Consider the following 112,831-nt stretch of genomic DNA (forward strand, 5'->3'; position numbering starts at 1 on the left):
CCTGCACGCGGATCAGACGCGCACAGCCAAGCCGAGGCAAGCGGTGTCAAGCATCAGGTGAAGCCACAACGTCAAGCATCAACCGAGACAAGACACCACCCGCCCCAGCCAGTGAGTTACAACATTCTCCACTGGTTCAAGCCCCGGCTGCGCTCCGCTCCGCCGGGCGCGCTTCCCGGCTCCGCTCCGGGCGCCGCTCCTGCCTTCGGCCCGCTCCGCCCGCGCTGCGCCGACGCGCGCCCACTGGTGGATAAGGCCGGTGGCCATGTCGATCACCGCGTACGCGACGGTCAGAACAGTGCCTCCGGCGGGGGACCGGCCGGCACCGGGATGGAGGGGCGCCGTCGCCGACCGCGGGTCCGTCGTGGCGGATGCGGGGAGGCTCCCATCCCGTACACCGTCGACCCAGGCAGAGCCGAGCAAACGTGGTCCGCTCCACGGTGTGTGGGTCGACGACGGACGATGGGAGCTGCGGAGGGTGGTGGGTTGATGCGGTGTGAAGTCTGCAAGCAAAAGGCCCGCTGCTCAGTCGCATCCAGCTTTGGGACGAGTGCCGGCCGTAGGCGTTCTCAGCCCAGCGAGGCCGCGAATCCGCCATGCTGAGCCTCCGCCGACGAAACGGTGATCTTGCCTCGGTGGGAGACCTCCACCTGGTAGAACTTCGAGCCGTCTGGGACGCCCTTCACCGACACCCGGAAGACGCAGGCAGCCGAGTCTGGCTTGCCCGTGCTCAGGGCCCCGGTCGCCACCACCTTCCCTGCCGAGTCGTACACCGTTACCCCTGCGCCCTGGCGGATGTCGTCGTAGCCCTCGTATCCGGTGCAGTCCTCGTTTGTCTCGCCCGACGGCACGTTGTCACCGGTCAAGGTCATCGTGCCGCGCAGTGTGAACGTCTTCGGCGAATCTGATCCACTGGACAGGCCCCACGCCAGGCCGATGGCACCAGCACCCGCGACGCGACCGACGACACCGGCTACTAGCAGATGCGGCCAACGCCTTCTAGGGGCGGGCGGGATCTTCGGCATCGGCGGCGCAACAGGCGCTTCAACCTCATCAGACATGCGCCGTATAGTGATAGTTCAACCATGTGGCGTACATACCAAAAGCAAGAACCGTGGACTCAGATGGGACATCTCTGTCAAGACCGCGTGCACCGGCTGACACCAACGAGCGCGAACAGGGGAGGTCAACGCCGGACCGCAGCGGACGATCAGCCGAAGCGCCGGCAGATGAGCCGGCGTCGGCAGTCCCTGGTGACCTGATGCAGATGAGGCCAGACCTCAAAGCCCGCATCGGGCACAATGTGCCGTCCTCGCTGATGGGCGGCGCACCATCGGCTGACTGAGTCATTGACTTACAGGACAGAACTGTCCCCCATTGGCTGTTGCCTGCCAGACTGTCGCCATGGCTATCGAATGGCTAGTCCTCAAGGATGCCTTCAGGGCAGGAACAGCATTCAAATCTTTGTGCGATCTCATCACGGAAGAGCAGGTCATTGGGGCTCTCAATGTGATCAGCGATGTCAACGCAGAAGCGGCTGCGCGGCTGTTACGCGAAGCACGAGACCGCAGCGGCGACGCTCAGAGGCAGAAGTTACAGGCAGCACTCCCTCTGCTTGAGGCCGCCTACACCGCCCGCTCTAAAGTTCTCATGAGCACTCGTCGCAGGACCATGCATCGCGTCCGCCACCCAGTGGCAGCCCTTGAGGCGACGGCTGATGCATGTCGGCTAGCTGTCCTGTCGGCCGCAACCTATCACGCGCTGGGCAATGACGTTGCTTCCGTCCGCTCCCGTATTGCGGATGCAGTCACTTTGTGCAATCGACGTGTGAAGCAGTATGAGCGGGCTAAGTTCTGGTACATCACTTGGGCTATTGCCATGCTCGCCAGTGGTTCACGCAAGAAGAAGGAGCACCTCCAAATCGTGGACGAAATCTCACGCCGGATTGATGAGGCCATGACGGCGCGTTTGGAACTAGAGGCAATTTCCGCTGGTTTCCACGAGGGATGAGACGTCCGTGTGGGAGTCACTTCGGCATGCCGACGCGAAGTGGGGACGGCAGGTTCAGGGCAGCCCTGCCGACTACGGCTTCGAGAGGGATGGCCGGCAGGCGCCGTCGACACATGCCAGCCGGCCCTCTTAGACTGCCTCTCTCCGCGCCAAGCGTTCGTCTGGCGGGCATCTAGGCATGCCGACATCAGCACGATCTTGAGAGGGCACAATCGAGTGCCAGATCCGTGCCAGATCGTGCGGGGAGCCACGGGCAATGGCGGGGACCAACCCGCCGACCAGTCAGGGTCCGTAGCCGCTCCGGCGCAGATCAGCGCCACAGCAAGCCATAGATCACCTTAGCTTGCCAAGCCAAGGGCGCCCGCAGGTCTCAGAACTCAGAGAAGGTCGCGCCAGAAGGGGACTGTTGCTCTCGGGTCCCAGGTCTCGTCGACATCGCTTCGTGCCTCATCGAACTCCTGGTGCATGTAGTCGACCAGGTCCAGCCCGTAGTAGATGATGTCGGTCTGCCACACCGAAAGCACCGGATGCCCGAAGCTTCCCCGGCCGGCAGGAAGGTACCGGTGGCCGTACACCGGCACAAGCAGCGGCACATCTGGAAGACGACGCTGTGCAGTGGCCAGGGCAGCCGCGGCATCAGCCGGACGCTCACCCCATGCCTCGTACCAGAATGCGTTGCGCTCGACGTCGAAGAGAACGCCCTCGACCGGCCAGCCGAGCTGATCGCGCAACCTTTCCGGATCGCCGCTGCGCCACTCGGGCCAGGGCTTGGACCAGGTCTGCCCCTCCTCGGGAGGCACGTTGACTGGAAGGCCCGCCGCAAGGAACGCACGGTGATCGTCCGCGAACTCGAACCCGAACTCCTGCTCGATGCGCTCGAACTCGGCATCCGTCAGCCCTGACTCGAACTCATAGAGCCCTGTCTGCGCCAAGCGCCGTGCGGCCTCCGTGCCCAGACGTACTCCCTCATTGCTGATCACCGCCGCACGGTAGCGCCGATCGCAGGCCACCGTCACCCGGGTTACGCCCGGGTCCGTCTCAGTTTCCGTCTCATTCAGCGCCGTTCATGGCCGTTCAGACGAGACCGACGGCGCTCGCCCTCTCACGAGCGGCCGCCCATGAACCCAGGTGAACGGCCATGTTCGATGCCCCCGGGACCACCAACAGACTTGGAAAGCGTGCACCTGTCCAGCATGCAGTGAAGATACGGCGCGGGCGACGGTCACGCACCGTGTCCACTGGCCACGACCCCAGCGATATCTGCGTCTCGGCTGTCGACCCACCATCTGTCGTCTGCCTGTGGGAGGTTGGTGGGCCTCTTTGAACTTTAGCTAGGCGCGGCTGACGCTGACTCCGCCAACCAGGCCCCACGCGTCGATCCTGACCGTCGGGCCACCCGGCTCGCTCGGACCATCGTCCTTCACTCCGCCCAGGCGCAGCCCGTGGACCTCCACCCGGACGTCGTGGCGGACCTTGAGGCTGACGCCGCCGATCAGGCTCAACTTGGTGATGCGCAGCTCGGTGCCGTCCGGGATGTCGATGTCCGTCAGATCGACGTCGGCGCCACCGATGAGGGAAGCAGTGACGGTCCTCTCGTGAAGGGTGGCTCCTGCCAGGCGATGACCGCCGATCAGGCTCACCTTGATGTCGGTCTTCTGTGGGTTCTCCCCGTTGCTCTTCGTCATGAGAAGTACCGTACGGACGTCGACCCGCGAGCCCCAGTGCTCTGCATCCGGTATTGCATATGACAGGTGTCATGCCGGAGCCGACACCGAACCTGGGTGGAACGCAGCGGGCGTTTCTGGCCGAAGCGGCAGCAACCGGCCCCTCCAGCAGCATGGGCCTGGGTGACGGGGAACGGTCACATCGCGAAAATGGCCCGACCAGCTCCTACGTTCCCTCAAGAGTCGGTGGGTACCCACTGACGCACACCGTGGTCGTTCGTGCCGTACCAGTAGTGGGGCAGGCCCTTGATGCTGCTGGTGCGGAACGGGTGGCCGTGGTCGTCGATGCGGACCGTGCCGGTGCGGCCCTGGGATGACCAGTCGAGTTCCAGGTACCAGTTGCAGTCGTAGGCCTCAGTCGTCGCGGTGACCTGCAGCACCTCCGGGTCCTCGGCGGAGACGCGGTAGGGGAACTGCACCGCGGCGACGGGCTTTCCGCTGTCGTTGCCGGGGCGCGCGTGGGCGATCGGGCGGTCGACGTCCAGGTTCACGGAGAAGTTGCGGGGCGGCAGATCACTGCCGCAGCCCTGGCCCATGGCGTACGCGTTGCCGGTGACCGGGGTGCCGCGGCTGACGATACGGACCCGGAGGGCCGCGAGGACCACGGCCGTGGACGACTTCCCCTGCACCGAGATCTGCACCATCGTCTGCCGCCCAGGTACCGCCTGCTGCGTCGCTGCCCACACTCCGGCGTCCTGCTCTACCGGCGGCGGGGGCACCTGGGCCGGCTCCTTCCCGATGACGTAGTCGTGCCCGCAACCGCCGGCCCAGATCTGCGAGTCGGCGGTCCACGTGAGTGGCACACCGGTTGGCACGGGGGCGTCGCTCTTCGTCTCAGCCGACGATCCGCCCTCGGGGCTCCCTGAAGCCCGTACTCCTGTGGAGGGCGAGGCCGAAGAGCGGCTGCGGGAGGGGCTGGCCGCAGTGGCCGAGGGGTGGTGTGACGTACCGGTTCCTGTCGTACGGGACTGACCGGGGACCTTGGCGGAGTTGTCGTGAGACCGATCGGCCGACAGCGCCGACATACTGCCCAGCGTCACCAGCAGTACGGTCGCCGTGGCTGCCCCGACGACGGTACGGCGACGGCCGTACCAGGGCCGTCCAGTTGAGCGGACCGCATCCCACTGGGCCGTCGACTCGCGACTGCCCGGTCCGGGAGCGTCGGGAGCAGCCAGTGCGGCGTCGGGGGCGCCCGCATCGAGTCGCGGTGGTGAACCGCTCGTGCCGCCCCCGTCACCACCTATGCCGTCGGCGCCGCCACCCACACTGCACGTGCTGCCACCCGCACGCCCCGCCGTCCGGCTGTCCGGACCCGAAGCCCGCTCGTCCCCTGTCGGCTTCAGTGCCCCTTCGGTCTTTGTCGGCTCCGCTGCCTCCTCACCCGCCCTCGGCCGCTGTCGTGCCGTCACCGCGAGCAGCCACAGGCGGTGCAGATCGAGGCGTTCCTCCGGTGTTGCTCCGCAGAAGGCGGCCAACCGCTCCACCGGGGCGTAGTCCTGCGGGACCGTCTCACCCGCGCAGTAGCGGTGCAGCGTGGAGGTGTTCATGCCGAGACGGCGGGCCAGGGAGCCGTAGCTCCGGTCCGTGCGGTCCTTCAGCCGGCGCAGCAGCGCCGCGAACTGCTCGACGTCGTCCTCGGTCGACACCGCTCCCCCAACCTCCCACGTGTCCCCGTATCTCAGGCGGTCCATATACCTGCACGTCAGATGGGCTGGGATGGTTCCACCCTCGCCGGGCGGGCGTCCGGCGTTGCGCCGAGCCGTCGTGACGGCTGATGCTCTTGGTGTCGCACCGACCAGGACCGGACCGGCCAGTCGGCGGCGGGCGACAAACGACACTCATGCACTTATCCACGGGAGACACCCATGCCCCAGCGCACCCGAGCAGGGCCGCCCCTCGCACTCGCCGTCACGGGCTCGCCCTCGGCACGACGCTCGCCACACTGGCAAACGTCGCGGCCAAGGCGTCGGCTTCCTCACGGCGGCCCAACTCCCGTCTTATCCAAGCTCGTCCTGAACGGTCGGCAAGGTCACCGCCTGCGTACCGGAGGCGGTGGAACAGGACCGCTGTCTACGCATGGCGCTGGGCGGCGACAGCCCGGACCTGGTACCGGGAGCTCCGCACCGAAGTCGACAGGAGCGACCGTCCGTCAAGTCAGTGTGCAGTTGTCCAGGACGGCTGTGGCGAAGGGGCGCTTCTCGCGGCCGAGCAACGACATCAAGTCCTGTGCGCACGCATCGAGAAGGCCGGCCCGGAGACCGAGGCCACGCTGAAGGACTACGGCACGCTGCCTGCCGAAGAGGGCAGGCACGGATACGGCCTGCACCGGTGACCTCCTGGGGCGTCTTTGACACCCGTCTCGCGACTTCCGGCATGCGCCCGTGAAGGCCTCCAAGAAGACGGCCGTCACGGGCCGTGGACAAGCTCCGCTGACCGCATGACCGGGGCCGCCCTCCGCCACGGGGGCGGGGAGGGCGGCCAATCGACCACTGACAGGGTCATTCGGCGCGATTCAGCAGGACTTGGTGTCGTCGATCGCGCCCCGAGCCGCGGCAGGGGCGAATGGGTCCGCACAGCAGCAGGTGTTCATGACTCCGGGGCAGCGCCCGCCGACCCGAAAGGGCGATAGCCACACGACGGCCCCGGCACGAAGACACCGGGCCGAGAGCAACCACATATGGAACAGAAAAGGAAGATGCACATGAACAGGAAGTCCCCCGCACACCGCCGTCCGGGCCGCCGCGCGGCCGTCGCCGCCGGCCTCGTCCTGGCTGTCGGACTCGGTGTGTCGACACAGGTGTCGGCACAGGCATCCGTCCATGCCCCCGCAAAGTCGTCCGCCGCCGCACCGCAGTCCGTCAGCGGTACGAGCGGCCAAGTGGTGACCCGGGTCGCCGACTTCTACGGCGCGTACATCGACGCGATCGGCGACTACACGGACCCGGACGCCACGCTGGAAACGGTGCTCCGCAAGCACTACCTGACGCCCGACTTCGCCAAGCGACTGGCGGCCTGGGAGAAGAAGCACGGGGCGGACGGTGTCCTGCGTGCTCAAAACGTCCCGCGGAAGTGGACGGTGACCGACAACGGCGCCGTGGGTAACGGCCATGAGGTCATCGTCACCCTGACCTTCGGCAGCGGGGAGACGACGCAGAAGATCAAGCTTTTCGTGCTGGTGGAGCGGTACAACCACATCATCGACATCGGCACCACGAGCAACCGCTGACAGCGGAGCCGCTCCGCCCGGTCTGTCGTGGTCAACCACACGACGGACGAGAACATACCCATCCGGCGAGTAACCTACTGGTATGTAAGGGGCAATATCTTCACTTCAAACGCCTTCACCATCCTTGCCAGCGTGGGCGGCATCCTCGCGATCAAGTCAGGCATAGCGGCTACGTTGCAACCACTGTTCGGTGGGGGCTGGTGACGCAGCTAGCTGACATCCACGCGTGACATCAACGGCAGCAGACGTAGGCACCCCGTGGAGACCGTTCGTGGCCCGCCCCCACATGAGCCGCCAGGAACTCCCTACCTGGTGATCGAACTCCCAAAGCGGGTGTCGCAGGTTCGAATCCTGCCGGGGGCACAGTGTCTGACCAGCGCGTTTACCTCTCTGAGGTAGACGCGCTGTTCGATGTAGCCATGGCATTGACCATGAATAGGTTCCAGGACCATGGCGAACACCAAGAGCAAGCGACGTCAACGCGGCAGCATCCGCCCCAACGGGGCCGGCTTCCAGGTCCGGGTCTACGCCGGGCGTGACCCGCTCGCGAAGAAGGACATCTACCTCCACGAGCAGGCTGAGACGGAGACCGAGGCGGAGAAGGCCCGCACCAGGCTCCTGCACCAGGTCGACGAGAAGCGCCACCCCAAGACGCAGGTGACCATGTCGTTCCTGCTCGACCGGTGGCTGTGCGTCGCCGAGCTCGACGAGACTTCATACGAGCGGGCCGAGGGCATCATCCGCAACTGCCTCAAGCCCACCTTCGGCGACCTCAAGGCGGGCAAGCTGACCGCCGAAATGCTGGAGCTGTTCTACGCCCGTCTCCGGCAGTGCCAGGAACAGTGCGAGGGCCGACGCAACGGCAAGACCGACCCCAAGACGAAGCAGAAGCACGTCTGCGAGCCACTCGCCGCGAATTCCATCCGCAAGATTCACTTCATCCTGCGCCCGGCCCTCAACCGCGCCCTGCGCTGGGGTTACGTGACGACGAACGTGGCGGCCCTCGCCGAGCCGCCATCCCAACCCAAGCCGAACCCCGACCCGCCCACTCCGGAAGAGGCGGCCCTGGTTCTGAACGGCCCTGGTTCTGAACACTGCCTGGCAGCGGGACCTGGACTGGGGAACGTTCCTGTTCATGACGATGGTCACCGGCTCACGCCGCGGCGAGATGTGCGCCCTGCGCTGGTCGGACATCAACCTCGACCGCCTCGAACTCTTCGTGAAGCACTCCAACAACGGCCGCAGGATCAAGGACACCAAAACCCACCAGCGCCGTAAGCAGGCAATCGACGTGATCACGCGTTCCGTCCTCGCTGCCCACCGAGCCCGAGCCGAGGAACGCTGCAAGGTGCTCGCCGGTGAACTCGCCCGTGACGCCTTCGTGTTCTCCGGCGAAGCCGACAGCTCCGCCCCGCTCGTGCCCTCAAGCGTCAGCCAGAGATACCGCCGCCTCGCGGAGAAGCTGAAGATTCACACCCGCCGGCTGAAGGACCTGCGTGCGTACAACGTGACCGAGCTTCTGGGTGCCGGTGCCGATGTACGAACGGCCGCCGGCCGCGTTGGGCACGGCGGCGGAGGAGCGACCACGCTCAAGTACTACGCGGCTTTCCTGGCCACCTCCGACCGCCAGGCCGTCACCGCCTTCGCCAAGCAGCTGCCGGTGCCGGCAGGGCTACTCGCCGAACAGCCGGTCACCACCGTCATCAACGGGCTCCGCCTGCTCTGCGAGTGCGGCAACGAATCGCTGTGGGCAATGCTCGTGGTCACCGTGGAAGGCGCTGAGGCTCTGTGCGGCCAGTGCGAGACGGCCCCGTCCAGGCCCGCCCGGACGCGGCGGCGGGTCCCATCGGCAAGACAATCAAGGCCGAAGCCGCCCCGCCCCGCGAGCTCGCCCCCTGGGAAGTGATCGCAAAGGGACTCGCGGACGCCATCAAGGACGGAACGATGCTGCCCGGCGAGGACGTACCCACAGTCGGCGACATCGCGCAGGCCCACGATGTCTCGGTCGGTACCGCACACCGGGCATTCACCCAGCTGAAGAAGGACGGCCTGATCGAGGTCAGCCGGGGCCGCCGAGCCGTCGTCCGCCGGCTCCAGCAGGAGACCGCCGGTGCCGCATAGGCCCCGTGCTCTCCACACTCCCTCGCCTGCCCCCATCAAGGCTCGCGCACGGCGCGTCAGAGCAGGGCGGGTGCAAGTTCCCGGGATCGGCCAACCTGTCCACCAGCGCTGACCGGCCCCACCCATGCCGTGGCCCTGCGCACCACGGCCACCGCCTTCGACGCCCACCGCGGCAAAGCCTGGTGAAGAGCACGTGTCCGAAGGCGCCGCATTCCCCACCAAAGGGCGATCAGCACCGTTGTCGACTGGGCATACCGGCAGGGTCGCGCACTATGCGGTCGCAACGCCCAGGAAGCGCAGCACCGCCAGGACGCGGCGGTGGTCGGCGTCGGCCTTGGGCAGGTCGAGCTTGGTGAAGATGCTGTTGATGTGCTTGGCGACCGCGCTCTCGCTCACGACCAGCTCGGCGGCGATGCCGGAGTTGGACCGGCCGCCCGCCATCAGCTCCAGCACCTCCCGCTCGCGCGGCGTCAGCCGGTCGAGCGGATCGCTGTGCCGGCGCACCAGCAGCTGCGCGACGACCTGCGGGTCGAGCGCGGTGCCGCCGGCCGCTACCCGGCGTACGGCCTCGGCGAACTCCTCGACGTCGGCGACGCGTTGCTTGAGCAGATAGCCGACGCCCGAGGTGTTGGCGGCGAGCAGATCGGCGGCGTACCGCTCCTCCACGTACTGCGACAGCAGGAGCACGGCGGTACGCAGGTACTGGCGGCGGATCACCAGCGCGGCGCGTACTCCCTCGTCGGTGAAGCCGGGCGGCATGCGCACGTCGACCACGGCGATGTCGGGCCGGTGCTCCTCGACGGCCGCCAGCAGCCCTTCTGCGTCGGCGACCTGCGCGCACATCTCGAAGCCGGCCGCCTCCAGCACCTTGACCACGCCGATGCGCAGCAAGAGGGAATCCTCGGCGATCACGGCGCGCACGGCAGCTCCACGGTGATGACGGTCGGCCCCCCGGCAGGGCTGCGGCAGGAAAACGTGCCGTCGACGGACGCGACGCGCTTGGCGAGCCCGGCGAGCCCGGTGCCGCCGGCCGCCGCGAGATCCGCGCCGCCCGCTCCGTCGTCCGCGACGACCACCAGCAGTGTCTCCCCGATCCGCTCCACGGTCACGTCCGCCCGGGTCGCCTGGGCGTGTTTGACCACGTTCGCCAGGGCTTCGGAGACCACGAAGTACGCGACGGCCTCGACCGTGGGTGAGGGGCGCTGCGGCAGGTCCACCGCCACGCGCACCTGGATCGGGAGGCGGGCGGCGACCCCGGACAGCGCGGCGTCGAGGCCGCGGTCCTCAAGGACGGCCGGGTGCAGGCCGCGCACCAGGTTGTTCAGCTCGGCGATCGCCTCCTTCGCCTCGCGGTGCGCCTCGTCGATCACCTTGCGGGCATCCGCCGGCAGGTCGCCGAGGGTGGCCCTGGCCAGGCCCAGGTTGACGGCGAGTGAGACGAGGCGCTGCTGCGCGCCGTCGTGCAGGTCGCGCTCGATCCGCCGCCGCTCGGCGTCGGCGGCGTCGAGCACGCCGGCCCGGCTCTCGGCGAGGTCGGCGACCCGGCGGGCCAGCTTCTCCGCGCGGCTGGGGCCGAGCAGGACCTCGGCCGCCCGGGTCTCCAGCCGCACCAGAGCGCCGGTCAGCCGGGGCCCGAGGAACAGCAGGGCGAGGCCGCCGGCGGTGATGTACGCGGCCTGCGTGGTGTGCCCGAGGTCGGTGACACGCCACTGCGGGGGCAGCGCCCAGATCCACACGTAGATGGAAGCGGCCACGAGAGCGGCGGCCCAGACGGCGAGGACGGCGAGGTCCAGGACGGCGAACAGCGGACCCGCCACGGCGTGGTAGCAGACCTGCCGCCACAAGGCCCGGCCGGTCAGCCGGCGCACCGCCGACTTCCAGTTGCGTCCCGGCCCGGGTACGGCGGGGCGCGGGAGGTCCTTGCCGACGAGTGCCCGGTAGCGCCGCCGCTGCCCGGCGGTCAGCAGGGGTGTCACCACGAGCGTGAGCAGCACGGGCAGCGCCACGAGCGTGAGCAGCACGGGCGGCGGAGTCGCGGCCGGCACCAACGCAGCCATCGTGCCGAGCAGCCAGAGCCACAGTGGCACCACGGCGAGGTGGAGCGGCAGGCCGGCGGCGACGAGCGCGGTCCGGTGTCCCGCCCTGCGGAACGGCCGGCCCAGCACCAGCCGCAGCCACGTCGTGAGTTGCATGCGTCAAACGGTAAAGCCGCAGGCCATCCCCGTGCCATGACGTTCCCGCCCAGTTCGGGGGTGCACTTATCTCCACCCCGGGTCGGAACCCTGCGTGAGTGACGGCGCCCTGGTGTGCGGCGGAGGGTGGAGCACGTGAAGGGGAGAGCCGGCGGGGAGCGGGGGAAGACGATGCGTCAACTGGTGTTGTGCAATGACGAATTGCCCGGTGCCGAGGGCTTCGACCGCGCCGAGGTCATCCCGCTCCACGAAGAGGCTGAGGAGCCGCGCCCGGCGCGGGGCATACGGCGGGCCGGGTGGCTGCTGGTCGCCTGCGGGCTCGCCCTGCTGCCGTGGCTGTACGTGCTGGCCACCGGCCTGCCGGCCACCGCGAGCGCGGCGCATTGGCCGGTCGCCTGGGTCGGGCTCGACGCGCTGGAGGCGCTCGGCCTGATCGCCACCGGCCTCCTCGCCGCCCGCGGCGACCGGCGGCACGCCCTGGCAGCCGCCGCGACCGCGACGCTGCTTGCGGTGGACGCATGGTTCGACACCACGACCGCGGCCCCGGGCGGCGACTTCGCCACCGCCGTCGCCATGGCGCTCGGCGCCGAGCTGCCGCTCGCCACGCTGTGCGGCCGGCTGGCGCTGCGGACGCTGAGCCGGCCCGCGTGACGCCGACCGCCCGACGACGTACCACGGACCGAATCGATCCACCGGAGAACACCATGCACCGCATCACCACCGCCCCCGTCGCCCCGATCCCGGCCCGGACCCGCTGGGCGGTCGCCGCCGGCGTCGGCGCCGCGTTGGCCGCCGCCTGGTGGCTGGGCGACACGGCGCCCTATCCGTACGCCCAACGCGGCCTGCTCGACGTGCCGTTGCCGTTGCTGACCGCCGGCCGGATGGACGCCGTACTGCGGCCGCGGCCGGGGGAGCGGATGCTGGAGATCGGCCCGGGGACCGGCCTGCAGTCGCTGCACGTCGCGCCGCAGCTCGGGCCGGAGGGACGGCTCGATGTGCTCGACATCCAGCAGGAGATGCTCGACCACGTGATGTGCCGCGCAGAGCACGACGGCCTGGCGACGATCACGCCCACCCGCTCGGACGCACGTGAACTTCCCTACGCCGACGGGACATTCGACGCCATATACGCCGTGACCGCGCTCGGCGAGATCCCCGAGCCGGATCGGGTACTGCGCGAGGCGGCACGAGTGCTGGCACCAGGCGGGCGACTGGTGATCGGCGAGTTCTTCGACCGGCACTGGATCCCCTTCGGCCGGCTGCACCGGCTCGCCGACGCCGCCGGCCTCCACCTGACCGAGCGCCGCGGCCCAAGCCCGGCATACCTCGCCCGCTTCCGACCCTGCAGAGCCGACGCGCCAGGCCATCAGAGCGAGCGCCTCGCCCACAGCGACCGGGACTACCAACGACGGGGAAGCGTGAGCACCGCACGCAGGGACCGCGATCACCGAGCTGAACAACCTGGCGCGCGGTAGGCCGCTCCAGGAGGCGAGGGGGCTCCGCCCCAACCGCGGCCAGCCACCAAAACTGCGGCGCCCCCGCAAGGTGAGAGGGGAGTCCTGCGGCTTCTGCTGCGTGATTCCGGTCTCCGATCGTGCTGGGTCCTCTCCGGCAGCAAGCCCGGGCGGCGGCGACAAGGCGGGTGCGTCCAGCAGCCCCGCAGAACCACGCATGGTCCGGGCCTACGGTACGTAGCCACGGCGGGAAAGCAAGGGGGCCCTGGGGCGACCGCCTCGGGCGGCGTCCCTCAGAGCAGACAGGACTGTGCGTCGCCTCGACGTCGCGCAGGCAATGGCACGAAGCTCCTGTACCGACGATCGAGGTTGCGTCCCTCCTTCGCAACGGCACAGGAGCCCCGTTTGTCCTGGATAGATCTCAGTTCGTCCGCCTGATGGGTCCGAGGCGGGACGGCGTCATGAGTTGCCCATCAGGCGACCGGACGGTTGGAGAATTCCTCGACGAGGTCAAGCGCCAGGTCTGCCAGGTCGGCCTCCACCTCGCGGGGGATCCGGTCGATGGGCATGTTCCCGTCGAGGATCTCGGGCACTCTGGTCGAGGCGATCACGTATGCCCAGTGGATACTCGAACGGCCACCGAGGATCCGTCCGCAAACCCAGTCCTGAAATCCACTCAGCGGTGAGCCCCCAAGAGCGGTGCAGAACCCCTCGATGAATGCCACCATCGTTGAGAACCGGTCGTCCATGAGATACATTCGGCGCCGATTTCGCAGGTGGAAGCAGAGTTCTTGGATGTCCATCAGCTACCCCAGGTCAGGCCGCGCGTCGAGACGAATGTATTGCCAGTAATCCCATTGTTGCCGATATGCATCCAGATCCATGCCTTCCGAACCAGTGAAAGCGTCGTACGCTCGACCGTCTTTGATCACCAGGAAGTGATTGTGCCACTGGCCATGGGGGTCGCGTTTGGACGGGCCGAGTCTTGCTCCCAAGGAGTCCTTCATTTCGTAGATCTCACCGCCGACCTTGCCCTTGATGACCTCGGCACATTCCAGGCAGTTGCTCTGGGTGGGAACGGGCCAGCCGTTCGAGTTGATCTGGGGACTTCCTGAACGGGGCGTTCCCTCAGCCTCCCGCAGGGCTTGTCCGAGACCGTCGTTGAATCGGCTGATGCCATCGGTGATTCCGTAGATCCCCGCGCCCGCTATCCCGGTACCGACGACGATCGCGGGTGCACCCTCAAGGCAGCCGATGATGGTCAGGCACAGGCCTCCGCCCGCGACGTCGATCGAGGCGCCCGAACCGACGCCGATCATGCCGGCTCCCGTCTCCAACAGGCCCTTCCAGATGTCGGAGTTACCGAGGATGGCCTGACCGTAGTCGCCGATCGTGTTGACGGTGTCCTTGAGCCAGCCCGGTACCCAACTGCCGTCGTCCTCCTGTTGGCTCTGTTGCTTCTGTTCCTCGTACCACCGCCGCAACTGCGCCTGCGCCTGCTGCCGCTTGACGACTTCTGCACGGAACGCCTCGTCTTCCGCATGTTGGGCAGCGGTGGCGTCCTTGCCTGCGGCCAAGGCCGAGGCACGTGCCTGCTGAGCCGATGTCCAGGCCGAGTCGGCGGAGCCGCGTGCGGCGGTGGCCGAGTACTGGGCCTGAGCGGCGGAGGTGACGGCCGCGGCGGCTGCGTTCTCGGCGTCCTGCTGGGCGTTGCGGGCCGTCTTGGCCGAGGCGGCGGCGTCCTTGGCGGACTGTTCGGCCTGCGTGGCATAGCCGTCGGCCTGTGTGGCGTACTTCTTGGCGTCCTTGGCCGCCTGGTCGGCCTGCTTGGCGTAGTCGGCGGCTTCGTCTGCGGCCTTGGCCGCGGTGGCTGCTGCCTTGCCCGCCTCGGCCGCGTTCTTCTGCGCGGTAGCGGCCACGCCCGCGGCCTGTGCGATGAGCTGCTGGATCTGGGCTTCGTGCGTGGCGCCGAGCTGGTCCTGGCGCTGCGCCTTGTACTGGCCGACGGTGATGAAGAGGTGGAGGAGGTCGGAGGGCCCTTCCAGGGCGATCCTCGCCGCGGCCTTCACCTCCGGGCCGCTGCTGCTGTTCTTGGGGTCGGCGAGCTGGGCGGCGCGGACGCGTTCGTCCTGGGTGCGCTCCTGGGTGTCGTCGGTGGTGATGAACTGGCGCAGGGCATCCGCCGTGTCGGTGTTCAGCGCGGTGCGGCCGGCCTGCTGTTCGATCGGGCCGGCGCCTGCGATGGTCCGGGCGATGTACAGGCGCATGTCCTGCTTCATGGCCTCGTACTGGCCGGTGGCGAGGAACGCGCTCACCGTGGCAGCGTCGCCGTCGAGGGCCTTGGCGGCAGCCGCGCGAACGTCGGCCGAGCCAGCTGCCTCCGCGAGGTGTTCGACGTCCTGGCGGTCGTCCTGAGCGCTCGCGTCCTGACGGCCGGTGCGGATGTAGTCGGTCACGTCCTGGTCGGAGCCAGCCAGGGCCACGAGGGCTGCGGACTGGCTCCACGAGCGGCCGGTCTTCACGGTCGCCAGGGCCACCTTGCGGGCTTCGGGGGCGATCTGCGCGGGGTCCGCGCCGGGCTGGGCCGCCTGGTCGGCGAGCTTGGCCGCCTGGGCCTGCAGGTCCTTTGCCTGCTGCGTGGCCGCCTGCTGGGCCGCGGTGCGCTGGTCCTCCTGGGCCTTGAGGTCCTGGGCGTGGTCGATAGCCTCGTTGGTACGCGCGGTCAACTGCTCGGCGTCGATGCGGACTGCCAGGTCGTGGACCTTCTGGGCCTTGGCGACCGCGGCGCTGGCGGCGTCGGCGTCCTTCTTGGCCGCCTTGGCGTGCTCGGCGGACTGCTTGGCGGCGGTGGCCGCCTGTCCGGCGTGGGCGGCGGCGTCGTCGGCCGCCTTGGCCGCGTTCTCGGCATGCGTGGCGGCGTCGTTCGCCGCGTCACGCGCCTCACCGGCATCGGAGGCGGCCTCGTTCGCCAGGGATTCGGCGGCGGCGGCGGCACGGCTCGCTTCCCGGGCGTGCCGGTGCGCGCTGGCCGCGGCGTTCGCGGCTTCGGCGGAGTGGGCGCCGGCCTCGTCGGCCAGCGTGTTGGCCTGGTCGGCCGCGTTCGCGGCATCGGTGGCGTCACTGCCGGCGCCGCTGGCCGCCTTTGCCGCGTCGGCGGCCTGGGCGGCGGCGGTGTGGGCCGAGTCGGCGGCCTGGGCGGCGGCGTGAGCGCCGGCCGCAGCGTCGCGGGCCTGCTGGGCGGCCTTGCGGGCGGCGCCTGCCTGGCCGGCATCGATGGCCGCGTTCGCGGCGGCGTCGCGGGCCTGTGAGGCGGCCTGGGCGGCACCGTCGGCGGCAGCGGCGGCGGCGGAGGCGGCATTGGCGGCGACCCTCGCCGCATTGGTGGCGGCGTTGGCCGCGTCGATCGCCGTCTGCGCGGCGGTGGCGGCCTGCTTCGCCGCGCTCGCCGCGCGGGCAGCCGCGGCGGCCGCGTGCTGGGTGTCCTTGTGCGCGGCCTCGGTCTCGGCCTCGGCCTTCTGCGCCGCTGCCTTCGCCAGCTTCGCCGCGGTCACCGCTCGGGCCGAGGCGTCCTTGGCGGCCTGGGTCTGCTGCCCGGCCAGCTTGCCCGCCTTGGCCGCCTGATCGGCGAGCTGCGCGATCGTGGCGTGCTCCTGGTCGTGGGCACGGGACACATACTGCCCGACCTGCAGGAACTCGTGAATGTCCTCGGCGGTGCCGTTGATCGCGATACGGCCGGCCGCCTGGACGTTCGGCCCGCCGGCCGCGATGATCTGGGCGACCTCGACCCGCTCGTCCTGTTCCCGGTCGTAGTACTGGTCGTTGTCGAGGAACTTCTTGATGTCCTCGGGGGTGCCGTTGAGCGCGGCGCGTCCCGCCTTCTGCACTTCCGGGCCGCCCGCGTCGATGATCTGGGCGACGCGGACCCGCTGGTCCTGCTGCAGCGGTGCCTTCCAGCCGTCCTTCAGGAACGCCTTCAGGTCGTCCGGCGTCCCGTCGAGTGCTTTGCGGGCGGCATCCTGGAGGCTGAGGCCGCCGACGCTGGCGAACTGGGCGGCGGCCACCCGCTCGTCCTGGACGGCGATGTCGGAGGCCTGGGAGAGGAAGTTCTTGACGTCGTCGTCACTGCCGACGAGAGCGACCTCGGCGGCGGCCCGCACGCCGGGGCCGCCCGTTTCCCACAGGCGTACCACCTTGGCGCGGTCGGTGTCCGGGAGGGCACCGGAGATGCCGGTGTCCGTGGGGGTGGTGCCGTCGGCTCTGGCCGGGGAGGGTGCGGGTCCCAGCAGGCCCAGGACGAGCGCGCTGGGCAGCAGGCCCAGGCACAGCACGCGAATCGCGCGCTGGGCCCCTGCCGCCACGCGCCCCGGGCGTCGTGGATATGTCACTGCGGACTCGATTCGTTCTTTCGGTTGGGGGGATGCACCGCTTGTCCCTGCCGGCGGTGCCGTTGGTCGTCGGCTCCGGGGCAGCGCGGTGCCAGGGGGCGGCTCGCCGGTCGTCCGCGAGCCGTCCCTCAGAAGGCCGTGTCCGGGTGTGTCAGTTGGCCGGTGCGAGTTGGATTTCGGTGTGGAGGCCGTTGGCGTCGACGCCGGTGAAGTAGCTGAGGTGGCCGTCGTTCCAGCGGACGAGGATGTCGTTGGCGGTGGTGTTGGTGCTGAAGGCGCCGACGGTGATGGCGGCCGCGTTGACCCAGTACGACTTGGCCGGCCTGACCTTGATCTCGCCGGGCAGGGCCTTGCCGGTCATGCCGGGGTAGATGGTGGTCTCGCCGTCGATCCAGCGCACCAGCAGGTCGTCGGTGGTCTTGCCGGTGAAGGAGCCGGTGGCGAGTTTCTCGGCGTAGGGCCAGGTGTTGTTCTTGGCGACGGTCTGGGTCTGCCTCTTCAGCCCGTTGGCCGCCAGGTCGCTGAAGACGGAGACGTGACCGTCCTTCCAGGCCACCAGCAGGTCGTCGCGCAGGCCGTTCGCGGTGAAGCGGCCCGCGGTCAGCTGCTGGGCGTCGTTCTGCCATTCGGCGGTGTGGGGCTGGGCGAGCTGCTTCTCGCCGTGGAAGCCCTTGGCGTCGACGGATGTGTAGAGGGTCATCTCGCCGTCGGACCAGCGCACCACGACCGCGTCGGTGCTACCGCCGGTGTTGGCGCTGGTCACGTTGACGGCGTGGGTCCAGATGCTCTTTGCGGGCTGCAGCTGGTGTTCGGCGATGAAGGGGCGGGTGGGGTCGTTGCCGTAGCCGCCCTGGTAGAGGGTGACCTTGCCGTCGTCCCAGACGACGATCAGGTCCGTGTGGCGGGTGCCGTTCGCGGAGTCACCGGTGTAGTAGCCGGCCGTGATCTGCACCGCGTGCTTCCACGGGGCGGCCGCGAAGACGGGGGCGTAGGCGACCTGCTGCACCCAGGAGGCCAGGTCGTCGACGCGGGCGGCCACCGCGCCGGTACGGGTCTCGGCCGGATCGCTGCCCAGACAACCGCCCTGCCAGGACAGACTGCTGACACCCACAACCGCTCCGGTGGCGCTCAGCACCGGGCCGCCGGTGTCGCCCTTGCAGATCGCGGCGCCGTCGGACTTGCCGGCCAGGTCAAGGGTGGTGGCGGCGGTGTCCTGGACGCTGAAGGCAGCCGCGTGGACCTGGTCGGGCACCCACTCGTCGTGGGTACGCCCGAACCCGGCGGCCTGGACCTCGTCCCCGGCGGCCGACGAGGCGCCGGCCACCGGGAGGGGGGTGATACCACTGACGGGCTTGGCCAGTTGGGCCATCACCACGTCCCGGTCCGTGCGCGGCACCAGGTTCACCACCTGCTGGGCGCCGCCACCGATGGTGGCGGTCGTCTTCAGCTTCGGCGCGCCGGACGCGAGCGTCCCGCCCGGGGTGTCGGTGAAGCAGCTCGCGGCCGTCAGCAGCCACTGCGGGGCCACCAGAGTGCCCGAACAGCCGCGCTGGCCACCGACATCCAGGCGGGCGGTGGCGGCCGAGACCGTGGCAGAAGCGGTCGGGCCGGACACGGCGGTGGCGGGTGCGGCGGTCAGGGCGGCGGCCAGGGAGGTGGCGGCGATCAGGCCGCCGGTCCACGCGGTGCGCGGACGAAAGCCAGACATGAAGGTTCCTTGCTGTCGTGCGAGAAGGGGTGGGAGAGGCAGCGGAAGGCGGGGCCGGTCAGCCGGTGACCCGCAGTTCCAGCAGCACGGCCGGTGCACCACCGGCCGCGCCCTCGCCCACGCTCTGATAGCCGTTCTTGTCCACGGTCACCGTCTTCACCGGCGCCGAAGGATCCGCCTGCGGCCTCAGGTCCGCGCTGATCGGATGGTCGGCGGTCTCCAGCGCGAACACCCGCGGCAGTTCCAGCGTGAGATACCCCGACTTCGTGGAAGCCTTGAAGCAGTAGGAGCCCTGCGAATCCCCGCTCTGCCCCTGCACAGTCAGGACCTTGATCTGCTGAGCCGAGTCGTCGCACTTGGCGAGGGTGATGTGCCCGTCGCCCTTGATCAGCTTGATGCCCTGGTCCCGCTGGATCTGATCCGCGTTCGGGTAGGCGTAGTCCTCCACCGCGGACGGCGGCGTGGCCCCGGCAGTTCCCCCTGTCGGCTGCGGGTCGGCGGACGCGAGCATCGGCGCGCCCGCCAGCGCCAGAAAGACAGCAACCCCCGCGACGGGGAGCATCCTGCGCATACGAGGAGTCACCCGAATTCCTTTCCAGGCCCGGGCGACGGCATGACGAAATAACATCTGCAGCCCCCCGTGCACACAGACGTAAAGCAAAAATAAGTGGTCGAGTGCGACCCTAAAGCGGAGTCAGATACGAAACAACGTGACCATCACCATAGGAGCTCCATGGAACCTCCATAGGGCATGCACAGTCGGGAGGAGGCATACGGCATCCAGGCCGCCATCGACGGCGCCACTGCCCCCCAAACCACCGAACGCGCCTCTGTGCCGGAACTGCCGGCTCCCCCGAGGCCGGAACTTCCGCTCCCGCCCAAACCCATCGCCCGTGCCACCGCGCCGCCCCACCAACTATCGCCTGCCAGAAAACCGCTGGAGTCCGCCGCGCCCCGCGACTGCCCTCACTGCCGGCAGCCCATCAGCATCATCGCGCTGCTGGCCCCCCCTGAAGCTGCCCGTCCGGCACTGCCACCCCGTCCCGACGTCATCTCCATGCGGAGACTGCCGTGTCCTCGACTTTTGAACGGCTGGCCGACGACCTCGTCATCCGCACCCACGGGGACGGCATCCAGGCCTGGGCTACCGCGGCTCTGATCGAGCACAAAGGGCGGTTCCTCCTGATCGAGAAGCCCACCGGCCGTCTGGGGGGCGCCTGTATTCCGGCCTCACCGAGGATCTCGGTAGCCATCTCCCGGTGATCTCCGGCCGCGGCAGCACCACCTCCTCGCGCTCCAGCAACTCAGTCAACTCCCCGATCAGCTACCGCAGTTCCTCGATACGGGCGCGGGCCGTCACCTCCCGCGCGTCCGGTTCCTCAAACAACGGGCCCATCGCGCTCCAACGTTCTGACGACGCCGTAGGAGACACCCGCTCAGGCCGCTTCTGAGGAGCCGTGTTTCTAGCCGTGAACCACAGGCGAATCCTGCACTCACAGACACTCCAGGTGCCATCATGAAGACGAACGGTGCAGGTAGGAGCCACGCATGCCTCTCTGCCCAAGCCAGTCGCCGGCCAGGATCAGTCGGTTCCGGCGGTAGACGTAGAAGCCCTGCTGGTCGAGCCACCCCTGTGGTCCTGCGGCTCTGTCGTACTCCTCCGGAGTGAGCCGGTGAGCGCTGGGGAGAATGAACGCCTCGACCCGTACGGAACTGCCATCGAGAGGCAGTTCCTCGGTGGGGAGCCGCTGCACCGAGGGGTGATTGCCCATGAACGGGTCCCAGGGTTCCACGGGGGTCCCGGACACTCGCAGGTTCCGGCGTCGGCTCCCCGTGAGGAAGCGGGCGAAGACCATTCCGAGGTGCGATGCAGTTGCGCAGGTGACGTGCAGGACACGCTCCATTACGCCCTGAGCCCGGAGACGAAAGTGTCACGCAGCAAGGCTGCCGCGAAGTCCGAGTCGGCTGCTGCCGCAGTAGAGCAGAGCATGCAGCCTGGACCTGTCGGCGTTGACCAGATTCCTTCAACGTCAAGAACACGGATTGCCCCCGTGACGTCTGCTACGGGAACGCCATGCGTCGCGGCGACGTTCTCGGCAACACTCTTGATGAGTGTCGGGGGGAACGCCGACATGCGGAGGGGCTTGCGTTTGATTTTTTCGGCCCATATCAGGGACTCCCGGAAGCTCTGCCATACCAGGGCCTGGAGTTGTGGTGCATCGCAGAGCGAATCAAAGTCGGGCGGATCGAAAACATCCTGTTGCCGCTGCAGGATTTGCGCCAGGCGCAATGCTGTGTCATCGCCGTCCCCGCCATGACTGCGGTGGATCTCACTCATCTCATGGCGGACCAGTTTCCTCCACCACTCCAGCCACTGGACGGCCAGCAATTCCCGATCCAAGGACTGCGGGATATCCATACATACGGGCTGTTCGATGAGGGCCGATGGTACGGCCTCTGACGCTGGGACCGGTAGAGCTGCAGCATCGCGAATGAACAGCGCCGCATGAAGCATCTCTGAGGTACCTTCAGCAAACTGCCACGATGGCCCGCTGGCGTAATGCACGGTGTGTAACCTCCCTTAGCGAGGGCAGGCTCCTCCCTGCTATTTCTTGCCCTTCTCGTCGTTCTCCTTGAAGCAAACGACGAATGATCCTCCTGGGCCCAGCTGGGTGAGCGAGCCGGTCGTGCCTGGGACGTCGGAGCACGAGAAGGTATCGACGACTCCGTCCTTGTCCATCTTCAGGACCTTGTAGTCGGCGTGCGGGTCAGTGCAGTCGAGCTTCTTGGTCTTCGCTTCCTTGTCCGTCCCGATGTTCTGGAAGCAGTCACCGGCCTTGAGTGTCGCGGACTGGTCCTTCGCATCGTGCGGGCCCAAGATCACGAACGCCACCAGACCCGCTATGACGAGGACCAGGGCGAGGAAGATCAGGCGGTTGCGCCGTATCTGCTCCGGAGTGTACGAGGCTTTCATGCCGCCCTGGAGCGGTATTTGAGACACGGGCAGTTCCTCAGACAGTGGGGGCGAAGGCGACCACGAATCTAACCCACCTGCATGCACTGGCCGTTCGCCGCCCCCGGTTGGTCCTGCCCGTCAACATCGAAGGCTGCTTTCGACGGGCACAGGGACAGGACTGCAGCAGTGCGAGCCCGCGAGCCTCCACCAACTTGAAGCGGCGGGTTAACGGGCTGGTCCGATCGCCCTCCGAGGTGCTCGCACTGGTCCTGGGCGGCAGGCTGCGGAGTAGATCGTCCGTCAGCCGGCGGGGATTGTGCTACGTCCAACGAGTGAGGTCGTAGACGGCTTCACAGTTCGGGTCCCGTGCGTCCGGCACCAGGTGCACAGCGAGAGTGGTTGGCTCGTCAGGGGTGAGGATGGCATTGAGTTTGGTCGAGGCCCACCATCCCGTCGAACGGGGCTTGCCCGTTTCCTCATCGACAACGGCCAAATCGACACCGATCGTGCGTGGAGAGTACGGAAGTGCCAGGTATACGCGGACGCGGTCTTCCGTCATAAGGTCGAAGCCGATGAGCTGGTACAGCTCAGGAGCGGGACTGTGCTGACTGTGCCAGGCAGGGTCAGCGAGGAGATCGCCGATCACGTAGTCGAGGCTGTCGTCAGCGGTCGTCTCGGTTGCGGCGGGAATCACCCCGTCGGCGATCAGAGTTTCGCCGTCGACCACCTGCGCCTCATGCCCTTCAGTAGAGAGTCGGCCGTTGGTCACGGCCCAGCGGGCGGCATGTCGGAGGGCTCTCACGTACCACCAGGTGGGAATCGGCACTGCCTCGTCAGGGCGGCTCACGGGAAGGGCGAGCGTCATCCAGCAACTCCCGTCACGCATCCGATGGTCACGGGCTGGTTCTACGTCAGGTAGCCCCTTCCGATCCGGGCGGGGCCCGTCACCGAAGCTGCGAATCCAAGCGGGGGGGCTGATGCCAGGCAGCCAGGCGCTGAGCAGCTGCGCGGCGGGCCGGTAGATCGACAATCGGGCCCCGGACCTCTCGTCCGGGGCCCTTTGTGTGAGTGGCGTCGGCGCAGTCGCACGGCGGAGTCGCGCGGCCGGGTGCGTCTCAGTCCTCCACGGCCCTCCGGACGCGCCGGGACGGAGCGAAGGCGTACAGGTCGAGGATGTCGGGCGGTTCGGCGAGACCCGGTCCGCCCGCCCGTACCCACGCGGTGATGTCGGCAGTCGCGTCGGGGTCGTTGACCAGGCCGAGCCAGACCGGCCGCCCTCCTGCCGCCCGGCCGGCCGGGGACGGCTGTACGACGATGACGTTGGCCTGCTCGCAGGCGTCGAGGCAGTTCACCGCCCGCACCTGGGCAACCGCTCCGAGCTCGGCCTTCAGCGTGGCGAGTTGGGCCGCGTGGTCGACGCCGGGAATCCTGTCCGTGCCGCAGCAGCAGCCCCGGCACACGGTCACCGTGCACCGGGGCGCCGCCGCCCGGGCGGGAGGCTTGCGGCGGCTCACTCGGCGGCCCGCCGCCAGGCCGCCTCGCGCAGCAGCCGGAGGCCGTTGAGGCCGACGACGACGGTGGAGCCCTCGTGGCCCGCGACGCCGAGCGGCAGCGGCAGGGCGCCGGCCAGGTCCCAGACCACCAGGCCGGCGATGAACACCGCGGCGATCACCAGGTTCTGCACCACGAGGGCGCGGGCGCGCCGGGACAGGGAGATCACGGCGGGGACGGTGGCCAGTTCGTCGCGGACGATCACGAGGTCGGCGGTCTCCAGCGCCAGGTCCGAGCCCGCCCGGCCCATGGCGACCCCGGTGTGCGCGGCGGCCAGCGCGGGGGCGTCGTTGACGCCGTCACCGACCACCATCACCTTGCGGCCGGACTTCTCCAATTCCCGGACCGCGTCCACTTTGTGCTGGGGCAGCAGTCCGGCACGGACGTCCTCGATGCCGACCTCGGCCGCGAGGCGGGCGGCGGCGCGCGGGTTGTCACCGGTCACCAGCAGCGGCGCGGCGCCGGTGAGGGTCGTCAGGGAGGAGACGGTCGCGGCGGCGTCGGCGCGCAGCCGGTCGGCGATGCCCAGCAGGCCCACGGGCACACCGTCCGCCATGACCAGCACCGCGGTCCGCCCGCCCTCCTCCAACCCACCGGCGAGGGCGGCGGCACGCGCGGACGCGGCGTCCGTCGCGCCGCCGAGGAGCCGCGCCGGAGCCCCGACCGCGACCACCCGCCCGTCGACAGCCGCGGTCACTCCGACGCCGGGTGTGGAGTCGAAGTCCTCCGCCACCGCGAGAGCGAGTCCGCGCTCGCGTGCCGCGGCCACCACGGCCCGGGCCAGCGGGTGTTCACTCGGGTGCTCGGCCCCGGCCGCCAGCGCCAGCAGCTCCGCCTCGTCCAGACCGGAGCCGGTCAGCGGCCGTACGTCGGTGAGGCGCGGCGTGCCCTCGGTCAGCGTCCCGGTCTTGTCGAGCGCCACCGCGTCGACCTCGCCCAGCCGCTCCATCACCACCGCGGACTTGACCAGCACCCCGTGCCGGCCGGCGTTCGCGATCGCCGACAGCAGCGGGGGCATGGTCGCCAGGACGACCGCGCAGGGCGACGCCACGATCATGAAGGTCATCGCCCTCAGGAGGGAGCCGGTGAGGTCCGCGCCGAAGGCGAGCGGCAGCAGGAACACGGCGAGGGTCGCCGCCACCATGCCCAGCGAGTACCGCTGTTCGACCTTCTCGATGAACAGCTGGGTGGGCGCCTTGGTCTGCGACGCCTCCTCCACCATCCGCACGATCCGGGCGATCACCGTGTCGGAGGCGCCGCGCTCGACGCGGACGCGCAGGGCACCGGTGCCGTTGAGGGTGCCCGCGAAGACCTCGTCGTCCTTCTCCTTGGCCACGGGCAGCGGTTCGCCGGTGATGGTCGCCTGGTCGACCTCGCTCGCCCCGTCGAGCACCCGCCCGTCGGCGCCGATGCGCTCGCCGGGCCGCACGAGGACGACATCGCCGACGGACAGCTCCTCGACGGTCACGACGGCTTCGTCGCCGTCCGCGTCGACGCGGGTGGCGGTGGCCGGCGCCAGGTCGAGCAGCCCCCGCACCGAGTCGGCCGTACGCGCGGTGGCCAGCGCCTCCAGTGCCCCCGACGTGGCAAAGATGACGATCAGCAGCGCCCCGTCCATCACCTGCCCGATCGCCGCCGCCCCGAGCGCGGCGACGACCATCAGCAGGTCGACGTCGAGGGTCTTCTCCCGCAGCGCCTGCAGACCCGCCCAGCCCGGCTCCCAGCCGCCGGCCGCATAGGTGAGCGCGTACAGCGGCCCCCACGCCCACGCCGGTGCACCGGTCAGCTGCAACGGGAGCGCGAGCAGGAACAGGACCGTGGCCGCGGCCGCCCAGCGCGCCTCGGGCAGCGCGAAGACGCGGGTGCGCCGCCGGGGCGCGCCGTCAGCGCGTGCGCCGGCGGTGCGGACGGCCGGTTCCGGAACGAGGGTGGAGGTCATCGGAGGGGCGGTCCTTCACAAAGGCGCGACGGAACGACGAGATCGCGGGCAGCTCAGGGCAGCCGCCACTCCCCTACTGTACAGGATCACATGAAGACTCATTCATGCGTTCATGAATGGTTCTCCGTAGGATGAAGGACATGGGCCATCGAGCTGACGCCACCAAGACCAAAGCCACCGCGCGTGAGCGTCTGGAGACCGTGGGCGCCGCCGATGTGGCCGCCACCCTCCAGGCACTGGCCACGCCCTCCCGGCTGCGGATCCTGGCCCGTCTCCAGGAAGGCCCGTGCGCGGCGACGGAACTCGCCGACGCCGTCGGCATGGAGCAGTCCGCCTGCTCCCACCAGCTCCGGCTGCTGCGCAACCTCGGCCTGGTCACCGGCGAGCGCCGGGGCCGCTCGGTCATCTACGCCCTCTACGACAACCACGTCGCCGAACTCCTGGAACAGGCCCTCTACCACGTAGAGCACCTGCGCCTCGGCCTGCGCGACGCCCCGGCCGATACCCCTGCCGATACCCCTGCCGAGACTCCGGCCGATACCCCGGCCGCCGTGACGGCCGGGGCACGCTGAGCGCCCCGTGCAGCAGCGGCAGGAACGCCGCTCCGCTCACCACCGGCCCGTACCCGATCGCCCGCGGTCCGGCGTACCGCCGCGCATGCCCGCCGCCGCGGCGGGTACGACCCCTCCCGTACGGGGGTGTCGCGGAAGCGGCCGAAGAGCGAGGGGTGTCGAAGTGATTCGAAAGCTGCAGGCGGTCGCGCTGGACTGCGCCGATCCGGTACGGCTCGCGGAGTTCTACGCGGACCTGCTCGGCGGGCGGGTGGTCGCGGATCCGGAGGATCCCGGCTGGGTCGAGGTGCACGGGTTCGAGGGGACGCCGCTGGCCTGCCAGCGGGTGGACGGCTACCGAGCGCCCGAATGGCCCGGCCAGGAGCGCCCGCAGCAGCTCCACCTGGACTTCGACGTGGACGACCTCGACGGCGAGGAGAAGCGGGCACTCGCCCTCGGCGCGACCGTGCTGGAGCGGACGGACCAGCTCCGCCCGGAGGCCAACTGGCGGATCTACGCGGACCCGGCAGGCCATCCGTTCTGCCTCTGCCTCCACTGAGCCCGCCGGGCCATCGCGGTGGCAGCAAGGTCGCACTCAGGGCCCGGCACGAGGACGACATCCCGATCCTGCAGGCCGAGCTGTACGGCGACGTGGTCAACTCCTCGCGGGCCCAAGGCGTCCTGTCGCGGCAAGGGCCACGGCACCGACGTGGTCGCGGTGCTGTGCCACTGCGGTTTCGTCGTGCGCGGCCTGCAGCGGCTGCAGATCGAGACGCTGTCGGACAACGCCGCGATGCTGCGCTCCCCCGAGCGCAACGGCTTCGTCCGCGAGGGCGTGCTGCGCTCCTCGGCCTGGGTGATGGGCGAGTTCCTGGACGAGGTGTTGCTCGGGGGCTCGTCCAGGACTGGGAGCCGGGCTCGAAGGACTGAGGCTGTCCCACCGCTCGAAAACCGGTGGAGCGGCGCCGCTGTGCGCCATTACCGTGCTGCCGAACCAAGTCGTCTGGTCAAGGACGTGCCGTTGTACACCCTGTGAGACCTCCCGAGAGCTGATCGGTCGCGCGTCGCACCTGTGCGCCGCGCCGCTTTTTGCTGCGGACTTCTCACTGAAACCGGTGTGCTTCTGTGCTCAACACCTGGGTGGTCGCGCCCACCTGCCTGCCGCTCGTCCTCCGCCGTTGCCACGCGTGCGCGTCCGAGCGCTTCCGGGCGAACGGCAGATTTCGCGTCAACGCCAACCACAAGCTCCTCGACGCCTGGCTCCTCGTGCTCTGTACCGTTTGCGGGGAAACCGCAAAGCTGACGGTTCTGGAGCGGATGAACGTGCGCTCCGTACGACCTGAGCTGCTGGACCGGCTGCATGGCAACGACCCCGGCCTCGCAGCCGAGTTGCTCCAGGATCCGGCCGTGCGGCGCCGTAATCGCATCGCCCTCGACTGGGCGGACGCCTGGCGCCTCGACACCGGCGGATCGGATCACCTGGACCGCGAGGTGATCGACGTCTCGGTCCGCTTCGCGGCGCGGATTCCTGTCCGGCCGGTGCGACTGATCGCCGAAGGCTGCGGTCTTTCGCGGGCCGAGGTCGAGGGACTGATCACGGAGGGGAAGCTCGTTTCGGCGGTCCGGCTGAGCGGCAAGCTCTCCGGCGACTTCACCTTCACGCTCAAGCGCTGAGCCTTCCTCGGGACCACGGGCCTGTCCGGCGGGACCCGCCGGACAGGACTCCGGATTCCGTAGGGTGCCCCGCATGAGCGACGAAGGCCCGGCCTGTCCCGAGTGCAGCCTGCCCATGAGGTTCGGCGGCTTCGTCCTCGCCACGCGCGAGGACGATGCCCGGCGGACCTGCCGGACGCTGTGGAGGTGTACCGGTCGGCATGTCTGGTGGCGCTGGGCCGACCGGCCGGATGAGCCGCTGGAGATCTGCCCGGTGCCGGAGCTGTTCCGCTGACATCCACCGCCGGCGCCGCCGGATGGGGCAACGGCGCCCGGTCTCCGTGCCCGGACGAGCGCGGCGTGTGTTCGCCCTGGGCGACACATCGCCGGTGACAGCGCGCGGGCGGCAACGGGCCGCACGGCCGGCCCGAGCTGGTCGCCGATCGGCTGGGGCTGGCGCTGCGTCTCGACGGGGAGGGCGGCACAGGCTGCACCACTTGCGGCACACAACCAGGCGGACCTGCTGGAGCCGTAGGGGCCGACGGCTGCTCGCCCATGGCCCCAACAGTTCCGCCAGCAGGCTTCCCTGTGGATCGCTCGCCCCGAGGCCGCGCCCGGGAATGCGCCCTCCGCAGATCCGCGTCCGGCGTGCCTACACCTCGATGTGTGAGCCCATGATGACGGTGCGGTCGCGGGGCAGGCCGAAGTACTCGGCGGCGTCGGCCGTGATGTAGGAGGTGGCGATGAACAGGCGCTTGCGCCAGGGGGCCATCGTCGGGGCCTTTCCGCGCCGCAGCTCGATCTTCGACAGGAAGTAGGACGCCTGGTCGAGGTGCAGCGGCCCTTCGGTCCGGGACGGGTCGAGCATGGCGAGGGTGCCGGGCACGTCCGGTGTCTCCATGTAGCCGAACCGCGCGGTGACATGGATGATCCCGTCGTCGGCGTAGCCGAGGTCGTCGACGACGATCCGCTGGTCGGCCGGGACGCGGGGCACGGGTTCGGTCGCCAGGGAGAGGATGACGACCTGGTCGTGCCGTACGTGGTTGTGCTCGACGTTGGCCCGCATGGCCAACGGTGCCGTCTGCTTGCCCCGGTTGAGGAAGACGGCCGTACCCGGGATCCGGCGCGTCGGCACCTTCCCCGAGCGGAGGTCGTCGATGAACTCGGGCAGCGGGCCCTCCAGCCGTGCCCGCTCGGCGGTGACGAGTTCGCGGCCGCGCTGCCAGGTCGTCATGACGGTGAACACGGTCAGGCCGATCAGCAGCGGCAGCCACGCGCCGTGGACGAGCTTGGTCAGGTTGGCCGCCACGAACAGCAGGTCCACGAAGAGCAGCACGGTCGCGCCGATGACGATCAGCCACAGGGGCGTACGCCACTTGGCGCGGGCGACGTAGAAGAACAGCAGGGTGGTGATGGTGATGGTGCCGGTGACCGCCATGCCGAACGCGAAGGCGAGCGCCGTGGAGCTGCGGAAGGCGAAGACCAGGGTGAGGACCGAGACCATGAGCAGCCAGTTGATCCAGGGGACGTAGATCTGGCCGATGGTGGATTCCGAGGTGTGCGCGATCCGCAGCCTCGGCAGGTAGCCGAGCTGGGCGGCCTGGGAGGTGACCGAGTACGCGCCGGTGATCACCGCCTGGGAGGCGATGACGGTGGCCGCCGTGGCCAGCACGACCATCGGCCACTGTCCCCAGGCGGGCACGAGCAGGAAGAAGGGGCTGCTGATGTTGTGCGGGTCGGCGAGGATCAGGGCGCCCTGGCCGAAGTAGCTCAGGATGCACGCGGGGAAGACGAGGAACAGCCAGGCGCGGGTGATCGAGCGGCGGCCGAAGTGCCCCATGTCCGCGTACAGCGCCTCGGCGCCGGTGACCGCGAGCACGACCGCGGCCAGCGCGAAGAAGGCGGTGCCGAAATGACCGACCAGAAAGCCCACGGCGTACGTCGGTGACAGCGCCCGGAGGATGTCCGGGTGGTCGGCGATGCCGGCGATGCCGCACGCGCCGATGGCCGCGAACCAGGCGATCATGACCGGCCCGAACACCCGGCCCACCGCCGCGGTTCCCCGGCGCTGCACCACGAACAGCACCACGATGATCACCGCGGTGATGGGTACGACCGCGCCGCCCAGCGACGGCTGGACGACCTTGAGCCCCTCGACCGCGGACAGCACCGAGATCGCCGGGGTGATCATGCTGTCGCCGAAGAACAGCGACGCGCCGAAGATGCCCAGCGCGGCCAGCACGGCCGCGGCCCGCCCGTCCCGCTGCGATCCCCACCGCCGCAGCAGGGTGATCAGCGCCATGATGCCGCCCTCGCCCTCGTTGTCGGCACGCATGGCCAGCAGCACATAGGTGACCAGGACGATGATCACGACCGACCAGAACACCAGGGACACCACGCCGTAGACGTTCTCGGTGCTGACCGGGACGGGGTGCGGGTCGCTCGGGTTGAACACGGTCTGGAGGGTGTAGATCGGGCTGGTGCCGATGTCGCCGAAGACCACGCCGAGGGCACCGATCACCAGCGCGAGGCGCACCGATTCGCGGGCGCTCGCCCGAGGGGTCTGGGGCGAGTGCGGTACGGCTCCGTCGTCCGACGCGGTTCCCCGCCGGGGTCCGGCCATGGTGCTCCTCCTCCGTGCGGGCCACTGAACTGCAGGCCAGGGCATCGGGGCGGACGATACCCACCCCATGGCGCAACCTCCGGCAGGGGCGCCGTTTCGTCTCGAGCGGCGCGCGGCGTCCGATGTGCGAGGTCCCTGTCGTTACGGAAGTATCGGTAGGGGCGCCACGCACCCGGCGTCGTACCGGAGCACTCTCATGACGAAGCGCAACACGGACAGGTCCTCGACTCCCACGCGACCGGCGACCCGGCAGGCCCCGGACCGAGGAGGGGCCGCCGGCGACTGGGGGCTTCTGCTGGTGCGGCTGGCCTTCGGACTGTTCATGGCCGGACACGGCTCTCAGAAGCTCTTCGGCCTGTTCGGGGGCCCTGGTCTGACGGCCACCGGCAAGGGGTTCGCCGGTCTGGGCTTCCGCCCGGGGAAGGTGTACGCGGTGATCGGCGGTCTCTCCGAGTTCCTCGGCGGGCTCGGCCTGGCCGCGGGGCTTCTCACGCCCCTCGCGGCCGCCGCCCTGATCGGCACGATGATCAACGCCATGGCGACCGTCACGGGGGCCCACGGCCTGTGGGACGTGAAAGGTGGCGTGGAGTACAACGTCTGCATCGCCGTCGTCGCCCTGGCCGTGGCGGCGATCGGGCCGGGCCGCCTGGCCCTCGACCGGTTCTTCCCCTGGGGCAGGGGCGGCTGGCTCGAAGCCGGCTTCGCGTTGGGGCTCGGAGGCGTCGCCGCCGCGATCACGCTGAGCCTGTGAGAATTACGCGAACACCGGCGGCCGAGGTCTGTGCCGGCCCCGAATCACACTCCCGCATTCAGTACGGAAAAGTGCCCTGGCGCATCAACATGTGGGCAAGTGCCTGTATGGACGGCCATATTCAGGGCATCGCGGACGGCGGTGTAACACCGTAGTGCGGGCGGAACGCAGAAGCAGGAAGAAGCCGGGAGCCGACCCGGCTGGATTTCGGCGCCCTGGCACGAGTGCGCCGATACGGCCATCACGCCAGAACGTCAGATCGGATTCTTCCTGTGAACAACATCGGCCCGACCCCCGGATACCAGGCATACGACCAGCCCTCGGGCCCGGACGGCCCTGTGCGCCGCCGGGACACCACACGGCGTACGGCCGTCGTCATCTGCACGATCGCCGACACCGCGGCGGGACTGCTGGGCCTGTGGGTCCTGTTGTTCCTGCTCGACGCGAACCGCGCGAATATCTTCGTCGAATTCGTGCGGGGCACGGCGGACTGGCTGTCCTGGTGGTCACAGGACATTTTCACGATGCACGCAGAGGGTCTACGCGTTGCCCTCAATTACGGTCTCCCGGCCGTCATGTATCTGCTGATCGGCCACGGGATCGCTGCCCGGCTCAACCGAGCCTGACAGTTGACCGGCCGCTTTATCGATCACCATGAAACTGGGCCGACGATGACACACAGCTCGTCCGAAAACGATCGCCTGCCGATCTATGAGGACCTGATACGCGAACGCGGTGACGTCGTCGCCGAAGCTCAACTCGCCGCGGAACACACGCACCACCGGGCAGCGGAATTGCTGACCGGACGGGATACGGGTCGACGGGCCCGTCGGCCGGACGACGCCGGCCCCGGAGCCGCTGCGGCCGGTCGGCCGGAGTGGCGCGGGTCGCCGCCGTAGCCGAACCGGGGAAAGCAGACCGCCGGGACGAAGGCCGCGCTTCCACCCGGCTGGGCTCACGCTGTCACACCCTGGACATATCCGGAATGCCAGTCATGAGAGCTCTCGGTACGTTCATCGAAGGTCGGTCGTCCGGGCCGACGTCCGTGAGACAGAGAGAAGTGACATGGCCCCGCGTACTTTTGCTGTGATCGGCGCCGGAGTAGGTGCGACCGTCCTTGCCGCCGCCGGCATCACCTTCGCCACGACCGCCGGATCCGCCCCGGCATCCCCGTCCGCCCACCGGGCTGCCCACCCGGCGGCTCATCCGGTGGCGCATCCGGCCCACCGGGCGGCCCCTCCTGCCCATCCGGCGGCCCAGCCCGTCCAACAGGCCGCTCCTGCCGCGGCTTCCGCGAACGACACGAAAGCAAGCGGAGAGATGAACGAAGGCCGCGGCGGGAACGAAGGCCGCGGCGGACGCGACGGCGGTGGACGCGACGGCGGCGGCGGACGTGGCCGCGGTCATTGGGACGGCGGGAGGATCTTCTTCAACGAACGTACCTACTCCGCCTCCGCCGAAGGATGCATCACCGCGGCCAGCGGACTGGGGGCCAGCAGCTTCAGCGTTTTCAACGACAGCCACCGGACCATCGAGGTCTTCAGGGGCTTCAACTGTGACAACGGGGCTCCGGTCGCCGTCGTGGGTCCCCACGGGGAGACCAGTGGCGTGGTGACGAGTACCTTCCACGAGGGCCTGTTCGATCGCGAGGGCCTGTTCAACTTCGGTGACGACAGCGTCGTGGGCAGCTTCCGGGTGGTCTGCGACGACGAGTGGTGACAGCGCCGCCCGCCGCCTGACGCACAGGACCGGGCCGGTGGCGGAACCTTGACGGATTCGTGACGCGGGTGACCGCATCCATCCGGCCACCGCCGGTGTCCTCCCCGGTGTCCGTACCGTTGTGAGGAATGGAGTGCCATGGAAGGCACCGTGGTGGCGGTCGTCGTGGTGGCGCTGTTGGCGCTGCTCGTGCTCAAGAGCGGTATGCGGGTGGTCAACCAGGTGGAGCGCGGGGTCGTGTTCCGGTGGGGCAAGGCCCTGCCGGGCTACCGGCAGCCGGGCATCACCTTCCTGATCCCCTTCGCCGACCGTATGCGCAAGGTCAACGTGCAGGTCGTGACCATGCCCGTGCCCACCCAGGAGGGCATCACCAAGGACAACGTGTCCGTGAAGGTCGACGCGGTCGTCTACTTCCGGGTCACCGACCCGGCCCGCGCGGCCATCGAGGTGCAGGACTACGTCTTCGCCGTCGGCCAGGTCGCCCAGTCCTCCCTGCGGTCCATCATCGGAAAGAGCGATCTGGACGACCTGTTGAGTGACCGGGAGCGGCTGCACGAAGGGCTCGCTCTGATGATCGACAGCCCGGCCGCCGGGTGGGGCGTTCACATCGACCGCGTCGAGATCAAGGACGTACAGCTGCCCGAGTCGCTGAAGCGGTCCATGTCCCGGCAGGCCGAGGCCGAGCGGGAGCGGCGGGCCCGGGTCATCACCGCCGACGGTGAGTTCCAGGCCGCACAGCAGCTCGCCAACGCCTCCAGGATCATGTCCGACAGCCCGGAGGCCATGCAGCTGCGGCTCCTCCAGACGGTCGTCGAGGTCGCCGCCGAGAAGAACTCGACCCTTGTGATGCCCTTCCCGGTCGAGCTGTTGCGCTACTTCGACCGGGCGGCGCAGAAGATCGGCGCCGACCTCAGCGTGCCTGGGCAGCAGCAGGCTCCCGCCCCGGCTGCGGAGAGCGCCGAGCAGCCGTAGCGAGCGCCAGTGTCACAGCCACCGAGCCCGCCGCCATCACGGTCATCCCGGCGGCGGGCGAGGTGAGTTGGGCCACCGCGCCGGCCAGCGCGGCGCTCACGCCCTGCATGGTCAGCATGCCGGACGAGTGCAGGCCCAGGGCCTGCCCGGCCAGCTCCCCCGGGGTCAGCTCCATCAGCCGCTCCTGCTGGACCAGGCTCGCACCGAAGCCCACGGAGGCGACCGTCACGCACACCGCCGCCACCGGCAGCGGCGGGTGCGCGCAGAACACCAGGTACGGCGTCGCCAGCAGAAGCAGCAGGGGCGTGGCCAGGCGGCGGCGTACCGCGGGCGGCAGCAGCCGGCCCACCGTCACATCGCCGGCGAACATGCCGAACGCCCCGCAGGCGAACAGGGTGCCGGCGGCGTGCGGCGCGTACGACACGTACAGGGACTCGCAGCCGACGACCAGGCCGTTGGGCAGCCACAGGCCCAGATAGGTGAGGCGGCGCGGACGGGACGACCACAGCAGGGCGTTGCTGCGCCAGGTGGCCGACGGGGAGGGGCGGCCCCCGCTCCGGGGCGGGCGAGCCGTCAGGCCGAGGCGCAGGGCGAGCGCGGCCAGCAGGTACAGCGCCGCCGACAGCAGCAGGCACACGCGCGGGGAGAGCGTGCCGAGCAGGGCGCCGCCGGTGGCGAACCCGGCGATCTGCATCAGCCCGCTCATCATGTTGAACAGCGAACGCCCCGGCAGATAGCCGTCCTTGGCGAGGATCTCGTTCAGCAGGCCCCAGCGGACCCCGCCGCCCAGGGAGGCCACGAGGCCCAGCAGCAGGAGGACGCCGAAGACCGCGCCGACCGGTAGACCGGGCACCGCCTGCACCGCCGTACCGGCCGCGAAGGCCAGTGCGATCACGGACAGTGCCGTACGCGGGGGCAGCCGGTCGGCGCCGGACAGCAGGACGGTCGCGCCCAGCACCTGGGCGAGCGACGGGCCGAACATGCTCACCGCCGACAGCAGCGGCGAGCCGGTGGCCCGGTACACGAGCGTGCCCAGGGCCAGCCCGCCCACTGTCTGCGCGGCGGTCTGCGCGGCCGAGCCGAGAAAGAGCGGGGTGAACTCCGGGGTGCGGAACAGGGATCGATAGCTGGACATGCCGGGCAGTCTCGGCGGGGCACGGACCGGCCCGTTATTGTTTCGCTGCAGCGCGAAAGGTCGTACGGCCGTGAGGGGGTGCCCGGGTGGGCCTGTGGCAGCTCAACGCGGACACGCTCGCCCGCAGCCGGTTCGTCGTCTCACCGCTCGCCGAGACCTTCGCCTGCCTGAAGCTGCTGCACGCGGGGGACGCCGCGCATCCCGGTGAGCACGCGTGGCTGCGCGCCCAGCTGCCCGCCTACCGCGCCCGGCTGGCGGCGGACCCGGTGACGGCGCGGCTGGTGCGGGCGGGGCTCGGGCGGGAGTGGATCGCCGACTTCCTGACCCCGGCACCCCGCGGCGGGGAGGCGTTCGCGGACGAGGTCGCCCGGGTCCGCTCCACGGCGCCGGAGGCGGCCCGCGCCCATCTGCGCACCGCGCTCGCCGGCCCGCTCCCCGCCGAGCTGGACCGGGACGACCTGCCCGAGCGCGCGGCCGTCCTCCTGGAGTGGGTGTGGGAGGCGACGGTACGGCCGTCCTGGGAGCGGCGCCGGCGGGTGCTGGAGGCGGACGTGGTCGCGCGCACCGCGCGGGTGAGCCGGGGCGGCTGGGTGAGCGTGCTGGACGAGCTGCGGCCCGGACGCACCCGGTGGCTGGGCGAGAACCTGCTCCAGATCAATCTGCACGAGTACCCGCCCCGCGAGATCTCCGGGGCCGAGCTGATCTTCGTACCGGTGACCGTGCAGCGGGCGGGCTGGGTCGCCTGGGACGACGGCGTGCGCTACGCGGCGGTCTACCCGTGCGCCGGCGCTCTGGCCGACGCGGGCATCAGGACCGTCCCGTCCGCGTTGGGCGCGCTTCTGGGCCCGCCCCGGGCCGAGGTCCTGGTCCTCCTCGCCGCCCCCATGAGCACCACCCAGCTCACTGCGGTGACCGGGCAGGGGCTGGGCTCGGTGGGGCGCCATCTGAAGGTGCTGCGGGAGGCCGGGCTGGTGGAGCGGCGGAGGGCGGGCCGGTCGGTGCTGTACCGGCGCACAGATGCCGGGAATGTCCTGGTGGAAGCGGCAGGACAGCGCGCCCCAAAGGGGCGCGGGGAACTGCGCGAGCAACCACGACGGACCGGCAGCCAAAAGACGGCCCATGACGGCCCAATCCGCGAAGCGCCTAGCATCCAGGCATGACCAACGTGCTGAATGTCGAAATCGACGCCCTCACCGGCGGCCCCGCCAACCTCGCCCAGTACGCCGGCAAGGCGGTCCTCGTCGTCAACGTGGCCTCCAAGTGCGGCCTCACCCCCCAGTACACCGGCCTGGAGAAGCTCCAGGAGCGGTACTCCGACCGTGGCTTCACCGTGCTCGGCGTGCCCTGCAACCAGTTCCTCGGCCAGGAGCCCGGCACCGCCGAGGAGATCGCGGAGTTCTGCTCGGCGACGTACGGCGTGACCTTCCCGCTCACCGAGAAGGTCGAGGTGAACGGCGAGGGCCGGCACCCGCTGTACGAGCGCCTGGTGGACGTCGCCGACGCCGAGGGGCACACCGGCGACATCCGCTGGAACTTCGAGAAGTTCCTGATCGGCCGGGACGGCTCGGTCGTCGCCCGGTTCTCGCCGCAGACCGAGCCGGAGTCCGACGCGATCGTGACCGCCATCGAGGCCCAGCTCGGCTGAGCGGCGCTTGACCTTGCCCCTGGGGCAGAGCCGAGTGTCCCTGTCACCGGGCGGCGGATCCGCCCGGTGACGGAGGATGACACGGTGGACGACGACCAGCTCACCATCGGCGCGTTCGCCCCGCGGGCCCGGCTGTCGGCCAAGGCGCTGCGCCTGTACGACCGGCTCGGCCTGCTGACGCCCGCACATGTCGACGAGACGACCGGCTACCGCTACTACCGCGCCGACCAGGCCGAACGCGCCCGTCTTGTGGCCCTGTTGCGGCAGCTGGACATGCCGCTGGCCCGGATCGCCGAGGTGCTCGGCGCCGAGGGCCCCGAGGCCGCCGACCGGCTGGCCGCCTACTGGGCGGACGTGGAGAGCCGGGTGGCCGGGCAGCGGACACTCGCCGAGTACCTCCGTGGACGACTGTCCGGGAGGAGTACCGAGATGTACGAGAAGTTCGTGATCGAGACCGTGGACGTGCCGGCGCAGGTGGTGATCACCGAGTCGCGGCACACGCTGGCGGACGAGCTGCCGACGTGGATCGGGTCGTCGCTGGGCCGGCTGGAGGCGGCGGCGCGGGAGTGCGGGGGCATGACAGGCGCGCCGTTCGTGGTCTACCACTCCGAGGTGTCGATGGAGAGCGACGGCCCGGTCGAGTCCTGTGTGCCGGTGGCCGACGAGGCGGCGGCCCGGGCGTGGGCCGCCGGGCAGGGGAGGGCCTGGAAGACGGCGGTACGGGTGGAGCCGGCGGCCCGGCTGGCCTACACCCGGATCACCAAGGCGCAGGTGGCGCATCCGCAGATTCTGGCCGCCTTCGAGGCGGTGGAGCAGTGGATGGCGGCCGAGGGGCTGGAGATGGCCGGTCCCTGCCGCGAGATCTACTGGGCGGACTGGGACGCGTCAGGCCCCGAGGACCCGGTGTGCGACGTGGCGTTCCCGGTGTCCCACGTCACGGGGACGGTGTGACCGTACCCCGGAACAGAAGGTGCCCTCTCGGCAAGGACGGCGACCGGTCGAGAGGGCTCTTCTGGTGGTGCTTGTGAAGTTGTTTTCGTCGGGGGGTTTCACTGACGAAGGTCAGGGAGGGCCCCCTAGGCCTTGACCGAGGTCACGAAGGCGTTCCACGCGTCGGCCGGGAAGGCCAGGATCGGGCCCGCGGGGACCTTGGAGTCACGGACGGCGAGTTCGGCGTCGGTGGGCGACTTGACCTCGACGCAAGCGCCGTTGCCCGCGGAATAGGAGGACTTCATCCACGTCTCCGAAGCGCCCTGAATCAGTGCCATGTCCACTCCTGTTGCGAGTTGCGGTAGTGCGGTTCGCGCCAACCTTGTCGTCTGATTGGCGTGATCGACGCTACCGGGCAACTGCCCTTGCCGGAGTAGTCGTTCACTCAACCGGATGGCATATTCCAGGGGAGCCTTCCATTGGAGTGGATCGACGGTGTACGATCCGGCGCCCTCCGTGACAGGAGTTCATTCCGCGTACTGTTTGGCCACCTTCGCAATGAACTGCCGGGATTGCTCCACATTGAGGGACTGTGCCCGCAGATGTTCGTACATCACGGCGTACTTCTGCACGTCCTGGGCCTTCTCCAGATACAGGTCGCTGGTGACACCCTCCAGGTAGACCACGCTGGAGTCGGCCGCGTCGGCGAACTCCAGGATCGCGTACTGGCCGTTGAGCCCCGGATGCGCGCCGACCTCGAACGGCAGCACCTGCACCGTGACGTGCGGCAGCTGGGACATCTCGATCAGATGGTCCAGCTGCTCCCGCATCACCAGCCTGCTGCCCACGACGCGCTTGAGCGCCGCCTCGTCGAGCACCACCCACAGCCGGAGCGGGTTGTTCTCGGCGGTGATACGTTCCTGTCGGCGCATGCGCACCTGCACACGCTTCTCGATCTCGGCGGTCGACGTCTCCGGCAGCGCGCCCTGCACCAGCGCCTCCGCGTAGGCGCGGGTCTGCAACAGACCGGTCACCAGCTGGGGTTCGTACACCCGCAGCGACTCGGCATCGGTCTCCAGCCCGATGTACACGCTGTACGGGATGTCCCCGAAGGTGTGCCACCACCCCTGCTGCCGGGAGTCCCGGGCCATCTCCATCAGCGAGTCGACGATCCGCTGGTCCTCGACCTCGTACACCCCGCACAGGTCACGCACATCGCGCTGGCTGATGCTTCTCCGGCCGTTCTCCAGCCGGCTGATCTTCGACTGCGACACGAGCAGACGCTCGGCCACTTCCTCGGCCGTCATGCCTTTGAGCTCCCGGAGCCTGCGCAGCTCCTGGCCCAGCCGGCGCCGCCTGACGGTGGGATTGACATTGGACGCCACGGGACGTGCACCTCCGGCTGCCTGCCTGTTTGCCTAACACTTTCCGTATCTGCTGCTGAGCAGACTGCCACCAAGGTGCTTTCTGCCGCTGGCAAATGGTGGATATGCGGCGCGTACGCGTCAGTTCGCCACGGCTCGCCACCCGTTGGTGTGCCCGGACGCAGTCGAGCGGGACGGCGAGGTCCCGGGGAAGGACCTCACCGCCCCGCTCTGACCAGCGGCTCCCGAACGGGTCTGGGCGAACCGGGGTTACGGCCCGAACCGGGGGTACGGTTCGGAACCGCGGTTACGGCTCAGTGGGCCACGGCGCGTGCCATGGATCCGCGGTGCGGCTGCATCGGAACCCCGCGTACTGGTTCCGCCGCGGACCTGGCGCCTGCCGCACCCTGCCGCCCGGTGGCGGCCGGGCCACGGCGCGGCTGTGCGGCAGCCCCGTTCTGCACGTCCATCACGGCGTGTGCGACAAGACCGCCCATGGGGTCGTGCCGGATCAGATCCCGCAGCCGGGACCGGGACGAGCGTCCCTCGTTCCCCGGATACAGGTGCTTGCCGAGTCCGACGGCGTGCGCCAGGGCGGCGAGCGCCGCGGTCCGCGGGTCCGGCGGTACGCCGGTGCGGATCGCGGAATCCAGCCGGGCTCGGATCTCCCGGCTGATCTCGTTGTCCGTCGCCTGATAGCGAGTCGTCGGCAGCACCCCGCACATCTGACCGGCCACGGCATGCACCATGCCGCACCGCTCCAGGTGCGAGAGGTACGTCTGACGGAGCCCCAGCCGGGGTCCGCCGATCCAGTGGACGGCACGCACGGGAGCGCCACGCCTTCGCAGCAACTCCAACGCGCAGTCCAGAGTCGGATCTCCTGTCGGCCGTGGCACCACCACGGCGATACGATCCCCGTCTGGGGCTATCCGTCCGGCCAGCGCCAGCTCCACTAGCTGTGCTCCGGCCAGACCGAGGTCGAGCGACTGCGGCTGCGCAGTGGTACCCGTGGTCGGGTCCAATGCCAGCAGCAGAAGCTCCTCCGGAAGTGTTCTGCGGCTCCTGCCCATCCATGCCTCCCCGCGTGGATGAATGACAGGGTGACCCCTCTCACATTGGTCTGTCGAGGGTGCGTGACCGGTTCGTGAGGGAACCGGTAGGTATGTCGTTCTCGTCTACCGCAGGGGCCAAGCCCCCACACGGGACACTGGTACATGGTTCGGACAGGGCGCGCGCGTGGGCGTGCGGCGCATGAGGAGGCATCGGTGGCGGGCGAGTCCCCCGACAGGTCGAAGCAGCGCGAGTCGTCGGCAGAACCGACGTCGGGGAGCGCGGGTCCGGTTCCCGAGGCACGCGATCCGCGCCTCGCCGTCTCCCGGGAAAAGGATTCCTCGCCCCGCGGCGTGGACACCGCGACGAAGATCCTGTCGGTCCGCGACCCGAAGCCCCGCCCCACGGAAGCCTCGCCGGAGGACACCGCCCTCCGCGAGGCGGTCTCAACCTGGGTCCGCACCGCCGCCCCCACAACTCCCGGCCCGACGGCAACGGATGAGCCGAAGCCGGAGGAGGCTGCGACGGAGCTCGAGGAGGCCGAGACGGAGCCCGAGGCTGTGGACGTGGACGCGGAGGCCGCGGACGCGGAGACGGAGGCCAACGCGGGCACGGAGACGGACGCTGACGCGGCCTCGGATACGGCCGCGGAGGGGGAGGCGCACGCCGACGCCGACGCCGACCAGAAGGCCGCCGAGGAAGCAAGGGCCGAGGCGAGCCCGAAGACCGAAGCGGCGGCGGAGGCGGAGGCGGAGGCCGACGCTGACCGCGACGCGAACGCGAACGCGAACGCCGAGCCTGAGGCAGACGGCGGCGCCGGGGCTGAGGGCGACGGCGGCGCCGGGGCTGACGCTGACCGAGACGCGGACGCCGACCGTGACGCCGACGCGAACGCTGACGCGAACGGCGGCGCCGGGGCTGAGGCCGACGGCGGCGCCGACCGTGACGCCGACGCGAACGCTGACGCGAACGGCGGCGCCGGGGCTGAGGCGGGCGCCGGGGCTGACGCCGACGCGGACCGAGACTCGGATGCCGACGCGAACGCCGACGCCGGGGCTGAGGCCGACGGCGGCGCCGGGGCTGACGCCGACGCGGACCGAGACGCGAACGCCGACGCCGACCGTGACGCTGAGGCTGAAGCTGACGTGCCCGGCGATGCGAAGGCAAAGGCCGAGGGCGAAGCCGAGGCGGCGGAGGCCGAGGACGGGCCCGAGGACGCCAACGGCGGGGACGCCCCGCAGGGGTCACCCGCAGCCGACGACGAGACCCGCACGGGTGGTGCGGGTGGGAACGACACAGACGCCGAAGGCGAAGCCGAGGCGGACGACGAGCCGGCCCCCACGCCGGAGGCGAACGTCGATCAGCCCACCACCGTCTTCAAGAAGCCGCAGGTCGATCAGCCGACGACCATGCTCAAGCTGGGCGGCAAGCCGAAGTCCCCGGAGCCCGACTCCGAGCGCACCAGCAAGTTCGTCGCGCTCAAAAATGACATGGCGCCGGAGACCAAGCCGGACGTCACCACCCCCGTCCCCCACGTCGGCCCCGAGCGCACCACCCAGCAGCCCCTCCCCCCGAAGCCCCCGCTGGACCTCCTGGCGGAGCTGACGAACACGCCCCCGCCCCCGGAGACCGCGGTCCGCACGCTCGTGCGCCGGGTCAAGATCTGGACCCCCCTGGTCCTGCTCCTGGCGATCGTCTTCGCGGTCGTACAGACCCTCCGCCCGCTGCCCGACCCCACCCTCGACCTCACCGCGAAGGACACCTACACCTTCGACGGCGGCAAGGTCGGCATCCCGTGGCCGACCACCGGTCAGGCCGCGCTCGACGTCCAGGGCATCGGCACGTTCGGCTCCTCCGGCGCCCAGAAGCCCGTACCGATCGCGAGTGTCGCGAAGGTGATGACGGCGTACCTCATCCTGCGCGACCACCCGCTCAAGAGCGGCCAGGACGGCCCGAAGATCAAGATCGACAAGCCCGCCGAGCAGCAGTCGGACGCCGGCCAGGAGTCCACCGTCCGCGTCACGGCGGGTGACCGGATCTCCGAGCGCGAGGCCCTGGAGGCCATCCTCCTGCCCTCCGCCAACAACGTGGCACGGCTGCTCGCCCGCTGGGACTCCGGTTCGGAGCAGGCGTTCACGGAGAAGATGAACGCCGCCGCCAAGAGCCTCGGCATGAGCAACACCAGGTACACCGACCCCTCGGGCCTGACCGCCTCCACGGTCAGCACCGCGGTGGACCAGGTGAAGCTGGCCCGGGCGGCGATGGAGCAGCCCGTCTTCCGCGAGGTCGCGGCGATGATGTCGTACAACGACTACAAGGGCGTCAACCACTCCAACTACAACCGACTGGTCGGCCACAACAACGTCGTCGGCATCAAGACCGGCACCTCGACCGCCGCGCTCGGCAACCTGGTCTTCGCGGCGAAGCAGCAGGTCGGCGGCGAGACGCGGACCGTCATCGGGGCCGTGCTGCGCCAGCCCGCCGGCGGCTTCGACAACACCATCATCAGCGGGGTGCTGGACGCGGGCGACAAGCTGATCCGGTCCGCGCAGGGCGCCCTGAAGTCGGTGACGATCCTGAAGAAGGGCGATGTGGTCGGATACGTCGACGACGGTCTCGGCGGCCGTACCCCGGTCGTGGCGACGCAGGACGTCACGGCGGCCGGCTGGTCCGGGCTGAAGGTGAAGCTGTCCTTCACCTCCGGCAGGCTGCCGCACACCGCGAAGGCCGGCACCCAGGTCGGCTCGCTCACCGTGGGTGACGGTTCGGCCGGCGCCGTCAAGGTGCCGGTGGCCCTGCAGAAGGATCTGACGGAGCCCGGCTTCGGCGCCAAGCTGACCCGTCTGGGCTGAGTCCGCACCCCGGCCGTCACCAGCACGCACGCACCCCGCCGACGGAGACCCGTGGCGGGGTGCGTGCTAGCGTCACGAATCGGGCAGGTCGCCGGTCACGGGACATGGCCGCGAACTGGACGGGAAGCAGCCGGGAACACCGTGGAACACGGCCGAGAACAGAAGACGGGACACGGGGAGTGCCTTCAGGTGGCCACAGCCGAGCCGACACGCGCCGACGACGCCGATCCGGGGCCGGGATCCGGCCCGCGAATACCCCTGTCCGAGCCTGACCCGGACGGTCGCGGGGATCACACCGGCCACCCGGACGGCCGTACCGACAGTGAGCACCTCGACGCCCCCGTCGGCAGACTCTCGCGCCTTCTCGCCGCCGCCGAACCCCTGCGGCAGCGGCTGCTGAGGCACCCCGTGCTGTCCGTGACGGCCCTCGCGGGGGTCCTGCACATCGTCTGGTTCTTCACGTTCGCGAACAGTGGTGGCGATCTCGCGGCGCAGGACGCCTGGGCGGAGTTCGTCGGCCGGCACCCGGACTCGGCGTACAACCTGGCCTGGTACGGCGGCATGCACCCGGTGTCGTACAGCGTGGTGTCGCCGTATCTGATGGCCGTGCTCGGTGTCCGTACGACGATGATGATCGCCGGGACCGTGTCGGCGGGCCTGCTGACGCTGGTCCTGATCCGCAGCCGCGCGGTGAGGAACCCGCTGTGGGCCTCGCTCGCCGGGGTCTTCGCGTTGCTGTGCAACGCGATCTCCGGCCGGGTGACCTTCGGGCTCGGCACGATGTTCGCGCTCGGCGCCGTCGCGGCCGTCTTCTGCTGGCCGTACCGGTGGCGGCACAAACGCTGGGCGAAGGCGGCGGTGGCCGCCCCGCTGGCCGGGCTCTCCACCATGGCCTCGCCGGTCTCGGGACTGTTCGTCGGGCTGGTCGCGGTGGCGCTGTACCTGCAGAAGCGGCGGCCGGGTGCCTGGGCGCTGGGGCTCGCCCCGACGGTGGTGGTCGCCGCCTCGTACTTCCTCTTCCCGTTCTCGGGCACCCAGCCGATGACGATCGGCTCGGTGATCCTGCCCCTGCTGTACGGCCTGCTGTGCCTGTTCCTCGCGCCCAGGGAGTGGGTGACGGTCCGGCTGACGGCGGCCGTCTACAGCGTCGGCGTGGTGCTGGTGTGGCTGATCAGCTCGCAGATCGGGTCGAACATCTCCCGGCTGCCGATGCTGTTCGCGGGTGCGGCCCTGGTGGCCGCGCTGCCGTTCACGGTGCCGAAGTCGCGCAAGTGGTACACGACCGTGCTGGCGCTCCTCGGCTTCGCCGGCTGGATCGGCTTCAAGTCGGTGGACGACATCATCCACACGACCCCGGCCGCGTCCTGGGCCCGCGAGCTCGCCCCGCTCGTGCACCAGCTGCAGAAGGCCGGCGCCGAGAAGGGCCGCGTCGAGGTGGTCCCGGCCCGCTCGCACCGGGAGGCCTCCGCGCTCGCGCCGTACGTCAACCTGGCCCGCGGCTGGAACCGGCAGGCCGACATGGAGCGCAACCCGCTCTTCTACGACGACACCCTCAACTCCGCGAACTACCACGAGTGGCTCCAGCGCTGGGCCGTCCACTTCGTCGTCCTGCCGAAGGACAACCCGGACGGCGACGGCGGCGAGCGGGAGCGGGAGCTGCTGCGGCGCGGGATGCCGTATCTGACGCAGGTGTGGGGCGACGCCAACTGGCAGCTGTTCCGGGTGACCGATCCGACGCCGCTGGCCGAGCCCGACGCGGTGGTGGACCGGGCCGAGCAGGGTGAGATGACGCTTCAGGTGCGCAAGGCCGGGCGGATCCTGATCAGGATCCCCTACTCGCCCTGGCTGAGCATCGTCGACGAGCACGGGAAGAGCCTGAAGCCGCCGCAGCTGGTCTCCTCAGGCCCGCCGAAGCGGTACCGGAACGTCAGCGGGTGTCTGACGGAGACGCCTCAGGACGCGAACGGGGACAAGTGGACGATGCTGATCGCGCCGCGGGCCGGCACGTATCGGCTGGCCGCCCCGTACCAGCTGCCGCGCGGCACCCCCTGCCCGGACGAACTCAAGTAGAGCCGCGCAACTCGGCGACGTAGGCGTCCGTGCCGGGAATCGTCGGGATGAACGGCGCCACCAGCTCCACCCGCCCGAGCCCCGGGCCTGCGGTGACCTCCGTGTCCAGGCCGGTGAAGTGCTGCTCCCAGCACTCCCGTGGGTCGGCCTCCAGGAACCACAGCAGGGTCACCCGGGTGTCCACGCCCTCGACCTGCTTGACGTAGGTCATGCGGTCGCCCGGCAGGGGGGTGGGCCGGAAGACCGTGACCATGGCCGCCGGGGAGCCGGTGAGGCGGCGGGGCAGGTGCCGGGCGCGCAGCCACTCCACCAGTTCGGCCCGCTGCTGCGGCGACTCGGCGTCGATCACCTCCAGGACCAGCCCGGCGTACGGGTGGTCGAGGGCGTGGAAGTCGCGCGGGCCCGCCGCGCCGTCGCGGTAGACGGTCGTCTCGTGGTCCTGGAAGGCCGTGAAGACGTGGGTGCGGGCGTGGTGGACGCGGGCGTCGCGATTGAGACGCCTGTTGATGGCCACGGTCCACTTCATGTGGTCGTCGTAGCGGCCGTCGGTGATCCAGTAGGTGGAGAGGTAGCAGCCGGCCGTGACGGGCTGGGCGACGGCCGACTTCTCGGGGTACCGCAGGAGCTGCAGATCCCGGGTCGCGACCCAGCGGCGTCCCGCGTACATCCAGGGCATGGCCATCGCGCCGGCGTAGTAGTGGTCGTCCTCGTACCAGCGGTTGTAGGCGTACTCGTGGCCCGGGTGCGGCTCGACCATGGTGATCAGGGCGTGGCCGGGCCGGACGCCGTACGGTCCTACGGCGGCCAGTTCGGCGTACGTCTCGCTGCGGGTGTCCTCGCCCATGCGGTTCCCCTTTCCTGCGCCGGGCCCTACTCTGACGCTCCGTCAGGTAAAGCGCCATACCGCGGGAGGCACCGATGTCCCTGCTCGCAGGCAAGACAGTGGTCGTATCGGGAGTGGGCGCCGGGCTCGGTCACCAGGTCGCCGCGGCCGTCGTACGGGACGGCGGGAACGCGGTGCTCGGGGCGCGCACCGAGGCGAACCTCGCCAAGAGCGCGGCGGAGATCGATCCGGGTGGCGGCCACACGGCGTACCGGGCGACCGACATCACCGACGAGGGGCAGTGCGCGGCGCTGGCGGAGCTGGCGCGGGAGCGGTTCGGCGGCATCGACGCGGTGGTCCATGTCGCGGCCTGGGACTCCTATTTCGGCGGGCTGGAGGACGCGGACTTCGCGACCTGGCAGTCGGTCGTCGACGTGAACCTGCTGGGCACGCTCCGGATGACGCGGGCCTGTCTGCCGGCACTGAAGGCGGGCGGAGGCGGCTGCGTGGTCTTCATCGGGACGCAGTCGGCGGTCGCCGCGCCCTCACAGGTGAAGCAGGCGGCCTACGCCGCGTCCAAGGGTGCGCTGACCAGTGCGATGTACTCCCTGGCGCGGGAGCTCGGGCCGTATCGGATCCGGGTCAACACCGTCCTGCCGGGCTGGATGTGGGGGCCGCCGGTGCAGGCCTACGTCCGGTTCACCGCACAGACGGAAGGGGTGCCGGAGGCGGAGGTGCTGGGGCGGCTGACGGAGCGGATGGCGCTGCCGGAGCTCGCGACGGACGGGGACGTGGCGGATGCCGCCGTGTTCCTGTCCTCGGACCGGGCGCGGGCCATCACCGGGCAGTCGCTGCTGGTCAACGCGGGAGAGCTGATGCGTTGAGGGAACTCGCGCCGCAGGCTGGAGTGTTCATGTAGATGAACATGAATCATCAAGTCGAACATCTTTACGTTGACTTGACCTTACTCTTGCTTGTCGCGTTCACGTGACCGCACTCACGATCGAGCACATGAACAGTCTCGACTGGGCCGTACTCATCGGCTACTTCGGTGTGATGGTCGCGATCGGCGTCTGGTCGCACAAGCGCGTGGACAACGTCTCCGACTTCTTCACGGCCGGCGGCAAGATGCCCTGGTGGCTGTCCGGCATCTCGCACCACATGTCGGGCTACAGCGCGGTCATGTTCACCGGGTACGCGGGCATCGCCTACACCTACGGCGTCACCTCCTTCGTCACCTGGTCCTTCCCCATCGCGCTCGGCATCGCCATCGGGTCGAAGCTGTTCGCGCCCCGCATCAACCGACTGCGCTCCCGGCTCCATGTGGCCTCCCCGCTGGAGTACCTGAAGAACCGTTACAACCTGTCCACCCAGCAGGCGCTCGCCTGGTCCGGCATGCTGCTGAAGATCGTGGACGTGGGCGCCAAGTGGGCCGCGATCGCCACCCTGTTGTCGGTGTTCACCGGGGTGACCCTGAACCAGGGCATCCTCATCACCGGTGCGATCACGGCCGTGTACTGCACGATCGGCGGCCTGTGGGCGGACGCCCTGACCGAACTCGGCCAGTTCGTCATCCAGTTGCTCGCCGGTGTCTCGATGTTCGTCGCCGTCGTACTGAAGCTGAACGACAAGCACATCGGCTTCTTCGACGCCTGGAACCAGCCGGCGCTGCACGGCCACGGCAAACCCCTGGTCGGGCCGTACGGCACGGTGTTCCTCCTCGCCTTCCTGTTCATCAAGCTCTTCGAGTACAACGGCGGCATGCTCAACCAGGCCCAGCGGTACATGGCGACGGGCAGCGCCTACGCGGCCGAGCGGTCGGCCCGGCTGTCGTCCGCGCTGTGGCTGGTCTGGCCGGTGGTGCTGTTCTTCCCGATGTGGATGTCCCCGCTGCTGGTCCACGCGCAGAAGCCGGACGGCTCCGACTCCTACGGCCTGATGACCGAACAGCTGCTGCCGCACGGCCTGCTGGGCCTGGTCGTCGTCGGTTTCTTCTCCCACACCATGGCCATGTGCTCCTCCGACGCGAACGCGATCGCGGCGGTGTTCACCCGTGACGTGGCGCCGGTGCTGTCCGCTCGCGCGCGGGCGTGGGGACAGCGGTCGGGGCTGATCGCCGCCCGCGTCACGACGGTCGTCTTCCTGGCCCTGTCCATGGCGGTGGCGACGCAGGTCAACTCGCCCACGTTCAAGGACATCATCACGGTGGTCATCAAGTGGGTGGCCGGCCTCATGGGCCCCATCGCGATCCCGATGATGCTGGGCCTGCTCCGCCCGTTCCGCCGCTCCGGCCCGACGGCGGCACTCACCAGCTGGGCGGCGGGTCTGCTGGCGTTCTGGCTGGTGAACTACCCCATCAACTGGAACGTCTCCGGCGGAGTCCCGCTCCAGTACCAGGTCTCGGTCCCGCTGGCGGTGTCCCTGGTGCTGTACATCGCCATCGGCTACCTGAAGCCAGAGGAGACGCCCGAGCGCATGGCCATCATCGAGAAGGTCAACACCGACGGGGACGGGGACGCTGCGCCGGTCACGCCGGTGCCTGCGGGGGCGGGGGACGACGTGGTGGGGGCGCCGTAGGGGTTGGTGTCGGGGATTCGGGCCCTCAGGCCCGCGGATACCGGACCAGCCACCCCGGCGACGAGCCGGCGGGACCGTGCAGGGCCGGGCCCTGGGTCATCTCCATCGCGAAGTCGTCGGCGAGTTCCAGTACCGTCGGCCGGCCCTCCAGCTCCGCCACCCAGGCGGGAGGGAGGGCCGTTTCGCCGTGGAGGGCGCCGAGGAGGCCGCCGGTGAGGGCGCCGGCCGCCGCCGACGGGCCGCTCTGGTTCACCGCCAGGCACAGCCCGTGCCGCATGTCCTCCCCCACCAGCGCGCAGTACACCGCCGCCGCGAGCAGCCCGTCCGCCGTACCGTCGCCCGCCAGTTCCTCCACCCGCGTCGGACTCGGGATCCCCTGCCGCACCGCCCCGAGGGCATGCTGCAGGGCGTCCGAGACGGGCTGGTGGCCGGGCCGGGCGGCGAGCAGGGCGAGGGCCCGCTGCACGGCACCGTCCAGGCTCTCGCCCCGGGCCAGCGCATGCACGATCACGGCGTACGCGCCCGCCGACAGGTAGGCGAGGGGGTGCCCGTGGCTCTGCGCGGCGCACTCCACCGCGAGCTGCGCGACGAGCTGCGGCTCCCAGCCGACCAGCAGCCCGAAGGGCGCGGACCGGGCCACCGCCTCCGGTCCCAGCTCGCCGGGGTTCTTCGGTGCCTCCAGCGTGCCCATGACGTCGTCGCCGAACCCGACGAGCAGCGCCCGGCTCGGATCCCGGCGGGCGTACAGCCACTCCTCACGGGCCAGCCAGCCGTCGTCCTTGCGGCGCTCGTCGGGCCCCCAGTCCCGCTGGGTGGCGGCCCAGCGCAGATACGCCCGGTGCAGATCGGTCGGCGGATGCCAGGCGCCGGTGTCCCGGCGGACCTGGGCCCTTATCAGCCCGTCGACGCTGAACAGGGTGAGCTGGGTGTGATGGGTGACCGTGCCGCGCCGCCCGTGTCCGAAGGCCAGGTCGAGCAGGCCCTCGGGGCCGTACGCGGCCCGGATCTCCTCCAGGGACAGCGGGTCGGCGGGCCCGCCGAGCGCGTCGCCCACAGCGACCCCGAGCAGGGTGCCGCGCACCCTGCTGCGGAAGTCCTGCTGCTCGGATCGGCCCCAGACGGCGCCGGATGTCGCACTCACTCAGACCTCCTCACGGCACCGTCCGTCCGTACGACGCTCAGCACTGTAATCGACGCGGAACGGTCCGTTCACAGGGGCAAATCACCACCCAGGGGTCATTCCCGCGTCATTCCCGCCCGGCCATGAGCGCTTCGACCCCGTCGAGGATCCGGTCGAGCCCGAAGTCGAGCGGGTCGGTGCCGGTCGGTTCGAAGGCGCCGTCGGCGATGGCCCGGGTCAGGGCCGGGAACCGGTCCGCATGGCGTTCGAGCACCTCGCCGGTGAGGCGGTCCCATTCGCGGTCCTTGTACGCGTCGAAGTCGGCCGTCTGCTGGGCGAGGCTGCGCACCAGACCGACGACCAGGACGAAGACCTGGTGCCGCTGGGCCGCCGACAGGCCGGTCGGCTCCAGGACCGCGTGCGCCGCGTCCAGCCAGCCGAGCTGGTGCGGGCCCATCACCTGGCGGCGCATCGCGGTGGCGGCGAGCGCCCAGGGATGGGCCCGGTAGAGGTCCAGGCACCGGCGGGCCCACAGCCTTGTCCCGGCCCGCCAGTCGCCCTCGGCGGCGGAGAGGTCGGGGACCTCGGCGAGCATCGACTCGATCATCAGCTCGACCAGCTCCGCCTTGCCGGGCACATAGCGGTAGAGCGCCATCGCCGAGACGCCGAACTCGGCGGCGACCTTGCTCATCGAGACCGCTTCCAGCCCCTGGGCATCGGCCAGTTCGACGGCCACCGCGGCGATGCGCTGCGGGGACAGCGTCGGCTTGGGGCCGCGCGTGGGCTGCCCCTGTTCTCCCCACAGCAGCGCGAGGACCGTCCGCGGATCGCGGTCCTGCTCCTGCCGGCTCTTCCGCCCGCCCATGGTGTCCCTCCCGATCGCCGCGCCGCGAAGCCCGTTGACTCCGACAGACAACTGTATATATCGTAAACACATCGAACAGCTGACGGCATAAACAGTTTAGGGGGAACACCATGCTGCTCACCTACCGGGCCCTCAAGCGCCGCGCCCTCGCCAGGAAGCTCGCGATCACCACCCCGAACGGCATCGACGAGTCCTCGTACGTCCGTATCGGCGGCATCGACCAGTGGATCTCCGTCCGCGGCGAGGACCGGACCAACCCCGTGATCCTGGAGATCCACGGCGGCCCCGGCTCCTCCAACCTGATCTTCACCCCGCGCACCCGCGCCTGGGAGCGGCACTTCACGATCGTCCGCTGGGACATGCGGGGCGCCGGCAAGACCTTCGCCGCGGGCGGCCCGGAAGGCCAGGGCGAGCTCACCCTCGACCGCCTCTACGAGGACGCCCTCGAGGTCACCGACCACATCCGCACCCGCCTGAACGTGGACAAGGTGATCCTCCTCGCCAACAGCTTCGGCACGGTCATCGGCCTGCGCCTGGTCCGCGACCACCCCGAGCGGTACTCGGCGTACGTCGGCACCGACCAGAACATCGTCGGCGGGGACCGGGACAGCTCCGCCTACGAGGCGCTGCTGACCCGCCTGGAGAAGGCGGGCCGGAAGAAGCAACTGGCGAGCATGACCGCCATCGGCCCCGACCGGTCGGCCTGGTCGGCCCACGAATGGGCGGAGTACGCGAAGACGGTGGTGACGACCGACCCCCTCACCTACGACACCATGAAGACGGTCGTCATCCGCTCCCTCTGGTTCTCCCCCCTGCACACCCTCCGCGACCTGCGCACCTACCTGAAGGCCCAGACCTTCTCCGAGACGCTCGGCCCCCAGGCGATGACGATCGACGAGTACGCCGAGGGCACCGTCTTCCGCCTCCCCTTCTTCGTCTTCCAGGGCGAGAGCGACGTCCTCACCCCACCCGAGCCGGCCCGCCGCTTCCACGAGTCGGTCACGGCCCCGGTGAAGGACTTCGCCCTGATCGCCGAGGCAAGCCACTTCGCGTCCTTCCGCCACCCCGACCACTTCCTTGACCTGCTGCTGACGAAGGTGCGGCCGGTGGTGACGGGGGACGCGGCGGTGCGCTGAGGACGGGGCGTCAGGGCCGGGTCAGCCGTACCACGTGACGTTGCCGGCCGACTTTGACCTTGATGCCCACCTGGGCGCCCCCAGGCAGGGCAGCCCCGCGTCAGTTGACCGAGGACGGGTGGTGGCGCGGGGGTGGGGGCTCCGGCGCGGAGAGGCGGGTGGCGTGGGACTCGTCCGCCTCGGCCTGGGCCTCCGCGCCGAGTCGGCGGTGCACCTCCGCCCGGCGGTGCAGCGCCCAGACGTAGACCGGGTTGAGCGCCAGGGCGCGGTCGAGGTCGGCGAGGGCCTCCTGGAGGCGGCCGAGGTTGGCGTAAGAGGCACCCCGGCTCGCGTACGCCGAGGCGTAGTCGGGGTCCAGGGCGAGCGCGCGGTCGTAGTCGGCGAGCGCCTCCTCGTCCCGGCCGGCCACCCGGAGCGCGTCACCGCGTTCGCAGCGGCCCCAGGCCCAGTCCGGCTGAAGGGCGAGGGCCCGGTCCAGGTCGGCGAGCTGCCGGGTGCGGTCCCGGCGGGCGCGCCAGAGACGGGCCCGCCGGGCGAGCGCCCACGCGTAGTCGGCGTTGAGATCGAGCGCCCGGTTCAGATCGGCGTGCGCCTCGTCCAGCTCGCCGAGGGCCAGGCGGGCGGCGCCCCGGGAGGCCCAGGCGAAGGCCTGGCCGGGGTCGAGCCGGATCCCCTGGTCGAGGTCGGCCACCGCCTCCTCGTACCGGCCCAGGATCCGCAGGTGCTCCCCGCGCAGGAACATGTTGTACGGGTTGTCCGGCTCCAGCTCCAGCACCCGGCGCAGGTCCTCCAGGGCCCCCCGGTAGTCGCCGAGCGAGCTGCGCGCCAGGACCTTGCCCCGCAGGGCCCGCACCAGCGAGGGGTCGAGGGCGAGGGCCCGGTCGTACGCGTCCAGCGCGGCCTGCTGGTCGCCGCCGCGCGCCAGGGCGTCGCCCCGGACCGCGTACGCCGTCGCCCGCCAGGGCTCCTCGCCCCGCGCCCGGTCCAGCAGCACACCCGCCACCCCGGTCTCCGCGTCCGCCGCGAACGCCTCCGCCAGCGCGCCTGACCAGCCCGCCAGGTTCCGCGCGCCCGTGGCACCCGTGTCCTCGCCCGCCTCGACGAGCAGCCGCACCCAGCGCCACAGGACGTCGTCCCCGTGGTCACAGGCGGTGACGACGTCCGCCAGTACGGCGGGCAGTGCGGCGCGGGGATCCGCGCAGAGCGAGTGGTAGGACTCGGCCAGGCGCAGCTCCCGCCAGTCCTCCTCCTTCCAGAACTCCCCCGGTTCCAGGGCGGCTTCGGTCTCCGTGCGCCAGACCGCGAACGTCCGCGCGAGCCGCCGGTGCCGCTCGGCCCAGCTCCGCGGCGACTGCCGGCGCTGCAGCCGCAGCATCGGCGCGCGCACGAGATCGTGGTACCGCATCCGGTCCCCGCGCCCGCTGACGAACGGCATGCTCTGCAGCCACGCGTACAGCCCGTCGAACTCCTCCTCCGGGCACTCGACCACGGCCCTGAACACATCCGCGTCCAGCGTCCGGGGCAGCGCGCAGGCCAGCGCGGTGGCCCGGTGCACGGGGTCCTGCTCCCACTTCAGGAACCGCTCCACGGCCGTTCCGCTGGGGTCGCCCACGTCCTGAGGGTCGGCGGGGCGGGTCTCGGCCAGGGTGGAGACGAGCACCGGCAGGCCCCCGGTCAGCCGCAGCACCTCGGCGACGACCGGCTCGTCCCGGACGCCCTTGTCCGCGAGGAGTCCGCGCGCCTCCGTCTCCGTGAACGGGCCGAGCGGCACGTCCGCCACGAAGGCCGCGAATCCGGCCCAGCGGGCGGGGGCGAGCGGGAGCTGTCCCGCGGTCACCAGGACGACGTTGGCCGGCAGGGTGCCGTACCGGTCCGTCGTCATGATCTCGTGCAACCAGCCGTCCAGGAACGCGCCCGTGCGCTCGTAGGTGTCGAAGAGCAGGACGATCCACGGTGCGGCGGAGGCGAAGGCGGCCAGCTCGCCCAGCAGCGCCGGGGTCAGGACCCGCTCCGGAGACAGCACCAGGCGCACGTCCTCCTGGTTGCGCAGCCGCGCACTGAGTCCGGCCCGCAACCGGTCGGCGTTCTGGGCGAGTTGGGCCGCGTCCAGCGCGCCGGCGAACGGTCCGACGCCCGGCACCATGCCGAGCCCGACGAGCCCGGCCCGCGCCACCGCCAGCGCACCCGCCGACGGGCGCGGCGGCGCCTCCGGGTCGAGGGCGAGCGCGGCGGCCTCCGCCTCGTGCCGCCGCTCCCGGTAGGCGGCCAGCAGCCGCTCCAGCTCCTTGCACCGGTGACCCTGCCGGCCGAGCTGGTCGCAGATCGCCGCCATCGCCTCCGGCACGCTTCCGACGCTCTCGTCCACGTATGCCGTCAGCGCCCCGCGCTCGCGCGCGATCTGCTCCAACTCCCGTACCAGGAAGGTCTTTCCGACGCCCGCGTTGCCGTGGACGTGGAAGAGGAAGCGGTGGCGTTCGTCCTCGGGGGGCACGTCCAAGTTGGCGCGGAAAGCCGCCCGTTCATCACTGCGGCCGACGAACCCCGCCCGTCTGCGCCGCCCGATCAGCTCCTGCATCGACGGCCGTGCCTGCGCCATCCGTCCGCCCCTCCCGCAGCCCGCCCTCCCATTCTGGCGCAATGACCACGCGATAAGCGGGCCTTGGGCAGGGGAGAATCCAGCCATGACCACCAACCCCCCACGTCACACCGGCCTCGGCCTCGCCGCCGGCGTGCTCACCGGCATACTCGCCCTCTACATAGCCCTGGTCGCCCTCGGGAACATCACCGACTTCGGGACGAACCAGCAGTTCGTCCGGCATGTGCTGGCGATGGACACGACCTTCCACGACAAGAACCTGATGTGGCGGGCGATCACCGGCACCGGCCTTCAGGACACCGCGTACGTCCTCATCATCGCGTGGGAGACGGTGGCGGCCCTGGTGCTGATCCGGGGCACGTACCTCTGGGCGCGGCGCAAGGACGACGACCTCGCGCGGCGCTGGTCCACGTACGGACTGCTGATGCTGCTGCTGCTCTTCGGTGCCGGGTTCATCGCGATCGGCGGCGAGTGGTTCTCGATGTGGCAGTCCAAGACCTGGAACGGGCTGGAGGCCGCGACCCGTGTCTTCCTGCTCGCCGGGGTCGCCCTGATCGTCAACCAGCTGCCGGCCCGCCGCGTGGACGCTATTTGACGACGGTCACCCTGGTGCCTTGATCGCCGAAGGACCACAGGGCGGCGCCGTCCTCCTTGTGCATCCGGATGCCGCCCAGCTTCTTGCCGTCCGCCGGGGGTGGCGAGGAGCCGTCCAGGGCGTTGGAGAAGGCTATGTTCACGCCGGACACGATCGTGACGTACATGACGTGCTCGATCTCCACGCCGTCCGAGCCCCTGATGGACTGGGTGCGTTTGATGATCGAGTAACGGCCGGGCTGCGGGCTCACCGTGCCCGGCCACACCGTGAACGTCCGGGTCGCCTTGCCCGTCGCGTCGACCAGCCACACCCGCTTCTCGCCGAGCGAGTACACGATCCGGCGGCCCTCGCCCGACGCGTCCGGCAGCGCGGGCGGGGCCGGGGAGTGCGGCGCGGCGGAGCCGTGGGCGCTCGCCGATGCCGACGGGCGCGGCCCGGCCACGGCGGCCGTGGGGCGCGGCCCGTGGTCCGCCTGTACGGCGAGGGCGACGACGGCCGCGGTCGCGCCTGCCGTCAGGCCGGTGACCCAGGCCCAGGAGGGCAGTCGGGCAGCCACGGGTACGCATCTCCTCCGCTACGGGGCCCCGCCTCAGGTCGGGGGTCGGATCATCGTACTCAGTCCAGGACGGGCAGCAGCTCGGGCAGGTGGCCGTCGGAGGCCTCCGCGGCCCGCTGCCGTTCCTCCGGCACCTCGCCGTAGAGCGTGGTGCGCGGCTTCGCCGGCCGGCCGGCCGCCTCGGCCACGGCGACCAGGTCGCGGACCGACTTGTACGAACCGTACGACGAGCCCGCCATGCGGGAGATCGTCTCCTCCATGAGGGTGCCGCCCAGGTCATTGGCTCCCGAGCGGAGCATCTCCGCCGCGCCCTCCGTGCCCAGTTTCACCCAGCTTGTCTGGATGTTCGGGATCCAGGGGTGGAGGAGGAGCCGGGCCATCGCCGTCACCGCGCGGTTGTCCCGCGTGGAAGGGCCGGGGCGCGCGATGCCCGCGAGGTACACCGGCGCGTTCGTGTGGATGAAGGGGAGGGTGACGAACTCCGTGAAACCGCCCGTCTCCCGCTGGATCGCGGCCAGCGTGCGCAGGTGGCCCAGCCAGTGGCGGGGCTGGTCGACATGGCCGTACATCATGGTGGAGGAGGAGCGGATGCCCAGCTCGTGGGCGGTCCTCACCACCTCGATCCAGGTGGCCGTCGGCAGCTTGCCCTTGGTCAGCACCCAGCGGACCTCGTCGTCCAGGATCTCGGCCGCCGTGCCCGGGATGGTGTCCAGGCCGGACTCCTTGGCCGCCGTCAGCCACTCGCGGATCGACATGCCCGTCCTGGTCGCGCCGTTCACCACCTCCATCGGCGAGAAGGCGTGGACGTGCATACCGGGGACGCGCTCCTTGACCGCCTTCGCGATGTCGAAGTACGCCGTTCCCGGCAGGTCGGGATGGATGCCGCCCTGCATGCACACCTCGACCGCGCCCACGTCCCAGGCCTGCTGGGCGCGGTCGGCGACCTGCTCCAGCGACAGGGTGTACGCGTCGGCGTCCGTGCGGCGCTGGGCGAAGGCGCAGAAGCGGCAGCCGGTGTAGCAGACATTGGTGAAGTTGATGTTGCGGGTGACGATGTACGTCACGTCGTCCCCGACGGCCGACCTGCGCACGTCGTCGGCCACCTTGCACAGGGCGTCCAGCGCCGGGCCGTCCGCGTGCAGCAGGGCCAGGGCCTCGGCGTCGGTGAGCTTCGTCGGGTCGTCGGCCGCCGTCGCCAGCGCCTGGCGCACGTCGGTGTCGATGCGCTCCGGCGCCATGCCGGGGGCCGCCGCCTCGCGCAGCGCCTCCCAGTCGCCGTACACCTCGTCGAAGTCGTCGCGCCGGTCGGCCGTGCGGCCCGCGGTGTCGATCGTGCGGTGCAGGTCCGTACGGCCGGACGGCACGAAGGCCTCCTCCGGCTCCTGCCACGGGTGGCCCTCGACGGTCGCGTCCGGGAGGGCCAGGCCCGTCTCCGGGTCGGCCAGCGCGCTCACGTGCGGGCGCAGCCGCGGGTCCAGCCAGGGCTCGCCGCGGCGCACGAACTCGGGGTAGACACAGAGGCGTTCGCGCAGCTCGAAGCCCGCGGCCCGGGAGCGTGCGGTGAGTTCCTCGATCTGCGGCCAGGGGCGTTCGGGGTTGACGTGGTCGATGGTCAGGGGCGACACCCCGCCCCAGTCGTCGATGCCGGCGCCGATCAGCCGCTCGTACTCGGAGTCGACGAGGTTCGGCGGGGCCTGGAGGCAGCCGGAGGGGCCCATGATGTGGCGGGCGACGGCCACCGTGGCGATCAGGTCGTCGAGTTCGGCGTCCGGCATGCCGCGCATCGCCGTGTCCGGCTTGGCGCGGAAGTTCTGGATGATCAGTTCCTGGATGCCGTGGTAGGCCCGGGAGACCTTGCGGAGGGCGAAGAGGGACTCGGCCCGCTCCTCGTACGTCTCCCCGATGCCGATCAGCAGGCCCGAGGTGAAGGGGACGGAGGAACGCCCGGCGTCCTCCAACACCCGCAGCCGTACGGCCGGTTCCTTGTCCGGGGAGCCGTGGTGCGGGCCGCCGGGCTCGGACCACAGCCGGGTCGCGGTCGTCTCCAGCATCATGCCCATGGAGGGGGCGACCGGCTTGAGCCGCTGGAAGTCCGTCCAGCTCAGCACGCCCGGGTTGAGGTGGGGCAGCAGGCCCGTCTCCTCCAGGATCCGGATGGAGATGGCACGGACGTAGGCGATGGTGTCGTCGTAGCCGTGCGCGTCGAGCCACTCGCGCGCCTCGGGCCAGCGGTCCTCGGGCTTGTCGCCGAGGGTGATCAGGGCTTCCTTGCAGCCGAGGGCCGCGCCCTTGCGGGCGATGTCCAGCACCTCGTCCGGGGACATGAACATTCCGTGGCCGGACCGGCGCAGCTTGCCGGGGACGGTGACGAAGGTGCAGTAGTGGCATTTGTCCCGGCACAGCCGGGTGAGGGGGATGAAGACACTCTTCGAGTACGTGATGACACCGGGACGGCCCGCCTGTTCGAGACCCGCGTCGCGCACCCGGGCGGCGGACGCGGCGAGGTCGGTCAGGGCCTCGCCGCGAGCCTGGAGCAGCACCGCCGCCTCGGCGACGTCGAGGGCGACGCCGTCCCGGGCGCGTTTGAGGGCGCGACGCATGGAGTTCTCGGTCGGTCCGGTTCCGGGGGCCGCGGAAGTCGTCATCCCTTGAGCATACGTTCGGGTTGATTACGGAAGATGGCTCCCGCTCGGCCTACAGGTAACTCCCGTATTCGTCCAGCAGCCCCAGCACTTCTCCCTCCCCCGCCGGCGGCAACTGCAGTACGACCTCCTCGATGCCCAGGTCCGCGTAGTGGGCCAGCTTGCCGGGGGTGGGCTGGACCGCGTACGGGACGATCTGGAGGGCGGCCGGGTCGCGGCCCGCGTCGGCCCACAGCGTGCGCAGCACCGGCAGGGACTCGGTGAGGCCCCGGCCGCCGATCGGCAGCCAGCCGTCGGCGTACTCGGCGATGTGCGCGAACAACTTCGGCCCGGCCGTGCCGCCGACGAGCGTGCGCGGGCCGACGACCGGGCCGCGCGGCTTCCGCACCGGCTTGGGGTGGGCGTGGCTGGCCCGGACGCGGGCGAACTCGCCCTCGTAGGGCGTCGGTTCCTCGGTCCACAGCGCCTGCATCAGCCGCATCCGGTCGCGGACCAGTTCCCGGCGCGTGCGCCACTCCACCCCGTGGTCGGCGGCCTCCTCGACGTTCCAGCCGTAGCCGAGACCGAGGGTGAACCGGCCGCCGGACAGGTGGTCCAGGGTGGCGATCTGCTTGGCCAGCGCGATGGGGTCGTGCTGCGCGAGGAGGGTGACGCCGGTGCCGAGGCCGAGGCGCTCGGTGACGGCCGCGGCCTGGCCGAGGGCGACGAAGGGGTCGAGGGTGCGGCCGTATTCGCGCGGCAGGTCGCCGCCGGCCGGGTACGGAGTCGTCCGCTCGACCGGGATGTGGGTGTGTTCGGGGAGGTAGAGGCCGGCGTAACCGCGGTGTTCCAGTTCGCGGGCGAGCCGTACCGGCGCGATGGTCTCGTCGGTGAGGAAGATGGTGACGGAGATACGCATGGCCCATCTGTACCGGGCCGGGCCTCCACTGTCCATACCGACTGGTCGGCACTGTTCGCGCCGGCGGCCGTGGAACAGCCCGCATGACACCTGTCGGATGCCACTCGCCCTCTCGTCCACGGGCGTTAACGCGCGGACGGGAGAGTGGCCGCCATGGCTGAAGACACGCACGGTCAGGCTCATGGCATCGGCAGACGGGCGCTGTTCGTGACGAGCGCGGCCGCTGCCCTTACGTTGGGAAGCGTGAGCTTCGCAGCGGCGGACGGTCAGCAGCAGGAGACCCGGACGGTACCCGGCACCCTGCCGCCCGGCTCCCCCGACTTCGTGTACGTACCGGTCGAAGTACCCGCCGGCGTACGGGAGATCAAGGTCTCCTACACCTACGACAGGCCCTCGGTCCCGGCCGGCACCCAGGGCAACGCCCTCGACATCGGCCTCTTCGACGAGCGCGGCACCGAGCTGGGCGGCCGGGGCTTCCGGGGCTGGTCGGGCGGCGCCCGCACGGAGTTCTTCGTCCGCGCCGACGACGCGACGCCGGGCTACATCCCCGGCCCGGTGCGGCAGGGCACCTGGTACGTGGCGCTGGGCCCCTACACGGTGGCGCCGCAGGGACTGTCGTACGACCTGACGATCACGCTGACCTACGGCGAGCCGGGCGAGACCCCGCGGCCGGTGTATCCGCCCTCCCGGGCCAAGGGGCGGGGCCGGGCCTGGTACCGGGGCGACTGCCATCTGCACTCCTGGTACTCCGACGGCCGCCGCACCCCGGCCGAGATCGCGGCCCTCGCACGGGCGGCCGGCCTGGACTTCATCAACTCCTCGGAGCACAACACCCACTCCGCGCACCCCCATTGGGCGGACCAGGCCGGCGACGACCTGCTGATCATGCTCGGCGAGGAGATCACCACCCGCAACGGCCATGTGGTGGCGCTCGGCACCGAGCCCGGTACGTTCGTGGACTGGCGCTACCGGGCCCGGGACAACCGCTGGGCCCGCTTCGCGCGGGACATCCGCCGCGCCGGCGGCCTGGTCGTCCCCGCCCACCCGCACGCCACCTGCGTCGGCTGCGGCTGGAAGTTCGGCTTCGGCGAGGCGGACGCCGTGGAGGTGTGGAACGGCCCCTACACCCCGGACGACGAGGTGACGCTGGCCGAGTGGGACAACCTGCTGGTCGCCTCCGTGCGGCAGGGGCGGCCCTGGCTCCCGGCCATGGGCAACAGCGACGCCCACCGTGACCCGGACACGGTCGGCAGTCCCCAGACGGTCGTCCTCGCCGACGACCTGACCCGGGAGGCCATCCAGGAAGGCATCCGCGCGGGACGCTCGTACGTGGCCGAGTCGAAGAACGTGACCCTCGCGTTCACGGTGACGGGCGGACGCGGAGAGCAGGCGGGCATCGGCGAGCGGCTGCCCGTGGCCGCCGACACCCCCGTCACCGTCCGGCTGGAGGTCTCGGGCGCCCCGCGCTGCTCGATCCGTTTCGTCACCGACCAGGGTGTGCTGTTCACCAGCGATCCGCTGCCGGTGTCCGGCTCGGGCACGGCCGAGTGGCGTACGACGCCTTCCTACGCCGCCTACGTGCGCGCCGAGCTGCGGCACGAGACGGCGGCCGGGCCGGTGCCGGGCGCCCTGGCCGCCTTCACCAACCCGATCTTCCTCGGGGCGGTCGGCGGAGCGTGACCCACGCGGCCGGTCAGCTCCGTGCGGCCCTCGTCAGCTGCCGCAGTTCGATGACCGTCGCGACGGCGCGCAGCCAGCGGGCGGCCGTGTCGTCGGCGGCGACACCGGCCGCCAGCCCGGTGCCGGCGGCCAGCCAGTCGCGGATGACAGCCGTCGCCTCCGGGCGCGGCAGCGGCTCGGCGAGCCCGGCGGCGTAGGCGAGGCCGCCGGCCCGGACGGTGTCGGCGAGGAAGGCCACCGAGCGCGGCTGGGTGCCGAGGCGGTCGAGCAGCACGGCCGCGCCCGCGACGCCGTCGCCGAACAGGGCGGTGCGGCGGGGGCCGGCCGGTGCTGTGAGGCCGTAGCGGAGCAGGACGGCGATGTCGAGCCGGGCCAGCTCGTCGTCGGTGCGGTCCGGGGGCTGCGGGGCGGGGTTCGATACGGGGTTCATGTTCCGGTGTCGGTGGTGTCGGCCGGCTCAGCGGACGGTGACGGTGTAGGTGACGCGCTTGGGCGCGGACTGCCGGTACGGTGCGGTCGACGCCGGGGCCGGGTTGCCGCCGCCGTCCTCGTCGCAGGTGGTGGCGAACGTGCAGTGGGTCAGCACGATCCGGGTGCTGCCCTTGCCGGTGGCCTCGAAGGTGAAGGTGAGGCCGCTGCCGCCGCCGGCCAGGTGCTTGTCGCCGGAGTCCGCGGTGCTGTGCTGCCCGCGCTCGCGGACCACGTCGGCGTCGGGCCTGGGGTCGGACAGGTACCAGTGCTCGCGGGTGGAGGCATTCTGATGGACGGTGAGCGTGAAGCGCTCCCCGACCTTCGCGGTGATGCGGGGTTCTCCGGTGGGGTGCGCGACGGGGGCGGGTTCGTGGGTGCCCGACCCGCAGCCCGCGACGAGCGTGAGCAGCACGACCGCCGCGAAGGCACCGCCCGCCGCCCTGCCCCGACGCCAAAGGCTCCGCCTACTTCGCCGTCGGGAGGTACACGCTGTACGCGTCGTTGAGTCCACTGTCCGCTGCCTTGCTCATGTGTCCGTTGATGAAGTCGTTCTCGCTGACCCAGGTCGTCGTGCCCCAGGGGTTGTAGATCTGCAGCATGTCGCCCTCCTGGGCGATGATGGTCATCGCGTGGGCGCCGTCCTTGCCCTTGACGTCGACGGGGACCGGGCGGCCGTCCGCGACCGCCTTCTCCACATCGCTCAGCACCGCCTTGCGGTCGGCGGCACCGTCCAGGTCGTGGCGCTGGTAGTCGTCGCCGGTGGCGGCGCCGATGGTGCTGTCGGCGATGTGCTCCTGCCCGTCGGGGCCCATGCCCTCCCAGTGGTCACCGCCGTGGCCCTCCGTGTGCAGCCGGTGCTGCTCGGCCACCAGGCGCCGCTCGAAGGCCTCGGGGTCGTCCTCCTGTCCGCTGGGCCCGCCGGTGAGGCCGAGGGCGTAGAGGGGGTCGACCATGGCGCGGGCGGTGACGGTGGACGAGGCCACGCAGGTGCCCTCCGAGCCGTCGCCGCCCTGGATCCACCGCTGCCCGTCGAAGGTGACGTAGTCCTTGTTGTTGTTGGAGCCGTCGGAGGCCAGGCCCTCGTCGTCCATGCTGTCCACCTCGGTGACGACCGGCGTGAGATGCCTGCGCAGCCACTCGGGGTCGTGTCCCTGGATCTGGCCCTGGAACCGCTCGATCTCCGCCACGCTGTGCCCGGCGGCCAGGGCCTTCATCAGATAGGCCCGCTCCTGCGGGCTGCCCGACCCGGCCAGCATCTGGTCCATGGCGGCCCGGTCGGCGGCACTCAACTGGTCCATGCGCCGACCGGCGCGCTCCAGGTCGTGCGCGGTGAGGATCTCGTTCAGCACGGGGTCGCCGTCGACGGCGCTGGTCTCGGCCAGCATCAGCTTGTCGACGGCGGTCAGGTCGCCCGTGCCCAGCTTGCCGATGCGCGCCTCGGAGACCCGCTCGTTCAGGTCCCCGGCGACGGCATGGGCGGCGTCGTCGGCGGCGATCGCGGCCTCGTGCATGTCCGCGGCGCCCAGGGAGGCGAGGGAACGGGCGTTCAGCCGGACGGCCTTGTCCGCGTCGGACTCGATGAGCTCGTCGAACCAGCCGTCCTTGCCGCCGAGCATCTGGAGTGCCTCGTGCAGCGTCTCCCGCCCGCCGCTGTCCTGGCTCTGGGCGTCCTTGAGGGCGTCGGCGAACGTGAGCAGCACTTGTCCGCCGCCGTAGAGGGCCCGGCCCACCGCCCCGGCGGCCCGCCCGGCGGCGGCCACCGCGTCCGAGGCGAGGACACTCGTGTTCCCGGCCCAGACGTCCGGCAGGCCCTTCTTGGCCACCCTGTCGATGCGCTTGTAGAGGTCCCCGAGGTCCTGCTTCTGGTACAGCTTGCCCAGGAACTCCAGCGTCGCCGTGTCACCGACCGGGGCGGAGACGGCGAGCGCGTCGTTGATGGCGTCGATCAGGTCGTTCTTGCTGTCGGCGGAGGCAATGGCCCTGCACAGCTCGCCCAGCCGCTTGCTGCGGTCGCCCGTGGACTCCGTCATCGGCCGCCCTCTCAGTAGCCGGCCAGCGCCGACGGGCGGCCGGCGTGGGCGGGCATGGTGCTGGTGAGGTTGCTCTCGCCGACGGCCACGTTGTGGGCGTTCGTGCCGACGAGGCTGTCGCTGCCGTGGTACGCCCCCTTCGACAGCCGTACCTTGTCGGCCAGTTCGTGCAGCGCCGATTCCAGGGCCTTGGCCTCCGCCTCCCAGGCGGCGGCATACGCGTTGAACGCCGCGGCGGCGTCCGGGCCGCCGAGTACGTCGTCCACGTAGCACATTCCGGGCTGGATCGCCTCGCGGATCTTGCCCGCGTCGTCGCCCGCGGCGTCCAGTTCCTTCGCCTGTCCGGACATCCCGGACTTGACCGTGTAGCCGTCCGAAGACGCGCCCATCAGGCTCCCCCGTTGCAATGACCACGACCGCGGGGGAGGCTAACACGCGACAGTCGGCGGAAAGTCCAGGGGTCACACGCCCCGCACCAAGCCGCCACACCATCCGCGCCGCGGCGCCGTGCCGTCAGACCAGGAGAGCGACCCGTATGTCAGCCCCCGCAGACCGCAAGCACCGCGTGGTGACCGCCTTCCAACGGCACATCGCCAACCCGCTCAACCGGCGGCTGCCGTTCCAGACCCTCCTGGAGACGACGGGCCGCAGCTCCGGTCTGCCGCGGCAGACCCCGGTGGGCGGCCGCAAGGTCGGCGACTCCTTCTGGCTGGTCTCCGAGTTCGGCTACAAGTCCCAGTACGTCCGCAACATCCAGGCCGACCCGAGGGTCCGCGTCCGCCTCGCCGGCCGCTGGCACCACGGCACCGCCCACCTCCTCCCCGACGACGACCCGGTGGCCCGCCTGCGCGCCCTGCCCCGCTTCAACAGCGCGGCGGTACGGGCGTTCGGCACGGACCTGCTGACGGTCCGGGTGGACCTGGAGGGGTGACGGCCCTGGGTGGATCCGGTGCGGGGACGGCGGATGCCGCGTCGCCGGACGGCCCCGCTCACCCCGGCCACACGATCGCCTGCACCTCGCTGTACGCGTGCAGCGCGTAGGAGCCGACGTCGCGGCCCACCCCGCTCTGCTTGAACCCCCCGAACGGCGCCTCCATGTTGCGGCCGACGGTGTTCACCCCCACGCCCCCGGCCCGCAGCCGCCGGGCCACCCGGAACGCCCTGGCCACGTCACCGGACCAGACGTAGTCGATGAGCCCGTACGCGGAGTCGTTGGCGAGGGCGACCCCCTCCTCCTCGTCGTCGAAGGGGATGACCACGACGACCGGCCCGAAGATCTCCTCCCGGGCCACCCGCATGTCGTTGGCGCAGTCGGCGAGAAGGGTGGGCGAGACATAGAAACCCCGCTCCAGTGACGGCCGTTCGCCGCCCGCGACCACCGACGCGCCCTCCTTCCTGCCGAGTTCGACGTACGACTCGACGCGCGCCCGGTGCTCGGCCGAGATCACCGGCCCGACGACCGTGTCCGCCTCCCGCGGATCCCCGACCTTCAACCTGCGGGCGTAACCGGCGAGTTGCTCGACGAGACGGCCGTAGACCCCGCGCTGGGCCAGCACCCGGGTCGGTGCCGTGCAGATCTGTCCGCTGTAGAAGGAGAAGGTCGTACCGATGCCGGCGACGGCGGAGCCCACGTCCGCGTCGTCGAACACGACCGCCGCGCCCTTCCCGCCCAGCTCCATGAGCTGGCGTTTCATGTCCCGCCCGCACACCTCGGCGATCCGCCGGCCGACGGCCGTGGACCCGGTGAAGCTGACCATGTCGACGTCGGGGGACGCGACGGCGGCCTCGCCCACGTCGGTGGAACGCCCGGAGACGACGTTCACCACCCCCGGTGGCGCCCCGGCCGCCTCCAGTGCCTCGGCCATCCGGTACACGGACAGCGGATCCTGCGGGGCCGGCTTCACCACCACCGTGTTGCCCATGGCCAGCGCCGGCGCGACCTTGCCGGCCGGGTTGGCCCACGGGTTGTTGTAGGAGGTGATGCAGGTGACGACCCCGACGGGCTGCCGTACCGCCAGCGCGCCCAGCACGGCGGCCCGGCCCATCGGCCCGGCCTCGTTGATCTGCGGCGCGATCGCCCACTCGGCGGGCTCCACGCGCGCGTACCGGCGGAACCGGGCGGCGGCCACCCCGACCTGCATCGCCCGCGCGGTCCCCGTGGTCGCGCCGGTCTCCGCGCGGGCCAGCTCGGTGTACGGCTCCATCCGCTCGCGGATCAGGTCGGCCGCCCGGCCCAGCACCGCTGCCCGCTCCTCCGGCGAGGTCCGCGACCACGCCCCGAACGCCTCCCGGGCCGCCGCGCAGGCCGCCCGCACCTGCTCCGGCGAGGCCTCCGGCGCCCAGCCGACGGTCTCCTCGGTGGCCGGGTCGGTCACCGGGTAGTGCCCGCCGTCCGGCTCGACCCACTCCCCGCCGACGAACAGCCGCTCCCCCGTCACCTGGTGCTCACCGTCCGCGTGTCGGTGCCGGACCGCAGCACCTTCCCCGGTACGGCCCCGCTCACCACGTCGTCCCGGATCGCCTCGACCCCGTTGACCCACACGGCCCGCACCCCGATCGCCCTGGAGTCCAGCCGCGGACTGTCACCCGGCAGGTCGTACACCAGCCGGGCCTGACCGGCGTCGATGCGCTCCGGGTCGAACAGGACGAGGTCCGCATGCCAGCCCTCCCGCACCTGTCCCCGCTCCCGCAGCCCGAACAGCCGCGCCGGGTCGTCGGTCAGCATCTTCACGGCCTGCTCAAGACCGACCAGCTTCCGGCCGCGCAGACAGTCCCCGAGGAACCGGGTGGTGTACGGCGCCCCGCACATCCGGTCCAGATGCGCGCCCGCGTCGGAACCGCCGAGCAGCACGTCCTCGTGCTGCCAGGTCTCGGCGCGCAGCGCCCAGGAGGCCGGGTCGTTGTCGGTGGGCATCGGCCACAGCACCGTACGCAGCTCGTCGCTCGCGCAGATCTCCACCAGGCAGGCGAACGGGTCCTGCCCCCGCTCCTTTGCGATGTCCCGTACGACCCGGCCCGTGAGCCCCCGGTTGGCCTCGCTGTAGGTGTCCCCGATGACGTACCGGCCGAAGTTCGCCAGCCGCCGGAAGACGCCCGCCTCCTTCGACCGGGCCCGCCGCAGCATCTCCGCCCGGACGGCGGGGTCCCGGAGCCTGGCGATCCGCTCCGGCACGGGCAGCCCGAGGATCGGACCCCACCCCGGGATGAGGTTGAGGGCGCAGAAGGTGCCGAGCGACATGTTCATCGGGGTGAGGATCGGCATGGTGAGCGCCACCACCCGGCCACCCGCCTTCCGGGCCCGCTCGCTCGCGCTGAGCTGCCGCGGCACCCGCTCCGGTACGGCCGCGTCGACGGTGAGCACGTTCCAGTTGAGCGGCCGGCCGGCGACCGCGCTCATCTCCACGAGCAGATCGATCTCGTCGTCACTGAACTGATCCAGACAGCCGGCGACGATCGCCTCGATCTGCGTCCCCTCGTGCTCGCCGACGGCCCTCGACAGCGCCAGCAGCTCCGCCGGTTGCGCATGCCGGGACGCGACGGGCTGCCCGTCCCCGTCCGAGTGCGTACCGGACTGCGTGGTGGACAGCCCCCAGGCCCCCGCGTCCATCGCCTCGTGCAGCAGCCGCAGCATCGCGCCCAGTTGCTCCTCGCTCGGCTGCCCCCCGACGGCCTCCGGCCCCATGACGTACCGCCGCAGCGCGCAGTGCCCGACCATGAATCCGGCGTTGACGGCGATCCGCCCGTCGAGCGCGTCCAGGTACTCCCCGAAGGAATGCCAGCTCCAGGGCGCCCCCTCCTCCAGCGCCACCAGGGACATCCCCTCCACCCTGGACATCATCCGGCGCGTGTAGTCGGCGTCCTCGGGGCGAGCGGGGTTCAGGGGTGCGAGGGTGAAACCGCAGTTCCCGGCGGCGACGGTCGTCACCCCGTGGTTGAGGGAGGGCGTGGCGTACGGGTCCCAGAAGAGCTGGGCGTCGTAGTGGGTGTGGGGGTCGACGAAGCCGGGGGTGAGGACGAGGCCGGAGGCGTCCTCGGTGGTCCGGGCGTCCTCGGTGACGGTACCGACGACGGCGATTCGGCCGCTGCGGATGCCGACGTCGGCGGTACGGGCGGGCGCACCGGTCCCGTCGACGACGGTCGCCCCGCGGATGACATGATCAAGCATGCGGTAACTCCTTGAGACACGTGCGGGATGCCTGCCTAAGGGGCGCGGGGCCGTATCGATATGCGGCTCCGCCGCGTGGGCGCGACCAGCCACACACAACCCGCACCCGGCAGCGGCGCTTACGAGGCAACCGCTGCTCGGAACCGCGAAGTCCGGTGGACCGGATCCGTGTCGATCTTCGGGATCACGTGCTCCCCGATCAGCCGGATCGTCTGCAGCGTCTCCTCCTTCGGCACGCCCACCGGCAACCCGAAGCTCAGCTGGTCGGCACCCGCCTGCTCCCACCGCTTGCACTGCCTCAGCACCTCGTCGGGGTCACCGCAGATCAGCAGCTCCTCCTCCACCAGCAGCTCCACGAACTCCGGCGTGTACTCGGGCAGCGTCTCCGGCCACACGGGGAAGCCCTCGGGGCGCGGGAAGGTGTCGTGGTACCGGAAGACGAGCGAGGGCAGATAGTGCAGCCCGCCGTGCACAGCGATGTCGATCGCCTCGGCATGCGTCGGCGCACAGATCGCCGTGGTCGTGACCATCACGTTGTCGTTGACGAAGTCCCCCACCGGCTCCGCGTTCACGACCGCCGTCTTGTACTGCTCCAGCACCCACTCCATGTCGGAGACCTTCTGGATGCTGAACCCGAGCACGCCGAGCCCCTTCTTCGCGGCCATGGCGTACGACGGCGGGGAGCCGGCCGCGTACCACATCGCCGGGTGCGACTTCCCGTACGGCTTCGGCAGGACCTTGCGCGGCGGCAGCTGCCAGTGCTTGCCCTGGAAGCCGGCGTACTCGTCCTGGAGCCACATCTTCGGGAACTCGGCGATGGTCTCCTCCCAGATCTCCTTGGTGTAGTTCATGTCGGTCACACCCGGTATGAACCCGAGGATCTCGTGGCTGCCGGCCCCCCGCCCGCTGCCGAACTCGAAGCGCCCCTCGCTGAGGTGGTCCAGCATGGCGACCTTCTCGGCGACCTTCACCGGATGGTTGACCTGGGCGAGGGGATTGAAGATCCCCGACCCCAGATGGATCCGCTCCGTCGCGTGCGCCAGATACCCCAGGAACACATCGTTGGCGGACAGGTGCGAGTACTCCTCCAGGAAATGGTGCTCGGAGGCCCAGGCGTACTTGAAGCCGGACTTGTCCGCCTGGATGACGTACTCGGTCTCCTCCATCAGCGCCTTGTGCTCGGCCAGCGGGTCGGTCTCGGCGCGCTTGCCCACGTATCCCTGTACAAAGAGCCCGAATTCCAAGGCGGTTCACCGTCCTCAGTCTCTTCTGACGCATCGTCAGATACTCTGTCGGCCGACTGTCGCACCGGCCGCCGCGACCGTCAATAGCTGACGGTTCGTCAGATGACACTGACCCCCGCCAGCCACCCGCCGTCGATCACGAACGGCTGCCCGGTGATGTACGACGAGTCCGCCGAGGTGAGGAACAGCGCCAGCCGCGCCACCTCCTCCGGCTGCCCGACCCGCCCGAGCGGCACGAGCCTTCGGTACAGCTCGTCCAGGGCCCGGCTCATCTCCTCCGGGTCGGCGTCCGGGTCCAGGCGCGCCGGGTTGGACATCGGGGTGTCGATGGCGCCCGGACAGATCGCGTTGACCCGGATGCCCCGGCCCGCCAGCTCCAGCGCGGCCACCCGGGTCAGCCCCAGCACGGCGTGCTTGGTGGCGGCGTACGTCCCCACGGCCGCCATGCCGGTCAGCGCCGTGTAGGAGGCGGTGTTGACGATGGTCCCGCCGTCGGCCATCTCGGGCGCCACCGCCTTCATGCCCAGGAAGCAGCCGACCTGGTTGACCTGCACGACCTGCATGAACTCGGCCAGCGGGGTGTCCACGAGCGCGTTGAAGCGCAGGATCCCCGCGTTGTTCACCAGCCCGTCGATGTGCCCGTACGCCGCCTTGGTGGCCGCCACGGCCGCCCGCCAGCCCTCCTCGGTGCCGACGTCGAGATGGACGTACAACGCGCCTATCTCCTTGGCCAGGGCCTCCCCCTGGTCGTCCAGCACATCGGCGACGACCACCCGCGCCCCCTCCGCCCGGAAGAGCCGCGCCTCCTGCTCACCCTGCCCGCGTGCCGCCCCGGTGATGACGACGACCCGCCCGTCCAGCTTGCCCATGGACTCCTCCTCAGTTCAGCCGGGGTGCGACCTCCGCCCCGAACAGGTGGATCTGCTCGATGAGTTCGGCCCGGCTCCGGCTGCGGAACCGCACCTGGATCTGGTTCACACCCATCGCCCGGTACGCCCGTAGCGACTCGGCGATCTCCTCCGGCGGCCCGGTGAGCGTCCGCCGTCCGACCTCCCAGCCGGCCCGTCCGACGTACAGCGGCTCGGCGATCGCGCCGACGGTGAACGGCCCCTCGATGCCGGCTTCGGCCCGCAGGCGCCTGAGCCTCGCGATCTGCGCGGGCAGCCGGTCCCGCGGATCCCCCTGCGGCAGCCAGCCGTCGCCCTTGAGCGCGGCCCGGCGTACGGCGGCGGGCGAGGATCCGCCGACCCAGAGGGGGATGTGCGGCTGGGCCGGCCGGGGCCGCTGGCCGAGCCCGGCGAAGTCGTGGATCTTCCCGTGGTGCTCGGGGAACTCCTCCGGCCCGAGGGCGGCCCGCAGCGCGTCGATCGTCTCGTCCAGTACGGCTCCCCGCCGCTCGAAGTCGGCCCCGAGCGCCTCGAACTCCTCCCGGACGTGCCCGGCCCCGACCCCGAGGACCAGCCGGCCGCCGGAGAGGTGGTCGAGGGTGGCGTACTGCTTGGCGGTGAGGAGCGGGTGCCGTAGCGCCACGACCGCCACATGGCTGAGCAGGCGCACCCGCTCGGTCACGGCGGCGAGGTGGGCGAGGGTGGCGACCGGGTCGTACCAGACCGTGCCCATGGCGGGGGCGAGCCGGTGCGGCACGCCCACGTGATCGCAGGCGGCGAGGTACTCGAACCCGGCCCGGTCCACGGCCCGCGCGACGGCCACCAGATCCTCCGGCCCGGCCCCGGCCTCCCAGCCTTCCGCGAACAGGGTGCTCTGCGCCTGCACGGGCAGCTGGATGCCGTACGCCAGGGCGCTCACCGCCACAGCCCTTCGGGGGTGAGCCCCAGCAGCTCGATGGCGTTGCCGCGCACGATCCGCTCGACCACGTCCGCCGGCAGATGCCCCATCTGGGCCTCACCGACCTCGCGGGACTTGGGCCAGGTGGAGTCGGAGTGCGGGTAGTCGGTCTCGTAGAGGACGTTGCCGACCCCGATGGCGTCCAGGTTCCTGAGCCCGAAGGCGTCGTCGAAGAAGCAGCCGTAGACGTGCTCGGAGAACAGCTCGGACGGCGGCCGGGTGACCTTGTCGGCGACCCCGCCCCACCCTCGGTTCTCCTCCCACACCACATCGGCGCGCTCAAGGATGTACGGGATCCACCCGATCTGCCCTTCCGCATACATGACCCTGAGGTTCGGGAACCGCTCGAACTTGCCGCTCATCAGCCAGTCCACCATCGAGAAACAGCAGTTGGCGAAGGTGATGGTGGAGCCGACGGCGGGAGGGGCGTCGGCCGAGGTGGAGGGCATACGGCTGCTGGAGCCGATGTGCATGGCGACGACCGTGCCGGTCTCGTCGCAGGCGGCGAGGAAGGGGTCCCAGTCGTCGGTGTGGACGGACGGCAGCCCGAGATGCGGGGGTATCTCCGAGAAGGCGACGGCCCGGACGCCGCGCGCGGCGTTGCGCCGCACTTCCGCCGCCGCCAGCTCGGCGTCCCACAGGGGTATGAGGGTGAGCGGTATCAGGCGCCCGTATGCCTGAGCCCCGCACCACTCCTCCACCATCCAGTCGTTGTAGGCGCGCACGCACAGCAGGGCGAGTTCCTTGTCGGCGGCCTCGGTGAAGGTCTGCCCGCAGAAGCGGGGGAAGGTGGGGAAGCAGACGGCGGACTGCACATGGTTGACGTCCATGTCGGCGAGCCGGGCGGCCACGTCGTACGACCCCGGGCGCATCTGCTCGTACGTGATGACTTCGAGTTTGACCTCGTCCCTGCTGTACCCCACGGCGGTGTCGAGCCGGGTGAGGGGCCGCCGCAGATCCTCATAGACCCACCAGTCGCCGAGAGGCCCTTCGGTACTGCCGGGTTCGCCCATGACGGGCTTGAAACGCCCGCCCAGGAAGGTCATCTCCTTCAGCGGGGCGCGCACGATCCGGGGCCCGACGTCCCGGTATTTCCCCGGCAGCCGGTCCTGCCAGACGCGGGCGGGCTCAACGGTGTGGTCGTCGACGGAGATGATCAGCGGGAACTGTGTGGTCTCCATGGCCCTCACGGTAGCGCTGATCTGACGGTGCGTCAGCTAGTGAGCGCCTGCGGGTGCTTGCGAAGAGGGTGTGAGGAGTTTGTGTGCTGGGCTGCGCCGCGCTGTGATCGGCGTCTCCCACGGCTGACGCAACCGCCCGGAACAAGGCAAACTGACGGGGTTGTTCGTGATGCCGAGGGGGACGAACGCATGGACGGTGGGCCGCGAGTGCCTGAGCAGCGGCGTCCCGGCTCCGTGACCGTCACGGAGCCGGAGGCGCTGCGGTTCGGCGTGCTCGGTCCGGTGCGGGCCTGGCGCGGCGCGGAGCAGATCGGCACGGGCTCGCCCCAGCAGCGCGCCCTGCTGGCCGCCCTGCTGCTGCGCGAGGGCCGTACGGCGACGGCGGCGGAGCTGATCGACGCGCTGTGGGGCCCCGAGCCCCCGTCGCAGGCCCTGGCCGCCGTCCGCACGTACGCCTCCCGCCTGCGCAAGATCCTGCCGCCCGGCGTGCTGGTCAGCGAGTCCGGCGGGTACGCGGTGCGGGTGCCGGGCGAGGGCGCCCTGGACCTGGCGGTCGCGCAGACCCTGGCGGCACAGGCGGAGAAGGCACGGGCCGCCGGCGACCTGTGCCGGGCCCGCGAGCTGCTGAACCAGGCCCTCGGTATGTGGGACGGCGAGGCCCTGGCCGGCGTCCCGGGCCCGTACGCCGAGACCCAGCGGGTCCGCCTGGAGGAATGGCGCCTGGGTCTGGTGGAGTCCCGCCTGGACATGGACCTGGAGCAGGGCTGCCACGCGGAGGCCGTCTCGGAGCTGACGGCGCTGACGGCCGCGTATCCCTTGCGGGAACGCCTGCGCGAACTCCTGATGCTGGCCCTGTACCGCAGCGGCCGCCAGGCGGAGGCCCTCGCGGTCTACGCCGACACCCGCCGCCTGCTCGCCGAGGAACTGGGCGTGGACCCGCGCCCGGGCCTGCGCGAGCTCCAGCAGCGCATCCTGCAGGCGGACCCGGCCCTTGCGGAACCGTCGTCCCCCGCGGCGGAGCCGCCCGCGGTGGCCGTCCGCCCGGCCCAGCTCCCCGCATCGGTCCCGGACTTCACAGGGCGCGCGTCCTTCGTGGCCGAGCTGAGCGAGGTGCTGTCCTCGGCGTCGGAGTCGGTGGACGCCGGGGGCCGGGTGATGGCGGTGTCGGCGCTGGCGGGCATCGGCGGCGTGGGCAAGACGACCCTGGCGGTGCACGTGGCCCACAGGGCCCGCGCGGCCTTCCCCGACGGCCAGCTCTACGTGGACCTCCAGGGCGCAGGCCCCCGCCCGGCGGAGCCGGAGACGGTCCTGGGCTCCTTCCTGCGCGCCCTGGGCACGGCGGACTCGGCGATCCCGGACAGCCTGGAGGAGCGCTCGGCCCTGTACCGCTCGGTCCTGGACGGCCGCCGGGTGCTGGTCCTGCTGGACAACGCCAAGGACGCAGCCCAGGTACGCCCGCTCCTGCCGGGGACGGAAGGCTGCGCTGCTCTGGTGACCTCCCGGGTCCGGATGGTCGACCTGGCCGGAGCCCATCTGGTGGACCTGGACGTGATGTCCCCGGACGAGGCGCTGGCGCTCTTCACCAAGATCGTGGGCGAGGAACGGGTGGCGGCCGAGCGGGAGGCCGCGCTGGACGTGGTGGCGGCGTGCGGCTTCCTGCCGCTGGCGATCCGCATCGCGGCGTCCCGGCTGGCGGCACGCAGGACCTGGACGGTCTCGGTCCTGGCGGCAAAGCTCGCGGACGAACGCCGCCGGCTCGATGAGCTGCAGGCCGGCGACCTGGCGGTGAAGGCCACCTTCGAACTGGGCTACGGCCAGTTGGAACCGGCCCAGGCCCGGGCGTTCCGCCTGCTGGGCCTGGCGGACGGCCCGGACATCTCCCTGGCCGCTGCGGCTGCGGTCCTGGACCTGCCGGCGGAGGAGACCGAGGACCTTCTCGAATCCTTGGTGGACACGTCGCTGCTGGAGTCGGCGGCGCCGGGCCGCTACCGCTTCCACGACCTGGTCCGCCTCTACGCGCGTGCGTGCGCGGAGCGGGACGAGCAGCCACCGAGCGAGCGGGAGGCTGCGATGTCACGGTTGCTGGATTTCTATCTGGCCACGGCGGCGCAGGTCTATGCGATGGAGCGGCCGGGGGATCGGCTGGTGGATCACATGGAGCCGACCGAGTATCCGGGCCTGAACTTCGAGGACCGGCATCGGGCTCAGGACTGGCTGTATGCGGAGGCCGTTTCACTGCTGGCATGCGTACAGCAGTTCGCACGGCCGGGCACTTTGCCGCGCGCCATCGACCTGTTGTGGGCCGCGGTGGACCTGACCGAGTCCGGCGCCAACTCACGGGAGTACGACGCCGCTGCGATCGCCCTGCTCGACGCGGCCCGGTCATGCGGGGACCGGCGCGCGGAGGTACGGGCCTCGGTCGTCCTGGCCAATGCCCATCAGCTCTCGGGGCGCTTCGCGGAAGCGGACGAGTCGGCCCGGGAGTCACTGCGCCTGGGCAACTCCTTCAGCGACCCGCTGGCCCGCTGCTGGGCAGCGAACATCCGTGGCGCCATGGCCTTCTACCAGCGTCGCTACGACAACGCCGAGGAACACCTCAAGCAGGCGCTCGAGGACTTCCGGGACTGCGGCGACCGCGCCGGCGAGGCCAGCGTCCTGTGCAATCTCTCCCGCATCCACGTCGTGACGGGACGTCCGCAGAGCGCCGTGGAACTGGCCCAGCAGGGCGTCGACATGTACGAGGGCCTGGGGCACGCCGTGAAGACCGCCAACGGGCGTTACGCCCTGGGGGTTGCCCTCACCGAGAACGGCCTGCCCGCCGAGGCCGCCGAGCGGCTCCAGGAAGCGCTCACGATCTTCCGGGAAAGTCGTCAGCGGTTGTGGGAGGGAATGACGCTGTTCCGGCTCGCCGAGCTGGATCTGGCGGCCCGTCGGCACGCCCAGGCCTCGGTCAGTGCCGAGGCCGCGCTGACCGTGCTCCGCGGCATCGGCGGCGAATGGCGGCGCGGAAACGTCCTCACCGTTCTCGGCCGGGCTCTCACCGGCATCGGGCAGTCCGGACGGGCACAGGTGTGCTGGCAGGAGGCCCTGTCCATCTACGAGTCGCTCCAGTCGCCGGAGGCCGAGACCGTCCGTGCGTTGCTGGCGCCGACCGCCGCCGCCTGAACCCGCGGGGACGTTCATCGTTCGTTTATTGCCTCACGGCAGTCTCTTCCTGTCGATCCGTCGCGTCGGGGGGCAGACGGACCGGCTGTGAGGTCGCCCTCGCGAACGATCTAGGGTTGGGCGATCCCGGACCCGTCCGGCCGTCCATCGGGGGAATGGCCGGACGGGCCCGACACGTCGAGTACAGCGCCAATGGGGAGGAAGCACCATGAGCGACACCACGAATGACGGGCAGACCGTCACCCCGGACAACGTCCACATCACCGACGCCCCGGCCACCGCCTCCGGCACGGTGACCCCGGACAACGTCCACATCACCGACGCCCCGGCCGCCACCTCCGGCACGGTGACCCCGGACAACGTCCACATCACCGACGCCCCGGCCACCGCCTCCGGGACCGTCACCCCGGACAACGTCCACATCACGTCCGACCCCAGCTGAGCCACCTCCCACACGGGGGACCGGCCGCGACGGCGCCGAGGGGGAGCCGTCGCGGCCGACGTGTGTCCGGGGGCAGATACCTTGACCCGCTGCCGCGAACCGTCGCTCACTCCGCCCCCGCCAGCTCGCACCACACCGTCTTGCCCTCCACCCCCTGCTCCACGCCCCAGCGCAGCGCCATCGCCTCCAGCAGGGCGAGGCCGCGTCCCGTCTCGTCATCGGGCGCGCTGGGCAGGGACACGGGAAGAGCCTCCATGGCCGGGTCCGTGACCTCGACGCGGACCCGGTTGCCGTCCGTCCGGGCCACCCGCACACGGACCGCGCTGCCCTCCCCCACATGCCGGATCACGTTCGTGACGAGTTCGGTGACACAGAGCTGGACGTCGGCGCAAGGCACGTCCAGGTAGCGGCGGACGGTACGGCGGAGGCCCTGGAGCGCCTGCGGTACGGCGGGGAGCTCCACGTCCAGCGGCGGCCGGCTCGGTGCCGTACCGGTGTCCCGCAGCACCGCCACCAGCCTGCGCGCCGTGGCGGCGTTGCAGTTGCCGAGTGCGACCAGGCCGGCCGGGGGCCGGTACGTGCCCGCGAAGCTCGGCAGGTCCACCCGGAGGGACGGCAGGGTGATGCCGTGGGCGGAGAGGGCGTCGCGCAGGTCGTCCACGCAGAGGGTGGTGTCGAAGACGGAGTCGGCGCGGTGGGTGGAGGGGGGATTCGAGGACGACACGGTTGCGTACGCCTTCCTGTGCTCTCTGTGACGAATCAGTCACACGATGGCGCCAGCGCCGGTACCTTTTGAAGAGGTTTCGGCTACGCAGCGCAACTGGCAAATGGCGGTGATGAGTTGTGCCCCCACGCAAGGACCCCGACGCATCCGCGAACGTCCCGTCTTTCTACGGCGCCGAGTTGCGCTATCGACGGGAACTGGCGGGACTCACCCTGGAGCAGTTGGCCGAGGGGAGCTTTCGGGGCGTTCCCTTTCTCAGCCAGATCGAGCGCGGCGAACGGCGCATGCCGATGGATCTGGCCCGGCACGTCGACAGGGTGCTGAAGACGGACGGCTTTTTCGAGCGCCGTTGTGAAGACGCCCGCCGGGCACGGCAGTCGGGGCATGCGGAGTACTTCGTGGATGTGGCGGAGATGGAGCGCCATGCGGAGACGATCGAGGACTGGGCGCCGATGCTGGTGCCGGGGCTGCTGCAGACAGCCTCCTACACCCGCACGATCGTACGAGCCGCCATGCCGCGTGCCTCGGGCGAAGAGGTCGAGGAGAAGGTCCACGCCCGCATGGAACGGGCCAAGCTCTTCGACTCCGAGAACCCGCCGAAGTTCTGGGCGATCCTGGACGAGTCGTTGATCCGGCGCCCGGCCCTTCCCGATGCGGGCATGGCGGAACTGCTGGACCACATTACGCAGGTGGTGAGGAATACACACTCCATTCTGCAGATCGTCCCGCAAACCGCCGGAGTCCATCCGTTCATGATGGGCATGACCAGGTTCATGGCCTTCACGGACGCACCTCCGGTCGTGTACACCGAGTCGCTGCACAGTGGCCAACTCATTGACTATCCGGCGCTCGTGAAGCAGTACCGCGAGTCGTACGATCTGCTCAGGGCCGCCGCACTGCCGCCTGAGGCGTCCCTTGCGATCATCGAGGCTGCGGCAGAGGACTACCGAGATGGCAAGCACCGGGATTGACCTGAGCACGGCCGTGTGGCGCAAGAGCAGCTACAGCAACGGCACCGGCGGTGAGTGCGTCGAAGTCTCCGACACCCGCCCCGGCGTGATCCCCGTCCGCGACTCGAAGAAGGCCCAGGACGGCCCCGTACTCCTCTTCCCGCCCCTCGCATGGTCCGCCTTTCTCGACTCGCTGAAGGGCTGACCCCGCCCGGTTATCCACAGGCCAAGCGGCAAGTCGCGGATTCTGCGATCTTGCCGGGGTGGAGCGGACGGAGTTGAGGGCACTGGCGAACCGGGGCGTGCTGCTCACCTCATGTGCCGTGGAGGCCGGCTGGCCCCGGCGCAGCCTCACGCGTGCGCTGCGGGCAGAGGGCTGGACCCGGCTGCGGCAGGGCGCCTGGGCCGAGCCCGGGCGGAACCCGGACCTGCTCACTCACCTCCGTGCCGTGCTGCTCCGCGAACCCCGGCTGATCGTGAGCCACGGTTCAGCGGCTGCCCTCTGGCGGGTCGAGATGCTCGGGGGTGGCCGGAAAGGGCCGCTGGAGTTCATCGACCCGCAGCTCACCGTCCGCGGTGTGAGCGAGGGCGTGCGCGTCCACCGGATGCCGCTCAGCACGAGGGACGTGGTGGAACGGCAGGGGTTACGGCTCACCAACCCCACCCGCACTCTCGCCGACCTGCTCCGGCGCGGCCCGAGGGACGAGGCGATCGTCGCCGTGGACTCGGCGCTGACGTACCGCAGAGTCGGGCGGGTCCGTCGCGCACCGCTCACGAAGCTGGACGAGATCGCCGCGGCACTTGAGACGACGCTGAAGGGGTCGGCCCGGGCCCGGAACTGGCTGCGTCTGACCGACCCTCTCGCCGGTTCAGCCGCCGAGACGGTTGCCCGACTGCGCATGCACGACGCCGACCTGCATCCTGAGAGCCAGGCCGAGCTACGCACCCCGGACGGCAGTCGCCGCGTCGTCGACTTCCTGTTCAGGGCGGCAGGGCTGGCGGTGGAGATCGAGGGATACGCCTACCACGGAACCCGTGACGCCCATCGAAGGGACGTTGCCCGCTTCAACCAGATCTTGAGGTGTCCGGAGATCCGCAGCCTCCTCCGCTTCAGCGCCGGGGACGTCTTCCACCGCCCTGAGTACATGGTCGAGGAGATCAGGGCCACCCTGGCTGCCCTGGCCGGCGTTTCCCAGTGACCGTGGGGCCGCCCGCTTCTTCGGCCAGTGTCGTGCTTCCGCGAGGTGAGTCAAGGGCGCTGCGTTCCGCTGCGCTCCACTCCGCGTCGGCTTCGCCGATGGCCCTCCGGGCCACCCTTGACACACCTCGCTCCAGCACGGGGAAGAAGCGAGCGAGCGGCCCGGAAAGACGGGTGACCTGGCGGCGTTTGCGCTGTGGGTCGGCTGCGTTCTGGGCCGGGGTCGACGGCCGCGCCCGCGCCTCGCCTGCACGCCGGGTGGGGTTGGCGACTTGCGGTGAGTGGGTGGGGGCGCGAAGGGTGGTCGGGGCGCCAGGTGGAGTCGGCGACTTGCCGCGCCAGCCCGGTGGCGGCACGCCGGGTCGGGTTGGCGGCTTGCGGTGAGTGGGTGGGGGCGCGAAGGGTGGTCGGGGCGCCAGGCGGGTCGGCGACTTGCGGTGAGTGGGCGGGGCGCGCCAGCCCGGTGGCGGCACGCCGGGTCGGGTTGGCGGCTTACAGCAAGTTGGGGGGATCCCATCCCGCGAAGGTCGGCCCAGCGGCACGGGAACCGGACATCTGAGGGCCCCGAAGGTGGGGATGGTGGGGAATGGCATCTTTGGGCACTCTCGTCCTCAGTGGACGGCGGGTCAGCTCCTCCAGGCGGGCTCACCGGCTGGCCCAAGTCTGCCGATTGCTCGGCTCCCCGTGGCCCCCGGGGCTGGTGTGGCATAAGGGGCGCCCCTGAGGCCACTTGCCACCCAAGTTGACCTCCAGAGCACCCAGTTGCCCCGCCTATCGCCAACCTGCGCCCGCACGCCGGACCGACCACCTCGCGCGCCGCCCACCCACAAACGAGAGGCGCCAACCTCACCTCACGCCCCGACCAGCCCTCGCGCCCCGACCACGCAGCGCAAGCCGCCAACCCGACCCGGCGTGCCGCCCCGGGCTGGCGCGCCGCCCCTCCTCTCCCGCAAGCCGCCAACCGGACCCGGCGTCCATGCGAGGCGCGACCGCGCGACCTTCGTCAAGGCCGCGAACGCAGCCGGGCCAAGGGCCCAACAGGGTTCAGCGGGCCACTCTCCCGGCCGACCGCTCGCTTCTCCCCAGTGCTGGAGCGAGGTGGGTCAAGGGTGGCCCGGAGGGCCATCGCCGAAGGCGACGCGCAGCGCCCTTGACGCACCTCGTGGAAGCACGACACTGACCAAAGAAGCGGGCGGCCCCACGGGAACCGTCAACCCCGGAAGAGCAACTCACCCCCGCCCCCGCAAAACCCCCTTCACCACCTTCCCGCTCGCGTTCCTTGGGAGTTCCGGCACGAACTCGACCGCCCTCGGCACCTTGTAGTTGGCCATCTCGCGGCGGGACCACGCGATCAGGTCGTCCGAGGTCAGCACCGAATCCGGCCTGCGCACCACGAACGCCTTGGCGACCTCGCCCAGGCGTGCGTCCGGTACGCCGATCACGGCCGCCTCGCGCACATCCGGGTGGAGGGCGAGCAACTGCTCTATCTCCGCCGGGTACGCGTTGAAGCCGCCGACGATGAACATGTCCTTGATGCGGTCCGTGATGCGCAGGTTGCCCGACTCGTCCAGGACGCCCACGTCGCCCGTGTGCAGCCAGCCGTCCGGGGAGAGCGCCTCCGCCGTCGCCGCCGGGTCCTCGTGGTACCCGCGCATCACGTTGAAGCCGCGGACCAGGATCTCGCCCGCCTCACCGGGCCGTACCGGCGTACCCTTCGCGTCCACCAGCCGTATCTCCGTCCCCGGGATCACCCGGCCGGAGGTCGATGCGATCACCGACGGGGCGTCGCCGCGCCGGCACATCGTGACGATGCCGCTCGCCTCCGAGAGGCCGTACGCCGTGAGGACGGTGGCCACGCCCAGTTCGGCGCGCAGGCGTTCCACCAGACGGAGTGGCACGACCGCCGCTCCCGTCACCATCAGGCGCACCGCCGACAAGTCGTAAGCCTCCCGGGACGGGTGGTCCAGCAATGACTGCAGGAGGGTGGGTGGGCCGGGCAGCACCGAGATGCGCTCCGCCGCCATGTTCGCCAGTGCCGTCTCCACGTTGAACACCGGCTGCGGGATCATCGTCGCCCCGCGCATCAGGCAGGCGATCACCCCGGCCTTGTAGCCGAAGGTGTGGAAGAAGGGGTTGATGATCAAGTAGCGGTCGCCCGACCGCAGTCCCGCCAGGTCCGACCAGATCTCGTACGCCCGGAGGGTCTGGGTGTGCGTGATCACCGCGCCCTTGGGGCGGCCCGTCGTACCCGAGGTGTAGATGATGTCCGACGGTGCCGTACCCGCCAACCCGCCCCGGCGCACGTCGACTTCGGCCGAACCCACTCCCTCCCCTCCCGCCAGGAAGTCCTTCCACGTGCGGAAGTCCGGTGGCGCGTCCTCCGACAGGACCACCACCTCCTCCAGCTCCGGCAGGCCCGGTAGCGGGCCCCGGCCGTGCGGCACCCCCTCTCCCGCCGCCCGCCGCAGGCTCGCCACGTACGACGCGCCCAGGAACGTGCCCGTCACGAAGAGCAGGCGGGTGCCGCTGCGGCGCAGTACGTCCGCCGCTTCCGTGCCCTTGAAGCGGGTGTTGAGCGGGACGAGGACCGCGCCCGCCGTCACCGCGCCGAGGGCCGACACGATCCAGTCCAGGGAGTTGGGGGCCCAGACCGCGACCCGGTCGCCCACCCGCACCCCGCTCGCCAGGCAGGCCGCGGCCGCGCGCTCGACGCGGGCGCCCAGTTCGGCGTACGTGATCCTGGTACGGCCCTCGACCACCGCCTCCGTGTCCGCGTACCGCTCGGCCGACCACCGGACCAGATCGGGGATGGTGCCGATGGTGTCCCAGTCGCTCATCACAGGCCCCCTGCACCCATAGCTGACTGTCCGTCAGATTAGCTGTAATCTGACGCTCTGTCAGGACGCAGGGTTGAGGGGGACGCCATGGCAGTAACCGGGCTCAAGGACGCCACCGCCATCGTCGGGATCGGGCAGACCGCGTTCGCCAAGCACCTTCCGGAGGACGAGAAGGCGCTGGCCTGCCGGGCCGTGCTCGCCGCGCTCGACGACGCGGGGATCGCGCCCGGTGAGGTCGACGGACTCGCCTCCTACACCATGGAGGAGACCGACGAGGTCGAGCTCGCCAAGGCCGTCGGGTTCGGGGATCTCACCTTCTTCAGCAAAGCCCCGTACGGCGGCGGTGGTTCCTGCGCCACCGTCGCGCATCTCGCCGCCGCCATCGCCTCCGGGCAGGCCACCGTCGGGGTCGCCTGGCGGTCACGGAAGCGGGGCAGCGGGGCTCGGCCATGGGCCAATACCACCGTCCAGCTGCCCACTCCCGCCCAGTGGACCCGGCCCTTCGGGCTCCTGCGCCCCGCCGACGAGATCGCCATGCTCGCCCGCCGCTACATGCACGAGTACGGCGCCACCCGCGACCACCTCTTCAACGTCGCCCTCGCCTGCCGGAACCGGGCCAACCAGAACCCGGCCGCCGTGATGTACGAACGGCCGCTCACCCGCGAGATGTACATGACCTCGCGCTGGATCAGCGAGCCGCTCTGCCTCTTCGACAACTGTCTGGAGACGGACGGGGCCCTCGCCTGTGTCCTCGTGTCCGCAGAGCGCGCCCGGGACTGCCGCGCCAAGCCCGTGTACGTCCACTCCGCCGCCCAGGGACTGCCCGCCCAGCACCACGGCATGGTCAACTACTGGAACGACGACCCCCTCACCGGGCCCGCCTGGACCGCCGCCCGGCATCTGTGGAAGCACGCCGACTTCACGCCGGACGACGTCGACGTGGCGCAGATCTACGACGCCTTCAGCGTCCTCATACCGCTCTCCCTGGAGGGCTACGGCTTCTGCGGCAGAGGAGACGGGGGCGCCTTCACCGAGGGAGGGGCCCTGGAGATCGGGGGGCGGCTGCCCCTCAACACCAGCGGGGGCGGGCTCTCCGAGGCCTACGTCCATGGCTTCAACCTCATCAACGAAGGGGTGAGGCAACTGCGCGGGACCAGCACCGCCCAGGTGCCCGGCGCCGCCACCTGCCTGGTCACGGCCGGCGAAGGGGTACCCACCTCCGCCCTGCTGCTGCGCAATTGAGGAGCTGATCATGCTGACCCCCGTCACCGACGCCGACGGCGCCCCCTTCTGGCAGTACGCCGCCCGGGGTGAACTGCGCGTCCAGGCCTGCGCCGACTGCCACGAACCCCGCTTCCCGCCCCGGCCCTGCTGCCCGCACTGCCAGTCCTTCGCGAGCGAGTGGCGGCTCACCAGCGGACGTGGACGGATCTGGTCGTACGTCGTGCCGCATCCGCCCCTCCTCCCCGATTACGCCGAACAGGCGCCGTACAACGTCGTCGTGGTGGAGCTGGCGGACTGCCCCCGGATCCGGCTGGTCGGCAACGTGGTGCGCCACGCCGGCGCACCCCTCGGCTCGCTCGATCCGCAGCGCATCCGGATCGGCGCCCGGGTGCACGTCGTCTTCGGTGACGGCGGGCTGCCGCAGTGGGTGCTCGCGTGAGCGCCGTACGGGTCGATGCCGACAAGGGCAGCGGGGTCGCCGTCGTCACCCTGGACCGGCCGCACCGGCTCAACGCCATCGACCTGGAGATGGCCGACGAACTCACCGGCGTCTGGCGGGCGTTGCGGTTCGACGACTCCGTACGGGCCGTCGTGCTCACCGGGGGTGGGGAGCGGGCGTTCTCTACCGGGATCGACCGGGACGTCGTCGTGCCGCAGCCCTCGTCGCCGTACATGCAGGACGATCCGCTGCTGACCGTCGGGCCGAAGGCCAGCGACCTGTGGAAGCCGGTGGTGGCCGCCGTGCGTGGGATGGCCTGCGGGGGTGCCTTCTATCTGCTGGGCGAGTGCGAGTTCGTCGTCGCCGATCCGACGGCCGTCTTCTTCGATCCGCACACCTCGTACGGCATGGTCAGCGCCTATGAGTCGATGCTGATGGCGGCGCGGATGCCGTACGGGGAGGTGGCGCGGATGATGCTCATGGGGACCGCCGAGCGGATCTCCGCGCGGCGGGCCCAGGAGATCGGGCTGGTCTCCGAAGTGACGGAAGAGGGTGGTGCGTTGGCGGCCGCCGTGCGGTGTGCCTCCGTCATCGCCGGGTATCCGGCGGAGGGGGTGCAGGGGACCGTGCGGGCGCTGTGGGCGGCGCGGGAGGCGGCCCTGGCCCAGGCGTTCGCCCAGGCCCCGCCGCTCGTCGCCCTGGGCAATCTGCCCGTCGAACGGCAGGCGGAGCTGTTCCGCGACAGGGGCCGCACCGAGCCGCGGACACGGTGAGTGACCGCATGGCGGGGAACGCGCACCCGGGGTAGCGTCAGCCCTGGGACGGCCGCCGTCCGGAGCCCTTCCGTGACACACCGGTACGACGGCCGTCGCACACCCTCGTCAGGCCCTCCCCCGGTACGCGCCTCACGCCGTCCGAGCCGTCCCCGTCCCCTTCTCCGCGTCCAGGGCGTACACGCACCGGTCCTTGCTGCACGCGTACACCACGCCGTCCTTGACCACCGGGGAACCGGTGATCTCGCCGCCGGTCGCCAGCTTCCAGCGCAGTCGGCCGTCGTCGGACTTCAGGGTGTAGAGCAGGTGGTCGGTGGAGCCGAAGTGGATACGGCCCTCCGCCACCGCGGGGGCGCCCACGACGTCGCCGCCCGCCTGGAAGCGCCACTTGGGCGTGCCGGTGACCGCGTCCAGGGTGTACAGGCCCTTGCCGCTGCCGACGTGGACGTGCCCGGCGGCGACCAGCACCGGCTCGATCGACGAACGCGCCTCCGTCGCGATGCGCCAGCGGTCGCGGCCGTCGGTGGCGTCGAGGGCGTAGACGGTGCCCAGGTAGTCCGCGAGGTAGATGCCGCCGCCCGTCACCGCCGGGCCGGGGGCGAAGGCCGGCGGGCTGAGGAAGACCGCGGGGGCCTCGAAGTGCCAGCGGACCATGCCGCTCGCCGCCTCGACGGCGAGGACACGGGTGCCGGCGGAGACGTACACATAGCCGTCGGGGGCGGGGGTCAGGCGGACCGGCACGCCGCCGCAGGAGGCCGCGTCGCCGACCGGGTACGACCAGCGCTCCTCGCCGGTGCGGGCCTCCAGGGCGCGCAGCCGGGCGTCCTGCCAGACGTAGACCGTGCCGTCGTGGACGAGGGGGCCGGCTTCCGGGGACTCGAAGTCGGTCTGGCAGCCGGCGATCTCCCACAGCTTCTGGCCGTTGGACGCCTCCCAGGCCTGGACGCCGCCGCCGCGGGTGCCGGTGACGACCGTGCCGTGGTCGGCCTTGAGGGAGTACACCCAGGCGTCCGTGGACAGCCGCCACAGGTCGGTGCCCTCGCGGGCGTCCAGGGCGAACAGGGTCGGTCCGTCGGAGGCGTGGATACGGCCGTCCGCCACGGACATCGACCAGGCGACGTCCCGGGTCTTGAAGCGGCGCCGGCCGGTGGCCACGTCCAGGGCGTGCACCTCGAAGGAGGTGACGTAGACCATGTCGCCGTCGACGGCGGGGGTGCCCCAGACCTCGTTGGACATGCGGAACCGCCAGGGCCGCCAGCCGCTCGCGGTCTCCGGGGGCTGGGGCGGGACGTTCGGGTCGGGGCCGGTGACGCCGGGGCGGGGGCGGGACCAGCTGGCGACCAGGCCGGCCTCCGGCGGGGGTGCCTTGACGGCGGCGGCGCGGGCGTCGGCGACGCGCGGACCGGGGCCGATGGGCACCTGGGCGCCGGCGAGGCGGACCGGACCGGTGTCGGGCGCGGCGGAGGGGGCGCCGACGGGCACGGGGGCCGGAGGGTCGTACGGGGGCGGCGGGGGTACGGCCGCGCGGCCGCCGCTCCTGGGCCCGCCGGTGGTGACCGGGGCGGGCTTGACGGCGGGGCGGCCGCCGCGGCGGGCCTCGATGAGGGCGACGGCCTTCTCGGGCAGCCAGGCGGAGGCGGTGCCGCTGTCGTCGGAGCCGGAGCCGAAGAGATGGGGCGCGAGCTGGGCCTGGAGGTCGGCCGGGGTGGGCCGGGCGGTGGCCTCCATCTGCATGCAGACTTCGATGAGCGGGCGCAGCTCGTCGGGCAGGCCGGTGAGGTCCGGGCCCTCGCGCAGCAGCATGAAGACGGTCTCGACCGGGTTGGCGCCGTGGAAGGGCGGGTGGCCGGTGGCCGCGAAGACCAGCATGGAGCCGAGCGAGAAGACGTCGCTGGCGCCGGTGACGCTGCGGGAGTCCTTGGCCTGCTCGGGGGACATGTAGGCGGGGGTGCCGACGGCGACGTTCGTCATGGTCAGCCGGGTGTTGGAGACGCCGGAGGCGATGCCGAAGTCGATCACCCGGGGGCCGTCCTCGACCACGAGCACGTTGGACGGCTTGAGGTCGCGGTGGACCAGCCCCGCGCCGTGGATGGACTGGAGGGCCTCCGCCACTCCCGCGGCGAGCCAGCGCACGGCCTGGGCCGGGAGCGGCCCGCAGTCGTTCACTATCTCCTCGAGCGAGGGCGCCGGGACGTACGCGGTCGCCAGCCAGGGCACGGCGGCGCGCGGGTCGGCGTCGACCACGGCCGCCGTGTAGAAGCCGGAGACCGCGCGGGCCGCCTCCACCTCGCGGGTGAAGCGCACCCGGAAGAGCTGGTCCTCGGCCAGCTCGGTGCGCACCGTCTTGATCGCCACGCGTCGGCCGGACGCCGAGCGCGCGAGATAGACCAGCCCCATGCCGCCGGCGCCCAGCCGGCCCAGCACCTCGAACGGCCCGATCCGCCGCGGATCGTGCTGCGTCAGCTGATCCACCACTTGCCTGCCACCTCCCCGTACGAGCCGCGCCACCCACATATGTACGCGACCGAAGTGCAGCGTCTCACCACCGCACCGCCAAGGCGGCACGCACCCCAGATTCTTCCTGGCCGGGCGGCTGGTTGCGAACCCGGGGATATTCGGGGTGTCTCAGCACCAACCATGCCGAAACGGACGGATCAGCGCTGCAACAGTGCGAACGACGCCCCCTGATTGTCGGTGACGACGGCCACTCGTCCGTACGACGTCTCGAAGGGTGGCGCCTGCACCCGGCCGCCGAGCCGCTGTACGGCCCCCAGGGCGTCGTCCAGCCCGGCGACGCGGAAGTGGGTCAGGAAGTGCGGGGGCATCTCGGCCGGGAAGACGTCGGTGACCTCGGCACGGCCGAAGTCGGGCCGGGCGTGGGCGCCGAACAGGGCGTCGTGGAAGAGACCGCCGTAGAAGGCGTTGGCGGCGGCGGTGTCCCGGGTGTACAGCTGGGCCCAGACGAAGGTGCCGGGCTCGTGCCGCCGTCCGAAGCCCCGGTGACGGCCCGGCTGCCACAGCCCGAACACCGCGCCCTCGGGATCGGCGGCGAGCGCGGCGACCCCGAGGTCGCCCACCGGGAACGGGGCCATGACCACCTGCCCGCCCGCCGCGGTGATCCGCCGGCCGAGGGCCTCGGCGTCAGGGGTGGCGAAGGACACCGTCCAGACGGTGGGCATCCGGCCGTCGATCTTGGGGGCGAGCGAGGCGACGAGCTGCCCCTCCAGCCGCGCCCACACCGAGGAGCCGTAGGCGTCCTCGAAGGTCCACCCGAAGAGCTCACCGTAGAACCGCTTGCCCGCCTCGACGTCGGCGAGCTGGGCGTCCACCCAGCAGGGCACACCTTCCCCGTAGGTCTCTTCCGCCTCTACCACCTCTGCCTCTATCACCTCTTCCGCCTCTTCCGCCCCTTCGTGCCCGGATGCCCAGTTTTCGGCCATGTCGTCAAAGTAACCGGGCCGCACGCACCGCGCAGACCAGGCACACCACCCTCGGAGCACCCGTGCACCCCATTTGCAGTCGGCCGAATCGCGCTCCGATCACCCCTCGGTAAGCTGACGGCATGACAGGACAAGTGCGTACCGTCGACGGCCGCGTGGCCGGCCGGCGTGGGCAGGCGACCCGGCAGAAGCTGCTCGACTGCCTCAGCGAGATGCTCAGCTCCTCCCCCTACCGGGACGTCAAGGTCATCGATGTCGCCCGGAAGGCGGGAACTTCACCCGCGACCTTCTACCAGTACTTCCCCGACGTCGAAGGCGCCGTCCTGGAGATCGCCGAGCAAATGGCGGCCGAGGGCGCGGGATTGACCGAACTGCTCCAGGGGCGGTCCTGGGCCGGCAAGTCCGGCTGGCAGACCGCACAGGAACTCGTGGACGGGTTCCTGGAGTTCTGGCGCAAGAACGACGCGATCCTGCGGGTCGTCGACCTCGGCGCGGCCGAGGGGGACAAACGGTTCTACAAGATCCGCATGAAGATCCTGAACTCGGTGAACAACTCCCTCGCGGAGTCCATCACCGAGCTGCAGTCCAAGGGCAGGGTCGACAAGGACGTGAATCCGGCGGCGGTGGCCGGCTCCCTGGTCGCGATGCTCGCGGCGGTGGCGGCACACCAGAAGGGCTTCACGACCTGGGGCGTGAAGCAGGCCGAACTCAAGCCGAACCTGGCGCTGTTGGTGCACCTGGGTGTGACCGGGAAGAAGCCGAGCAAGTAACACGCGACCCCTGTAACCCCCCTCTTTTTCCTTAACCTCCAAGTCCTGTCTGGCAGGCGGTGGTTCACACGCGTTCTTGCGCGCGGTGAGCCACCGCCTGCACTGCTATGCGGGCAGCGGACGGTCCCGTACGACGTGCTTCATCACCAGCGTCGAGGTGAGCCGCTGCACCCCCGGCAGGGTCGCCAGTCGCTCGTCGTACAGCCGCTGGAAGGCCGCGAGGTCGGCGGTCGCCACCCGGAGCAGATAGTCGGGCTCGCCGAACAGTCGCTGGGCGTCGAGCACGTGCTCCAGCTCGCCGACCGCCCGCTCGAACTCGGCGACCGTGTCCCGGTCCTCCTGGCGCATCGACACGAAGACCAGCGCCTCGAAGGTCAGCCCGAGCGCAGCCGCGTCCACCACCGCCCGGTAGCCCTGGATGGCACCGGAGCGCTCCAGCTCGCGCAGCCGGCGGTGGCAGGGCGAGACGCTGAGGCGCACCCGGGCGGCCAGCTCGGTCACGGTCAGCCGCCCGTCCTGCTGCAGCTCGGCAAGGATTTTCCGGTCCACGTCGTCCATGAGGCAGACCTTCCCTCATAATCGGCCGGTACAGGCAAATTTCGGGAACACTTTCGGGCCATTCACGCCTAATGTCCCCACCATGGACTCGGGACTGCTCTTCTCCTTCCTCGCCGTGGACCTGCTGCTGGTGTGCGTGCCGGGCGCCGACTGGGCGTATGTGATCGCAACTGCGCTGCGCCGTGGCTCGGTGCCGCGCGCGGTGGCCGGCCTGGTCTGCGGCTATGCCGTGCACACGGTTCTGGCGACGGCGGGCCTCGCGGTCCTGGTGGCGGGCTCGCCGAGGCTGCTGACCGCCCTGACGGCGGCGGGCGCGGGTTACCTGCTGTGGCTCGGCTGGAGTGTGCTGCGCCGCCCGGCGGTGCCGGGGGCCACGGAGGAGGCCTCCCCCGACGGGCGGCTCTTCCTCCGCGGCGCCACGATCAGCGGCCTCAACCCCAAGGGTCTGCTGCTCTACCTCTCCGTCCTCCCCCAGTTCCTCACCCTGCGCGGCGCCCACCTGCCCGTCCCCGTCCAGACGGCAGCCCTCGGCCTGCTCCACATGGCCTGCTGCGCGGCCGTCTACCTCGGCGTCGGCGCGTTGTCGCGTGCGCTGCTCTCCGCGCGGCCGGCCGCGGCTCGGGCGGTGACGCGGACTTCGGGGGCGGCGATGCTGGGGATCGGCGCGGTTCTCCTGGCGGAGCGGCTGGCCACGTTGTAGGTCCGGCCGTCTTTCGGCTGCGGGTCCGTCGTGGTTGCTCGCGCCGTTCCCCGCGCCCCTTAGGGGGTTTCCGTGAGCCGGAACAGGCGGATCTCCCTCGTCACCCGGGCCTGATACGTGGCGTACGGTGGCCAGAACGCGAGGACCGCCCGCCACGCTGCCGCCCGCTCCTCCCCTGCCAGCAGTCGTGCGGTGACCGGAATGTCGTGGCCCTTCCAGCTGATAGAGGCCTCGGGGTGGGCCAGCAAATTGTGGGTCCACGCCGGATGCCCGGTGCGCCCGAAGTTGGAGCCGACCAGGAGCCAGCTCTTGCCGCCGTCCTCCGGCATGCAGGCCAGCGGGGTGCGGCGGAGCTGTCCGCTGCGGGCGCCGGTGGAGGTGAGGATCAGTCCTGGCAGCATCTGGGTGCTGAGCAGGTACCGCCCCCCGGTGAGCCGGTGGACCGCCCGGTCGAGGGCCGGGATCACATGGGGCGCGACCTTCGCGAACCCGCGCGTCGAGGACACCTTCTGCACCATCCGCACGCCGATCACACCGTCACCTCCCCGCCCGCGAAGAGACCGGCGACCTCGGCGGCCCGGTCCCGCAGCCGGTGCACCGGCCCGAACAGCAGCTCGTCCCCGGCGGCCCGCTTGAAGTACAGATGCGCGTCGTGCTCCCAGGTGAAACCGATCCCCCCGTGCAGTTGGATTCCCTCACCGGCGGCCCCCCGGAGCGCCTCCAGGGCCTGCGCGAGCGCGAGCCCCCCGGAGCGCTCCGCCTGAGCGCCGGACCCGCAAGCCGCCGACGGCGAGGACCCCGCCGAAGGCGAAGCCGAGGCGAAGTCGCCGGCGCCGGCGCCCCAAGCGGAGCAGTACGCGGCCGACCGAGCCGCCTGCACCCCCACATACACATCGGCCAGCCGATGCTTCACCGCCTGGAAGGACCCCACGGGCCGCCCGAACTGCTCGCGCTGCCCGACGTACGCCACGGTCCGCTCCAGCACCCGTTCCGCCGCCCCGACGGCCTCACAGGCGAGCACGGCGGCGACCCGGTCTCCCAGCGCGGCGAACGCGGGCAACACGTCCACCTCCTCCTCGCCGAGCAACTCCGCTCGAACGTCCCGCAGTTGGACGCGCCCCTGCGGCCGGGTGGCGTCGAGCGCGGTCTGCCGGGCGCGCATGACACCGGGCGCGTCCCCGGCCACCAGGAACAGCAGGGTCCGCGACCGCGCGAAGCCCCCGGTGTGCGCGGCGACGAGCAGCAGCCCCGCGCTGTGCCCGTCCAGCACCTGGTCGACCTGCCCGTACAGCCGCCAGCCACCGTCGGCCCGCCATGCCTGGACACCCCCGGCCCGGCCGCCACCGGCGGCGAAGGTGCCGTTGTCGCGGGTCAGCGCGAGGGCCGTGGTCAGGGCAGGGCCGGGGACGGCGAGGGCTGCGGTGAGGGTGCCGGCGGCCAGGCGGGGCAGCAGTTCGGCGCGCTGGGCCTCGGTGCCGAGGGCGAGGATCAGCGGGGCGGTGAGGACGGAGGTGGCGAGCAGTGGGGAGGGGGCGAGCGCCCGGCCGGTCTCCTCGCAGGCGAGGGCCAGTTCGGTGAGAGAGCAGCCGACACCGCCGTACCGCTCGGGCAGGGCGAGCCCGGGCAGGCCGAGCTGGTCGGCGAGGGCCGACCACAGGAGGGGGTCGTGTCCGGCCGGGCTGTCGACGGCGGTCCGCAGCTCGGGCGGGCCGCACCGCTTGTCCAGCAGCTCACGCAGGGTGCGGCGGATCTCGTCCTGCTCGGCGGTCAGGCGCGTGTCCATGGCGGTCCCTCATCCCTCCCGAGCGGAACTGACGGGCCGTCATATTAGGGCGCGGGTGTGCGGATGCCCAGGGCCATGACACCTGCCGCGAGCCGCGCGATCTGATGTACCGTCAGATTCATGACAGTGGGGAGCAGGAAGGTAGCCGTGGTCGGAGTGGCCCTCGCCGACTGCGGACGCGTGGCCGACGCCACCCCGTACACCCTGCACGCGCAGGCGGCCCGCCGCGCCCTCGCGGACGCGGGGCTCGACCGCGCCCGGGTCGACGGCCTCGCCTCCGCGGGCCTCGGCACGCTGGCCCCGGTGGAGGTGGCCGAGTATCTGGGCCTGCGCCCCACCTGGGTGGACTCCACCTCGGTCGGCGGCTCGACCTGGGAGGTCATGGCGGCGCACGCGGCGGACGCGATAGCCGCGGGCCACGCCAACGCCGTCCTCCTCGTCTACGGCTCGACGGCACGCGCGGACATCAAGGCCGGCCGCCGGACGGGCGACCTCTCCTTCGGCGCCCGCGGCCCCCTCCAGTTCGAGGTCCCCTACGGCCACACCCTGATCGCCAAGTACGCGATGGCCGCCCGCCGTCACATGATCGAACACGGCACGAGCGTCGAGCAGTTGGCCGAGGTCGCGGTCCAGGCCCGGGCCAACGCGGCGCTGAACCCGGAGGCGATGTTCCGCGACCCGATCACGGTCGACGACGTCCTGGCCGGCCCGATGATCGCCGACCCCTTCACCAAGCTGCACTGCTGTCTGCGCTCGGACGGCGGCGCGGCGGTCCTGCTGGCGGCCGAGGAGTACGTGCGGGACTGCCGTACGTCCCCCGTCTGGATCCTCGGCGCCGGGGAGCACGTCTCGCACGCGGCGATGTCCGAGTGGCCGGACTTCACGGTGTCCCCGGCTGCGGTGAGCGGGCGGCTGGCCTTCGAACGGGCGGGCGTGGGACCGCAGGAGATGGACTTCGCGCAGATCTACGACGCCTTCACCTACATGACCCTGGTGACCCTGGAGGACCTGGGCTTCTGCGGGAAGGGCGAGGGCGGGGCGTTCGTGCAGAAGGGCCGGCTGCTGGTGCGGGGCGGGGAGCTGCCGGTGAACACGGACGGGGGCGGCCTGTCGGCCCAACACCCCGGTATGCGCGGGCTGTTCCTGCTCGTGGAGGCGGTACGGCAACTGCGCGGGGAGGCCGGGGAGCGGCAGGTGCGCACCCGGGAAGGGCAGCTGCCGAGGCTGGGGGTGGCGTCCGGGACGGGGGGCTGGTTCTGCTCCTCGGGGACGGTGGTGCTGGGCCGGTGAGAGCCCTCCTCAGTCCTCCTCCAGCAGCCGGCGCCAGACGCGGGTGCGGTGCAGGACGTAGATGGAGCCCAACAGGACGACCGCCTGCAGCCCCACGGCGAGCAGCCAGAACTCGTCCCTGGTATCCAGCCTGTTCGTCAGGAACGTGAAGTTCATGCCGAAGAACCCGGTGATGAACGACAGCGGCAGGAAGATCACCGACACGATGGCCAGCCGGTTGATCACACCGTTCTGCTCGCCCGCGACGAGCGAGGAGTAACTGGCGAAGGCCCGGCGGGTGGCGTCCTGGAGGGACTCGACGTCGGCGAGCACCAGCCTTCCGGCGGTCTGGAACCCCTGGGCACGCCGTTGGCGCTCCTCGGGGAAGGTGGGGCTCATCATCCGGCGGGTGAGGATCTCGTCGACCGCCTGGAGGTAGGGCCGCAGGGCGTGGTGCAGCAGGGCGGAGCGCCGCCGTAGCTGCGCCAGCCGGTAGACCTGCTCGGGGCGCCGGCCCTCGAACATGTCGTCCTCCAGTTCCTCGGACTCCAGCAGAGCCTGTACGGCCGTCCGGCGGAAGGTGTCCAGGGCCTCCTGGAGCAGCAGGAACAGCACGGCCACGGTGTCGTCGGGGCGCTCGTGCCGCAGTGCCGCGGTGATGCTCTTCGCCAGTCCGGCCTGCCCCCGGTGCACGGTGGCCAGGAACCGCTCGGTCACCACCACATGGAGGTGGGCGATCTCGTCCTCGTGCACCACGGGCACGACGAAAGCGGCCCGGTCCCCCAGGAACTCGGCCCGCGCGGGCTCGCCCTCCCTGCCGAACCAGCCCAGCTCCTCGCCGTCCAGGCCGAGCTGCTCGGCGATCGGCGGGACCTGCGCCGGGGCGTCCTGCGGCAGCTCCACGTCGACGAGCAGGAAGGAGTCGACGGCCAGCCGCTCACGCGCCTCCGAGACATCCGCACGGGTGATGGTCATCTCGGGCATCGTCACCACCGTTACGATCACCGCCCCTCACCGTCATTCCCGAGCCCGTGGCTCCGAGCGTCCCCGCGCTCCGCCGCGCCCGCACCCGGAATCACTCGTGTGCGTCGCGGGAGGACTGCCGAACGGATGGCGGCCCGGTCGCACCCGCCCGCACCGACGGCGGCCCGGTGGCGATACTCGGCACATGGAAACGGATCTCCACGCAACTCTGCGGTCGCTGCGGGTATGGGACCCGGACGTCACGGACCTGCGCCCCTTCGACCCGGACACCGCCCCGCCGACCCCGCTGCCCCTGTTCACGAGCTGGTTCGCGGACGCGGTGGCCGCCGGGCAGCCGGAGCCGCACACGATGTCGCTGGCCACGGTGGACGAGGAGGGCCGGCCGGACGTACGGATCGTGATGCTGCACGGCGCCGACGCGGACGGCTGGGCCTTCGGCACCCACGCCACGAGCCGCAAGGGCCGGGCCCTGAGCGCACACCCTCAGGCCGCCCTGGCCTTCTACTGGCCGGTGCTGGGCCGTCAGGTGCGGGTGCGCGGGCCGGTGACCGCGGCGCCGTCCCGGGACAGCCAGGCGGACCTGCAGGCCCGCTCGACGGGGGCGCTGGCCGCGGCGCTCACCGGGCGGCAGAGCGAGGAGCTGTCCTCACTGGCCGAGCTGCGGCGGGCGTCCGAGGCGGCGTGGGAGCGGGCGCGCGAGCATCCCGACGAGCCGTCGCCCACCTGGACGCTGTATCGGCTGCGGCCGGAGACGGTGGAGTTCTTCCAGGGGGACGCGGAGCGACGGCATGTACGGCTGGAGTACCGGAGCACGGGGTTCGGGTGGAGCCGGACGCTGCTCTGGCCTTGAGCCGGTACACCCCCACCCGCCGGCGTCAGCCGCCGAACCGCCACACGCTGAAGTCCGCCACCGGCCGGTAGCCGATCCGCTGGTACAGCCCGTTGCTCGTCGGGTTGTCGAGGTCGGTGAAGAGGAGGATCTCCTGGACGCCCGCCGCCCGCGCGGTCCGGCTCACCTCCGCCGTGACCGCGCCGGCGTATCCGCGTCCGCGCAGGTCTGCCGGGGTGTAGACGGGGGCGACACGGACCTGGCCGGCCGTTTCGGGGGTGGCTCCGGCCATGGCGAGCGGGGTGCCGTCGCCGGTTTCCCAGAGGGTGACGCCGCCGTAGGAGATACGGGCGTCGGCCCAGTTGCCGGGGTCCTGGCCGACGCCGCCGGTGATCTCCCCGAACTCCTCGAACCAGCGGATCAGCAGATCCCGGTCCGCCGGCCCGGCGATCCGCGCCCGCCCCTGCGGCCGGGGCTCCGGTACGGTCAACTCGCCCAGCCGGTAGAGCCGTTGCCGCTTGTCGACGGCGACCGCCGTACCTGTGCGCCGCTCCCAGGCCGCCGCGAAGGACTCCGTCGCGTCCTTCGGCCCGGAGACTCCCGGGAGCGAGCGGCCCAGCTCGGCGAACCGGACCGCCAGGGCGTCGGCCTCCTGCGGGGTGAGCGCGGTGACGTTGATCTGGAAGGGCGGGGTGTGCAGCAGGGCGGCCCGTACCGTGCCGTCGTCCGCTTCCAGCAGGCCGAAGAGGGGCGCTTCCTTGCCGTAGAGATGCAGCCCGCGCCGCCGCAGCGCGTCCGTCACCGTCAGCGGCACCGTGTGCAGGGCGGGGCGGGAGCGCAGGAAGCCGCCCGCCCGGGAGAGGAACTCGTCCAGGTCTTCGGTGAGATACCAGTTCTCAGGGCGCATACGGCCATGATCGACGCCAACGCCGGGAAGGCACACCGGTTTTCCCCGGCAGCACAGCCTTCCGGGCGGCACACCGGCTCCCCTCGGCAGCACAACCCCGTGGGCCGAACCCCGGCTCCCCTCCCCGGCTCAACCCCCCGGACCGAACCCCGGCCCCTCCGCAGCCCAGCCCTCACAGGCGGCACACCAGCCCCCTTCCGCAGCTCAACCTCCGGGCCGAACCCCGGCTCCCCCGGCAGCTCAACCCTCCGAGACGAAACTCCGGCCCCCTCCGCAGCTCAACCCTGGCCCGAACCCCAGCTCCCCCGCCCCAACTCAACCCCTTGGCCCGAACCCCAGCTCTCCCTCCCCAACTCAACCCTCCGGGACGAAACTCCCGCCCCCCGCAGCAACCCCCGGACCGAACCCCGGCCCCACTCCCCAGCTCAACCCCCCGGACGAAACACCGCCACCCCCTCCACGAACGTCACCCGCAGCGGCAGCCCGGCTCGTAGGTCCGTGGCCGCGCACTCCACCACCTGTGTCATCATCCGCGGGCCCTCCGCCAGATCGACCACCGCGGCCACGTACGGCGTGCGCTCGCGGAAGGGCGGCAGGTCGTTGCGGTGGACGGTGGACCAGGTGTAGAGCACGGCCCGGCCGCTCGCCTCCTCCCAGGTCACCTCCTCGCTCCAGCAGTGCGGGCAGAACTCGCGCGGGTAGTGGTGGGCGAGGCCGCAGGCCCCGCAGCGGCGGATCAGCAGCCGGCCCCGCGCGGCCGCCTCCCAGTAGGGGCGGGTGAAGGCGTCGGGCTCCGGAAGGTCGTAGCGCACCGCGGCCATCAGAACCACCCCAGCCACGCGTCGATCGACCAGGTCTGCCACGCCATCCCGAAGAACCCGACGAGCGAGATGAGCGCCATCATCGAGTTCTGCCCCTGCTCGGCCCAGTCGTGGATCATCAGCACGAAGTAGATCGCGTTCAGCAGCAGCCCGCCCAGCAATGCGATCGGGGTCAGAAGGCCGAGGATCAGGCCGAGACCGAGGGAGAGTTCGGCGTAGGCGACGACGTACGCCATCAGCCTCGGGTGCGGCCCGACCACCGTCTCGAACCCCGTCCGCACCGGTGCCCAGCGGTGCTTCCCCGCGATCTCCGCCGCCCACGCGATGCCGCTGCCCCGCTCGAACCAGGCCTTCTTGTCCTTGTGCCGCCAGCTCTCCAGCCACCACAGACCGAGCCCGATCCGCAGCACCGCCAGCCACTGAGCGCCGTCCAGCCATATGGAATCCATGAATCTGACGGTACGTCAGATCTATGGCGATGCCCACCCGTGAGCCCACGCCGTACCGCCACAACCAGGTGTCCTACGCCACCGGCCCCACCCACTCCTCCTACATCCGTGATCAATCCGCAACCAATTCCGGTCTTGACCGAGACCCATCAACCGGGTGCGGGATTACGCTCCCGAGCATGGCCGACTCCCGTTCCGCTTCCATGCAGCTCTCCACCACACCCGCCGACCGCCCGGTCTACGTCATCGGCGCCGGTCCGGGCGGTCTGGCCGCCGCGTACGCACTGCGGGCACGGGGCATACGGGCCGTGGTGCTGGAGAAGGCCGACCGCGTGGGCGCCTCCTGGCACGGCCACTACGACCGGCTGCATCTGCACACCACCCGGCGGCTGTCCGCGCTGCCGGGCCTGAAGATCCCCCGGAAGTTCGGGCGCTGGGTGTCCCGCGACAACGTGGTGCGCTATCTGGAGAAGTACGCCGAGCACCACGAGCTGGAGATCGTCACCGGCGTGGAGGTCTCCCGCGTCGAGCGGACCGCCGACGGCACCGGCTGGCTGCTGCACGCCTCCGGCGGGCGCGAGCTGACCGGCAGCGCGGTGGTCGTCGCCACCGGCTACAACCACACCCCGCACCTCCCCAACTGGCCGGGCCTGGCGGAGTACGGCGGGGAGTTCCTGCACGCCGGCGCCTACCGCAACGCCGAGCCGTACACGGGCCGGGACGTCCTGGTCGTCGGCGTCGGCAACACCGGCGCCGAGATCGCCGTGGACCTGGTGGAGGGCGGGGCGGCGCGGGTGCGACTGGCGGTGCGCACCGTCCCGCACCTCGTACGCCGTACGACGCTCGGCTGGCCCGCGCAGTACTCGGGCGTCCTGGTACGGCGGCTGCCGGTGGGACTCGTGGACCGGCTGTGCCGGCTGCAGGCGAAGGCGGGCGTACCGGACCTGTCCGCGCACGGCCTGCCCCGCCCGGACACCGGGCTGTACAGCAGGGTGAAGGAGGGTGCCATCCCCGTGCAGGACGTCGGTCTGATCGACGCCGTGCGCAAGGGGAAGGTGGAGATCGTGGCCGCCGTGGAGTCCTTCGAGGACGGGAACCCCGGGAAGGTCGTCCTCGCCGACGGCAGCAGGATCGAGCCGGACGCGGTGATCGCGGCGACCGGGTACACACGGGCACTGGAGGGCCTCGTCGGGCATCTCGGGGTGCTGGACGGGCACGGCAGGCCGGTGGTGCAGGGCGGCCGTGCGCCGGCGCAAGCGCCCGGTCTGTACTTCACCGGGTTCACCAACCCGATCAGCGGGATGTTGCGGGAGATGGCGCTCGACGCCGGGCGGATCGCGAAGGCGGCGGCCAGACATCTGCGCACCCGCCGGTAACTTTGCTCGGTCCGACCAGTTCCTGACACTACGTCAGTTCCAGTAATCTGACAGAACGTCAGTTTACTTGTGCTGTCTCACAGGAGCGGGCGGACCGATGCTTGGATCAACCCACGGCACCCTCACCACCGACTCCCGCCGGGCCCGCGTCATCGCGTGCGGCGAGCAGCGGCCCGGACCCGTCGTCCACGACCGGGTCGACGACCTGGACGTCAGCGGGCGGCCGCTGTACGCGGACGTCCCCGACCTGACCCGCTTCTTCCGGCCCGAGTCGGTCGCCGTGATCGGCGCCTCGGACGCGGAGGGACGCCCCAACACCGGGATCACCCGGCAGTTGCTGGCCTGGGCCGAGCGGGTGGGGGCGCGGGTGTATCCGGTGCATCCGTCCCGCCCTTCGGTCTTCGGCATCCCGTGCGCCGCCTCGGTCGCCGGACTGCCGCCCGGCCAGGTCGACCTGGCCGTGCTGCTGGTGGCCGACCCGCTGCCGGTGATCGAGGAACTGGCCGACGTGAAGGTGAGGTTCGCGGTCGCCTTCGCCTCCGGGTTCGCCGAGACGGGCGAGGCGGGCGCCGAGGCACAGCAGCGGCTCGCGGACGCCGTACGCCGCTCGGGGATCCGGCTCCTCGGCCCGAACACCAATCTCAACGCCTTCGAGCACTTCCGCGAGGACCTGACCGGCCCGGCGATCGCCCTGATCACTCAGTCGGGACACCAGGGCCGCCCGGTGTTCTCGCTCCAGGAGCTGGGCATCCGCCTCTCCCACTGGGCACCCACCGGCAACGAGGCCGACCTGGAGACCGCCGACTTCCTGTCCTGGTTCGCCGAGCAGCCCGAGGTCGGTGCCGTCGCCGCTTACGTGGAGGGCCTGAAGGACGGCCGCGCCTTCCTGCTGGCCGCCGACCGGGCCGCCCGTCGCGGGGTGCCGGTGGTCGCGGTGAAGGTGGGCCGCACCGAGACCGGAGCGCGTACGGCCGCCTCGCACACCGGCAAGCTCACCGGTGCCGACGACGTGGTGGACGCGGCGATGCGCCAGTTCGGGGTCGTACGGGTCGACGGTCTCGACGAACTCCAGGACACCGCGGCCCTGTTGGCGCGGGCACGGGCGCCGCTGGCGGAGGGGGTCGCGGTGTACTCGATCTCCGGCGGCACCGGCGCGCATGCGGCCGACCTCGCCACCGCCGCCGGACTCCACCTCCCCCGCCTGTCCGAGGCCAGGCAGGCCGAGCTGCACCAGTGGATACCGGAGTACCTGAGCGTGGCCAACCCGGTGGACAACGGCGGGCATCCGGTGGGCGACTGGCGCGGCCGGAAGATCATCGACGCGATCCTCGCCGACCCGTCCATCGGCGTCCTGATCTGCCCGGTCACCGGCCCGTTCCCGCCGCTGAGCGACAGGCTCGTGACGGACCTGGTCGAGGCGGCCGAGGAGACGGACAAGCTGGTGTGCGTGGTGTGGGGCTCGCCGGTGGGCACGGAGGCGGCCTACCGCGAGGTCCTGCTGGGCTCCTCCCGCGTGGCCACCTTCCGCACGGTGGGCAACTGCCTCAAGGCGGTGCGCGCCTGGCTGGACCACCACCGCTTCGTGAGCGACTACCGCTCCCCCTTCGACGAGGCCCCGCGCACCCCCTCCCCCTCCTTCCGCAAGGCCGAGGCCCTGATGCGCCCCGGCCAGCAGCTCAGCGAGCACGGCGCCAAGCAGCTGCTGCGCGCCTACGGCATCCGGGTGCCGCGCGAACAGCTGGTGACCAGCGCGGCGGCGGCCGTACGGGCGGCGGCGCAGGTCGGCTACCCGGTGGTGATGAAGGCCTCCGGCGCCCAGATCGCCCACAAGACCGAACTGGGCCTGGTGAAGATCGGTCTGACGTCGGCCAGCCAGGTCAGGGACGCCTACCGCGAGCTGACCGACATCGCGCGCTACGAGGGTGTCTCGCTGGACGGGATCCTGGTGTGCCAGATGGTCGAACAGGGCGTGGAGATGGTTCTCGGGACGACCCACGACGACCTGTTCGGCCCGACGGTGACGGTGGGCCTCGGCGGGGTTCTGGTGGAGGTCCTGCACGACGCGACGGTCCGGGTGCCGCCGTTCGGCGAGGACCAGGCCCGCGCCATGCTCGCCGAGCTCCGCGGCCGGGCCCTGCTGGACGGCGTCCGGGGCCGACCGCCGGCCGACCGGGACGCGCTGGTGGAGGTGATCCTGCGGGTCCAGCGGATGGCGCTCGAACTGGGCGAGCACATCGCCGAGTTGGACATCAACCCGCTGATGGTGCTGCCCCGGGGGCAGGGCGCGGTGGCGCTGGACGCACTGGTGGTGTGCCGATGAGCGAGCTGGAGACCGAGCGGAGCGAGCAGGTCGCCCACCTCACCCTGAACCGTCCCGAGTCCCTCAACGCCCTCACGCCCGCGATGAGGGACGAGCTGATCGACGGCCTTGCCGAGGCATCCGCTGCCCCCGACATCCGGGCGGTGGTCCTGACCGGCAGGGGGCGCGGGTTCTGCGCGGGTGCGGACCTGAGAGGCGGCACCGGCGGCGACCGGCTGCCCGGCGACGTGGCCCGGATGCTGCGCCGGGGCGCCCAACGCCTGATCGCGGCCGTCCTGGACTGCGAGAAGCCGGTGATCGCCGCCGTGAACGGCACGGCGGCGGGCCTCGGCGCGCATCTGGCGTTCGCCTGCGACCTGGTCCTGGCCGCCGAGTCGGCCCGCTTCATCGAGGTGTTCGTACGGCGGGGCCTGGTACCGGACGCCGGCGGCGCGTACCTGCTCCCCCGCCTGCTGGGCCCCCACCGGGCGAAGGAGCTGATGTTCTTCGGCGACGCGGCGCCGGCGGCTGACGCGCTGCGGCTGGGCCTGGTCAACCGGGTCGTACCGGACGGGGAGCTGGAGAAGACGGCCCGCGAGTGGGCGACCCGCCTGGCGTCCGGCCCCACCCGCGCCCTGGCCCTGACCAAGCACCTGGTGAACACCTCCCTGGAGTCGGACCGGGCCACCGCCTTCGCCGCGGAGGCCTGGGCCCAGGAGCTCAACATGGCGACCGAGGACGCCCAGGAGGGACTGCGGGCGTTCACGGAACGCCGGGGGCCGGAGTTCCGGGGGCGGTGAGGCTTCCAATCTGACGATCCGTCAGTTTCAATGGAGGCGTGATGGGACACGCAGGGGCGGCGGCCGCCGCCGTCCGGTATCTGGGGCGCAGGCCCGTGGAGCCGTTGCCGCGGCCGGATCTGCGGTGCGTGCGGGAGGACGAGCGGGCGCCGGTGGAGCCGGGTGAGTTCCGGCAGGTGCTGGGGAGCTTCGCGAGCGGGGTGACCGTGATCACGGCACCGGCCGCCGACGGAGAGGCCGGCCCCGCGGGTTTCGCCTGCCAGAGCTTCGCCTCCCTCTCCCTCGCACCGCCCCTGGTCTGCTTCATGGTGGGCCGTACGTCCACCACCTGGCCCCGGATCGCCCGCGCGGGCGTCTTCTGCGTCAACGTGCTCAGTGCCGGCCAGGGCGAACTGTGCCGGGCCTTCGCGGTGAGCGGCGCGGACAAGTTCGCTGGGGTGGCGTACGACGCGGCGCCCGCCTCCGGCTCCCCGCGCCTGGCCGGCACCGCCGCCTGGATCGACTGCACCGTCCACGCCGTGCACACCGGGGGCGACCACCTGATCGTCGTGGGCCGGGTGGACGCGCTCGGGGCGGAGGGTCCGGGCGAACCGCTGCTCTTCCATCGCGGGCGGTTCGCCCGGATCAGCCACCCCTAGGTCCTGCGGTTCACCGGAGCGGGCGCTTCCGACACGGCTGCCGGTCCGCGCCCTGAGCGCCTTGCGCGGCGGACGCCGACGGGGGGACGATCTCACCCGTGAGCGAGCGGAGGCGGTGGAGCGCATGGACGCCGAGTTAGTGGCACTCGCTTCCTCGGGTGCGACGACCCTGGTCGGGCTGATGGTCACGGATGGCTGGCAGCAGGTGCGCGGCCGCTTCGCAGCCCTCTTCCGACAGCAGGGCACGGACGTGGACGAGGAACTGGAACGCTCCAGAGACGATCTGGTGGCGGCTCGTCAGCCACCTCGGTGCTGCCGCCGGGGTCCAGCTCTTCCTGCTTCTTGTGTTCGCGTTCCGGTGCCTGGGCGATGCGCGGCCGATGGCACTGACCCCGGGGCGGCTGTGGACGAGGACGGCCTGGAGCGAGGCGTTCGGAACGACCGGCAGGGACTTCGGGTACGGACTGGTCTTCGGCGGGGTCATGGGCCTGGCCCTGCCCCTCGTTCTCCTGGTCGCCGCGCCGGAACTCTGGCTGCTCACCCTGGGCATCTATGGCGGCATGGTTCTGGCGAGCGGCGTCCTCTACGCAGTGGGGCCGTCTCTGGGTACCTACGTCGCGAACGGCGTCGCCTTCTCCGACACCGCGGATGTGGTCCGGCCGCGCGGCCCGCTGCGCCGGGACGCCGTTCTCACCCTGGCCGCCCTGGTGGCCTGTGCCGTCCTGGTGCTCCTGCTGCCCCATCCCGCGACCGCGTTCGCGGTCTCCCTGGCCACCGTCTTCATCGCCTCGCAGGCGACGGTGCGCTATCGGCTCGTTCTGGCCCTCGCTGCGGCCCGTGGGCGCCTGCCGCTCCGGCTGGCCCGTTTCCTGGACTGGGCTCATCACGCCGGACTCCTCCGCGTCGCGGGCAACTCGTACCAGTTCCGGCACACCGAGTTCCAGAGATGGTTGGTGCGGGACGGCGGCGGGCGGGACTGAGTCCGGGTTCGCGCGGCCTTCTCCCTTCCCGTCGGGTTCCTCAGGACGCGACAGCCACCGGTGCCGTCGGCGCCGCCCGCCTGATCACCAGGGACATCAGGGCCGCCGCCGCACACAGCGTGCCGGAGGCGTACCAGACGAGGTCGTAGCTGCCGAAGACGTCCCGGGCGAGGCCGCCGAGGTAGGCGACGACGGCCGCGCCGACCTGGTGGGAGGCGAGCACCCAGCCGAAGACGATGGCGCTGTCCTCGCCGAACTGCTCCCGGCACAGGGCGAGGGTCGGCGGGACGGTGGCCACCCAGTCCAGGCCGTAGAAGACGATGAAGAAGAGCATCGGGGGGTGGACCGCGGGGCCCAGCAGCATGGGGAGGAAGACGAGGGAGATGCCGCGCAGGGCGTAGTACACGGCCAGCAGGCGGCGCGGTTCGAAGCGGTCGGTGAACCAGCCGGAGGCGATCGTGCCGGCCACGTCGAACACGCCGATGACCGCGAGCAGCGAGGCCGCCGTCGTGACGGGCATGCCGTGGTCGTGCTCGGCGGGCACGAAGTGGGTCTGGATCAGTCCGTTGGTGGAGGCACCGCAGATCGCGAAGGTGCCGGCGAGCAGCCAGAAGGTGCCGGTGCGGACGGAGGTCGAGAGGACCTTCAGCGTGCGGCGGGCGGCACCGGCCACCGGTGCGGGCTTGGGTACGAACTCCCGTGCGCCGTACGGCTTCTGGCCGACGTCGGCCGGGTGGTCGCGCAGCAGGATCCAGACGAAGGGGACCACGGCCAGGGCGGCCAGGGACACCGTCACCGCGGCCGGGCGCCAGCCGTGGTGCTCGGTCAGCCAGGACAGCACCGGCAGGAAGATCAGCTGCCCGGAGGCGGACGCCGCGGTCAGGATGCCGCTGACCAGGCCGCGCCGCTCGGTGAACCAGCGGTTGGTGACCGTCGCCGCGAACGCGAGGGCCATCGAGCCGGAGCCGAGGCCGACCAGCAGGCCCCAGCACAGCCACAGCTGCCAGGCCGCCGTCATCCACACGGTCAGGCCCGAGCCGGCCGCGATCACGGTCAGCGCGACGGCGACCACCCGGCGGATGCCGAAGCGGTCCATCAGCGCGGCGGCGAAGGGCGCGGTGAGGCCGTAGAGGGCGAGGTTGATGGAGACGGCCGCGCCGATCGTGCCGCGCGACCAGCCGAACTCCTGGTGCAACGGGTCGATGAGCAGGCCGGGCAGGGAGCGGAAGGCGGCCGCGCCGATGATCGTGACGAAGGTGACGGCGGCGACGAACCACGCCCGGTGCACACGGCGGCGCCGGGCGGGCGGGGCGGCCTGGACGGGGGCTGCGGCTGGGCTTGTCTGAGTCACGTCATACAGGGTGCTTTTTTCATGAGCGCACAACGAGTGGCCCGAAAGACAGTATTCGTTAGGATCGGGCCATGGCTGCTGTCAGTGAGGAACCCGAGGAAGCCTCGGGCTTCCGTCCGCACCGGATCGCCGTCCTCGCCCTCGACGGCCTGCTCCCCTTCGAGCTGGGCATTCCGCACCGCATCTTCGGCCGCCCCAGGGACGAGCACGGCCGGCACCTGTACGAGGTGGTGACCTGCTCGGTACGGCCCCCCGGCCCGGTCGAGACCGACGCCGACTTCGCCGTGCACGTCCCGAACGGCCCGGAGGCGCTGGCCGGCGCCGACACGGTGATCGTCCCGGCGTCGTACGAGCTCGGTCCGGTCTTCGAGGAGGGCCGGCTGACCGACGAGCTGGCCGCCGCCCTCGCCGGCATCCGCCCCGGCACCCGGCTGGCCTCCATCTGCACCGGCGTCTACGTCCTCGCCGCCGCCGGGTACCTCGACGGCCGCCCGGCGACCACGCACTGGGCCGACGCCGAGCGTTTCCAGCGCATGTTCCCGCGGGTCAAGGTGGACGCGGACGTGCTGTTCATCGACGACGGCGACGTGCTCACCTCGGCCGGGGTGGCCGCCGGGATCGACCTGTGCCTGCACATGGTGCGCCGCGACTTCGGTACGGCGATCGCCAACGAGGTGGCCCGGCGCACGGTCGTACCCCCGCACCGCGACGGCGGCCAGGCCCAGTACATCGAACGCCCGCTCCCCGACCTGCAGCTGTCGACCACGACCGCCGCCCGCGCCTGGGCGCTCGGCCGCCTGCACGAGCCGATCCAGCTGCGGGACATGGCCGAGCAGGAGGCCATGTCGGTCCGCACCTTCACCCGCCGCTTCCGCGAGGAGGTCGGGATCAGCCCCGGGCAGTGGCTCACCCAGCAGCGCGTGGAGCGCGCCCGCCAACTGCTGGAGACCACCGACCTGTCCATCGACCAGGTGGCCCGCGAGGCGGGCTTCGGCACGGCCCAGTCGATGCGCCAGCACCTCCAGCAGGCGCTCGGGGTGACCCCGACGGCGTACCGGCGGACCTTCCGGACCGGCGTCAGAACGTGAGCACCGCCCGGGCCACCCGCCCCGCCTCGGCGTCCGCGCGGGCCTTGGCGAAGTCCTCCACCGGGTACACGGCCGTCACCAACTCGTTGAGCAGCAGGCGGCCTTGGCGGTACAGCTCGGCGTACAGGGCGATGTCCCGCTGGGGGCGCGAGGAGCCGTAGCGGCAGCCCAGGACGGACTTGTCCAGGTAGAGGGAGGAGACGAGGAAGGACGCCTCGGCGGCGGCCGGCGGCACGCCCAGCAGGACGGCCTGGCCGTGCCGGTCGAGGAGGTCGATCGCCTGCCGGATCAGCTCCACCCGGCCCACGCACTCGAAGGCGTGGTCGGCACCGGTGGGCAGGATGTCCTTCACCCCGTCCGTCGAGGTCAGGAAGTCGGTCGCGCCGAACTGCCGGGCCTTCTCCTCCTTGTCCGGGTTGGCGTCCACGGCGACGATCCTCAGCGCCCCCGCGAGCCGCGCCCCCTGCAGCACGTTCAGCCCGATCCCACCGGTCCCGATGACGACGACGCTGTCCCCCCGGTCCACCCGCGCCCGGTTCAGCACGGCACCTACGCCCGTGAGCACCCCGCACCCGATCAGCGCGGCCGACTCCAGGGGGATGTCCTTGGGGATCCGCACCGCCTGCACGGCCTTGACGACCGTGCGCTCGGCGAAGGCGGAGTTGGCGGCGAACTGGTGAACCAGGCCGGCCGCGCCCCGCGTGAACGGCTTCCCCGGGCGCCCGATGGCCTGTCGGCACATCGTCGGCCGGCCCCGGTCGCACTCCCCGCACGTGCCGCAGTTGGCGAGCGTGGACAGTGCCACATGGTCGCCAGGCGCGACATGGGTGACGCCCGCGCCGACCGCCTCCACCACCCCCGCCCCCTCGTGCCCCAGCACCACCGGCACCGGGAACGGAATGGTGCCGTCCACCACGGACAGATCGCTGTGGCACAGCCCGGCCGCCGCGATCGCCACCAGCACCTCGCCGGGCCCCGGCGCCCGCACCGCGAGATCGTCGACCACCTGCACCTGCTTGCCGTCGAACACCACTCCACGCATCACACGGCCCCCTTGGGCTCTCTGGGCAGGCCGAGCACACGCTCGGCGATGATCGTGCGCTGGACCTGGTCCGAGCCGCCGTAGATGGTGTCGGCCCGGGAGAAGAGGAACAGGTGCTGATCCGCGCCGAGTTCGTACGGCGCCGAGGGCGACCAGTCCATGGGGCCGACGGTGGCCGCCGCGCCCCTGACCTGCATCGCCAGCTCGCCGAGCCGCTGGTGCCAGCCGGCCCAGAGCAGCTTGGCCACGCTGGGCGCGCCGGGGTCGGCCGAACCGCCGAGGGTGCACAGGGCGTGCCGGCGCATGGTCCGCAGCTCGGCCCACTGCCGCACGAGCCGCGACCGCAGGACCGGATCCGCCGCCGCCCCCGTCTCCACGGCCACCCGTACGACCTGGGCCAACTCCTCGGCGAACCCGATCTGTTGGGCGAGGGTGGACACCCCGCGCTCGAACCCGAGCAGGCTCATGGCCACCGACCACCCCCGCCCCTCCCCTCCCACGACGTGCTCCACGCGCGCGTGCGCCCCGTCGAAGAAGACCTCGTTGAAGTCGCTGGTGCCGGTCATCTGCCGGATGGGGCGCACCTCGATGCGACCGGGCTGGTCCATGGGAACGAGCAGAAAGCTCAGCCCGTGGTGCCGCCTGGACTCCGGATCGGTACGGGCCAGCACGAAACACCAGTCGGCCTCGTGCGCGAGAGAGGTCCAGATCTTCTGCCCGCTGATCCGGTAGCGGTCCCCTTCCCGGACCGCCACCGTCCGCACCCCGGCCAGGTCCGACCCGGCCCCGGGCTCGCTGTACCCCTGGCACCACAGCTCCTCACCGGCTGCGACGGGCGGCAGGAAGCGGGCCTTCTGCTCGTCGGTGCCGTGCGCGATGAGGGTGGGGGCCAGCAGGTTCTCCCCGATGTGCCCGGAGCGCGGCGGCGCGACCGACCGCGCGTACTCCTCGGCCCAGACGACCTGCTGGGTGAGGGTGGCGGTGCGGTTGCCGTATCCCGGCTCGGGCCAGCCGAGCCCTATCCAGCCGGCTTTGCCGAGGGTGCGTTCCCAGGTACGGCGGTCGGTGGCTGGGTCGGCGTTCGCCGTCAGCCATGCGCGGGCCTCGGCACGAAAGTCCTCGTCCTCTTGACCGAACCCGAAATCCATATGTGGACCACCTTCGAATTGGGGGCGACGGGGGCGCCCCGTAAGGGGCGCGGGGAACTGCGCGCCAAGCCACAACGCACCCGCAGCCGCCGAATCACAACGCCCCCGAGCCATTAGGCGTTCGGTCGCGAAGAACCCCGCGCCGCCTCTTCCATCGCCAAAAGCTGGGACAGCATCGGCATCGGATCCACCCCCACCGAACCCGGCAAAAGCTCCGCTATCTTCTCCGGGGTCCAACCGCCGGAGGCAAACGCGGAACGCAGTTCGCGCGGCTGGGCCCACACCGCCAACTTCGGTCCCGCGACGGTGTACACCTGCCCGGTGATGCCCAGCGCAGCGGCCCCGTCGGACAGCAGGTACACCACCAGCGCGGCCACGTCCTCCGGCTCGCCGATCTCCGTCAGCTCCATGGGGACGTTCGCCGACATCCGCGTACGCGCCACCGGCGCCACCGCGTTGGCGGTGACCCCGTACTTGTGCAGACCGAGCGCCGCGCTGCGGACGAGCGAGATGATCCCGCCCTTCGCCGCGCTGTAGTTGGCCTGGGACACCGACCCCTGATGGTTGCCGCTGGTGAACCCGATCAGCGTGCCGGAGCGCTGTCTGCGCATCACCGCGGACGCCGCCCGGAAGACGGTGAACGTGCCCTTGAGATGGGTCGCGAGCACGGGGTCCCACTCCTCCTCGGTCATGTTGAACAGCATGCGTTCACGCAGGATCCCGGCCACGCACACGACCCCGTCGAGACGGCCGTACGAGGCCAGCGCCACGTCGACGACCCGCTGCCCGCCCGCCATCGTGGAGATGTCGTCGGCGACCGCGACCGCCTCCCCGCCCGCCGCCTCGATCTCCTTGACGACGGCCTCGGCGACCTCGCTGGTGGGCGAGGCGCCGTCGACGGAGACGCCGTAGTCGTTGACGACGACCTTCGCCCCCTCCGCGGCGGCCGCCCGCGCGACCGCCCGGCCGATGCCCCGCCCGGCGCCCGTCACGGCGACGGCCTTTCCTGCCAAGAAGTTCCCCACGCCCGGCCCCTTCCCGCGGTTTCTGACGGTCCGTTAGATTCTATGGCGCGTCGGATGCGCGGACACAAGCCCCGGGGAGGCACCGGATGGCACTGCCTGAGGAGTTCCACGAGATCGCGGGGCGCGTGAACAACTGGGGGCGCTGGGGGGCGGACGACGAGATCGGCACGCTGAACCTGATCACCGACGAGGTCGTCCGCGAGGCCGCCGCCTGCGTCCGCACCGGGCGCCGTGTCCCCCTAGCGCTTCCGCTCCAGCAGGACGGTGTGCAGACCGGCGTGATTCCCGGGCGGGTCAACCCGCTGCACGTCATGGTCCAGATCAACCAGGAACTCTTCGGGCCGGGCACGGTGGCGTGCAGCGACGACGCGGTGACCATGGGCCTGCAGGCCGGCACCCACTGGGACGCCCTCCCGCATGTCTCGCACTCGGGCCGGATCTACAACGGCCGCCCGGCGCACACGGTCACCGCGCACGGCGGTGCGGAGTTCAGCGGCATCGACAAGGCGCGGCACATCGTCTCGCGCGGGGTGCTGCTGGACGTGGCACGCGCGCGTGGCGTGGACCGGCTGCCGGGGGGCCACGCGGTGACGCCGGAGGATCTGGCGCGGGCCGAGGAGTTCGGCGGGGTCCGGGTCCGGGCCGGCGACATCGTGCTGGTCCGCACCGGGCAGGCGCAGGTGTACCTGGCCGGGGACAGGCACGGGTACGGCTATCCGTCGCCGGGACTGTCCCTGCGCACCCCGGAGTGGTTCCACGCGCGCGATGTGGCGGCGGTCGCGAACGACACGCTCACTTTTGAGATATTTCCGCCCGAGTCGGAGAATCTGTGGCTGCCCGTGCACGCCCTGGACCTGGTGGAGATGGGGATGCTCCAGGGGCAGAACTGGAATCTCGAAAAGTTGTCCACAGCCTGTGGAGAAGAGGGGCGTTACGCGTTCCTGCTGTCGGCGATGCCCGAGCCGTTCACCGGCGCGACGGGAACGCCGGTGGCGCCCGTGGCCGTCCTTTGAGAGTCCCCGGGCGACGGCGTTGACCGGCCGGCGGCGCGCCTCCCCCCACCGTCGCGCGCACGCGCCGCCCACCGGGTGCGACCCACACTCGGCGAGGGCCGCGTCACCCAGGCCCTCGCCGTCCCCTCGCGGCGAATCGTCGCCCACAAGCGTGATCAGGCAGTCACGGGTCGTCAACGCCGATACGGGGATTTGTTACGTACGCCCCGTTCGCGGCACCCCGCGCACGGATGCACCCCCGGCGCACCGCCGCGCCGGGTGCTACACCGCCTCGAAGGCGAGACCCTCGTACGCGGACAGTCCGCCCCCGTACGCCATCGCTGCGCTCTCACCGGGCTGTGAACAGCGGTCCAGCTCGCACCAGATGCTCTTGCCGGCGCCTTCCGGGCTCCAGCCCCAGCGATCGGCCAGGCAGTCCACCAGGGCCAAGCCGCGGCCGCCGGTGGCGTCACCGCCGGCGCAACGCGGCACGGGGGCGCGGGAGCTGCTGTCGGCCACCTCGACGCGCACGGTGGCGACCAGGGGTGTGGTCGGCGCCCCGGCGGCCCCGGCAGGCTCGGCGCTTCCGGCCGACTGGGCCGCCGTATCCGGTCGCTCGGCCGACTCGGCCGCCGTACCCGGCAGCTCGGCCGCCGCGCCCGGCAGGGAGAGCCGGAGCACGGCCGCGTGACCGGTGTGCACCACGGCGTTGGTCACCAGCTCGGAGACGAGCAGGATCAGGGTCTCGGCCAGCGGCTCGTCGGCCGCTATCCCGAGTCCGGCGAGCCGCGAGCGGGCCCACCTCCTCGCCCGACCCACCTCCGTGGGATCGGGCCGGATCTCCAGCTGCACTTGAAGCACCTGCACCGCTCACACCATCCGAACCGGCGGACACATGACCCCACGCCACCCGGCCGCCACGGCCGCTGCAGCCGCGACGACGATCACGAGGGCCACGATCGTAGCCATTTTCTGCATGGCCAGAACAACGGCCAGAGCAAGGGTCACGGAACGTGATTCCCTTTGGAGACAGCATGGTTGACGTACAGTCACCCCAACAAGCGCTTCGGGCATATTCCAGCGCGAAGGAGTACGCGTGCGGCATACTGTGCGACGCTCGTGCGGGGGAGTCGAACAGACGTCGGCCGACGCCTTCACCGCCCCGCGAGCAGCGGCGCGCACCGCGCGACCCGGTGCCGCCCCAGGGGCACCGCCGGCCCGGCTCGTGCTCGCAGCCACTCGCATCCCACAAAAGGTACCGGAGGGGACCGCCGACTCCGGGCCGTGACGAGCCCACCGAAGGACACAACCCGGTCTCGACGCTCCGTGATACCGGCGTGCCACAATCCGCGACATCCTGGGCCAAGGGTTTCCCGCCGGTGCCGTCCAGGGCGCGGTCGCCGCTTCAGGCCACCAGCCGCGCCGCGAGCAGTTCCTCACTCTCCGTGCTCCCGCCGCCCCGCCGGGACCGCACCCAGGCCCGCTTCAGATGCAGATGCACATCCGCCTCCCAGGTGAACCCCATGCCGCCGTGCACCTGAAGGCAGTCCCGGGCCCCGCGTACGGCGGCCTCGTCGGCGAGCAGCCGGGCGGCGGCGATGTCGGCCGGGTCACCGGTGACGGCGGCCGCGTACACGGCGGCGCGCGCGGTCTCGGCCCGCACCAGCAGGTCCGCGCACAGATGCTGCACGGCCTGGAAGGCCCCGATCGGCCGCCCGAACTGCTCACGCGCACGGGCGTGTTGCACGGCCAGCTCCTGCACCCGCACGGCGGTACCGAGCTGCTCGGCGGCGGTGAGGAGGATGGCGACGGGGTCGGGGGTGCGCGTGCCGGTGCCGTCGGGTTCGGGGGTGCCGGTGCCGTCGGCTTCCGCGGCGCCGGTGCTGTCCGGGGGTGGGGTCGTCCGCGTACGGTGCAGCGGGGTCAGCGGGTCGACGGAACGCAGCGATACGGCCCCCGCCACCTCCCCACGCACCACATCCGCCGCCACCAGCCACTCCACCAGCTCCCCGTCCACCGCCGTCACCACCGTCTCCCCGGTGGCCGCGCCCGGTACGCGCCCGGCCGCGAGGTGGGTCGCCACGAGCGGTCCGGGGAGCAGCGCCCGGCCCGCCTCCTCGAAGGCCAGCACGGTCTCCGGCAGCCCCAGCCCGACCCCGCCGTCCGCCTCGGGCAGCCGCAGGGCGAAGAACCCCGCGTCCCCGAGCGCCCGCCACAGCTCCCGGTCTAGCCGCCCCGGCGCGTCGACGGCCGCCCGCAGCGCCTCCCGCCCGAACCGCCGGTCCAGCAGCTGCCGTACGCCCGCCTTCAACGCTCGCTGCTCATCGGTGAGTTGGAAACGCACGCTCATCGTCCTTTCGGCAGCCCCAGGATCCGCTCGGCCACGATGTTGCGCTGGATCTGTGAGGTGCCGGCGGCGATGGTGTACGAGAGGGAGGACAGTCGGTCCAGGACCCAGGGCCGGTTCAGGTCGAGGCCGTCGGGGCCCAGGACCTCGGCGGCGGTGTCGTACAGCTCCTGACGCGCGTGGGAGTAGCGGAGTTTGAAAACCGAACCCCCGACCCCCGGCACTCCGCCGTTCGCCTCCGCCTCGCTCACGTTCCACTGGGTCAGCCGCCACAGCGCCCGGAACTCCGCCTCCAGGCGGCCGAGCCGGCGCCGCAGCACGGGATCGTCCCAGCGGCCGTTCTCCCGTGCCTCACCCGCGAGTTCGGCCAGGACACGGCGGCAGGCCACCACCTCGCCGACGAACGCCGTGCCGCGCTCGAAGGACAGGGTCACCATGGTCACGCGCCAGCCGTCGTTCTCCGCGCCGACCCGGTTCGCCACCGGCACCCGCACCTCGTCCAGGAACACCTCGGCGAACTCGGCCGACCCGGCGAGCGTGCGCAGTGGCCGTACGGTGATGCCGTCGGCGTCCATGGGCATCGCGAGCCAGGTGATGCCCCGGTGCCTGGGGGCGGCCGGGTCGGTGCGGACCAGCAGTTCGCACCAGTCGGCGACCTCGGCGTGGGAGGTCCAGATCTTGGACCCGGTGACCACGTAGTCGTCGCCGTCACGCCACGCGCGCGTGCGCAGCGACGCCAGGTCCGATCCCGCGTCCGGTTCGCTGAAGCCCTGGCACCACACCTCCTCGCCGCGCAGGATCGGCGGCAGCCAGCGCGCCCGCTGCTCGGGCGTGCCCTCGGCGGCGATCGTCGGGCCGGCGTGCAGCAGCCCGACGAAACCCGCCCCCACATAGGGCGCGCCCGCCTTCTCCGTCTCCTCCAGGAAGATCAGCCGGGTCGTCGGCGAGGCGTCCCAGTGGACGTCGGCGTACCCGGCGTCGTACAGCATCCGCTGCCAGCCCAGGTCGTACGCCCTGCGCGCGGGCCAGTCGTCGACGGGCGGCTTGGCCGGGAGGGTGGGGAGCACCTTGGCGAGCCACTCCCTCAGCCGGGCCCGGAACTCCTCCTCCTCGGGCGTGTACGACAGATCCACTAGCGGTCCAGGTCCAGGCCGAGCATGCGGATGGCGTTGCCCCGCATCAGCTTGTGGACCGTCTCCTCGTCGAGGCCCTTCACATGGTCGAGGGCGACCTCCTTGGTGTGCGGGAAGGTCGAGTCGACGTGGGGGTAGTCGGTCTCGAAGGTGGCGTTGTCCCGCCCCACCACGTCCAGCGAGGCGACGCCGTGCCTGTCGCGGAAGAAGCAGCAGAAGATCTGCCGGTAGTAGTACGTCGACGGCGGCTCGGGGATCAGGTCGCGGACCCCGCCCCAGGCGCGGTGCTCCTCCCAGACGTCGTCGGCGCGCTCCAGGGCGTACGGGATCCAGCCCATCTGCCCTTCGGAGTAGGCGAGTCTGAGCCGGGGAAACCTCACCAGGACCCCGCTGAAGAGGTAGTCCATCATCGAGGCCATCGCGTTGTTGAAGCTGAGCGAGGCCTGGACGGCGGGCGGGGCGTCGGGCGATGCGGCGGGCATCTGGGAGCTGCTGCCGATGTGCATGTTGACGACCGTCCCCGTCTCCTGGCAGACGGCGAAGAACGGGTCCCAGTAGCCGGAGTGGATGGACGGCAGCCCGAGGTGGGTGGGGATCTCGGAGAAGGTCACCGCCCGCACCCCGCGCCCGGCGTTGCGCCGGATCTCGGCGACGGCCAGTTCGACGTCCCACAGCGGGATCAGGCACAGCGGGATGAGGCGGCCCCCGCTGTCGCCGCACCACTCCTCCACCATCCAGTCGTTGTAGGCGCGCACGCAGGCGAGGGCGACCTCCTTGTCGTGCGCCTCGGCGAAGGTCTGCCCGCAGAAGCGGGGGAAGGTCGGGAAGCAGAGGCTGGCCTCGACATGGTTGAGGTCCATGTCCGCAAGGCGTGCCTTGGGGTCCCAGCACCCGCGCCGCATCTGCTCCCGGGTGATCCCCTCCAGGGTCATCTCGTCCCGGTCGAAGCCGACGGCGGCGATGTTGCGCTTGTACGGGAACTTCAGGTCCTCGTAGATCCACCAGTCGGTCGGCTGGCCGGCCGGGTCCATGGTGATCTGGTACTTGCCGCCGACGTAGGCCAGTTCCCCGATCCCGGCGGTCAGCGGCTTGGGCCCACGGTCCCGGTACCTGGCCGGCAGCCAGGTCTCGAAGAGATGGGCGGGCTCGATCACATGGTCGTCGACGCTGATGATGCGGGGCAGTTCGGTCATGGGTCCCCTCCTCCGCCGGACGGTACTTATCTGATGGTCCGTCAGATAACATGCTACCTGACGAGCCGTCAGCCAAGGAGGGGGCACACGTGAACGACACCCCGCACTCCCTGAGTTCCGCCCGCACGCTGTGGGACCTGGTCGTCCGCCGC

The 112,831-nt window shown here is 71.1% G+C and carries 104 protein-coding genes, 1 tRNA gene and 1 pseudogene (1 of these 106 cut by a window edge); 49 read left to right on the forward strand and 57 right to left on the reverse strand.

The features are described from left to right. Window positions 1-569: 569 nt before the first annotated feature. The gene (locus ACWCQS_RS18325; protein ID WP_451005351.1) at window positions 570-1,061 is read right to left on the reverse strand and encodes a hypothetical protein; all 492 of its coding nucleotides are present in this window, start codon (window positions 1,059-1,061) and stop codon (window positions 570-572) included. Between the two features lie 343 nt (window positions 1,062-1,404). Here ACWCQS_RS18325 and ACWCQS_RS18330 point away from each other — a divergent pair, with 343 nt between their 5' ends. Beyond that, a complete protein-coding gene (locus ACWCQS_RS18330; RefSeq protein WP_451005352.1) occupies window positions 1,405-2,010 on the forward strand; it encodes a hypothetical protein in 606 nt (201 codons plus the stop codon). Between the two features lie 377 nt (window positions 2,011-2,387). On the opposite strand, the gene ACWCQS_RS18335 is transcribed toward ACWCQS_RS18330, so the two are convergent. The 3 genes from ACWCQS_RS18335 to ACWCQS_RS18345 all read right to left on the reverse strand — a co-directional run bounded on the left by ACWCQS_RS18335 (window position 2,388) and on the right by ACWCQS_RS18345 (window position 5,425). Beyond that, window positions 2,388-2,990, reverse strand: coding sequence for a hypothetical protein (locus tag ACWCQS_RS18335; protein ID WP_451005353.1), 603 nt, complete (start codon window positions 2,988-2,990; stop codon window positions 2,388-2,390). Between the two features lie 351 nt (window positions 2,991-3,341). Next, on the reverse strand, window positions 3,342-3,695 hold the full coding sequence (locus ACWCQS_RS18340) for a hypothetical protein (protein WP_389174952.1): 354 nt from the start codon (window positions 3,693-3,695) through the stop codon (window positions 3,342-3,344). A 215-nt stretch (window positions 3,696-3,910) separates the two neighbouring features. Then, window positions 3,911-5,425 carry a helix-turn-helix domain-containing protein gene (locus tag ACWCQS_RS18345; protein ID WP_451005354.1) on the reverse strand — a complete coding sequence of 505 codons (1,515 nt, stop codon included), beginning with the start codon at window positions 5,423-5,425 and terminating at the stop codon, window positions 3,911-3,913. A 1,010-nt stretch (window positions 5,426-6,435) separates the two neighbouring features. Between ACWCQS_RS18345 and ACWCQS_RS18350 the strand changes: the two genes are divergently transcribed. The 5 genes from ACWCQS_RS18350 (at window position 6,436) to ACWCQS_RS18370 (ending at window position 9,081) form a co-directional block, all read left to right on the forward strand. Next, window positions 6,436-6,960, forward strand: a complete 525-nt coding sequence (locus ACWCQS_RS18350; RefSeq protein ID WP_451005355.1) for a hypothetical protein — start codon at window positions 6,436-6,438, stop codon at window positions 6,958-6,960. A gap of 251 nt (window positions 6,961-7,211) precedes the next feature. Then, a tRNA-OTHER gene (locus ACWCQS_RS18355) sits at window positions 7,212-7,323 on the forward strand. An 87-nt stretch (window positions 7,324-7,410) separates the two neighbouring features. Then, window positions 7,411-8,238 carry a hypothetical protein gene (locus ACWCQS_RS18360; protein WP_451005356.1) on the forward strand — a complete coding sequence of 276 codons (828 nt, stop codon included), beginning with the start codon at window positions 7,411-7,413 and terminating at the stop codon, window positions 8,236-8,238. Next, window positions 8,129-8,866, forward strand: coding sequence for a tyrosine-type recombinase/integrase (locus ACWCQS_RS18365; protein ID WP_451005357.1), 738 nt, complete (start codon window positions 8,129-8,131; stop codon window positions 8,864-8,866). Before ACWCQS_RS18360 ends, ACWCQS_RS18365 begins: the two co-directional genes overlap by 110 nt. Beyond that, window positions 8,863-9,081 (forward strand): GntR family transcriptional regulator, encoded by a 219-nt coding sequence (locus ACWCQS_RS18370; RefSeq protein WP_451005358.1) that lies wholly within the window; start codon window positions 8,863-8,865, stop codon window positions 9,079-9,081. The genes ACWCQS_RS18365 and ACWCQS_RS18370 overlap by 4 nt, the downstream gene beginning before the upstream one ends. A gap of 270 nt (window positions 9,082-9,351) precedes the next feature. Here ACWCQS_RS18370 and ACWCQS_RS18375 read toward each other — a convergent pair whose 3' ends face one another. Both ACWCQS_RS18375 and ACWCQS_RS18380 read right to left on the reverse strand, forming a co-directional pair. Beyond that, a complete protein-coding gene (locus ACWCQS_RS18375) occupies window positions 9,352-10,002 on the reverse strand; it encodes a response regulator transcription factor (RefSeq protein WP_451005359.1) in 651 nt (216 codons plus the stop codon). Next, the gene (locus tag ACWCQS_RS18380) at window positions 9,990-11,273 is read right to left on the reverse strand and encodes a histidine kinase (protein ID WP_451005360.1); all 1,284 of its coding nucleotides are present in this window, start codon (window positions 11,271-11,273) and stop codon (window positions 9,990-9,992) included. Before ACWCQS_RS18380 ends, ACWCQS_RS18375 begins: the two co-directional genes overlap by 13 nt. Before the next feature lie 135 nt (window positions 11,274-11,408). On the opposite strand from ACWCQS_RS18380, the gene ACWCQS_RS18385 reads away from it, so the two are divergent. Together ACWCQS_RS18385 and ACWCQS_RS18390 are read left to right on the forward strand one after the other, a co-directional pair. Then, window positions 11,409-11,924 (forward strand): hypothetical protein, encoded by a 516-nt coding sequence (locus tag ACWCQS_RS18385; protein ID WP_451005361.1) that lies wholly within the window; start codon window positions 11,409-11,411, stop codon window positions 11,922-11,924. 53 nt (window positions 11,925-11,977) lie between these two features. Then, window positions 11,978-12,748, forward strand: coding sequence for a class I SAM-dependent methyltransferase (locus tag ACWCQS_RS18390; protein ID WP_451005362.1), 771 nt, complete (start codon window positions 11,978-11,980; stop codon window positions 12,746-12,748). Window positions 12,749-13,200: 452 nt separating this feature from the next. Here the strand turns inward: ACWCQS_RS18390 and ACWCQS_RS18395 are convergent, their stop codons facing one another. The 4 genes from ACWCQS_RS18395 to ACWCQS_RS18410 all read right to left on the reverse strand — a co-directional run bounded on the left by ACWCQS_RS18395 (window position 13,201) and on the right by ACWCQS_RS18410 (window position 19,403). Further along, window positions 13,201-13,476 (reverse strand): hypothetical protein, encoded by a 276-nt coding sequence (locus tag ACWCQS_RS18395; protein WP_451005363.1) that lies wholly within the window; start codon window positions 13,474-13,476, stop codon window positions 13,201-13,203. Between the two features lie 57 nt (window positions 13,477-13,533). Continuing rightward, entirely contained in the window at window positions 13,534-17,085 is a 3,552-nt protein-coding gene (locus tag ACWCQS_RS18400; protein WP_451005364.1) for an ALF repeat-containing protein, read from the reverse strand. Between the two features lie 178 nt (window positions 17,086-17,263). Beyond that, entirely contained in the window at window positions 17,264-18,820 is a 1,557-nt protein-coding gene (locus tag ACWCQS_RS18405; protein ID WP_451005365.1) for a S1 family peptidase, read from the reverse strand. A gap of 58 nt (window positions 18,821-18,878) precedes the next feature. Further along, window positions 18,879-19,403 carry a hypothetical protein gene (locus ACWCQS_RS18410; RefSeq protein ID WP_451005366.1) on the reverse strand — a complete coding sequence of 175 codons (525 nt, stop codon included), beginning with the start codon at window positions 19,401-19,403 and terminating at the stop codon, window positions 18,879-18,881. Between the two features lie 488 nt (window positions 19,404-19,891). On the opposite strand from ACWCQS_RS18410, the gene ACWCQS_RS18415 reads away from it, so the two are divergent. Beyond that, window positions 19,892-20,083 carry a hypothetical protein gene (locus tag ACWCQS_RS18415; protein WP_451005367.1) on the forward strand — a complete coding sequence of 64 codons (192 nt, stop codon included), beginning with the start codon at window positions 19,892-19,894 and terminating at the stop codon, window positions 20,081-20,083. A 251-nt stretch (window positions 20,084-20,334) separates the two neighbouring features. Here the strand turns inward: ACWCQS_RS18415 and ACWCQS_RS18420 are convergent, their stop codons facing one another. The 6 genes from ACWCQS_RS18420 to ACWCQS_RS18445 form a co-directional block, all read right to left on the reverse strand. After that, window positions 20,335-20,628 carry a hypothetical protein gene (locus tag ACWCQS_RS18420; protein ID WP_451005368.1) on the reverse strand — a complete coding sequence of 98 codons (294 nt, stop codon included), beginning with the start codon at window positions 20,626-20,628 and terminating at the stop codon, window positions 20,335-20,337. Window positions 20,629-20,723: 95 nt separating this feature from the next. Then, window positions 20,724-21,386, reverse strand: coding sequence for a hypothetical protein (locus tag ACWCQS_RS18425; protein WP_451005369.1), 663 nt, complete (start codon window positions 21,384-21,386; stop codon window positions 20,724-20,726). Between the two features lie 39 nt (window positions 21,387-21,425). Beyond that, window positions 21,426-21,821 (reverse strand): LppU/SCO3897 family protein, encoded by a 396-nt coding sequence (locus tag ACWCQS_RS18430; RefSeq protein ID WP_451005370.1) that lies wholly within the window; start codon window positions 21,819-21,821, stop codon window positions 21,426-21,428. Between the two features lie 274 nt (window positions 21,822-22,095). Continuing rightward, window positions 22,096-22,641: a hypothetical protein gene (locus ACWCQS_RS18435; RefSeq protein WP_451005371.1), complete on the reverse strand. Its 546-nt coding sequence runs from the start codon at window positions 22,639-22,641 to the stop codon at window positions 22,096-22,098. Window positions 22,642-22,891: 250 nt separating this feature from the next. Next, complete coding sequence (locus ACWCQS_RS18440) at window positions 22,892-23,290, reverse strand: (2Fe-2S) ferredoxin domain-containing protein (RefSeq protein ID WP_451005372.1); 399 nt, start codon at window positions 23,288-23,290, stop codon at window positions 22,892-22,894. After that, entirely contained in the window at window positions 23,287-25,266 is a 1,980-nt protein-coding gene (locus ACWCQS_RS18445) for a heavy metal translocating P-type ATPase (protein ID WP_451005373.1), read from the reverse strand. Before ACWCQS_RS18445 ends, ACWCQS_RS18440 begins: the two co-directional genes overlap by 4 nt. Window positions 25,267-25,406: 140 nt before the next feature. On the opposite strand from ACWCQS_RS18445, the gene ACWCQS_RS18450 reads away from it, so the two are divergent. The 5 genes and pseudogenes from ACWCQS_RS18450 (at window position 25,407) to ACWCQS_RS18470 (ending at window position 27,765) form a co-directional block, all read left to right on the forward strand. Next, window positions 25,407-25,838, forward strand: coding sequence for an ArsR/SmtB family transcription factor (locus ACWCQS_RS18450; protein WP_451005374.1), 432 nt, complete (start codon window positions 25,407-25,409; stop codon window positions 25,836-25,838). Between the two features lie 163 nt (window positions 25,839-26,001). Continuing rightward, window positions 26,002-26,376 (forward strand): VOC family protein, encoded by a 375-nt coding sequence (locus ACWCQS_RS18455; protein ID WP_389169790.1) that lies wholly within the window; start codon window positions 26,002-26,004, stop codon window positions 26,374-26,376. Continuing rightward, window positions 26,373-26,747: pseudogene (locus ACWCQS_RS18460) on the forward strand (GNAT family N-acetyltransferase). Before ACWCQS_RS18455 ends, ACWCQS_RS18460 begins: the two are co-directional and overlap by 4 nt. A gap of 195 nt (window positions 26,748-26,942) precedes the next feature. Continuing rightward, window positions 26,943-27,491 carry a DUF1062 domain-containing protein gene (locus tag ACWCQS_RS18465; RefSeq protein WP_451005375.1) on the forward strand — a complete coding sequence of 183 codons (549 nt, stop codon included), beginning with the start codon at window positions 26,943-26,945 and terminating at the stop codon, window positions 27,489-27,491. A gap of 73 nt (window positions 27,492-27,564) precedes the next feature. Beyond that, on the forward strand, window positions 27,565-27,765 hold the full coding sequence (locus tag ACWCQS_RS18470) for a dehydrogenase (RefSeq protein ID WP_451005376.1): 201 nt from the start codon (window positions 27,565-27,567) through the stop codon (window positions 27,763-27,765). Between the two features lie 357 nt (window positions 27,766-28,122). Here ACWCQS_RS18470 and ACWCQS_RS18475 read toward each other — a convergent pair whose 3' ends face one another. Then, window positions 28,123-30,093 (reverse strand): potassium transporter Kup, encoded by a 1,971-nt coding sequence (locus ACWCQS_RS18475; protein ID WP_451005377.1) that lies wholly within the window; start codon window positions 30,091-30,093, stop codon window positions 28,123-28,125. Between the two features lie 196 nt (window positions 30,094-30,289). Between ACWCQS_RS18475 and ACWCQS_RS18480 the strand changes: the two genes are divergently transcribed. The 4 genes from ACWCQS_RS18480 (at window position 30,290) to ACWCQS_RS18495 (ending at window position 33,535) form a co-directional block, all read left to right on the forward strand. Further along, complete coding sequence (locus ACWCQS_RS18480; protein WP_451005378.1) at window positions 30,290-30,844, forward strand: DoxX family protein; 555 nt, start codon at window positions 30,290-30,292, stop codon at window positions 30,842-30,844. Window positions 30,845-31,116: 272 nt separating this feature from the next. Continuing rightward, on the forward strand, window positions 31,117-31,470 hold the full coding sequence (locus tag ACWCQS_RS18485; protein WP_451005379.1) for a hypothetical protein: 354 nt from the start codon (window positions 31,117-31,119) through the stop codon (window positions 31,468-31,470). 583 nt (window positions 31,471-32,053) lie between these two features. Beyond that, a complete protein-coding gene (locus ACWCQS_RS18490) occupies window positions 32,054-32,563 on the forward strand; it encodes a hypothetical protein (protein WP_451005380.1) in 510 nt (169 codons plus the stop codon). Between the two features lie 138 nt (window positions 32,564-32,701). Continuing rightward, window positions 32,702-33,535, forward strand: coding sequence for a slipin family protein (locus ACWCQS_RS18495; RefSeq protein WP_451005381.1), 834 nt, complete (start codon window positions 32,702-32,704; stop codon window positions 33,533-33,535). On the opposite strand, the gene ACWCQS_RS18500 is transcribed toward ACWCQS_RS18495, so the two are convergent. Continuing rightward, on the reverse strand, window positions 33,474-34,670 hold the full coding sequence (locus ACWCQS_RS18500; protein ID WP_451005382.1) for an MFS transporter: 1,197 nt from the start codon (window positions 34,668-34,670) through the stop codon (window positions 33,474-33,476). The genes ACWCQS_RS18495 and ACWCQS_RS18500 overlap by 62 nt on opposite strands. 86 nt (window positions 34,671-34,756) lie before the next feature. Between ACWCQS_RS18500 and ACWCQS_RS18505 the strand changes: the two genes are divergently transcribed. The 3 genes from ACWCQS_RS18505 (at window position 34,757) to ACWCQS_RS18515 (ending at window position 37,266) form a co-directional block, all read left to right on the forward strand. Then, on the forward strand, window positions 34,757-35,830 hold the full coding sequence (locus ACWCQS_RS18505) for an ArsR family transcriptional regulator (protein ID WP_451005383.1): 1,074 nt from the start codon (window positions 34,757-34,759) through the stop codon (window positions 35,828-35,830). Then, window positions 35,827-36,315, forward strand: coding sequence for a glutathione peroxidase (locus tag ACWCQS_RS18510; RefSeq protein ID WP_451005384.1), 489 nt, complete (start codon window positions 35,827-35,829; stop codon window positions 36,313-36,315). The genes ACWCQS_RS18505 and ACWCQS_RS18510 overlap by 4 nt, the downstream gene beginning before the upstream one ends. Window positions 36,316-36,381: 66 nt before the next feature. Next, a complete protein-coding gene (locus tag ACWCQS_RS18515) occupies window positions 36,382-37,266 on the forward strand; it encodes a MerR family transcriptional regulator (protein WP_451005385.1) in 885 nt (294 codons plus the stop codon). A 125-nt stretch (window positions 37,267-37,391) separates the two neighbouring features. Here ACWCQS_RS18515 and ACWCQS_RS18520 read toward each other — a convergent pair whose 3' ends face one another. The 3 genes from ACWCQS_RS18520 to ACWCQS_RS18530 form a co-directional block, all read right to left on the reverse strand. Next, window positions 37,392-37,583 carry a DUF397 domain-containing protein gene (locus ACWCQS_RS18520; RefSeq protein ID WP_388630280.1) on the reverse strand — a complete coding sequence of 64 codons (192 nt, stop codon included), beginning with the start codon at window positions 37,581-37,583 and terminating at the stop codon, window positions 37,392-37,394. Window positions 37,584-37,772: 189 nt separating this feature from the next. After that, window positions 37,773-38,630: a helix-turn-helix domain-containing protein gene (locus tag ACWCQS_RS18525; RefSeq protein WP_228623226.1), complete on the reverse strand. Its 858-nt coding sequence runs from the start codon at window positions 38,628-38,630 to the stop codon at window positions 37,773-37,775. A 293-nt stretch (window positions 38,631-38,923) separates the two neighbouring features. Next, window positions 38,924-39,679: a GOLPH3/VPS74 family protein gene (locus ACWCQS_RS18530; protein ID WP_451005386.1), complete on the reverse strand. Its 756-nt coding sequence runs from the start codon at window positions 39,677-39,679 to the stop codon at window positions 38,924-38,926. A gap of 195 nt (window positions 39,680-39,874) precedes the next feature. On the opposite strand from ACWCQS_RS18530, the gene ACWCQS_RS18535 reads away from it, so the two are divergent. Next, complete coding sequence (locus tag ACWCQS_RS18535) at window positions 39,875-42,511, forward strand: D-alanyl-D-alanine carboxypeptidase (protein WP_451005387.1); 2,637 nt, start codon at window positions 39,875-39,877, stop codon at window positions 42,509-42,511. Window positions 42,512-42,700: 189 nt separating this feature from the next. Continuing rightward, the gene (locus tag ACWCQS_RS18540) at window positions 42,701-44,581 is read left to right on the forward strand and encodes an MFS transporter (RefSeq protein WP_451005388.1); all 1,881 of its coding nucleotides are present in this window, start codon (window positions 42,701-42,703) and stop codon (window positions 44,579-44,581) included. Here the strand turns inward: ACWCQS_RS18540 and ACWCQS_RS18545 are convergent. After that, entirely contained in the window at window positions 44,574-45,425 is an 852-nt protein-coding gene (locus tag ACWCQS_RS18545; RefSeq protein ID WP_451005389.1) for a hypothetical protein, read from the reverse strand. The genes ACWCQS_RS18540 and ACWCQS_RS18545 overlap by 8 nt on opposite strands. 74 nt (window positions 45,426-45,499) lie before the next feature. Here ACWCQS_RS18545 and ACWCQS_RS18550 point away from each other — a divergent pair, with 74 nt between their 5' ends. After that, the gene (locus ACWCQS_RS18550) at window positions 45,500-46,288 is read left to right on the forward strand and encodes an SDR family oxidoreductase (protein WP_451005390.1); all 789 of its coding nucleotides are present in this window, start codon (window positions 45,500-45,502) and stop codon (window positions 46,286-46,288) included. A gap of 127 nt (window positions 46,289-46,415) precedes the next feature. Continuing rightward, a complete protein-coding gene (locus ACWCQS_RS18555; protein ID WP_451005391.1) occupies window positions 46,416-47,981 on the forward strand; it encodes a sodium:solute symporter family protein in 1,566 nt (521 codons plus the stop codon). 25 nt (window positions 47,982-48,006) lie between these two features. Here ACWCQS_RS18555 and ACWCQS_RS18560 read toward each other — a convergent pair whose 3' ends face one another. After that, window positions 48,007-49,122 (reverse strand): ADP-ribosylglycohydrolase family protein, encoded by a 1,116-nt coding sequence (locus ACWCQS_RS18560; RefSeq protein WP_451005392.1) that lies wholly within the window; start codon window positions 49,120-49,122, stop codon window positions 48,007-48,009. Between the two features lie 106 nt (window positions 49,123-49,228). Then, window positions 49,229-50,017 (reverse strand): TetR/AcrR family transcriptional regulator, encoded by a 789-nt coding sequence (locus tag ACWCQS_RS18565; RefSeq protein ID WP_451005393.1) that lies wholly within the window; start codon window positions 50,015-50,017, stop codon window positions 49,229-49,231. A gap of 59 nt (window positions 50,018-50,076) precedes the next feature. On the opposite strand from ACWCQS_RS18565, the gene ACWCQS_RS18570 reads away from it, so the two are divergent. Beyond that, the gene (locus ACWCQS_RS18570; protein WP_451005394.1) at window positions 50,077-51,102 is read left to right on the forward strand and encodes an alpha/beta fold hydrolase; all 1,026 of its coding nucleotides are present in this window, start codon (window positions 50,077-50,079) and stop codon (window positions 51,100-51,102) included. A gap of 100 nt (window positions 51,103-51,202) precedes the next feature. Here the strand turns inward: ACWCQS_RS18570 and ACWCQS_RS18575 are convergent, their stop codons facing one another. Further along, window positions 51,203-53,698, reverse strand: a complete 2,496-nt coding sequence (locus ACWCQS_RS18575; RefSeq protein WP_451005395.1) for a tetratricopeptide repeat protein — start codon at window positions 53,696-53,698, stop codon at window positions 51,203-51,205. Between the two features lie 85 nt (window positions 53,699-53,783). Here ACWCQS_RS18575 and ACWCQS_RS18580 point away from each other — a divergent pair, with 85 nt between their 5' ends. Next, window positions 53,784-54,293 carry a DUF2165 domain-containing protein gene (locus ACWCQS_RS18580; protein ID WP_451005396.1) on the forward strand — a complete coding sequence of 170 codons (510 nt, stop codon included), beginning with the start codon at window positions 53,784-53,786 and terminating at the stop codon, window positions 54,291-54,293. On the opposite strand, the gene ACWCQS_RS18585 is transcribed toward ACWCQS_RS18580, so the two are convergent. Genes ACWCQS_RS18585 through ACWCQS_RS18595 form a run of 3 tightly spaced genes read right to left on the reverse strand, consistent with a single transcriptional unit; the run spans window position 54,286 to window position 58,389 of the window. Continuing rightward, complete coding sequence (locus ACWCQS_RS18585) at window positions 54,286-54,849, reverse strand: hypothetical protein (RefSeq protein WP_451005397.1); 564 nt, start codon at window positions 54,847-54,849, stop codon at window positions 54,286-54,288. The genes ACWCQS_RS18580 and ACWCQS_RS18585 overlap by 8 nt on opposite strands. Before the next feature lie 59 nt (window positions 54,850-54,908). After that, the gene (locus ACWCQS_RS18590) at window positions 54,909-57,494 is read right to left on the reverse strand and encodes a bifunctional FO biosynthesis protein CofGH (protein WP_451005398.1); all 2,586 of its coding nucleotides are present in this window, start codon (window positions 57,492-57,494) and stop codon (window positions 54,909-54,911) included. Between the two features lie 49 nt (window positions 57,495-57,543). Then, window positions 57,544-58,389, reverse strand: coding sequence for an LLM class F420-dependent oxidoreductase (locus ACWCQS_RS18595; RefSeq protein ID WP_451005399.1), 846 nt, complete (start codon window positions 58,387-58,389; stop codon window positions 57,544-57,546). 153 nt (window positions 58,390-58,542) lie between these two features. Between ACWCQS_RS18595 and ACWCQS_RS18600 the strand changes: the two genes are divergently transcribed. Then, entirely contained in the window at window positions 58,543-60,069 is a 1,527-nt protein-coding gene (locus ACWCQS_RS18600; protein ID WP_451005400.1) for a CehA/McbA family metallohydrolase, read from the forward strand. A gap of 13 nt (window positions 60,070-60,082) precedes the next feature. Here the strand turns inward: ACWCQS_RS18600 and ACWCQS_RS18605 are convergent, their stop codons facing one another. The 4 genes from ACWCQS_RS18605 to ACWCQS_RS18620 are packed head-to-tail and all read right to left on the reverse strand — an operon-like array spanning window position 60,083 to window position 62,959. Then, window positions 60,083-60,499, reverse strand: a complete 417-nt coding sequence (locus ACWCQS_RS18605) for a hypothetical protein (RefSeq protein WP_451005401.1) — start codon at window positions 60,497-60,499, stop codon at window positions 60,083-60,085. Window positions 60,500-60,526: 27 nt separating this feature from the next. Beyond that, window positions 60,527-60,952, reverse strand: a complete 426-nt coding sequence (locus ACWCQS_RS18610; RefSeq protein ID WP_451005402.1) for a protease inhibitor I42 family protein — start codon at window positions 60,950-60,952, stop codon at window positions 60,527-60,529. Window positions 60,953-61,004: 52 nt separating this feature from the next. Further along, entirely contained in the window at window positions 61,005-62,570 is a 1,566-nt protein-coding gene (locus ACWCQS_RS18615) for a peptidoglycan-binding protein (RefSeq protein ID WP_451005403.1), read from the reverse strand. A gap of 11 nt (window positions 62,571-62,581) precedes the next feature. Continuing rightward, a complete protein-coding gene (locus ACWCQS_RS18620; RefSeq protein ID WP_451005404.1) occupies window positions 62,582-62,959 on the reverse strand; it encodes a hypothetical protein in 378 nt (125 codons plus the stop codon). Between the two features lie 146 nt (window positions 62,960-63,105). On the opposite strand from ACWCQS_RS18620, the gene ACWCQS_RS18625 reads away from it, so the two are divergent. Continuing rightward, window positions 63,106-63,501 (forward strand): nitroreductase/quinone reductase family protein, encoded by a 396-nt coding sequence (locus tag ACWCQS_RS18625; RefSeq protein WP_388630338.1) that lies wholly within the window; start codon window positions 63,106-63,108, stop codon window positions 63,499-63,501. A gap of 58 nt (window positions 63,502-63,559) precedes the next feature. Here the strand turns inward: ACWCQS_RS18625 and ACWCQS_RS18630 are convergent, their stop codons facing one another. The 6 genes from ACWCQS_RS18630 to ACWCQS_RS18655 all read right to left on the reverse strand — a co-directional run bounded on the left by ACWCQS_RS18630 (window position 63,560) and on the right by ACWCQS_RS18655 (window position 71,005). Next, window positions 63,560-65,008, reverse strand: coding sequence for an aldehyde dehydrogenase family protein (locus tag ACWCQS_RS18630; RefSeq protein WP_451005405.1), 1,449 nt, complete (start codon window positions 65,006-65,008; stop codon window positions 63,560-63,562). Next, complete coding sequence (locus ACWCQS_RS18635) at window positions 65,005-66,735, reverse strand: N-acyl-D-amino-acid deacylase family protein (protein ID WP_451005406.1); 1,731 nt, start codon at window positions 66,733-66,735, stop codon at window positions 65,005-65,007. The genes ACWCQS_RS18630 and ACWCQS_RS18635 overlap by 4 nt, the downstream gene beginning before the upstream one ends. Before the next feature lie 119 nt (window positions 66,736-66,854). Next, window positions 66,855-67,979, reverse strand: a complete 1,125-nt coding sequence (locus ACWCQS_RS18640; protein WP_450982962.1) for an LLM class flavin-dependent oxidoreductase — start codon at window positions 67,977-67,979, stop codon at window positions 66,855-66,857. A gap of 98 nt (window positions 67,980-68,077) precedes the next feature. Further along, window positions 68,078-68,848 (reverse strand): SDR family NAD(P)-dependent oxidoreductase, encoded by a 771-nt coding sequence (locus ACWCQS_RS18645; protein ID WP_451005407.1) that lies wholly within the window; start codon window positions 68,846-68,848, stop codon window positions 68,078-68,080. Window positions 68,849-68,858: 10 nt separating this feature from the next. After that, window positions 68,859-69,785 carry an LLM class F420-dependent oxidoreductase gene (locus tag ACWCQS_RS18650; RefSeq protein ID WP_451005408.1) on the reverse strand — a complete coding sequence of 309 codons (927 nt, stop codon included), beginning with the start codon at window positions 69,783-69,785 and terminating at the stop codon, window positions 68,859-68,861. Further along, a complete protein-coding gene (locus ACWCQS_RS18655; protein WP_451005409.1) occupies window positions 69,782-71,005 on the reverse strand; it encodes an amidohydrolase family protein in 1,224 nt (407 codons plus the stop codon). The genes ACWCQS_RS18650 and ACWCQS_RS18655 overlap by 4 nt, the downstream gene beginning before the upstream one ends. Before the next feature lie 189 nt (window positions 71,006-71,194). Between ACWCQS_RS18655 and ACWCQS_RS18660 the strand changes: the two genes are divergently transcribed. Beyond that, a complete protein-coding gene (locus ACWCQS_RS18660) occupies window positions 71,195-74,170 on the forward strand; it encodes a BTAD domain-containing putative transcriptional regulator (RefSeq protein ID WP_451005410.1) in 2,976 nt (991 codons plus the stop codon). Window positions 74,171-74,378: 208 nt separating this feature from the next. Beyond that, window positions 74,379-74,612, forward strand: coding sequence for a hypothetical protein (locus tag ACWCQS_RS18665; protein ID WP_451005411.1), 234 nt, complete (start codon window positions 74,379-74,381; stop codon window positions 74,610-74,612). A gap of 106 nt (window positions 74,613-74,718) precedes the next feature. On the opposite strand, the gene ACWCQS_RS18670 is transcribed toward ACWCQS_RS18665, so the two are convergent. Continuing rightward, window positions 74,719-75,336 (reverse strand): ATP-binding protein, encoded by a 618-nt coding sequence (locus ACWCQS_RS18670; protein ID WP_451005412.1) that lies wholly within the window; start codon window positions 75,334-75,336, stop codon window positions 74,719-74,721. A gap of 119 nt (window positions 75,337-75,455) precedes the next feature. Here ACWCQS_RS18670 and ACWCQS_RS18675 point away from each other — a divergent pair, with 119 nt between their 5' ends. The 3 genes from ACWCQS_RS18675 (at window position 75,456) to ACWCQS_RS18685 (ending at window position 77,485) form a co-directional block, all read left to right on the forward strand. Further along, entirely contained in the window at window positions 75,456-76,307 is an 852-nt protein-coding gene (locus tag ACWCQS_RS18675; protein ID WP_451005413.1) for a helix-turn-helix domain-containing protein, read from the forward strand. Beyond that, a complete protein-coding gene (locus ACWCQS_RS18680; RefSeq protein WP_451005414.1) occupies window positions 76,288-76,491 on the forward strand; it encodes a DUF397 domain-containing protein in 204 nt (67 codons plus the stop codon). The genes ACWCQS_RS18675 and ACWCQS_RS18680 overlap by 20 nt, the downstream gene beginning before the upstream one ends. A gap of 73 nt (window positions 76,492-76,564) precedes the next feature. Further along, complete coding sequence (locus tag ACWCQS_RS18685; RefSeq protein WP_451005415.1) at window positions 76,565-77,485, forward strand: hypothetical protein; 921 nt, start codon at window positions 76,565-76,567, stop codon at window positions 77,483-77,485. A 1,228-nt stretch (window positions 77,486-78,713) separates the two neighbouring features. Here ACWCQS_RS18685 and ACWCQS_RS18690 read toward each other — a convergent pair. Next, entirely contained in the window at window positions 78,714-80,321 is a 1,608-nt protein-coding gene (locus ACWCQS_RS18690; RefSeq protein ID WP_451005416.1) for a FadD3 family acyl-CoA ligase, read from the reverse strand. A gap of 87 nt (window positions 80,322-80,408) precedes the next feature. On the opposite strand from ACWCQS_RS18690, the gene ACWCQS_RS18695 reads away from it, so the two are divergent. From ACWCQS_RS18695 to ACWCQS_RS18705, 3 genes are read left to right on the forward strand one after another with little or no spacing between them, the layout of a single operon-like run. Next, window positions 80,409-81,563, forward strand: coding sequence for a lipid-transfer protein (locus ACWCQS_RS18695; protein WP_451005417.1), 1,155 nt, complete (start codon window positions 80,409-80,411; stop codon window positions 81,561-81,563). A 10-nt stretch (window positions 81,564-81,573) separates the two neighbouring features. Beyond that, complete coding sequence (locus tag ACWCQS_RS18700; RefSeq protein WP_451005418.1) at window positions 81,574-81,984, forward strand: Zn-ribbon domain-containing OB-fold protein; 411 nt, start codon at window positions 81,574-81,576, stop codon at window positions 81,982-81,984. Continuing rightward, a complete protein-coding gene (locus ACWCQS_RS18705; protein WP_451005419.1) occupies window positions 81,981-82,757 on the forward strand; it encodes an enoyl-CoA hydratase/isomerase family protein in 777 nt (258 codons plus the stop codon). Before ACWCQS_RS18700 ends, ACWCQS_RS18705 begins: the two co-directional genes overlap by 4 nt. Before the next feature lie 132 nt (window positions 82,758-82,889). On the opposite strand, the gene ACWCQS_RS18710 is transcribed toward ACWCQS_RS18705, so the two are convergent. Further along, window positions 82,890-85,232: an outer membrane protein assembly factor BamB family protein gene (locus tag ACWCQS_RS18710; RefSeq protein ID WP_451005420.1), complete on the reverse strand. Its 2,343-nt coding sequence runs from the start codon at window positions 85,230-85,232 to the stop codon at window positions 82,890-82,892. Window positions 85,233-85,411: 179 nt separating this feature from the next. Next, a complete protein-coding gene (locus ACWCQS_RS18715; RefSeq protein ID WP_451005646.1) occupies window positions 85,412-86,086 on the reverse strand; it encodes a VOC family protein in 675 nt (224 codons plus the stop codon). A gap of 245 nt (window positions 86,087-86,331) precedes the next feature. On the opposite strand from ACWCQS_RS18715, the gene ACWCQS_RS18720 reads away from it, so the two are divergent. Next, window positions 86,332-86,967, forward strand: coding sequence for a TetR family transcriptional regulator (locus ACWCQS_RS18720; RefSeq protein ID WP_451005647.1), 636 nt, complete (start codon window positions 86,332-86,334; stop codon window positions 86,965-86,967). Window positions 86,968-87,072: 105 nt separating this feature from the next. Here ACWCQS_RS18720 and ACWCQS_RS18725 read toward each other — a convergent pair whose 3' ends face one another. After that, window positions 87,073-87,525 carry an Lrp/AsnC family transcriptional regulator gene (locus tag ACWCQS_RS18725; protein ID WP_228623186.1) on the reverse strand — a complete coding sequence of 151 codons (453 nt, stop codon included), beginning with the start codon at window positions 87,523-87,525 and terminating at the stop codon, window positions 87,073-87,075. 82 nt (window positions 87,526-87,607) lie between these two features. Here ACWCQS_RS18725 and ACWCQS_RS18730 point away from each other — a divergent pair, with 82 nt between their 5' ends. After that, on the forward strand, window positions 87,608-88,225 hold the full coding sequence (locus tag ACWCQS_RS18730; RefSeq protein ID WP_451005421.1) for a LysE family translocator: 618 nt from the start codon (window positions 87,608-87,610) through the stop codon (window positions 88,223-88,225). A gap of 59 nt (window positions 88,226-88,284) precedes the next feature. Here ACWCQS_RS18730 and ACWCQS_RS18735 read toward each other — a convergent pair whose 3' ends face one another. Together ACWCQS_RS18735 and ACWCQS_RS18740 are read right to left on the reverse strand one after the other, a co-directional pair. Continuing rightward, window positions 88,285-88,758: a nitroreductase family deazaflavin-dependent oxidoreductase gene (locus tag ACWCQS_RS18735; RefSeq protein WP_451005422.1), complete on the reverse strand. Its 474-nt coding sequence runs from the start codon at window positions 88,756-88,758 to the stop codon at window positions 88,285-88,287. Further along, window positions 88,755-90,008 carry an acyl-CoA dehydrogenase family protein gene (locus ACWCQS_RS18740; RefSeq protein WP_451005423.1) on the reverse strand — a complete coding sequence of 418 codons (1,254 nt, stop codon included), beginning with the start codon at window positions 90,006-90,008 and terminating at the stop codon, window positions 88,755-88,757. Before ACWCQS_RS18740 ends, ACWCQS_RS18735 begins: the two co-directional genes overlap by 4 nt. Before the next feature lie 120 nt (window positions 90,009-90,128). Here ACWCQS_RS18740 and ACWCQS_RS18745 point away from each other — a divergent pair, with 120 nt between their 5' ends. After that, window positions 90,129-91,298 (forward strand): thiolase C-terminal domain-containing protein, encoded by a 1,170-nt coding sequence (locus tag ACWCQS_RS18745; RefSeq protein WP_451005424.1) that lies wholly within the window; start codon window positions 90,129-90,131, stop codon window positions 91,296-91,298. A 9-nt stretch (window positions 91,299-91,307) separates the two neighbouring features. Here the strand turns inward: ACWCQS_RS18745 and ACWCQS_RS18750 are convergent, their stop codons facing one another. Further along, window positions 91,308-92,252, reverse strand: coding sequence for a magnesium transporter CorA family protein (locus tag ACWCQS_RS18750; RefSeq protein ID WP_451005425.1), 945 nt, complete (start codon window positions 92,250-92,252; stop codon window positions 91,308-91,310). 193 nt (window positions 92,253-92,445) lie between these two features. Here ACWCQS_RS18750 and ACWCQS_RS18755 point away from each other — a divergent pair, with 193 nt between their 5' ends. Then, window positions 92,446-93,111: a pyridoxine/pyridoxamine 5'-phosphate oxidase gene (locus ACWCQS_RS18755; RefSeq protein ID WP_450982978.1), complete on the forward strand. Its 666-nt coding sequence runs from the start codon at window positions 92,446-92,448 to the stop codon at window positions 93,109-93,111. Window positions 93,112-93,136: 25 nt separating this feature from the next. On the opposite strand, the gene ACWCQS_RS18760 is transcribed toward ACWCQS_RS18755, so the two are convergent. The 3 genes from ACWCQS_RS18760 to ACWCQS_RS18770 form a co-directional block, all read right to left on the reverse strand. Continuing rightward, the gene (locus ACWCQS_RS18760) at window positions 93,137-93,997 is read right to left on the reverse strand and encodes a GNAT family N-acetyltransferase (RefSeq protein WP_451005426.1); all 861 of its coding nucleotides are present in this window, start codon (window positions 93,995-93,997) and stop codon (window positions 93,137-93,139) included. Window positions 93,998-94,422: 425 nt separating this feature from the next. Beyond that, window positions 94,423-94,818 (reverse strand): Zn-ribbon domain-containing OB-fold protein, encoded by a 396-nt coding sequence (locus tag ACWCQS_RS18765; RefSeq protein ID WP_451005427.1) that lies wholly within the window; start codon window positions 94,816-94,818, stop codon window positions 94,423-94,425. Beyond that, window positions 94,818-95,267 (reverse strand): DoxX family membrane protein, encoded by a 450-nt coding sequence (locus ACWCQS_RS18770; RefSeq protein ID WP_451005428.1) that lies wholly within the window; start codon window positions 95,265-95,267, stop codon window positions 94,818-94,820. Before ACWCQS_RS18770 ends, ACWCQS_RS18765 begins: the two co-directional genes overlap by 1 nt. Before the next feature lie 179 nt (window positions 95,268-95,446). Here ACWCQS_RS18770 and ACWCQS_RS18775 point away from each other — a divergent pair, with 179 nt between their 5' ends. The 5 genes from ACWCQS_RS18775 (at window position 95,447) to ACWCQS_RS18795 (ending at window position 101,360) form a co-directional block, all read left to right on the forward strand. Continuing rightward, window positions 95,447-96,643: a flavin-containing monooxygenase gene (locus ACWCQS_RS18775; protein ID WP_451005429.1), complete on the forward strand. Its 1,197-nt coding sequence runs from the start codon at window positions 95,447-95,449 to the stop codon at window positions 96,641-96,643. Window positions 96,644-96,740: 97 nt separating this feature from the next. Beyond that, window positions 96,741-98,963, forward strand: a complete 2,223-nt coding sequence (locus ACWCQS_RS18780) for an acetate--CoA ligase family protein (protein ID WP_451005430.1) — start codon at window positions 96,741-96,743, stop codon at window positions 98,961-98,963. After that, a complete protein-coding gene (locus ACWCQS_RS18785) occupies window positions 98,960-99,742 on the forward strand; it encodes an enoyl-CoA hydratase/isomerase family protein (RefSeq protein ID WP_451005431.1) in 783 nt (260 codons plus the stop codon). The genes ACWCQS_RS18780 and ACWCQS_RS18785 overlap by 4 nt, the downstream gene beginning before the upstream one ends. Window positions 99,743-99,783: 41 nt before the next feature. Beyond that, window positions 99,784-100,380, forward strand: a complete 597-nt coding sequence (locus tag ACWCQS_RS18790) for a flavin reductase family protein (RefSeq protein ID WP_451005432.1) — start codon at window positions 99,784-99,786, stop codon at window positions 100,378-100,380. Between the two features lie 380 nt (window positions 100,381-100,760). After that, window positions 100,761-101,360: a hypothetical protein gene (locus tag ACWCQS_RS18795; protein ID WP_451005433.1), complete on the forward strand. Its 600-nt coding sequence runs from the start codon at window positions 100,761-100,763 to the stop codon at window positions 101,358-101,360. A gap of 40 nt (window positions 101,361-101,400) precedes the next feature. Here ACWCQS_RS18795 and ACWCQS_RS18800 read toward each other — a convergent pair whose 3' ends face one another. Further along, window positions 101,401-102,711, reverse strand: coding sequence for an MFS transporter (locus tag ACWCQS_RS18800; RefSeq protein WP_451005434.1), 1,311 nt, complete (start codon window positions 102,709-102,711; stop codon window positions 101,401-101,403). A gap of 71 nt (window positions 102,712-102,782) precedes the next feature. Between ACWCQS_RS18800 and ACWCQS_RS18805 the strand changes: the two genes are divergently transcribed. Further along, a complete protein-coding gene (locus ACWCQS_RS18805) occupies window positions 102,783-103,799 on the forward strand; it encodes a GlxA family transcriptional regulator (protein ID WP_451005435.1) in 1,017 nt (338 codons plus the stop codon). Here ACWCQS_RS18805 and ACWCQS_RS18810 read toward each other — a convergent pair. The 3 genes from ACWCQS_RS18810 to ACWCQS_RS18820 form a co-directional block, all read right to left on the reverse strand. After that, entirely contained in the window at window positions 103,789-104,841 is a 1,053-nt protein-coding gene (locus ACWCQS_RS18810; RefSeq protein WP_451005436.1) for a Zn-dependent alcohol dehydrogenase, read from the reverse strand. The genes ACWCQS_RS18805 and ACWCQS_RS18810 overlap by 11 nt on opposite strands. Further along, entirely contained in the window at window positions 104,841-105,989 is a 1,149-nt protein-coding gene (locus ACWCQS_RS18815) for an acyl-CoA dehydrogenase family protein (protein WP_451005437.1), read from the reverse strand. The genes ACWCQS_RS18810 and ACWCQS_RS18815 overlap by 1 nt, the downstream gene beginning before the upstream one ends. Window positions 105,990-106,102: 113 nt before the next feature. Further along, window positions 106,103-107,014, reverse strand: coding sequence for an SDR family NAD(P)-dependent oxidoreductase (locus tag ACWCQS_RS18820; RefSeq protein WP_451005438.1), 912 nt, complete (start codon window positions 107,012-107,014; stop codon window positions 106,103-106,105). 86 nt (window positions 107,015-107,100) lie between these two features. Between ACWCQS_RS18820 and ACWCQS_RS18825 the strand changes: the two genes are divergently transcribed. After that, window positions 107,101-108,027, forward strand: a complete 927-nt coding sequence (locus ACWCQS_RS18825; RefSeq protein ID WP_451005439.1) for a cyclase family protein — start codon at window positions 107,101-107,103, stop codon at window positions 108,025-108,027. Between the two features lie 261 nt (window positions 108,028-108,288). Here ACWCQS_RS18825 and ACWCQS_RS18830 read toward each other — a convergent pair whose 3' ends face one another. From ACWCQS_RS18830 to ACWCQS_RS18845, 4 genes are all read right to left on the reverse strand, one after another. Next, entirely contained in the window at window positions 108,289-108,858 is a 570-nt protein-coding gene (locus ACWCQS_RS18830; protein WP_451005648.1) for an ATP-binding protein, read from the reverse strand. Window positions 108,859-109,411: 553 nt separating this feature from the next. Continuing rightward, window positions 109,412-110,350 carry an acyl-CoA dehydrogenase family protein gene (locus ACWCQS_RS18835; protein WP_451005649.1) on the reverse strand — a complete coding sequence of 313 codons (939 nt, stop codon included), beginning with the start codon at window positions 110,348-110,350 and terminating at the stop codon, window positions 109,412-109,414. Window positions 110,351-110,352: 2 nt separating this feature from the next. After that, the gene (locus ACWCQS_RS18840; protein ID WP_451005440.1) at window positions 110,353-111,486 is read right to left on the reverse strand and encodes an acyl-CoA dehydrogenase family protein; all 1,134 of its coding nucleotides are present in this window, start codon (window positions 111,484-111,486) and stop codon (window positions 110,353-110,355) included. Continuing rightward, complete coding sequence (locus tag ACWCQS_RS18845; RefSeq protein ID WP_450982996.1) at window positions 111,486-112,679, reverse strand: amidohydrolase family protein; 1,194 nt, start codon at window positions 112,677-112,679, stop codon at window positions 111,486-111,488. The genes ACWCQS_RS18840 and ACWCQS_RS18845 overlap by 1 nt, the downstream gene beginning before the upstream one ends. Before the next feature lie 89 nt (window positions 112,680-112,768). Between ACWCQS_RS18845 and ACWCQS_RS18850 the strand changes: the two genes are divergently transcribed. Continuing rightward, on the forward strand, window positions 112,769-112,831 hold the start of the coding sequence (locus tag ACWCQS_RS18850) for a class I adenylate-forming enzyme family protein (RefSeq protein WP_451005441.1). 1,443 nt of this gene lie beyond the right edge of the window; the window shows 63 of its 1,506 coding nt (coding positions 1-63); the start codon lies at window positions 112,769-112,771; its stop codon lies off the right edge, out of view.

It is taken from the genome of Streptomyces sp. NPDC002076, assembly GCF_053593835.1.

What these genes read in the sequence shown, in the direction of transcription:
- ACWCQS_RS18500 (WP_451005382.1), bottom strand. Translation starts at nt 34,670, where the DNA reads ATGTCCAGCTATCGATCCCTGTTCCGCACCCCGGAGTTCACCCCGCTC.
- ACWCQS_RS18480 (WP_451005378.1), top strand. Translation starts at nt 30,290, where the DNA reads ATGACGAAGCGCAACACGGACAGGTCCTCGACTCCCACGCGACCGGCG.
- ACWCQS_RS18550 (WP_451005390.1), top strand. Translation starts at nt 45,500, where the DNA reads ATGTCCCTGCTCGCAGGCAAGACAGTGGTCGTATCGGGAGTGGGCGCC.
- ACWCQS_RS18730 (WP_451005421.1), top strand. Translation starts at nt 87,608, where the DNA reads ATGGACTCGGGACTGCTCTTCTCCTTCCTCGCCGTGGACCTGCTGCTG.
- ACWCQS_RS18365 (WP_451005357.1), top strand. Translation starts at nt 8,129, where the DNA reads ATGTGCGCCCTGCGCTGGTCGGACATCAACCTCGACCGCCTCGAACTC.
- ACWCQS_RS18600 (WP_451005400.1), top strand. Translation starts at nt 58,543, where the DNA reads ATGGCTGAAGACACGCACGGTCAGGCTCATGGCATCGGCAGACGGGCG.
- ACWCQS_RS18755 (WP_450982978.1), top strand. Translation starts at nt 92,446, where the DNA reads ATGGAAACGGATCTCCACGCAACTCTGCGGTCGCTGCGGGTATGGGAC.
- ACWCQS_RS18750 (WP_451005425.1), bottom strand. Translation starts at nt 92,252, where the DNA reads ATGACCATCACCCGTGCGGATGTCTCGGAGGCGCGTGAGCGGCTGGCC.
- ACWCQS_RS18725 (WP_228623186.1), bottom strand. Translation starts at nt 87,525, where the DNA reads ATGGACGACGTGGACCGGAAAATCCTTGCCGAGCTGCAGCAGGACGGG.
- ACWCQS_RS18625 (WP_388630338.1), top strand. Translation starts at nt 63,106, where the DNA reads ATGTCAGCCCCCGCAGACCGCAAGCACCGCGTGGTGACCGCCTTCCAA.
- ACWCQS_RS18815 (WP_451005437.1), bottom strand. Translation starts at nt 105,989, where the DNA reads ATGGATTTCGGGTTCGGTCAAGAGGACGAGGACTTTCGTGCCGAGGCC.
- ACWCQS_RS18405 (WP_451005365.1), bottom strand. Translation starts at nt 18,820, where the DNA reads ATGTCTGGCTTTCGTCCGCGCACCGCGTGGACCGGCGGCCTGATCGCC.
- ACWCQS_RS18435 (WP_451005371.1), bottom strand. Translation starts at nt 22,641, where the DNA reads ATGACGCTCGCCCTTCCCGTGAGCCGCCCTGACGAGGCAGTGCCGATT.
- ACWCQS_RS18745 (WP_451005424.1), top strand. Translation starts at nt 90,129, where the DNA reads ATGACAGTGGGGAGCAGGAAGGTAGCCGTGGTCGGAGTGGCCCTCGCC.
- ACWCQS_RS18575 (WP_451005395.1), bottom strand. Translation starts at nt 53,698, where the DNA reads ATGGCGCAGGCACGGCCGTCGATGCAGGAGCTGATCGGGCGGCGCAGA.
- ACWCQS_RS18680 (WP_451005414.1), top strand. Translation starts at nt 76,288, where the DNA reads ATGGCAAGCACCGGGATTGACCTGAGCACGGCCGTGTGGCGCAAGAGC.
- ACWCQS_RS18765 (WP_451005427.1), bottom strand. Translation starts at nt 94,818, where the DNA reads ATGGCCGCGGTGCGCTACGACCTTCCGGAGCCCGACGCCTTCACCCGC.
- ACWCQS_RS18555 (WP_451005391.1), top strand. Translation starts at nt 46,416, where the DNA reads ATGAACAGTCTCGACTGGGCCGTACTCATCGGCTACTTCGGTGTGATG.
- ACWCQS_RS18475 (WP_451005377.1), bottom strand. Translation starts at nt 30,093, where the DNA reads ATGGCCGGACCCCGGCGGGGAACCGCGTCGGACGACGGAGCCGTACCG.
- ACWCQS_RS18510 (WP_451005384.1), top strand. Translation starts at nt 35,827, where the DNA reads ATGACCAACGTGCTGAATGTCGAAATCGACGCCCTCACCGGCGGCCCC.
- ACWCQS_RS18655 (WP_451005409.1), bottom strand. Translation starts at nt 71,005, where the DNA reads ATGGAGACCACACAGTTCCCGCTGATCATCTCCGTCGACGACCACACC.
- ACWCQS_RS18775 (WP_451005429.1), top strand. Translation starts at nt 95,447, where the DNA reads ATGGCCGACTCCCGTTCCGCTTCCATGCAGCTCTCCACCACACCCGCC.
- ACWCQS_RS18660 (WP_451005410.1), top strand. Translation starts at nt 71,195, where the DNA reads ATGGACGGTGGGCCGCGAGTGCCTGAGCAGCGGCGTCCCGGCTCCGTG.
- ACWCQS_RS18700 (WP_451005418.1), top strand. Translation starts at nt 81,574, where the DNA reads ATGCTGACCCCCGTCACCGACGCCGACGGCGCCCCCTTCTGGCAGTAC.
- ACWCQS_RS18645 (WP_451005407.1), bottom strand. Translation starts at nt 68,848, where the DNA reads ATGGGCAAGCTGGACGGGCGGGTCGTCGTCATCACCGGGGCGGCACGC.
- ACWCQS_RS18350 (WP_451005355.1), top strand. Translation starts at nt 6,436, where the DNA reads ATGAACAGGAAGTCCCCCGCACACCGCCGTCCGGGCCGCCGCGCGGCC.
- ACWCQS_RS18845 (WP_450982996.1), bottom strand. Translation starts at nt 112,679, where the DNA reads ATGACCGAACTGCCCCGCATCATCAGCGTCGACGACCATGTGATCGAG.
- ACWCQS_RS18790 (WP_451005432.1), top strand. Translation starts at nt 99,784, where the DNA reads ATGGGACACGCAGGGGCGGCGGCCGCCGCCGTCCGGTATCTGGGGCGC.
- ACWCQS_RS18665 (WP_451005411.1), top strand. Translation starts at nt 74,379, where the DNA reads ATGAGCGACACCACGAATGACGGGCAGACCGTCACCCCGGACAACGTC.
- ACWCQS_RS18795 (WP_451005433.1), top strand. Translation starts at nt 100,761, where the DNA reads ATGGCACTGACCCCGGGGCGGCTGTGGACGAGGACGGCCTGGAGCGAG.
- ACWCQS_RS18740 (WP_451005423.1), bottom strand. Translation starts at nt 90,008, where the DNA reads ATGGACACGCGCCTGACCGCCGAGCAGGACGAGATCCGCCGCACCCTG.
- ACWCQS_RS18590 (WP_451005398.1), bottom strand. Translation starts at nt 57,494, where the DNA reads ATGACGACTTCCGCGGCCCCCGGAACCGGACCGACCGAGAACTCCATG.
- ACWCQS_RS18520 (WP_388630280.1), bottom strand. Translation starts at nt 37,583, where the DNA reads ATGGCACTGATTCAGGGCGCTTCGGAGACGTGGATGAAGTCCTCCTAT.
- ACWCQS_RS18580 (WP_451005396.1), top strand. Translation starts at nt 53,784, where the DNA reads ATGACCACCAACCCCCCACGTCACACCGGCCTCGGCCTCGCCGCCGGC.
- ACWCQS_RS18395 (WP_451005363.1), bottom strand. Translation starts at nt 13,476, where the DNA reads ATGGACGACCGGTTCTCAACGATGGTGGCATTCATCGAGGGGTTCTGC.
- ACWCQS_RS18690 (WP_451005416.1), bottom strand. Translation starts at nt 80,321, where the DNA reads ATGAGCGACTGGGACACCATCGGCACCATCCCCGATCTGGTCCGGTGG.
- ACWCQS_RS18760 (WP_451005426.1), bottom strand. Translation starts at nt 93,997, where the DNA reads ATGCGCCCTGAGAACTGGTATCTCACCGAAGACCTGGACGAGTTCCTC.
- ACWCQS_RS18390 (WP_451005362.1), top strand. Translation starts at nt 11,978, where the DNA reads ATGCACCGCATCACCACCGCCCCCGTCGCCCCGATCCCGGCCCGGACC.
- ACWCQS_RS18570 (WP_451005394.1), top strand. Translation starts at nt 50,077, where the DNA reads ATGCTGCTCACCTACCGGGCCCTCAAGCGCCGCGCCCTCGCCAGGAAG.
- ACWCQS_RS18360 (WP_451005356.1), top strand. Translation starts at nt 7,411, where the DNA reads ATGGCGAACACCAAGAGCAAGCGACGTCAACGCGGCAGCATCCGCCCC.
- ACWCQS_RS18330 (WP_451005352.1), top strand. Translation starts at nt 1,405, where the DNA reads ATGGCTATCGAATGGCTAGTCCTCAAGGATGCCTTCAGGGCAGGAACA.
- ACWCQS_RS18445 (WP_451005373.1), bottom strand. Translation starts at nt 25,266, where the DNA reads ATGACCTCCACCCTCGTTCCGGAACCGGCCGTCCGCACCGCCGGCGCA.
- ACWCQS_RS18785 (WP_451005431.1), top strand. Translation starts at nt 98,960, where the DNA reads ATGAGCGAGCTGGAGACCGAGCGGAGCGAGCAGGTCGCCCACCTCACC.
- ACWCQS_RS18615 (WP_451005403.1), bottom strand. Translation starts at nt 62,570, where the DNA reads ATGACGGAGTCCACGGGCGACCGCAGCAAGCGGCTGGGCGAGCTGTGC.
- ACWCQS_RS18780 (WP_451005430.1), top strand. Translation starts at nt 96,741, where the DNA reads ATGCTTGGATCAACCCACGGCACCCTCACCACCGACTCCCGCCGGGCC.
- ACWCQS_RS18450 (WP_451005374.1), top strand. Translation starts at nt 25,407, where the DNA reads ATGGGCCATCGAGCTGACGCCACCAAGACCAAAGCCACCGCGCGTGAG.
- ACWCQS_RS18620 (WP_451005404.1), bottom strand. Translation starts at nt 62,959, where the DNA reads ATGGGCGCGTCTTCGGACGGCTACACGGTCAAGTCCGGGATGTCCGGA.
- ACWCQS_RS18345 (WP_451005354.1), bottom strand. Translation starts at nt 5,425, where the DNA reads ATGGACCGCCTGAGATACGGGGACACGTGGGAGGTTGGGGGAGCGGTG.
- ACWCQS_RS18530 (WP_451005386.1), bottom strand. Translation starts at nt 39,679, where the DNA reads ATGGGCAGGAGCCGCAGAACACTTCCGGAGGAGCTTCTGCTGCTGGCA.
- ACWCQS_RS18470 (WP_451005376.1), top strand. Translation starts at nt 27,565, where the DNA reads ATGAGCGACGAAGGCCCGGCCTGTCCCGAGTGCAGCCTGCCCATGAGG.
- ACWCQS_RS18805 (WP_451005435.1), top strand. Translation starts at nt 102,783, where the DNA reads ATGGCTGCTGTCAGTGAGGAACCCGAGGAAGCCTCGGGCTTCCGTCCG.
- ACWCQS_RS18770 (WP_451005428.1), bottom strand. Translation starts at nt 95,267, where the DNA reads ATGGATTCCATATGGCTGGACGGCGCTCAGTGGCTGGCGGTGCTGCGG.
- ACWCQS_RS18825 (WP_451005439.1), top strand. Translation starts at nt 107,101, where the DNA reads ATGGCACTGCCTGAGGAGTTCCACGAGATCGCGGGGCGCGTGAACAAC.
- ACWCQS_RS18695 (WP_451005417.1), top strand. Translation starts at nt 80,409, where the DNA reads ATGGCAGTAACCGGGCTCAAGGACGCCACCGCCATCGTCGGGATCGGG.
- ACWCQS_RS18325 (WP_451005351.1), bottom strand. Translation starts at nt 1,061, where the DNA reads ATGTCTGATGAGGTTGAAGCGCCTGTTGCGCCGCCGATGCCGAAGATC.
- ACWCQS_RS18340 (WP_389174952.1), bottom strand. Translation starts at nt 3,695, where the DNA reads ATGACGAAGAGCAACGGGGAGAACCCACAGAAGACCGACATCAAGGTG.
- ACWCQS_RS18545 (WP_451005389.1), bottom strand. Translation starts at nt 45,425, where the DNA reads ATGGGCGAGGACACCCGCAGCGAGACGTACGCCGAACTGGCCGCCGTA.
- ACWCQS_RS18595 (WP_451005399.1), bottom strand. Translation starts at nt 58,389, where the DNA reads ATGCGTATCTCCGTCACCATCTTCCTCACCGACGAGACCATCGCGCCG.
- ACWCQS_RS18605 (WP_451005401.1), bottom strand. Translation starts at nt 60,499, where the DNA reads ATGAACCCCGTATCGAACCCCGCCCCGCAGCCCCCGGACCGCACCGAC.
- ACWCQS_RS18380 (WP_451005360.1), bottom strand. Translation starts at nt 11,273, where the DNA reads ATGCAACTCACGACGTGGCTGCGGCTGGTGCTGGGCCGGCCGTTCCGC.
- ACWCQS_RS18635 (WP_451005406.1), bottom strand. Translation starts at nt 66,735, where the DNA reads ATGCTTGATCATGTCATCCGCGGGGCGACCGTCGTCGACGGGACCGGT.
- ACWCQS_RS18810 (WP_451005436.1), bottom strand. Translation starts at nt 104,841, where the DNA reads ATGCGTGGAGTGGTGTTCGACGGCAAGCAGGTGCAGGTGGTCGACGAT.
- ACWCQS_RS18495 (WP_451005381.1), top strand. Translation starts at nt 32,702, where the DNA reads ATGGAAGGCACCGTGGTGGCGGTCGTCGTGGTGGCGCTGTTGGCGCTG.